The sequence below is a fragment of the Pseudomonas sp. GM30 genome (assembly GCF_000282275.2).
Classification (GTDB): domain Bacteria; phylum Pseudomonadota; class Gammaproteobacteria; order Pseudomonadales; family Pseudomonadaceae; genus Aquipseudomonas.
In genome coordinates this window covers 1-115,343 of the sequence record NZ_AKJP02000008.1, presented here as the reverse complement: position 1 = coordinate 115,343, position 115,343 = coordinate 1, and the positions used below count along the sequence as shown (strand labels likewise).

The 115,343-nt window shown below is 62.4% G+C and carries 71 protein-coding genes and 2 pseudogenes; 35 read left to right on the top strand and 38 right to left on the bottom strand.

Annotated features, from left to right (window positions below):
- The first annotated feature begins 248 nt into the window (after nt 1-248).
- Nucleotides 249-1,208 (top strand): nucleoside-specific channel-forming protein Tsx, encoded by a 960-nt coding sequence (locus PMI25_RS06520; protein ID WP_007969531.1) that lies wholly within the window; start codon nt 249-251, stop codon nt 1,206-1,208.
- 15 nt (nt 1,209-1,223) lie between these two features.
- A complete protein-coding gene (locus PMI25_RS06515) occupies nt 1,224-2,246 on the top strand; it encodes a purine-nucleoside phosphorylase (protein ID WP_007969532.1) in 1,023 nt (340 codons plus the stop codon).
- Nucleotides 2,247-2,373: 127 nt separating this feature from the next.
- Here PMI25_RS06515 and PMI25_RS06510 read toward each other — a convergent pair whose 3' ends face one another.
- From PMI25_RS06510 to PMI25_RS06505, 3 genes are all read right to left on the bottom strand, one after another.
- On the bottom strand, nt 2,374-3,330 hold the full coding sequence (locus PMI25_RS06510) for a quinone oxidoreductase family protein (protein WP_007969533.1): 957 nt from the start codon (nt 3,328-3,330) through the stop codon (nt 2,374-2,376).
- Nucleotides 3,331-3,359: 29 nt separating this feature from the next.
- The gene (locus PMI25_RS28000) at nt 3,360-3,533 is read right to left on the bottom strand and encodes a DUF1427 family protein (RefSeq protein WP_007969534.1); all 174 of its coding nucleotides are present in this window, start codon (nt 3,531-3,533) and stop codon (nt 3,360-3,362) included.
- A gap of 209 nt (nt 3,534-3,742) precedes the next feature.
- Nucleotides 3,743-4,510 (bottom strand): AraC family transcriptional regulator, encoded by a 768-nt coding sequence (locus PMI25_RS06505; RefSeq protein WP_177325697.1) that lies wholly within the window; start codon nt 4,508-4,510, stop codon nt 3,743-3,745.
- A gap of 145 nt (nt 4,511-4,655) precedes the next feature.
- On the opposite strand from PMI25_RS06505, the gene PMI25_RS06500 reads away from it, so the two are divergent.
- Complete coding sequence (locus tag PMI25_RS06500; RefSeq protein ID WP_003223528.1) at nt 4,656-4,883, top strand: DUF6555 family protein; 228 nt, start codon at nt 4,656-4,658, stop codon at nt 4,881-4,883.
- 40 nt (nt 4,884-4,923) lie between these two features.
- On the top strand, nt 4,924-5,196 hold the full coding sequence (locus PMI25_RS06495) for a hypothetical protein (protein WP_007969537.1): 273 nt from the start codon (nt 4,924-4,926) through the stop codon (nt 5,194-5,196).
- A 23-nt stretch (nt 5,197-5,219) separates the two neighbouring features.
- Here the strand turns inward: PMI25_RS06495 and PMI25_RS27995 are convergent, their stop codons facing one another.
- From PMI25_RS27995 to PMI25_RS06485, 3 genes are all read right to left on the bottom strand, one after another.
- Nucleotides 5,220-5,387: a metallothionein gene (locus PMI25_RS27995; protein WP_007969539.1), complete on the bottom strand. Its 168-nt coding sequence runs from the start codon at nt 5,385-5,387 to the stop codon at nt 5,220-5,222.
- A 962-nt stretch (nt 5,388-6,349) separates the two neighbouring features.
- Nucleotides 6,350-6,805 carry a DMT family transporter gene (locus PMI25_RS06490; RefSeq protein ID WP_007968889.1) on the bottom strand — a complete coding sequence of 152 codons (456 nt, stop codon included), beginning with the start codon at nt 6,803-6,805 and terminating at the stop codon, nt 6,350-6,352.
- Nucleotides 6,806-6,808: 3 nt separating this feature from the next.
- On the bottom strand, nt 6,809-7,294 hold the full coding sequence (locus tag PMI25_RS06485; protein WP_007968886.1) for a DMT family transporter: 486 nt from the start codon (nt 7,292-7,294) through the stop codon (nt 6,809-6,811).
- A 112-nt stretch (nt 7,295-7,406) separates the two neighbouring features.
- Between PMI25_RS06485 and PMI25_RS06480 the strand changes: the two genes are divergently transcribed.
- Nucleotides 7,407-8,342, top strand: a complete 936-nt coding sequence (locus PMI25_RS06480) for a LysR family transcriptional regulator (RefSeq protein ID WP_007968883.1) — start codon at nt 7,407-7,409, stop codon at nt 8,340-8,342.
- A 138-nt stretch (nt 8,343-8,480) separates the two neighbouring features.
- Here the strand turns inward: PMI25_RS06480 and PMI25_RS29850 are convergent, their stop codons facing one another.
- The 3 genes and pseudogenes from PMI25_RS29850 to PMI25_RS06470 all read right to left on the bottom strand — a co-directional run bounded on the left by PMI25_RS29850 (nt 8,481) and on the right by PMI25_RS06470 (nt 11,678).
- Nucleotides 8,481-9,236 (bottom strand): methyl-accepting chemotaxis protein, encoded by a 756-nt coding sequence (locus PMI25_RS29850; protein WP_371917818.1) that lies wholly within the window; start codon nt 9,234-9,236, stop codon nt 8,481-8,483.
- A 102-nt stretch (nt 9,237-9,338) separates the two neighbouring features.
- A pseudogene (locus tag PMI25_RS29845) lies at nt 9,339-10,163 on the bottom strand (cache domain-containing protein); the annotation flags it as partial.
- A 195-nt stretch (nt 10,164-10,358) separates the two neighbouring features.
- Nucleotides 10,359-11,678 carry a Na+/H+ antiporter family protein gene (locus PMI25_RS06470; RefSeq protein ID WP_007968881.1) on the bottom strand — a complete coding sequence of 440 codons (1,320 nt, stop codon included), beginning with the start codon at nt 11,676-11,678 and terminating at the stop codon, nt 10,359-10,361.
- Nucleotides 11,679-11,945: 267 nt separating this feature from the next.
- Between PMI25_RS06470 and PMI25_RS29840 the strand changes: the two are divergent.
- Nucleotides 11,946-13,418, top strand: a pseudogene (locus PMI25_RS29840) (HAMP domain-containing protein); the annotation flags it as partial.
- Between the two features lie 102 nt (nt 13,419-13,520).
- On the top strand, nt 13,521-14,276 hold the full coding sequence (locus PMI25_RS29835; RefSeq protein WP_371262551.1) for a methyl-accepting chemotaxis protein: 756 nt from the start codon (nt 13,521-13,523) through the stop codon (nt 14,274-14,276).
- Between the two features lie 79 nt (nt 14,277-14,355).
- Here PMI25_RS29835 and PMI25_RS06460 read toward each other — a convergent pair whose 3' ends face one another.
- The 4 genes from PMI25_RS06460 to PMI25_RS06445 are packed head-to-tail and all read right to left on the bottom strand — an operon-like array spanning nt 14,356 to nt 16,957.
- Nucleotides 14,356-15,669, bottom strand: coding sequence for a sensor histidine kinase (locus PMI25_RS06460; protein ID WP_007968879.1), 1,314 nt, complete (start codon nt 15,667-15,669; stop codon nt 14,356-14,358).
- Nucleotides 15,666-16,334 (bottom strand): response regulator transcription factor, encoded by a 669-nt coding sequence (locus PMI25_RS06455; RefSeq protein WP_003223514.1) that lies wholly within the window; start codon nt 16,332-16,334, stop codon nt 15,666-15,668. The genes PMI25_RS06460 and PMI25_RS06455 overlap by 4 nt, the downstream gene beginning before the upstream one ends.
- Nucleotides 16,335-16,337: 3 nt before the next feature.
- Entirely contained in the window at nt 16,338-16,649 is a 312-nt protein-coding gene (locus PMI25_RS06450) for a PepSY domain-containing protein (protein ID WP_007915591.1), read from the bottom strand.
- A complete protein-coding gene (locus PMI25_RS06445; protein WP_007968877.1) occupies nt 16,649-16,957 on the bottom strand; it encodes a PepSY domain-containing protein in 309 nt (102 codons plus the stop codon). The genes PMI25_RS06450 and PMI25_RS06445 overlap by 1 nt, the downstream gene beginning before the upstream one ends.
- A gap of 230 nt (nt 16,958-17,187) precedes the next feature.
- Between PMI25_RS06445 and PMI25_RS06440 the strand changes: the two genes are divergently transcribed.
- The 5 genes from PMI25_RS06440 (at nt 17,188) to codA (ending at nt 22,523) form a co-directional block, all read left to right on the top strand.
- Nucleotides 17,188-18,267: a patatin-like phospholipase family protein gene (locus PMI25_RS06440; protein ID WP_007968969.1), complete on the top strand. Its 1,080-nt coding sequence runs from the start codon at nt 17,188-17,190 to the stop codon at nt 18,265-18,267.
- 95 nt (nt 18,268-18,362) lie between these two features.
- Nucleotides 18,363-18,719 (top strand): 6-carboxytetrahydropterin synthase QueD, encoded by a 357-nt coding sequence (gene queD, locus PMI25_RS06435; RefSeq protein ID WP_007955941.1) that lies wholly within the window; start codon nt 18,363-18,365, stop codon nt 18,717-18,719.
- Nucleotides 18,720-18,920: 201 nt separating this feature from the next.
- Nucleotides 18,921-19,733 (top strand): alpha/beta fold hydrolase, encoded by an 813-nt coding sequence (locus PMI25_RS06430; RefSeq protein ID WP_007968967.1) that lies wholly within the window; start codon nt 18,921-18,923, stop codon nt 19,731-19,733.
- 256 nt (nt 19,734-19,989) lie between these two features.
- Complete coding sequence (gene codB, locus PMI25_RS06425) at nt 19,990-21,261, top strand: cytosine permease (RefSeq protein ID WP_007968259.1); 1,272 nt, start codon at nt 19,990-19,992, stop codon at nt 21,259-21,261.
- 14 nt (nt 21,262-21,275) lie between these two features.
- The gene (gene codA, locus PMI25_RS06420) at nt 21,276-22,523 is read left to right on the top strand and encodes a cytosine deaminase (RefSeq protein WP_007968260.1); all 1,248 of its coding nucleotides are present in this window, start codon (nt 21,276-21,278) and stop codon (nt 22,521-22,523) included.
- Nucleotides 22,524-22,651: 128 nt separating this feature from the next.
- Here codA and PMI25_RS06415 read toward each other — a convergent pair whose 3' ends face one another.
- The gene (locus tag PMI25_RS06415) at nt 22,652-23,632 is read right to left on the bottom strand and encodes a hypothetical protein (protein WP_007968262.1); all 981 of its coding nucleotides are present in this window, start codon (nt 23,630-23,632) and stop codon (nt 22,652-22,654) included.
- 372 nt (nt 23,633-24,004) lie between these two features.
- On the opposite strand from PMI25_RS06415, the gene PMI25_RS06410 reads away from it, so the two are divergent.
- Complete coding sequence (locus PMI25_RS06410; RefSeq protein ID WP_007968263.1) at nt 24,005-25,156, top strand: MFS transporter; 1,152 nt, start codon at nt 24,005-24,007, stop codon at nt 25,154-25,156.
- 116 nt (nt 25,157-25,272) lie between these two features.
- Here PMI25_RS06410 and PMI25_RS06405 read toward each other — a convergent pair whose 3' ends face one another.
- The 4 genes from PMI25_RS06405 to PMI25_RS06390 form a co-directional block, all read right to left on the bottom strand.
- Nucleotides 25,273-27,696, bottom strand: coding sequence for a TonB-dependent siderophore receptor (locus tag PMI25_RS06405; RefSeq protein ID WP_007968265.1), 2,424 nt, complete (start codon nt 27,694-27,696; stop codon nt 25,273-25,275).
- A gap of 98 nt (nt 27,697-27,794) precedes the next feature.
- A complete protein-coding gene (locus PMI25_RS06400) occupies nt 27,795-28,778 on the bottom strand; it encodes a FecR family protein (protein WP_007968267.1) in 984 nt (327 codons plus the stop codon).
- 40 nt (nt 28,779-28,818) lie between these two features.
- Entirely contained in the window at nt 28,819-29,319 is a 501-nt protein-coding gene (locus tag PMI25_RS06395) for a sigma-70 family RNA polymerase sigma factor (RefSeq protein WP_003223490.1), read from the bottom strand.
- Nucleotides 29,320-29,411: 92 nt separating this feature from the next.
- Entirely contained in the window at nt 29,412-29,789 is a 378-nt protein-coding gene (locus PMI25_RS06390) for a c-type cytochrome (protein ID WP_007968269.1), read from the bottom strand.
- 224 nt (nt 29,790-30,013) lie between these two features.
- Between PMI25_RS06390 and nhaA the strand changes: the two genes are divergently transcribed.
- Nucleotides 30,014-31,222: a Na+/H+ antiporter NhaA gene (nhaA, locus tag PMI25_RS06385; RefSeq protein ID WP_007968271.1), complete on the top strand. Its 1,209-nt coding sequence runs from the start codon at nt 30,014-30,016 to the stop codon at nt 31,220-31,222.
- Between the two features lie 139 nt (nt 31,223-31,361).
- Here nhaA and PMI25_RS06380 read toward each other — a convergent pair whose 3' ends face one another.
- The 3 genes from PMI25_RS06380 to PMI25_RS06370 all read right to left on the bottom strand — a co-directional run bounded on the left by PMI25_RS06380 (nt 31,362) and on the right by PMI25_RS06370 (nt 38,914).
- Entirely contained in the window at nt 31,362-35,831 is a 4,470-nt protein-coding gene (locus PMI25_RS06380) for a hemagglutinin repeat-containing protein (RefSeq protein WP_007968273.1), read from the bottom strand.
- A gap of 113 nt (nt 35,832-35,944) precedes the next feature.
- Nucleotides 35,945-37,672, bottom strand: a complete 1,728-nt coding sequence (locus tag PMI25_RS06375) for a ShlB/FhaC/HecB family hemolysin secretion/activation protein (protein ID WP_007968275.1) — start codon at nt 37,670-37,672, stop codon at nt 35,945-35,947.
- Between the two features lie 108 nt (nt 37,673-37,780).
- Nucleotides 37,781-38,914: an MFS transporter gene (locus PMI25_RS06370; RefSeq protein ID WP_007968276.1), complete on the bottom strand. Its 1,134-nt coding sequence runs from the start codon at nt 38,912-38,914 to the stop codon at nt 37,781-37,783.
- 98 nt (nt 38,915-39,012) lie between these two features.
- On the opposite strand from PMI25_RS06370, the gene PMI25_RS06365 reads away from it, so the two are divergent.
- From PMI25_RS06365 to PMI25_RS06355, 3 genes are all read left to right on the top strand, one after another.
- Nucleotides 39,013-39,777, top strand: coding sequence for an AraC family transcriptional regulator (locus PMI25_RS06365; protein ID WP_007968277.1), 765 nt, complete (start codon nt 39,013-39,015; stop codon nt 39,775-39,777).
- A gap of 97 nt (nt 39,778-39,874) precedes the next feature.
- Nucleotides 39,875-40,996, top strand: coding sequence for an HlyD family secretion protein (locus PMI25_RS06360; RefSeq protein ID WP_007968278.1), 1,122 nt, complete (start codon nt 39,875-39,877; stop codon nt 40,994-40,996).
- Nucleotides 40,993-42,585 (top strand): DHA2 family efflux MFS transporter permease subunit, encoded by a 1,593-nt coding sequence (locus PMI25_RS06355; protein WP_007968279.1) that lies wholly within the window; start codon nt 40,993-40,995, stop codon nt 42,583-42,585. The genes PMI25_RS06360 and PMI25_RS06355 overlap by 4 nt, the downstream gene beginning before the upstream one ends.
- Before the next feature lie 132 nt (nt 42,586-42,717).
- Here PMI25_RS06355 and PMI25_RS06350 read toward each other — a convergent pair whose 3' ends face one another.
- The 3 genes from PMI25_RS06350 to PMI25_RS06340 form a co-directional block, all read right to left on the bottom strand.
- Entirely contained in the window at nt 42,718-43,158 is a 441-nt protein-coding gene (locus tag PMI25_RS06350; protein WP_007968280.1) for a carboxymuconolactone decarboxylase family protein, read from the bottom strand.
- 96 nt (nt 43,159-43,254) lie between these two features.
- Nucleotides 43,255-44,697 carry a mechanosensitive ion channel domain-containing protein gene (locus tag PMI25_RS06345; RefSeq protein WP_007968281.1) on the bottom strand — a complete coding sequence of 481 codons (1,443 nt, stop codon included), beginning with the start codon at nt 44,695-44,697 and terminating at the stop codon, nt 43,255-43,257.
- 260 nt (nt 44,698-44,957) lie between these two features.
- The gene (locus PMI25_RS06340; protein ID WP_007968282.1) at nt 44,958-45,824 is read right to left on the bottom strand and encodes a pirin family protein; all 867 of its coding nucleotides are present in this window, start codon (nt 45,822-45,824) and stop codon (nt 44,958-44,960) included.
- Nucleotides 45,825-46,072: 248 nt separating this feature from the next.
- On the opposite strand from PMI25_RS06340, the gene dkgB reads away from it, so the two are divergent.
- Nucleotides 46,073-46,876, top strand: coding sequence for a 2,5-didehydrogluconate reductase DkgB (gene dkgB / locus PMI25_RS06335; RefSeq protein WP_007968283.1), 804 nt, complete (start codon nt 46,073-46,075; stop codon nt 46,874-46,876).
- Between the two features lie 4 nt (nt 46,877-46,880).
- On the opposite strand, the gene PMI25_RS06330 is transcribed toward dkgB, so the two are convergent.
- From PMI25_RS06330 to PMI25_RS06300, 7 genes are all read right to left on the bottom strand, one after another.
- Nucleotides 46,881-50,099, bottom strand: coding sequence for a transporter substrate-binding domain-containing protein (locus tag PMI25_RS06330; protein WP_007968284.1), 3,219 nt, complete (start codon nt 50,097-50,099; stop codon nt 46,881-46,883).
- Nucleotides 50,100-50,107: 8 nt separating this feature from the next.
- A complete protein-coding gene (locus PMI25_RS06325) occupies nt 50,108-50,740 on the bottom strand; it encodes a response regulator transcription factor (RefSeq protein ID WP_007968285.1) in 633 nt (210 codons plus the stop codon).
- 76 nt (nt 50,741-50,816) lie between these two features.
- Nucleotides 50,817-51,317: a hypothetical protein gene (locus tag PMI25_RS06320; RefSeq protein ID WP_007968287.1), complete on the bottom strand. Its 501-nt coding sequence runs from the start codon at nt 51,315-51,317 to the stop codon at nt 50,817-50,819.
- A gap of 136 nt (nt 51,318-51,453) precedes the next feature.
- Entirely contained in the window at nt 51,454-52,170 is a 717-nt protein-coding gene (locus PMI25_RS06315) for an MgtC/SapB family protein (RefSeq protein WP_007968289.1), read from the bottom strand.
- 142 nt (nt 52,171-52,312) lie between these two features.
- Nucleotides 52,313-55,012 (bottom strand): magnesium-translocating P-type ATPase, encoded by a 2,700-nt coding sequence (gene mgtA, locus PMI25_RS06310; protein WP_007968292.1) that lies wholly within the window; start codon nt 55,010-55,012, stop codon nt 52,313-52,315.
- Between the two features lie 590 nt (nt 55,013-55,602).
- Nucleotides 55,603-56,937 carry a lysine N(6)-hydroxylase/L-ornithine N(5)-oxygenase family protein gene (locus tag PMI25_RS06305; RefSeq protein ID WP_007968294.1) on the bottom strand — a complete coding sequence of 445 codons (1,335 nt, stop codon included), beginning with the start codon at nt 56,935-56,937 and terminating at the stop codon, nt 55,603-55,605.
- A gap of 134 nt (nt 56,938-57,071) precedes the next feature.
- Nucleotides 57,072-57,554 (bottom strand): sigma-70 family RNA polymerase sigma factor, encoded by a 483-nt coding sequence (locus PMI25_RS06300; protein ID WP_045122005.1) that lies wholly within the window; start codon nt 57,552-57,554, stop codon nt 57,072-57,074.
- A gap of 320 nt (nt 57,555-57,874) precedes the next feature.
- Here PMI25_RS06300 and PMI25_RS06295 point away from each other — a divergent pair, with 320 nt between their 5' ends.
- The 3 genes from PMI25_RS06295 to PMI25_RS06285 are packed head-to-tail and all read left to right on the top strand — an operon-like array spanning nt 57,875 to nt 62,420.
- The gene (locus PMI25_RS06295) at nt 57,875-59,047 is read left to right on the top strand and encodes an efflux RND transporter periplasmic adaptor subunit (protein WP_007968297.1); all 1,173 of its coding nucleotides are present in this window, start codon (nt 57,875-57,877) and stop codon (nt 59,045-59,047) included.
- Nucleotides 59,048-61,021 carry a MacB family efflux pump subunit gene (locus tag PMI25_RS06290; RefSeq protein ID WP_007968298.1) on the top strand — a complete coding sequence of 658 codons (1,974 nt, stop codon included), beginning with the start codon at nt 59,048-59,050 and terminating at the stop codon, nt 61,019-61,021.
- Nucleotides 61,022-61,028: 7 nt separating this feature from the next.
- Nucleotides 61,029-62,420, top strand: a complete 1,392-nt coding sequence (locus tag PMI25_RS06285; protein ID WP_007968300.1) for an efflux transporter outer membrane subunit — start codon at nt 61,029-61,031, stop codon at nt 62,418-62,420.
- Nucleotides 62,421-62,615: 195 nt separating this feature from the next.
- Here PMI25_RS06285 and pvdP read toward each other — a convergent pair whose 3' ends face one another.
- Nucleotides 62,616-64,235 (bottom strand): pyoverdine maturation tyrosinase PvdP, encoded by a 1,620-nt coding sequence (gene pvdP, locus PMI25_RS06280; RefSeq protein WP_007968739.1) that lies wholly within the window; start codon nt 64,233-64,235, stop codon nt 62,616-62,618.
- 320 nt (nt 64,236-64,555) lie between these two features.
- Between pvdP and pvdM the strand changes: the two genes are divergently transcribed.
- The 5 genes from pvdM (at nt 64,556) to PMI25_RS06255 (ending at nt 72,527) form a co-directional block, all read left to right on the top strand.
- The gene (gene pvdM, locus PMI25_RS06275) at nt 64,556-65,926 is read left to right on the top strand and encodes a pyoverdine-tailoring dipeptidase-like protein PvdM (protein ID WP_007968740.1); all 1,371 of its coding nucleotides are present in this window, start codon (nt 64,556-64,558) and stop codon (nt 65,924-65,926) included.
- Nucleotides 65,923-67,203, top strand: coding sequence for a pyoverdine-tailoring periplasmic protein PvdN (gene pvdN / locus PMI25_RS06270; protein ID WP_007968741.1), 1,281 nt, complete (start codon nt 65,923-65,925; stop codon nt 67,201-67,203). Before pvdM ends, pvdN begins: the two co-directional genes overlap by 4 nt.
- A gap of 38 nt (nt 67,204-67,241) precedes the next feature.
- Nucleotides 67,242-68,150 carry a dihydropyoverdine dehydrogenase gene (pvdO, locus tag PMI25_RS06265; protein ID WP_007968742.1) on the top strand — a complete coding sequence of 303 codons (909 nt, stop codon included), beginning with the start codon at nt 67,242-67,244 and terminating at the stop codon, nt 68,148-68,150.
- A 147-nt stretch (nt 68,151-68,297) separates the two neighbouring features.
- Nucleotides 68,298-69,947 (top strand): cyclic peptide export ABC transporter, encoded by a 1,650-nt coding sequence (locus tag PMI25_RS06260; RefSeq protein WP_007968743.1) that lies wholly within the window; start codon nt 68,298-68,300, stop codon nt 69,945-69,947.
- A gap of 117 nt (nt 69,948-70,064) precedes the next feature.
- On the top strand, nt 70,065-72,527 hold the full coding sequence (locus PMI25_RS06255; protein WP_007968744.1) for a TonB-dependent siderophore receptor: 2,463 nt from the start codon (nt 70,065-70,067) through the stop codon (nt 72,525-72,527).
- A 1,163-nt stretch (nt 72,528-73,690) separates the two neighbouring features.
- On the opposite strand, the gene PMI25_RS06245 is transcribed toward PMI25_RS06255, so the two are convergent.
- The 4 genes from PMI25_RS06245 to PMI25_RS06230 form a co-directional block, all read right to left on the bottom strand.
- Nucleotides 73,691-74,650: an alpha/beta hydrolase gene (locus PMI25_RS06245; protein ID WP_007967510.1), complete on the bottom strand. Its 960-nt coding sequence runs from the start codon at nt 74,648-74,650 to the stop codon at nt 73,691-73,693.
- A gap of 67 nt (nt 74,651-74,717) precedes the next feature.
- Nucleotides 74,718-89,714 (bottom strand): non-ribosomal peptide synthase/polyketide synthase, encoded by a 14,997-nt coding sequence (locus PMI25_RS06240; RefSeq protein WP_024164435.1) that lies wholly within the window; start codon nt 89,712-89,714, stop codon nt 74,718-74,720.
- Complete coding sequence (locus PMI25_RS06235) at nt 89,714-102,034, bottom strand: non-ribosomal peptide synthetase (RefSeq protein WP_024164434.1); 12,321 nt, start codon at nt 102,032-102,034, stop codon at nt 89,714-89,716. The genes PMI25_RS06240 and PMI25_RS06235 overlap by 1 nt, the downstream gene beginning before the upstream one ends.
- A gap of 242 nt (nt 102,035-102,276) precedes the next feature.
- On the bottom strand, nt 102,277-103,011 hold the full coding sequence (locus PMI25_RS06230; protein WP_007962117.1) for a thioesterase II family protein: 735 nt from the start codon (nt 103,009-103,011) through the stop codon (nt 102,277-102,279).
- A gap of 132 nt (nt 103,012-103,143) precedes the next feature.
- Between PMI25_RS06230 and PMI25_RS06225 the strand changes: the two genes are divergently transcribed.
- On the top strand, nt 103,144-104,277 hold the full coding sequence (locus PMI25_RS06225; RefSeq protein ID WP_007962115.1) for a cupin-like domain-containing protein: 1,134 nt from the start codon (nt 103,144-103,146) through the stop codon (nt 104,275-104,277).
- A 179-nt stretch (nt 104,278-104,456) separates the two neighbouring features.
- Here the strand turns inward: PMI25_RS06225 and PMI25_RS06220 are convergent, their stop codons facing one another.
- Entirely contained in the window at nt 104,457-105,629 is a 1,173-nt protein-coding gene (locus PMI25_RS06220; RefSeq protein WP_007962113.1) for an MFS transporter, read from the bottom strand.
- 168 nt (nt 105,630-105,797) lie between these two features.
- On the opposite strand from PMI25_RS06220, the gene PMI25_RS06215 reads away from it, so the two are divergent.
- The 5 genes from PMI25_RS06215 to PMI25_RS06195 all read left to right on the top strand — a co-directional run bounded on the left by PMI25_RS06215 (nt 105,798) and on the right by PMI25_RS06195 (nt 110,920).
- Nucleotides 105,798-106,598, top strand: coding sequence for a glucose 1-dehydrogenase (locus PMI25_RS06215; RefSeq protein ID WP_007962112.1), 801 nt, complete (start codon nt 105,798-105,800; stop codon nt 106,596-106,598).
- Nucleotides 106,591-108,417 carry a glycoside hydrolase family 15 protein gene (locus PMI25_RS06210; protein ID WP_024164433.1) on the top strand — a complete coding sequence of 609 codons (1,827 nt, stop codon included), beginning with the start codon at nt 106,591-106,593 and terminating at the stop codon, nt 108,415-108,417. Before PMI25_RS06215 ends, PMI25_RS06210 begins: the two co-directional genes overlap by 8 nt.
- 391 nt (nt 108,418-108,808) lie before the next feature.
- A complete protein-coding gene (locus PMI25_RS06205) occupies nt 108,809-109,198 on the top strand; it encodes a hypothetical protein (protein ID WP_007962165.1) in 390 nt (129 codons plus the stop codon).
- A 12-nt stretch (nt 109,199-109,210) separates the two neighbouring features.
- Nucleotides 109,211-109,849, top strand: a complete 639-nt coding sequence (locus PMI25_RS06200; protein WP_007962164.1) for a BRCT domain-containing protein — start codon at nt 109,211-109,213, stop codon at nt 109,847-109,849.
- Between the two features lie 177 nt (nt 109,850-110,026).
- The gene (locus PMI25_RS06195; RefSeq protein ID WP_007962163.1) at nt 110,027-110,920 is read left to right on the top strand and encodes an alpha/beta fold hydrolase; all 894 of its coding nucleotides are present in this window, start codon (nt 110,027-110,029) and stop codon (nt 110,918-110,920) included.
- On the opposite strand, the gene PMI25_RS06190 is transcribed toward PMI25_RS06195, so the two are convergent.
- Nucleotides 110,889-111,872 carry a GlxA family transcriptional regulator gene (locus tag PMI25_RS06190; RefSeq protein WP_007962162.1) on the bottom strand — a complete coding sequence of 328 codons (984 nt, stop codon included), beginning with the start codon at nt 111,870-111,872 and terminating at the stop codon, nt 110,889-110,891. The genes PMI25_RS06195 and PMI25_RS06190 overlap by 32 nt on opposite strands.
- A gap of 88 nt (nt 111,873-111,960) precedes the next feature.
- On the opposite strand from PMI25_RS06190, the gene inhA reads away from it, so the two are divergent.
- The 3 genes from inhA to PMI25_RS06175 all read left to right on the top strand — a co-directional run bounded on the left by inhA (nt 111,961) and on the right by PMI25_RS06175 (nt 115,313).
- Nucleotides 111,961-112,647: an isonitrile hydratase gene (gene inhA / locus PMI25_RS06185; protein WP_007962161.1), complete on the top strand. Its 687-nt coding sequence runs from the start codon at nt 111,961-111,963 to the stop codon at nt 112,645-112,647.
- Between the two features lie 206 nt (nt 112,648-112,853).
- The gene (locus PMI25_RS06180; protein WP_007969194.1) at nt 112,854-113,645 is read left to right on the top strand and encodes a CPBP family intramembrane glutamic endopeptidase; all 792 of its coding nucleotides are present in this window, start codon (nt 112,854-112,856) and stop codon (nt 113,643-113,645) included.
- A 102-nt stretch (nt 113,646-113,747) separates the two neighbouring features.
- Complete coding sequence (locus PMI25_RS06175) at nt 113,748-115,313, top strand: methyl-accepting chemotaxis protein (RefSeq protein WP_003223402.1); 1,566 nt, start codon at nt 113,748-113,750, stop codon at nt 115,311-115,313.
- The last annotated feature ends 30 nt before the right edge of the window (nt 115,314-115,343 follow it).

Here is a 115,343-nt window from a genome sequence, read left to right as displayed (position 1 = left end):
CCAGTAAACACTGATCTCCATGTACGCTACATCACCCTGTAGGAGCTGCGGCACGCTGCGATCTTTTGATCCTGATCTTCAAAGCAAAATCAAAAGATCGCAGCGTGCCGCAGCTCCTATACAGGGCACCGTGGGCGACTTGGTACGTGTTGTGCAAACGTTTGCGACCTGCCTATAACGGCTTTTTCGTAACAAAACCGTACAGACCCGCAGAACCCGGGCCTCGATCCGCAAAAAAAGGACTTTGAATGCACGCTGCTTCTCTTCTTCGCGCCCCATTTGCGCGCACGTTTGCTGTTTCCCTGCTACTGACCGGCGTTACCGGAGTTCTCAGCCACGGCGCACTGGCACAACCGGCCCTGCCCGACGAATCCGCCCAAGGTGAAGCCCTCAGCCCGGAAGCGGCCCCGCCGAAAAAAGGCGCTTATCTGTCGGACTGGTACAACCAGGACCTGACACTGATCGGCAGCAAGGACATCAGCTTCGGCCCGCAACCAGCCGACGATATTTATCTGGAATACGAGTACTTCGGGCGCAAGGGTCCGTTCGAGCTGTATGGCTACGTCGACATTCCGAAGATCTTCAACATCGGCAACAGCCACGACAAAGGCGTGTGGGATCACGGCTCACCGGTGTTCATGGAACACGAGCCGCGCATCTCCATCGACTACCTCGCCGGCCGCAGCCTGGCCATCGGCCCGTTCAAGGAATGGTACGTGGCGTTCGACTGGATCTACGATCACGGCAGCCGCAAGGAGAACCGCGCCAACACCCTGTACAGCGGCTTCGGCACCGATATCGATACCCACTCGCGGGTCAATCTGTCGGCCAACCTGTACGGGCGCTACCAGTGGGAAAACTATGGCGCGAGCAATGAATATTCGTGGGACGGCTACCGCGCGCAGCTTAAATACATCGTGCCCATCGACAAATTCAGCAACGGCGCGTCGCTGACCTACATCGGTTTCACCAACTTCGACTTCGGCTCAGACATCCACAAGGACAACCCGGCGCGCACCGCCAACGCCACGGTGGCGACCAACGTGTTGCTGTATTCGTTCACCCACCTGCGCTTCACCCTGGTCGGCCGTTACTTCCACAACGGCGGCAACTGGGAAGACGGCAGCGAGCTGAACTTCGGCGACGGCAATTTCCGCGCACGCTCCAATGGTTGGGGTTACTACGCCGGCATCGGCTACCAGTTCTGAAATCAGGAGATTCTCATGCAAGCAATGACGCGTCTGACCCTGGCCGCTGCGGCCCTGCTCTCTTCCACGGCGTGGGCGACTGAAGCGCCGATCCAGCCGAAAGTGGTGCTGATCACCATGTTCGCCCCCGAGGCACAGAACTGGATCGAGCGCCTCGATCTCAAGCAGGAAATCCGTGTACCGGGCCTGTCCGCCGAGTACCCGACCATCCGCTGCAACGCACAACAGGTGTGCCTGCTGACCACCGGCATGGGCCAGACCAACGCCGCCGCTTCAACCCTGGCCTTGGCCCTGTCGCCGAAATTCGACCTACGCAAAAGCTGGTTTCTGATCGCCGGGATCGCCGGCATCAGCCCCAAACACGGCACCATCGGCACCGCCGCATGGGCGCATTATCTGGTGGAATTCGGCACGCAATGGGAGCTGGATTCGCGCGATGCGCCGGCGAGCTGGCCGACCGGTTACCTCGGTATCAACACCAAGGGTCCCAACGAAAAGCCGCCGCTGGACTACAAGACCGAAGTCTTCGAACTCAACCCGACACTGCAGGCCAAAGCCTTCGCCCTGAGCCACAAGGTCGAACTGAGCGAGAGCAAGGAGTCGGCGGCGTGGCGCCGCAAATACCCGTCGGCCCCGGCCAATCAGCCGCCCGTGGTCACGCGCTGCGACACGCTGGCGGGCAACACCTGGTTCTCCGGTACACGCCTGAGCGAACGCGCCGAGGTCTGGACCCGATTGCTGACCGACAACAAGGGCGAGTACTGCACCACGCAACAGGAAGACAACTCCACCTATGAAGCGCTGCTGCGTGCCAGTCGCGAAGGTCTGGTGGATGTGCAGCGTCTGGCCGTGGTGCGTGCCGGCTCTGACTTTGATCGGCCGGCACCGGGCGGCAGTGAAGTGGATAATCTGCTGAAATACGCCGATCAGGGCGGCTTTGTGCCGGCGCTGGAAAACCTCTATCGCGCCGGCAATCCGCTGGTGCAGGACATTCTGAAAAACTGGTCGGCGTGGGAAAACGGCGTCCCGCAATCCTGAATACAACAACAAACCCTGTGGGAGCTGGCTTGCCAGCGATGGCATCAGTCCAGTCAATATCTTCATCGACTGTTCTACCGCTATCGCTGGCAAGCCAGCTCCCACAGGTTATGCGGTGTCTGGAAGATCAGGGGATGAGGATGACCTTGTCGCCACTGCCCTGATTCACCTCTGCATAGCGCTGCAACCCTTGCGCCAATGGCACCTCCACCAACCCCTGCGGCAACGGCAACAGATCCTCATCAAAGAACCGCCCGAACTGCTCAAGCATCGCCGCGCAGGCTTGCACGCCGTACAGCAGCGAATTGATCCCGACCACCGAACCACCCTTGCGGTACAACGCCAACGCCGGCAGCTGCACATGGCCGTCAACCGGTGCGGCGATGATCGCGATGCGCCCGAACGCGGCCAATGCCGCCACCGAGGCCGGCAGCCAGAAACCGGTGGTGTCGAAGATCACGTCAGCGCCACCGCTGTACACCGCGTTGACCTGCGCGCCGAGGTCTTCGGGTTTATCCAGCTGAATCGTCTGGAAGCCTTGCGCCTGCAACTCGTTGACCTGCTCCGGCCGACGCGCCGCTGCCAGTATCTGCGCGCCGCGCACCTTGGCCAGCGCCAACGCCGCCGTGGCCACCGCACCGCCGCCGATCACCAGCAAACGCGTATCAGCCGTCACCAAACTGCGCTCCAGCGCATCCCACGCCGTGGTGTAAGGCACGCCGAGGCTGGCCGCCTGGGCGAAACTCAAGTGCGACGGTTTGTGCGCCACGCCATTGGCCGGCAATTTGACGAATTGCGCATGGGAGCCATCGGCGAAAAAACCCAGCTCACGCCCGGTGCCCCAGACTTCCTGACCGAGCAACGCCTGCGGTCCCTCGACCACGACACCGGCAAAATCACGCCCGGGAATCCGTGGCAATGTGGTGTACGGAAACCGCCCGAGCACGTTCTTCACGTCACTGGGATTGAGACCGGCCGCCTTGATCTCGACCAGCACCTCATCCGCGCCGGGCAGCGGGGTCGGTACGTCGACGAAACGCAGGGAAGACAGATCGCCGGTTTTATCGAATTGCAGTGCTTTCATGAGGACATCCACCAAAGGAAAAAAAGAATTCAGGACAACCAACCGGCGACCAGTTGCCGGCCCATCGGCCACAACTGCTCACCCGCGAGCATTCCGAGCAGCCCCACCAGCGCGATGGCCGGTGGCGCCGGGGAACGGAAATCCAGTGCGCCATAAAGCAGGCCGACACCCAGACCGATGGCCAGCGAAATCAGGTAGTTCATGGAGGAAACTCCGCCGCGTTAAAAGAATGGGCAGAGTCTAGGGAAGGATCGGCAGCGGTATCGGCCAAGGACTTCTGAATTTCGGCCAACTTGGAAAGTCACCACATGACCTTGTGGGAGCTGGCTTGCCAGCGATAGCGCTTGTCTGCCATGAAGACGTTGAATGTGCCGAAGCCATCGCTGGCAAGCCAGCTCCCACAGGATTGTGTTCAGCCCGTGGAGAATTGCGAAGGCGCCACGCCCAGCTCGCGCCGGAACATGTCACTGAAACTGCTCGGCGAATACCCCAGCTCCCAAGCAATCGCACTCACTGGCACGCCCTGAATCAACTCGGCCACCGCCGTCGCCAGCTGCACCTGCCGCCGCCATTCGGCGAAGCCCATGCCGAGACTGTCCTTGAACAGCCGCGCCAACGTGCGCACGCTGGCCCCGGCATTTTCCGCGTGCTGCTCGAACGGGATCTCCAGCGACGGCGCGGCCATCACCGCCTGGCACAGGTTCATCAGGCGCCGGTCGGAATCGTCCGGCAGCGGGATCTTCAATTGTGAGCGCCGGGCGCGCTTGAGCTCCAGCAACGCCAGCCCGACCAGGGCGTCGTAATAGGCCGGCTCACCGTTATCGCCCTGCTCCACCAGGCCGACGATCAACTCACGCAACAGCCCACCAACCTCGATCACCTGCACCGTCGGATCCAGCGTCGCCGCCAGCACCGGGCGCAGGTAGATATTGCGCATCTGCAAGTCCGAGACCACCCGAATCCCGTGCGGCACCCCGGGCGGCAACCACACCGCGCGCTGCGGTGGCACCACCAGCGCCTCATGCGGGGTCTCGACCCACATCACCCCGCTCATCGCATACAGCAACTGCCCCCAGACATGCTCGTGCGGCTCGATGAACAGACCACGCGGATAGGTACGCGCCAGCGGTTGCACCGGCACATCGGTATCCGTGAGATCGGGGGGTGCGGCGAGGGCCATGGCGAGCATTCATTGGGGTTGGCGGAGCGGCCATGGTAACCACTGCGTCCATGCGTCGCCAACGATAGATACCGTCGGACAATCCGAGTGAATTTTCCCGACGCGCCGCGATCCTTCTAATACCACAGGGAGGAATACGGGCTTTATGAACAACGCAAAACTGTTTGTCATCGATTACACCCTTCACGGTACGCCTAAGTCGTTCATTATCCGCTCGGACAAGATGGACAATGCCGAGGCGTGGCACTGGGCAAGTTGCGACGCCGGCGTGGGTCGCATCCCGCGCTTTGGCCGGGAAAAAGTGCAAAAGACCAGCAAACCGATGGCGGAGAAATTCGGCGTGGAAAATGTCACATGGCGACCGGCGAGCTAGACTCTCGCCAGGCAATGGGGACTCTTTGGGGGCGTACACAATGACCAGCATCTTCAGCCCGGCGCATCTGGATTACGGACTGGACACTCTGTTCGGTCGTATTACCAAAAGCGTGGACTGTCAGGTCGGTCTTGAGGCTGTCGAAGACGACCCCTATAGCTTCGCCCTGCGCGTGCCGGCGCCGTTACCGGAAGACCTCGACCAGGCGAAAACCGTGGTGGTGCGGGTTAACGGTCGACGACTGCAAGGCACGGTCCGCCATACCGAACGGCTGGATGATGAAAGCCTGAAACTGCAAGTGGAGCCTGATTAGGCTCCACTTTTTTATGCGCGGGATTATTTGGGGTGGGCGCAATGGCAGCCTTTGCTTGAACACTCCGCACCGTCCTTGTGGTGGTGCGCGCAGGCTTCACAGCAATAGTGTTTGCCGTGTACGGCGTAAGAGTGGTCGCCTTCTTTGATGGTGCATTTGCAGTTGGGGCAATCGCATTTTCTATCGGGCATGGGGCAGACTCCTTTTTTGGTGGTTGTCTGGGGCTTTTGGGATAAGCCGTAGATACCAGTGTAGGAGCTGCCGAAGGTTGCGATCTGTTGATCTGGTTTTTTTGGGGGATTGGGTGAATATCCGTTGCTTCGGGTGCTGCCGCTGGCGGTTTCGCTCTTACAGCGAGTCACCTTTTCCAGACGCCGAAAAGGTAACCCAAAAGGCTTTGCCCCGGCGTACGGCACTTCGCTGAGGCTCAGTGTTCCCTCGCTACGGTGTCCATCCGGGGGCATCGCCTACGGTTTGCTTCGCTGCACCTCCTCTCGATGTATGCGGCTTCGCCGCATGGCGCTACGCGCCTAACCCCCGGATGGACACCTACGCTCGGCCTGCCGAAGGGGCTGAAGATCAAAAGCCACATCAAAAGCCGGAGCCAGAGCCAAAGCAGATCAAAAGATCACAGCCTTCGGCAGTTCCTACATGGGATTGGGTACATTCATTAAGAAATTGGTCGGCTGACAGGCCGCCATCGCTGGCAAGCCAGCTCCCACATTTGGACTGAGTGAATTGAGTTAGAGACTGGTCGGCTCGTAGGCCGCCATCGCCAGCAGGCTGGCTCCTACAGTACAGATTGCGCGCACCCCATGCGGCGAAGCCGCCCCACTCAACACAATGAGCGTTAGCTCGAGTACCGCTTTTGATCTCAAGGCCCGTCGGCAGGCTGAGTGGAGGGATTTATCCGGGGGTGGGAGCGCAGCGACCGTTTGGCGCAGCCAAACACAGCGAGAGGAGGTGCAGCGAAGCAAACCGTAGGCGCTGCCCCCCGGATGAATCCCGCAGCGAAGGAACCCGAGCCTAGGCGAGGGCCGAACGTCAGGGCACAGACCTTTTGGTTACTTTTGGGGCGTTTGCCAAAAGTGACCCGCCGTAAGGGCGGAACCCTAATCAGCCTTCACCCAAAAAACGGATATACACCCAAAACTCAATCAGAACGACGAACACTACTCCGATACATAAAAACCAAAGCCAACCCCAGACACACCATCGCCAACACCCGCGAAGACGAAAGCTCGATCGCCGGATTCCCCAGCCAGCCAAAATTGTCGATCAACATCCCCATCCCCAGTTGCCCGACAATCACCGCCACCGTCGCCACTGCAGTTCCCACCACCGGCACGGCCCCGACCATCACCATCATGTACACCACCCCGAACAGCGCCCCGGTGAGTTGCCACTTCGGCACGTCCAAGAGGCTGACCTCCTGCGCCGGCTCAAAAAACAGGATCAACAATCCGGTGGTCACAGCCCCGACGGCAAACGTCAGCAGACTGCTGCGCAACACCCCGACGGTTTCACCCAGGCGTCCATTGATCGCCGCCTGAACACTCAACACCGCGCCCGCCAACACCACCACTGCCAACAAAATAACCAGACTCATCACTCATCCCCGCGCAATCAAAACCAGTGTTACCACAATCAACCCCAACGCCAGCCAGCGCTCGGCATTGACCTTCTTGCGCGCCGCGCCAAACCAGCCGAAATGGTCGATCAACACGCTTTTGCCGACCTGCCCCGAGAGAATCGCAATCATCGTCATCGCAATCCCGATATGCGGCGTCGCCAGGGTCAGCACCACCACGTACATCGGCCCAAGAAACCCGCCAATCAATTGCCAGCGCGGCAGATCGGTCAGCGCCGGGCCTTTCTGCGGGCCGGCGAACAACAGCAGCAAAAGCAGAATCGCCGAACCCACGCCGAAGATGCTCAAAGTCGCCCACAGATGCCCGACCTGCTCCCCCAACGGCCCCAGCAACCCGGCCTCCACCGACAAACCCATGCCGGCCAGAATCACCAGCGGCAGCAACAACAGGCGCAACCCTGGCTTGCTGACCGGCGCCGCCCCACTCACTTCATCCAACATCTGCATATCCACAATCCACACAAGTAAACGATGGCGCGGATTATCGGCTGGCGTAGCTATGCGATAAATGGGAGCATCCAGACAACACTTTTGCGCAACTCGCACAGCAGGAAGATCCATGCACGGGCTGAATGAACTGGGATTCAAGGCACTCAGGCTGTTTGTGGCGGTGCTCGACCACGGCAGTTTTTCCGAAGTCGCCCGGCGCGAGGGCGTGGCGCCCTCTTCGATCTCGCGGCAGATCCAGTTGATGGAGCAGGCGCTGAACCAGCAATTGCTCTACCGCCACACCCGCGCCGTGACGCCGACCGAGGCCGGACGCATGCTCGGCCACCACGCGCGGCTGATGCTGGTGCAACTGGAGGAAGCCGAGCAGGCGTTGCAGGAACAGCAAAGCGAACCCACCGGGCTGGTGCGGATCAACGCGCCGGTGGTATTCGGTCAAAGGCATCTGACGCCGTGGCTCGGCAAACTGTGCGCGCGTTATCCCAAGCTGCAACTGGACATCCAGCAGACCGACCATTACGTCGACCCGTTGCAGGAAGGCGCCGACCTGCTGTTTCGCATCGGTCCGATGCACGACTCGAGCATGCAGGCGCGGATTCTGGCGCCGCATCGCTTTCAGGTCGCCGCCAGCCCGGCTTATCTCGAGCGCCACGGTACTCCGCAACACCCGCAGGATCTGGCGCAGCACCAGTGCCTGGCCTACAAGGGCGCGACTGGCCAGCAGCGCTGGTTTTTCCGCCAGGGTCAGGGTGACTGGACGCCTTACTCGGTCAAAGGCCCGATCACCGGCAACCACGCCGACACCCTCACCCAGGCTGCCGAACAAAGCCTGGGGCTGGTGATGTTTCCGTCATGGCTGATTGGTGAGGCGGTACGTGAAGGCACGCTGGTGCCGGTGCTGGGGGACTATCAGGTGTCGAACAGCCTCGAACCGCAGCAGATCGCGGTGCTGTGGCCGGGGAGTCGGCGGCTGTCGGTGAAGGTGCGGACGGTGATTGATTTTTTCATCGAATGTTTCGGTGAAGTTCCGTACTGGGACAGGCCTTGATAGATCAATTATCACAATCTCTGTGGGAGCTGGCTTGCCAGCGATGAGGCCGGCACATCCGACATTGATGTCGACTGACAGGACGCCATCGCTGGCAAGCCAGCTCCCACAGGGTTTTGAGTCGAACTCTCGATCACGTCAGATGCGGAACTGGCCTACGAGTTTGCCCAATCGCTGGCCAAGTTCGGCCAGGCTGCGCGAAGTCTGCGCGCCCAACTGGGTCTCATCCGCCACGCTGTCCACCGCCACCGCGATCTGATGCACGCTGCGGTTGATCTCTTCAGCCACCGCCGTTTGTTCCTCGGCAGCACTGGCGATCTGCGCGTTCATCGAGTTGATCGTGGCAATCAGGTCAGCCATGGCATCCAACGACGCCCCAGCCTGATTAGCCTGCGCCGAAGTGCCATCGCCCGCCTCGCTGGAACGACGCATCGCCTCGACCGCCGACTGCGTGCCGGCCTGCAAGCGATCGATCATGCCTTGAATTTCCTGGGTGCTGATCTGCGTGCGGCTGGCCAGCGCCCGTACCTCGTCCGCCACCACCGCAAAACCGCGCCCGGCCTCCCCGGCGCGCGCCGCTTCAATCGCGGCGTTCAGCGCCAGCAGGTTGGTCTGCTCGGCAATCGAACGAATCACCCCGAGCACGCCGACAATCGACGACACGTCCTGCTGCAGGCTGTCGAGCGACACGCCGCTGCTGCGAATGTCATCCACCAGCGCATGAATCTGTTTGATGCTGCCGGCCACCACACGTTTGGCGCTCTGCCCTTCTTCATCAGTCTGCTGCGCGGCGACCGCGGCGTTCTGCGCGCTCTTGGCGACTTCCTGAGCGGCGGCGGACATCTCGTTGATCGCGGTGGCGACCTGATCGGTTTCGTGACGCTGACGCTCCATGGCCTGATCGGAACGCTGGGCCTGATCCGAGACCTGATTCACCAGGCCAGTCAGTTGCGTGGTCATCTCGGTGATCTGCCGCACCAGGCCGTGGATCTTGTCGACGAAGCGGTTGAACGAGCCGGCCAGTTCGCCGAGTTCGTCCTGGCTGGTGATGTTCAGCCGACGCGTCAGGTCGCCCTCGCCCGCTGCGATGTCGTCAAGGTTGGCTTTCATCAGATTCAGCGGGCGCAGAATGGTGTTGGCCAGCAGCATCCCGGCGATGGCAATCACCAGCAACACCACCACCGCCACGCCGACAATGCTGAGGATCACGCCTTGCATGCGCTCCTGCACTTGCGCCTCGACCACCGCGACTTGCGCTTCGATGCCGTCGAGGTTGACCGAGGTACCGACCGCCATGTCCCACTTCGCCAGGTATTCGGTGTAGCCAAGTTTCGGCACCAGCACGCTGGCATTGCCCGGCAACGGCGAGCTGTATTGCAGATAGTGGGTGCCGTCCTTCGCCACTTTCACCAGGCCGAGGTTGACGTAGACGCCGTTCGGGTCGCGGTTGTCCTTGAAGCTTTTGCCCACGCCTTCGGGGTCGTTGGCCTTGAACAGGCGCACGGTCTCGGAGTCGTAGCCGAAGAAGTAGCCGTCCTTGCCGTAGCGGATGCCCGACAGCAGCTTGATCGCCTGCGCCCGCGCCGCGTTGTCACCGGGGGCGGCGGCGTCGTACAGCGGCTTGATCGTGGTCATGGCCACGGCGACGTAACTTTGCAACGTGGCCTTGGCGTCGGCGAGCAGGCGCTCACGGGTCTGTTCGACCTCGGTGTGCGCCTGTTGCTGGAGGATGAACAGCGTGGTCAGGCTGATGACCAGCGCAAAGAGCAGCACCGGCAGGACGGCAAGGGACAGGACTTTGGCCTTGAGACTCAAGCGCATGGGGGGGCTCACTCTTTTGGTTTTATTGGCGTGGTTAAAGGCGTTAACGGCACGCAATAGCAAAAGTTGAGTCTGCAGACACTGCATATCCCTGTGGGAGCGGGCTTGCCCGCGATTGCGGTGTGTCAGCCACATAAATATTGAATGTGCCGACGCCATCGCTGGCAAGCCAGCTCCCACAGTTTTCAGGGGGGATCAGAGGACCATCGCCGCCACCCAGCCGAACGCCAGCAGCGGCAGGTTGTAGTGCAGGAAGGTCGGCACCACGGTGTCCCAGATGTGGTGATGCTGGCCATCGACGTTCAGCCCGGAGGTCGGGCCCAGCGTCGAGTCGGAGGCCGGCGAGCCGGTGTCGCCCAGCGCCCCGGCAGTGCCGACGATGCACACAATGGCCATCGGGCTGAAGCCCAGCTGCACGCACAGCGGCACGAAAATCGCCGCCAGAATCGGCACCGTGGAGAACGACGAGCCGATACCGATGGTCACCATCAGGCCCACCAGCAGCATCAACAACGCGCCGATCGCCTGGCTGTGATCGATCCACGCCGCCGCGCTTTCCACCAGCGAGCGCACTTCGCCGGTGGCCTTGAGCACTTCGGCGAAACCCGAGGCGGAGATCATGATGAAGCCGATCATCGCCATCATCTTCATGCCTTCGGTGAACAGGTCGTCAGTCTCACGCCACTTGACGATGCCCGAACCCGAGAAAATCAGGAATCCAGCCAGTGCGCCGATAATCATCGAGTCCAGCAGCAACTGAATAATGAACGCGGCGGCAATCGCCAGACCGGCAATGCCGATGGTCTTCGGGTTGTACGCCACGCTGACCTGCTCGACCTGTTCGATCTTCTGCAGATCGTAAACGCGCTTCTTGCGATAGCTGAAAAACACCGCCAGCAACAGGCCGAAGACCATGCCCAGCGCCGGAATCGCCATGGCGTGCATGACGTTGATCTGGCTGATATCGACCCCGGCCTTGCTGACGTTGGCCAGCAGAATCTGATTGAGGAAGATGTTGCCGAAACCCACCGGGAACACCATGTACGGGGTGATCAGGCCGAAGGTCATGACGCAGGCGATCAGCCGCCGATCCAGCTGCAGCTTGGTCAGTACATAAAGCAGCGGCGGCACCAGCAGCGGGATGAACGCAATGTGGATCGGCAGGATGTTCTGCGAGGCAATCGCCACCACCCACAGCAGGCCGATCAGCAGCCATTTGACGCTGCCGCCGCCGCTCGAATGCTGGCGGTCGACCATCGCCAGGGCCTTGTCGGCCAGCGCATGGGCCAGGCCGGACTTGGCAATCGCCACGGCGAAAGCGCCGAGCAACGCGTAAGACAACGCCACCGTCGCCCCGCCACCCAGGCCGCTGTTGAACGCCTTGAGCGTGGCGTCGATGCCCAGACCACCGGTCAGGCCACCGACCAGCGCACCGACGATCAGGGCGATCACCACGTGCACGCGGGACAGGCTGAGGATCAGCATGACGCCGACCGCAGCAATCACTGCATTCATTTCACTACCTCAAAAACACTGCGATGAAATATCACCGCCAGACAGGATGAGTCCGCCAACGGTTAACCGGCGGATTTGCAAAGAGGGTCTTATTAGAAGGGCGCGCACTGTGCCGCAGAGTGGCGGCGGTGTCAAAGCGAGCGGCTGAACTGAAATGTAACTGGCAATGCACAACCCGGTGATGCGCAGGAGATCCCTGTGGCGAGGGAGCTTGCTCCCGCTCGGCTGCGCAGCAGTCGCAAACCCGGTAGACGCGTTATGCCCTGAATGACCGCATTAGCAGGATTTGGGGGCGCTACGCACCCCAGCGGGAGCAAGCTCCCTCGCCACAGGGATCTAAATGTCACTCGGCTGCGGCAATCGGTCATATTGCGCCTGAACAATAAAGAAAGCCGAAACGCGGCCGTTACAGTGCAAAGTCTCAGATATTTATCGAATAAGGACGTCTCCATGTCGCTCAGACAACTTTCCATTCAATGGAAAATCACCCTGCTCGCCGGCCTGTGCCTGGCGGGCATCGTGACCCTGCTGGTGGGTCTTTCGCTGTACCGCATGGAGCACAGCTCCGAGCTGGTGAAGGCGTCGAGCATGGAGATGCTGACCGAGTCGGCCCAGGCGCGCATTGAATCGCAAGGTGAGGTGCAGGCTGCCGGGATTCGCCAGCAGTTCATGGACGCCTATCAGTACGGCCACGGCTTCTCGCGGCAGGTTTTGTTTTTGCGCGAGCAGGCCGAGAAGCGCTTCCTCGATGCCTTCGACCTGCGCGAAGACATGACCCGTCAGGTCAAGTCCGCGCTGCAGGCCAACCCGGAGCTGCTCGGTCTGTCGCTGGTGTTCGAAGCCAATGCGCTGGACGGCAAGGATGAACTGTTCGCCGGTCAGGCTGAACTCGGCAGCAACGACAAGGGCCGTTTTGCCCTGTACTGGTCGCAGCCGACCCCGGGCAAAGTCACCTCGATGGCCCTGCCGGAAAGCGACATGGCCGACACCAGCACCGGCCCCAGCGGTCAGGCGGCCAACGCCTGGTTCACCTGCCCGCGCACCACGCTCAAACCGTGCGTGATCGAACCGTACTTCTATGTGATCGACGGCCAGAACGTGTTGATGACCAGCATCGTCTTCCCGCTGATGGTCAACGGCAAAGTCATCGCCTCGCTGTCGGTGGACATCAACCTCAACAGCCTGCAGGCGATCAGTCAGGGCGCGAGCAAAAGACTCTACGACGGCCAGACCGCCGTGAGCATCATCAGCCCCACCGGCCTGCTCGCCGGTTACAGCCCGGATGCGAGCAAACTGAGCAAGCGTCTGGATGCCGTGGACACCGTCGGCGGCGCCGAACTGCTGCGCCAACTCGGCACCAGCAGCAGCGTCAGCAGCCTGCACAGCAACGGCCAGTTGAAAGTGCTGTCGCCGTTCCAGCCGATCCCCGGCGGGCCGTCGTGGGGCGTGTTGCTCGACGTGCCGGAAAAGGTGCTGGTCAGCCGCGCCGAAGCGCTCAAGCAGCAACTGGATGCGAGCAACAACTCCGGTACTCTGATCGAACTGAGCCTCGGCGTGCTCGCGGCATTGGTCGGTCTGCTGCTGGTGTGGCTGATGGCGCGCAGCGTGACCAAGCCGATACTCGGCGTCGCGCATATGCTCGAAGACATCGCCAGTGGCGAAGGCGACCTGACCCGGCGCCTGGCCTATGACAAGCAGGATGAACTCGGTCAACTGGCCGGCTGGTTCAACAAGTTCCTCGACAAGTTGCAGCCGATCATCGCCGAGGTGAAACGCTCGGTGCAGGACGCGCGCAACACCGCCGACCAGTCTTCGGCCATCGCCACCCAGACCAGCGCCGGCATGGAGCAGCAATACCGTCAGGTCGATCAGGTCGCCACTGCCTCCCACGAAATGAGCGCCACCGCGCAGGACGTCGCACGCAGCGCCGCGCAAGCCGCCGAAGCGGCGAAGGACGCCGACCGCGCCACCCGTCAGGGCCTGACCGTGATCGACCGCACCACCGCGAGCATCGACACCCTGGCCGCCGACATGAGCGCTGCCATGGTGCAGGTCGAAGGTCTGGCCGCCAACAGTGAGAAGATCGGCACCGTTCTGGAGACCATCCGCGCCATCGCCGAACAGACCAACCTGCTGGCGCTCAACGCGGCGATCGAAGCAGCGCGTGCCGGTGAAGCCGGGCGTGGTTTTGCCGTGGTCGCCGACGAAGTGCGCAACCTCGCCCGCCGCACGCAGGAGTCGGTGGAAGAAACCCGTCAGGTCATCGAACAGCTGCAGACCGGCACCCAGGATGTGGTCGGTTCGATGGGCAACAGCCATCGTCAGGCGCAGGGCAGTGTCGAGCAGGTCGGGCAAGCGGTGACCGCACTGCGCCAGATCGGCGATGCAGTGACGGTGATCAGCGACATGAACCTGCAGATCGCCAGCGCGGCGGAAGAACAGAGCGCGGTGGCCGAGGAGATCAACAACAACGTGGCAACCATTCGTGATGTGACCGAATCGCTGTCCGGACAGGCCAATGAATCGGCGCGGGTGAGCCAGTCGCTGAACAGCCTGGCGAATCAGCAGCAGAGTCTGATGGATCAGTTCCGGGTCTGACTCGGACTTGAATCCAACTGGACTTCAATGTGGGAGCGAGCTTGCTCGCTCCCACAGGGGATTTATGGTGTTGGGGAGATCAGCGTTTAGGCAATTCGATCACTACCTTCAACCCGCCCCACTCGCTCTCGCCCAGCACCAGCAACCCGCCCCACGTCTCGACGATATCGCGCACGATCCCCAGTCCCAGGCCATGCCCGTCAGTCTGCTCATCGAGCCGCGTGCCACGGCTGAACACCTGAGTGCGTTGCTCTTCAGGAATTCCCGGGCCGTCATCTTCAACGCTCAGGGCGTAGCCGTCAGTCCGTTCGATCACGCTCAGACGCACCTCGGCATCCGCCCATTTGCAGGCGTTGTCGAGCAGGTTGCCGAGCAGTTCCAGCAAGTCCTCGCGATCCCACGGCAGTTGCAGCCCCGGCGGCGCGACGTAACTCAACGCCAGATGCTCGCCGTGGATCATGTTCAGCGTTGCCAGCAATCCCGGCAGTTCCGCATCGCAATCAAACAGCGCACCCGGCAGCGCATCACCGGATAACCGTGCGCGATTGAGCTCACGATTGAGCCGCTGCTGTACCTGCTCCAGTTGCTCCTTGAGGATCTTGCGCAGCTCCGGGTGGGCATCAAGTTTTTCGCTCGACGCCAGACTCAAAAGCACCGCCAACGGCGTTTTCAGCGCATGCCCCAGATTGCCCAGCGCATTACGTGAGCGCTTGAGGCTGTCTTCGGTGTGCGCCAGCAAATGGTTGATCTGCGCCACCAGCGGCTCCAGCTCCACCGGCACCTGATCGTCCAGTTGCGAGCGCTGGCCCTGTTGCAACTGGGCAATCTGCTCGCGCGCGCGTTCCAGCGGCTTCAACGCGCGGCGCACCGTCAGCCGTTGCAGCAGCAGAATCAGCAGCAAACCGGCCAGGCCCAAACCAAGGCCGATCTGACGCATGCGCTGGAAACTCTCGCGCACCGGGGTGTAATCCTGGGCGACGCTGATCGAGATCGCCTGCCCCAGCCGTCGATAGTCCGAGCGCAACACCAGCAACTGCTGACCGTCCGGCCCCAGTTGCAGGTTGCTGTGCAAACCGGGGTGTTCCAGCAGCGGCAGATCCTGATCCCACAGCGAACGTGAACGCCAGTGGCTGTCGGCAAAATCGATGCGGAAGTAATGCCCGGAAAACGGTCGCTGATAGGCCGGCGACAGGTGCCGCTCGTCCAGTTGCAAACCTTGCGGGCCACGCACCAGTGCCACCAGCAGGCTTTCACTGTCGTTGCGCAGGCCCGCTTCGAGGTAACGCTGCAAACCGACTTCGAACAACCACAGGCTGGTTTGCGCCAGCACCAGGCCGACGATCACCATCACGCTGATCAAGCCCAGGCTCAAGCGGCGCTGGATCGATCTCACGAAGCTTGCCCGCCGAACAGGTAACCCTGGCCGCGACGGGTTTCGATCACCGCTTTACCCAGCTTGCGCCGCAGGTGGTTGACGTGAACTTCGAGGACGTTGGAATCGCGCTCGGTTTCGCCATCGTAGAGGTGCTCGGCGAGGTGGGTTTTCGACAGGATCTGTTCCGGGTGCAGCATGAAATAGCGCAGCAGGCGGAATTCGGCGGCGGTCAGCTGAATCTCGCTGCCGTCGCGAATCACGCACTGACGCCCCTCATCCAGATGCAGGCCGGCGGCCTTGAGCGTTGGCTGATTGGCCTGGCCCTTGGAGCGGCGCAGCAACGACTGCACCCGCAGGTGCAGCTCTTCGGGATGGAACGGTTTGGTCAGGTAGTCGTCAGCCCCGGCCTTCAGGCCTTCGATGCGCTCGGCCCACGAATCGCGAGCGGTGAGGATCAGCACCGGGGTCGACAGGCCACCGGCGCGCCATTGCGCCAGCACCTCCAGCCCGGGAACGCCGGGCAGGCCGAGGTCGAGAATGATCAGGTCATAGGGCTCGCTGCTGCCCTGATAAACCGCATCGCGCCCGTCCGCCAGCCAGTCCACCGCGTAGCCTTGGCGCTGCAGACCGGCGATCAGTTCGTCGGCCAGCGGCACGTGGTCTTCCACCAGAAGCAAACGCATCGGTCAATCTTCCTTGTCTTTCACGAGTTCGCCGGTATCGGCCTTCAGGTGCAACTCACGGGCGACACCTTCGACGGTCAGCAACTCGACTTCATAAATGTAGACGTCGTGTTTTTCTTCCAGCTCGACTTCCAGCAGTTTTGCGCCGGGGTAACGGTCCATCGCCTGCTGCAGCACTTGCTCAAGCGGCAGAATCACGCCCTGCTTGCGCAGATCCAGCGCTTCATCCGGACCGAGATCGCGGGCCATGGCCGTCGAACAACACATCACCAGCGCCAGCGCCGTGCGGCGGGTGGCGCGAACATTAACCTTCATTACGTATCCTGATGATCCTTGAGAACCTGCCCAGTCACTGCGTCCAATTCCAGGTCCCACTCCAGCCCTTGCGGATCACGCATTTCGATCTGGTAGATGTACTTGCCGTACTGCTCTTCCAGCTCGGTATCGGTGATGGTCGACCCCGGATGTTTGGACAGCGCCGTGGCGTTGAGCTTCTCGAAGGACACGATAGTACCAGCGTCGCGCAGGCGCAGGGCTTCATCGGGGCCAAGATCGCGAGCGTGGGCGAGGCTGGCGGTCAGGCCGATGATCGAGGCAATGGACAGGGCAGTCAGGGTTTTCATGGGTGTCTCCGTATTTTTATGTGCAGCTACGGTGGGCACCTTAGCGGGAGCAACTTAACTGAAACTGAATTGCCATCATTGCCCTGTAGGAGCTGCCGCAGGCTGCGATCTTTTGATCTTGCCTTTAAAAATCAAAAGATCGTCCGAACGCGGCCCGAGCCTGCGGCAGCTCCTACAGAGTTCGGTAACATGTGCTTATAATTGTTCGCTTGCTAACGATCGAGACCGGTATGACCGCCATCCACATCAAGTTCCCCGCCCTCACCCTCAAGGCCGGCCCACGGGCCATGGCGCGCATTCGTGCCCAGGGCCTTAATGCCGCTGACGTCGGCACCCTGCCCGGTGCGGCCGGTGGGCCCAAGGCATTGGGGATTCAAGGGCTGGACCTGGCGTTGTTCGGTGAATGGCTGCCGAGCGCGCCGCGTGAGCGCTCGCTGATCGGTGCATCGGTCGGTTCCTGGCGCTTCGCCAGCGCCTGCCTGCCGGACGCCGCCGAAGGCATCCGCCGCCTCGGTCAGTTGTACGCCGAGCAGAATTTCAACAAAGGCGTGACCATGGCAGAGATCAGCGCGAGCTCGCAGCGCATGCTCAATGACCTGCTCGACGGCCGCGACGCCAGCATCCTCAACAACGCCGATTACCGCCTGAACATCATGGTGGTGAAAAGCCACGGGCATCTGGCCGATGACCATCGCGGCCGCCTCGGTCTGGCGCTGGGTTCGGTAATCGCCGATAACCTGCGCGGTCGCGCGCGCCTGTCGCGGCACTTCGAACGGCTGATCATTCACGACCCGCGCCTGGCGCCGCCGGTGAATGCGCTGAATGACTTCCCGTCGCGCTTCGTCGCCCTCAGTACGGGCAACCTGCGCCAAGCGCTGCTGGCGTCCGGTTCGATCCCGATGGTCATGGAGGGCGTGCGCGACCTGCCGGGCGCCGGTGCCGGCACCTTCCGCGACGGCGGGCTGCTCGACTATCACCTCGACCTGCCCTACAGCGGCGACGGCATCGTGCTTTATCCGCACTTCACCGACCGGGTGATCCCCGGCTGGTTCGACAAGACCCTGCCGTGGCGCCGCGCCTCGGTGGAGCGTTTGCAGGACGTGCTGTTGCTGGCGCCTTCGAAGGAATATCTGGCGCGCCTGCCCTACGGCAAACTGCCCGACCGTAACGACTTCAAGCGCTTCATGGGCGATGCGCCGAGCCGGCAGAAATACTGGCACGCGGCGATGGACGAAAGCCGCCGGTTGGGTGACGAATTTCTCGAGCTGACCACCAACGGTCGCCTCGCCGAGCGCTTGCTGACCCTTTAGTCAGTGTTTTCCCGCATCGCCAAACACAAGCTGGTAAACTCGCCGCCTGCCCGAATCGCTGCGGCGAACGCCACCTGAACAGAGCCGAAAATACTGTGGAAATCTTCAAGGAATTTACATTCGAATCCGCCCACCGCCTGCCGCACGTCCCGGACGGCCACAAGTGCGGACGCCTGCACGGTCACTCGTTCAAGGTGGCGATTCACCTGAGCGGCGACCTCGATCCGCACACCGGCTGGATCCGCGATTTCTCCGAGATCAAGGCGATCTTCAAGCCGCTCTACGAGCGTCTGGACCACAACTACCTGAACGACATTCCCGGCCTGGAAAACCCGACCAGCGAAGTGCTGGCCAAATTCATCTGGAATGAACTGAAGCCCCTGCTGCCGGAACTCAGCGCAATCCGCATTCACGAGACCTGCACCAGCGGTTGCATCTATCGCGGTGAATGATCCAAACAAATCCCCCTGTAGGAGTGAGCCTGCTCGCGATAGCGGTTTGTCAGACACATTGATTGCGGATGTGCCGACGCTATCGCGAGCAGGCTCACTCCTACAAAGGATCGGTGTTTGTCAGGAAAATAGAGAACAGCCTTCACGGCTGTTTTTTTATGCCTATGCTTTTTGGCTCAAACCCGCCAAGAGGACAGGCCGATGACGGACTGGCTGCTGGATCAGGTCTTCGAGTTCAACGGGTACCCGGTGCGCCACGCCGTGCGCGGCGACGGCCCGCCGCTGGTGTTGGTGCATGGCACACCGTTTTCATCCTATGTGTGGCACCGCATCGCGCCGCATTTTTTCGCCAGTCACCGGGTGCATTATTTCGACCTGCTGGGTTACGGGCGCTCCGCACAACCGGATGCCGATGTTTCCCTCGGCGTGCAAAATCAACTTCTCGCGCAGTTGCTCGATCACTGGAATATCCAGCGCCCGGACGTGGTCGCCCACGACTTCGGCGGCGCCACCGCGCTGCGCACGCATTTGCTCGATGGCAGAGACTACCGCAGCCTCACGCTGATCGACCCGGTGGCGCTGACGCCATGGGGTTCGCCGTTCGTGCAGCACGTGCGCCAGCATCAAGCGGCGTTCAGTGGCCTGCCGGATTACATTCAGCGCGCCATCGTCCCGACCTACATTCGCGGGGCGATTCACCGCGACATCCCCGATGATGAACTGGCGCCCTACGTGCAACCGTGGCTCGGCGCTCCGGGGCAAGCGGCGTTCTATCGGCAGATCGCGCAGATGGACGAGCGCTACACCCGCGAGGCCGAACCGCTGTACCCGAGCATCCGCTGCCCGGTGCAGATTCTCTGGGGCGAAGCCGACCAGTGGATTCCCATCGAGCGGGGTCGAGCGTTGCACAAGATGATTCCCGGCGCGCAATTTCACCCAATCGCCAACGCCGGCCACCTCGTCCAGGAAGACGCCCCGGAAGCCATCGTCGCCGCCCTGCTCAGATTTCTCTGACCCACATAAATCCCTGTAGGAGCTGCCGCAGGCTCGGGCCGCGTTCGGACGATCTTTTGATCTTGTTTTTTAAAATCAAAATCAAAATCAAAAGATCGCAGCCTGCGGCAGCTCCTACATGGGGCTCGGGTGCATTCAGTTGCACCGCTTTCGCGCCAATCCATGCGCCTCGTCTATACATAACCCGCGCCAATCAGCATTTGGCACGACCACTGCAACCCACCCCGCGTCTCCCCAATCCAGCAAGGAACGCCCCATGACGCAGAACGATCCCGGCAACGACTACCCCCTCAGCGAAGTCCCGATGCATGCACGCAAAGGCCTGGCCTCCACCGCCATGGTGCTGCTGGGTTTCACTTTTTTCACCGCAACCATGTTTGCCGGCGGCAAGCTCGGCGTCGCGTTCAGTTTTGCCGAGATGATGGCGGTGATTATCGTCGGTAACCTGCTGCTCGGGCTCTACGCGGCAGGTCTGGGTTACATCGCGTTCAAAAGTGGCCTGAATTCGGTACTGATGGGGCGCTTCTGTTTCGGCGAGGTCGGCAGCAAGCTCAGCGACCTGATCCTCGGTTTCACCCAGATCGGCTGGTACGCCTGGGGCACCGCGACGGCGGCGGTGGTGCTGGGCAAATACTTCGAACTGGAGCAAGGCACGGTGCTCGGCCTGATGGTGCTGTTCGGCCTGGTGTTCTGCGCCACGGCGTATGTCGGTTATCGCGGCCTGGAGATTCTGTCGTACATCGCGGTGCCGGCGATGATGTTGCTGCTGATGCTGTCGATGTGGGTCGCGACGGTGAAAGTTGGCGGCCTCGATGGTTTGCTCAGCGTGGTGCCGACGGGTTCGCTGGACTGGTCGACCGCGATCACGCTGGTGTTCGGCACCTTCGTCAGCGGCGCGACCCAGGCGACCAACTGGACCCGTTTCTCGCGCTCGGCACGGGTTGCCGTGCTCGCCAGCCTGATCGGATTTTTCATCGGCAACGGCCTGATGGTGCTGATCGGTGCCTACGGCGCCATCGTCTATCAGCAGCCGGACGTGGTTGAAGTGTTGCTGCTGCAAGGTTTCGCCATGGCTGCGATGGCGATGCTGTTGCTGAATATCTGGAGCACCCAGGACAACACCATCTACAACTTCGCCGTCGCCGGTTGCAACCTGCTGCGCACCGGCCGACGCAAAACCGTGACCCTGGCCGGCGCAGTGATCGGCACCCTGCTCGCCCTGCTGGGCATGTACGACATGCTGGTGCCGTACCTGATTCTGCTGGGCACGGTAATTCCGCCGATTGGCGGAGTGATCATGGCCGACTTTTTCTTCCGCTGGCGTGGGCGTTATCCGCGTCTGGCCGACGCACGGCTGCCGGCGTTCAACTGGCCGGGGCTGGGGGCTTACGCGGTCGGTACGCTCGCTGCGTTCCACTCGCCGTGGGTCGCGCCGCTGGTAGGGATTGCCGCCGCCGCGCTAACGTATGTCATCGTCACCGGCCTGCTCGGCGCCCGTCGCGCCAGTGCGCCACTACCAGACCTATAAGAAGGATTCGCCTGATGCACATCATCAACGCCCGGCTGCGTAACCAGGAGGGTTTGCACGAATTGCACCTGGAAGACGGCCTGATCCGCAGCATCGGCCGCCAGACCGAAGCCCCGACCCTCAACCCCGGCGACCTCGACGCCGGCGGCAATCTGGTGGTGCCGCCCTTCGTCGAGCCGCACATCCACCTCGACGCCACGCTGACGGCCGGCGAGCCACGCTGGAACATGAGCGGCACGCTGTTCGAGGGCATCGAGTGCTGGGGCGAGCGCAAGGTCACCATCACCGAAGAAGACACCAAGACCCGCGCCAAAAAGACCATTCAGGCCTTGGCCGCCCACGGCATCCAGCACGTGCGCACCCACGTCGACGTCACCGATCCGCAGCTCACCGCGCTGAAGGCGATGCTCGAAGTCCGCGAAGAAACCCGGCACCTGATCGACCTGCAAATCGTCGCGTTCCCGCAGGAAGGCATCGAGTCGTTTCGCAATGGCCGCGAGCTGATGGAAGAAGCGATTCGCATGGGCGCCGATGTGGTTGGCGGCATTCCGCATTTCGAGTACACCCGCGATCAGGGCGTCAGTTCAGTGAAATTTCTGATGGACCTGGCCGAGCGCACCGGGTGCCTGGTGGATGTGCATTGCGACGAGACCGACGACCCGCATTCACGCTTTCTCGAAGTGCTCGCCGAAGAAGCACGCAGCCGCGACATGGGCGCGCGGGTCACCGCCAGCCACACCACGGCAATGGGTTCTTACGACAACGCCTACTGCGCCAAACTGTTCCGCTTGCTCGGGCATTCCGGGATCAGTTTCGTCTCGTGCCCGACCGAAAGCATTCACCTGCAGGGACGTTTCGACAACTTCCCGAAACGCCGTGGTGTGACCCGCGTGAATGAATTGCTCGAAGCCGGGATGAACGTGTGTTTCGGCCAGGACTCGATCGTCGATCCGTGGTACCCGCTGGGCAACGGCAACATCCTGCGCGTGCTTGAGGCCGGGTTGCACATTTGCCATATGCTCGGCTATCGCAACCTGCAGAATGCGCTGGATCTGGTCACCGACAACAGCGCCAAAGCCATGCACCTGGGTGAGCGATATGGTTTGGAACAGGGGCGTCCGGCGAACCTGCTGATTCTGTCGGCGGACAGCGATTACGAAGTGATCCGCAGCCAGGGCCTGCCGCTGTATTCGATTCGTGGCGGCAAGGTGTTGATGCAGCGGCAGATGCCGGTGGTGGAGTTCAGCGGCGGACAGATCTGAAATGGTTGTCAGGCTGATGGCCTCATCGCTGGCAAGCCAGCTCCCACAGTATTCAGCAGTGAACGCGTGATTTGTGTTCACCATATAACCCTGTGGGAGCTGGCTTGCCAGCGAAGGCGTTAGCCGGTTCAGCCGATCAATCGCGCCGTACCAAACAGCCTGACCCGCACCAATTCGCCCTGCTCTTCTTCAAGCAACACCGGCGCCGTCCCGCCCGGCATGACGACGTGCACTTCGCCGCTCGCCACCCAACCCACCGCCCATGCTGCGCAGGCCACCGCACTGGCACTGGTGCCTGAAGACGCCGTCGGCCCTTCGCCACGCTCGAACACCCGGGCGACGATGCGCTGCGCTGACTCAAGCGCGGCCCATTGCAGATTGACGCCCGCCGGGCATGGCTGGCCGGCGCCGGTCGGCATGGCGTAGGCGATTCGGGTCAGGCCTTCAGCCCAGGGCGATTCGCGCATTTGCGGGTTGCTCGGCAACGCGGCAACGTCGGTGAGCAAGGTCACGCAATGCGGATTGCCGATGCGCACGAACTGGCTGTGCTGCCACGCGGGATCGAGCTGGGACAGTGGTTTTACATGGCTCACCTCATGACCATTGAATTCGCGGCTTTCAACATCTTGAGCGGCCACCGCTGAAGGCCCGAATCCCGGTTGACCGAGATTCAGCCAGAAGCCGATAACACCATCGACTGCAGCTGGTTTCACCGAAGTTTCCACGGCGTCGCCCTTGTCGTGATGCACTCGCAGCGACGCCCCTTCCGCCGGCATCAGCCCCTGCTCCAGCAACGACTGGGAAAAGATCGTCAGGCCGTTGCCACTGCGTTCGGCCAAGGTGCCGTCGGTGTTGACGATCAGCACGTCGAACGGCGGCACTGCCTGGAACGGGCCGATCAGCAGACCGTCGCTGCGGTGCGATTTACTCCCCGCCGGACGCTGGCCCTCGGGCCATTCGCAGCACAGCGCAATGGCTGCGCGACTCCATGCCGGTCTCGACACAGCACACTGCGCGGCATCGTTCGGCAAATCGATCCCCAGCTCGCGAAGCCTCTGCGGCGAAACCACCCCGTAAATATTGCCCCGCGCATCGTAGAACTGCGTCATCACCGGCCTCACTCACCTTGTCGAAGCCATCACTGTAAACCGCGATCCCCTGCAGGAGTGAGCCTGCTCGCGAAAGCGGTTTGTCAGCCGTCATATTCATTGCCTGAACCACCGCAATCGCGGGCAAGCCCGCTCCCACAGGCTTCTGCACAGAACGGGCATTTGTGAACACCGGTCATCCAATGTGGGAGCGAGCTTGCTCGCGAAGGCTGCGTATCAGTCGCCATATTCATTGCCTGAACCACCGCATTCGCGAGCAAGCTCGCTGCCACAGGTTAGGATGTCGGTTGCACCGCCCCGAGACCTGCGATCGAACCTCGACGCGCTATCACTGTCATTCGGGGGACGCGACGTTTTTTGCCAAGGATCGATATGACCAGCCTCAACCCCCAAGACACCTTCGTCCCCGGACGCCTGCAACAGATGTCGACGCGCATCGCTTTTTTCATCGCCGGTCTGGGCATTGCCGCGTGGGCGCCACTGGTGCCGTACGCCAAGGCCCGCGCCGGACTCGACGAAGGCACGTTGGGCCTGTTACTGCTGTGCCTGGGGGTCGGCTCGATTCTGGCGATGCCGCTGGCGGGGATTCTCGCCACGCGCTTCGGCTGCCGCAAAGTCGCCACCGGCGGCACCCTGCTGATTTGCGCGGCGCTGCCATTGCTGGCGACGGTGTCGTCGATACCGGCGCTGATCGCCACGCTGTTCATGTTCGGCGCCGGGTTGGGCACGGTGGATTCGACCGTCAACCTGCAAGCGGTGATCGTCGAGCGGGCCAGCGGCAAGAATATGATGTCGGGGTTTCATGGCCTGTTCAGCCTCGGCGGGATTGTCGGCGCGGCCGGTGTCAGCGCCCTGCTCGGTCTCGGGCTGACGCCGCTGGCGGCGATGCTGGTGGTGGTGGCGGTGTTGATCGGCGCGCTGTTCAAAGCGGTGCCGCACATGCTGCCCTACGGCAGTGAAAGCTCGGGCCCGGCGTTCGCCATTCCCCACGGCATTGTGCTGTTCATCGGCGGGATGTGTTTCATCGTGTTCCTCACCGAAGGCGCAGCGCTGGACTGGAGCGCAGTGTTCCTTGCGCAGGAACGCGGGATCGACACGGCGTATGCGGGGTTGGGTTACGCCGCATTTGCCCTGACCATGACGGCGGGACGCTTGTTGGGTGACCGGATCGTGCGCAGTGTCGGGGCCACGCGGATCATTCTGTTCGGCGGGTTGTTGGCGGCGGCAGGTCTGTTTCTGGCGACCTTCGCCCCGAGCTGGGAAGCGGCGCTGCTGGGTTATGCGCTGGTCGGCGCCGGCTGTTCGAACATTGTGCCGGTGCTGTACACGGCGGTGGGCAAGCAGACGGTGATGCCGGAAAGCATCGCGGTGCCTGCAATCACCACGCTGGGTTACGCAGGAATTCTGGCGGGGCCGGCGGTGATCGGTTTTGTCGCGCATGCCAGCAGTTTGAGTTTTGCTTTCGGGTTGATGGCGGTGCTGTTGGTGGCAGTCGCCATCGGCGGCAAAGTCCTCAAGGTCTGAACACCGTCATTGTGGCGAGGGAGCTTGCTCCCGCCGGGTTACGAAGCAACCCCAAAAATCGGGCCTGCTGCGCAGTCCAGCGGGAGCAAGCTCCCTCGCCACAGGGTCAGGCGTGATCAGAAGCCCACACTGGCCTGCACAAAGAACGTCCGTGGCGCACCGACATACATCCCCGAATTGTTGTCGCTGGAACGGGTGAAATACTGCTTGTCGAAAACGTTTTTCACCCCGGCGCCGAGCTTCAGGTTCGACACCTGCGGACCGAAGTCATACCCGCCGCGCACGTTCCAGGTCACGTAACCGGGGATGTCGCCGTACTGCCCGTCGGCCGTGCCTTCGGTAATGTAATTGCCGTTGAAGCTGCCATCAGCGTTGACTCCGGTGCCCGGCGAGCGCTGTTTCGATTGGGCGAAACCGTCAATGTTGTAGGTCCAGCGATTGACGTCGTAACGCAAGCCCACGGTCGCCACCTGCCGCGAATAGAACGGCAGATCACGGCCCTTGAAGCCCGGAATCTCGCCTTCGTAGGTGGCGCGGGTGTAGGTGAAACCGGCGTTGGCGGTCAGACCGTCGAGACGCGGATCGAGCGCCGCCATGTCGTAATGCACCGATGCTTCGATGCCCTGGTGCTTGGTCGCGCCGAGGTTGGTCCAGCCGACATCGTTGCTGATGTATTGCAGCTCGTCATCGAAGTCGATGTAGAACAGCGTCACTTCCCCGCCCCACACGTCATCGTTGTAGCGCGTGCCGATCTCGTAGGTCTTGGCTTTTTCCGGCTCCAGACCGTTGGCGGTCTGGTCACCCGAGCCGCCCTGGCCAAGCTGGAAATACTGCAGGCTGCCGAACGAGGTTTCGTAGTTGGCGAACAGTTTCCACGCGTCCGACAGGTGATACATCACGCTCAGCGCCGGCAGCGGTTCGTTGCTTTCGATGCTGCGGTTTTTCTCCGGCACGCGTTTGCCTGCAGTGTCGAGCACGGCGCGGTCATGCCAGTCGGTGCTGATGTGTTCGAAGCGAATGCCCGGAGTGATTGTCCAGTTGCCGACGTCGATCTTGTTGTCGACGTACACCGAGTTGGCCTCGGTGCCGCCGGTGCGGTCCTGGAACACATGGCCGTCGGACGTCGGGGTGACCACCGGCTGATTGTTGACCAGCGCCAGACGGCTCGACTGTTCGTGCATCGCCTCTTTCAGGTAGCGATAACCGACGCTGACTTCCTGCGTGGTCGGGCCGACGTCGAAGACCCGCGACACACGCGGCTCGACGCCGAGGGTGTAGTAGGAACGCGGGTACGAGCTGAGGGTTTTCTGGTCGCGGGCGGCGATGGTGCTGCCGCGAAAGCTGTCGGTGTAGTAGGTGAGAATTTCTGCCTGGGTGCGCTCGTCGATCTGGCGGATCCACTTGAACGACACGTCTTTGCGCCGGCCGCTGAAATTATCGTAATCGCGCACCGAATCATACGGTTTGTCGTCGTACTGCTTCTGCGTCAGGCCGCCGGGCATGTCGGCGCTGGCGTCGTAGTAATGGAAGTTGAGGCTGAAATCATCCTGATCGGTCGGCGCCCAATGGGTCTTGAGCAGCACGTCGTCGATGTCGTTGCCGTTGTTGCGTTCGCGGTAACCGTTGCCGTTGACCCCGGAGTACAGCAGCGCCACGCCCATGCCGTTATCGGCAGTACCGCCGAGAAACGCCGTGTCGATGTGCTTCCAGCCGCCGTAACGGGTGGTTTCCAGGGTGGTGCCGATTTCCCCGGTGGCTTTTTCCGGGATGCCGCGGGTGACGAAGTTGATCACCCCGCCGACGTTTTGCGGCCCGTAACGCACGGAACCGGCGCCGCGTACCACGTCGATGCTGTCGAGGTTGCCCGAAGAGATCGGCGCCATCGACAGTTGTGGCTGGCCGTATGGTGCGAACGCCGCCGGCACGCCGTCGATCAGCACCGTGGAGCGTGGCGACAGGCGCGAAGTCAGGCCCCGCACGCCGACGTTCAGCGCGATGTCGCTGCCGCCGGTGCCGTTGGAGTCCTGCACCTGCACACCCGGTACACGCTTGAGCACGTCACTGACGTTCATCGCGCCCTGCTCGACCATGGCTTCGCGGCGGATCACCGTGCGTGCGCCCGGGTGGTTCTGCACCACCGCAGCGTCGGCGTCGCCGAGCCAGTCGCCGACCACTTTGATGTCGGTCACGCCCAGTTCCAGCGGGCCGTTGCTGGCGGCGGTTGCGGCTGGCGCCAGGGTCACCGAGCCTTCGTTGATCTGATAGTCCAGGCCACTGCCCTGGAGCAATTGGCGCAGTGCCTGCTCCGGGGAAATATCACCATCGACGGCGGGAGCCTGTTTGCCGGCCACAAGATCCGGGCTGAAAAACACTTGCAACGACGTTTGCTGGCCCAGTTCACTCAGAGCCTGGCCCAGCGGCTGGGCGCGGATATGAATGGCGTCGGCGGCATACGCCAGTGGCATGGCAGCGTTGACCGCCAGCGCCAGGGCCAGCGGTAACCAAGGGGATTTTTTGTTGTGGGCTGAGGTGTTTTTCACGTCGAACGTAATCCTGTGGATCGCAAGAGTGTGCGTCTGTTAATGCAAACCAGTTGCAGTTGAACAGGAAGACGATGAACTCGAAAAAAACCTGAATTTTATTTTGAAATTATTTCCTGACTGCCATCGGCATGGGTGCGAACGGCCACCGGCAGGATGTTTGGCAAGGCCTTGAGCAAGGCGTCGGTGTTATCGGATTTGAACACGCTGGTCAGGCGCAGATTTGCGACGGTCGGGTTGCTGACCTTCAGCGGCTTGTCGCGATAACGCGAAACTTCCGCCGCCACTTCGCTGAGGCTGGCGTTGTTGAACACCAGTTTGCCGCCACGCCACGCCGTCAGTTCGGCGGGGTTGACCGCATAGGCGGCAGCGACTTTGCCTTCGGCATCGACATGTGTGCCGAGGCCCGCGGTCAGGTTGATGAATTGGTCGTCCGGCGCAGTGCGCCCCTGCACCTTGACCGTGCCCTGCTCCACCGCGACCCGGGTTTGCGTGACATCGCGGCGCACGTCGAACCGCGTACCGGTTACGGTGATCTTGCCACTGCCGGCCTCGACCACGAACGGGCGCGCGGTGTCGTGCTGAACGCTGAACATCGCCTCGCCTTCGGACAGTTCGATAAGCCGGCGATCCTTCTCATAACGCACCTGCAGACGGCTGCGGCTGTTCAGGTCGATCACCGATCCGTCCGGCAGCGCCACATGTTTGCGCTCACCCAGCGCCGTTGCGAACTCGGCGCTATAGCCATCCGGATGATTCAAACCACTGAACAAACCGAGGCCGAGCGCCACCGCCAGCACACTGGCTGCCACGGCATAGCGCAGCAGCGGACGACGCTCGCGGCGGTCTGGCGGGGTTTCGACGAGGGCCTTGAGGCGTGGCGCCGGCAGCAGATCCGCCGCCGTCCACAAGCCTTGCAGCAACTGGAATTCGTCACGGTGTTGCGGATGCTGGTTCAGCCAGACGTCGAAACGCTGCTGTTCGTCGGCGCTGATCAGCGGCTCCTGCAGACGCACAAACCAGCGTGCCGCTTCATCGCGCACCGTTGTTTGCCCGCACGCACAATCACGGGTATCCATCATGGAATGTCCTGTCGGGCTGGGGATGAAAAGCGGCGACCGCTCATGACTGCATGCCGTCAAGGCGATCGCGCAAGTGGCGCAGGGTGCGGATCATATACTTTTCGACCATGTTCCTCGACAGCCCGAGGCGTTCGGCGATTTCCGCCTGCGTCAGCCCTTCGATCTTCTGCCAGACGAAAATCTTCCGGCAGTTGAGCGGCAGTTCCTGCAGCGCCCGTTCGATGGAGTCGGCCAACTGGATCGCCTGCATGTAATGCTCCGGGTCGCCGGTGGACGACACACTGTGATCGATCGCCTGCGACTCCATGGCTTCCCGCCGATCCTCACGCCGATAACCGTCGACCGCAATATTGCGTGCGGTCTGGTGCAGATACGCCCGTGGCTGCTGCACCGCCGCCGAATCGGATTCGAGCACCCGCACAAAGGTGTCGTGCGCCAGATCCTCGGCCTGCGCACGATTGCGCAGGCGCCGGGTCCAGGTGCCGATCAACTCTTCGTAATGCTCGAAAAAGCCGGGTCTGCGGGGCAGCATGGGGTTCATGACGGCGTGCTGTGGAAAGGGGTTCGAATAGTAATGGTTCCTATTAAGCCGGGCAATTCATTCCTTGGAACGCTCCGCCGTTCATCTCCAGATCATCGTGCTTTGGCAATCACCTCACTCATGTATTGATGCAGATCGCGAAAATCCTGAACACTCCAGGCATGCGGCGCGATCTTCACGCCGTTATCCCGCAAGGTTTTTGGAATCAGATTTCCATTGGGACGAAGGATGATCGAGGACACGATGACGCCCGGATAATCCTTCAGGCGTTTCTTGAAGGTGGCTGTTGTCAGGTCAGGTGTCGGCGGATTGCTTTTATTGGCCAATGGCCCGGTTGCCTTGATGTCGGCGCCGTGGCACACGGCACAGCGCTGGACATAAAGATTTTTGCCGTTGGCATTTTCCGCAACGGACAGCGAGGTCTGAATGACTGATAACAAAGCGAATAAGGCGATGAGGGTTGTTTTCATTTTTATAGAGGGTCAGAAGCTGAAACGGACGGCGCACAGCTAAGCACACATCAGGAAGCCAATTTCCACGTATCGAGAAATTGCCAGGCAGCGACCCACGTCGTCGAGTTTTTCGCAGCCGTCCCGCCTATTGTGTAAAATGCCGCCCGGGTGCCACCGCAACAACGCGGCAGGGCAGGTTTAATTCAGCGCAGGTCGGGCCGCCGCGCGGAGTTGCTGTGCCTATGAGCCACGATCCGTCACGCCTGCAGACTGCCCCTGCCCGCCAGGAGTCGCCTTCTGCCCTGGCCTTTCTCTCGCGATTTTTCGCCGCCGAATCCGCCGGTGGCCTGATTCTGATGGCCGCTGCCCTCGCCGCACTGCTGGTCGCCAACTCGCCGTGGGCGGCCACGTACTTCTCGACTCTGCACATCAAAGTCGCCGGTCTGTCGATCGAGCATTGGGTGAATGATGGCCTGATGGCGATCTTCTTCATGCTGGTGGGCCTGGAGATCAAGCGCGAAATGCTCGCCGGACAGCTGTCGAGCTGGGGTCAGCGCGCGCTGCCGGGCTTCGCCGCGCTGGGCGGGATGCTGGTCCCGGCGCTGATCTACGTCGCGATCAACTGGGGCAATCCGCAGACCCTCAGCGGTTGGGCGATTCCTGCCGCCACCGACATTGCTTTTGCCTTGGGCGTGCTGTCGCTGCTGGGCAAACGGGTACCGGTTTCGCTGAAGATCTTCCTCTCGGCGCTGGCCATCCTCGATGATCTGGGCGCGGTGGTGATCATCGCGATTTTCTACACCAGCGGCCTGTCGGTGAGCATGCTGCTGGCCTCGCTGGCGGTGATTGCACTGCTGGTGATCCTCAACCGCTGCGGTGTCAGAAAGCTTTGGCCATACCTGATCGCCGGCGCCTTCCTGTGGTTCTTCATGCTGCAATCGGGGATCCACGCGACCCTCGCCGGGGTGATTCTTGCCCTGTGCATTCCGCTGGGAAATCCCGAAGACGAGCACAACTCGCCGCTGCTCTACCTCGAAGAAAAAATGCACCCGTGGGTGGCGTTCGCCGTGGTGCCGATTTTCGGTTTTGCCAACGCGGGTGTGTCGTTGACCGGCATTGCTCCGAGCAACCTGCTTGAGCCGGTGCCGCTAGGCGTCGCGCTGGGCCTGTTGTTCGGCAAGCAGATCGGCATCCTCGGCCTCGGTGCCCTGGCGATTCGCAGCGGCCTGGCGCAACTGCCGCAAGGCGCGAGCTGGCTGCAACTGTACGGCGTCGCCCTGCTCTGCGGGATCGGCTTTACCATGAGCCTGTTCATTGGCGCACTGGCGTTCCCGGGCGCGCCGCATCTGGTCGATTCGGTGAAGGTTGGGGTGTTGCTGGGTTCGATCCTGTCCGCGCTGCTGGCGGTGGTCGTGCTGATGAGTGCGAGTAAGGCGAAGGCTTTGAACTGACCTCAAGGTCTCACCGCTATCAAAACAATGTGGGAGCGAGCCTGCTCGCGAAGGCGCTGGTTCAGTCAACAACATCGCTGACTGAACTGACGCAAATCGCGAGCAGGCTCACTCCCACAATTTTTTATAGCGGTGCTGCTCAGCCTTTTTCATCGATCCCGGCTTGCAGGGTCTGGCTATCCAGATGGCCGCTCAGGGTCACCGGACCGACTTTCAGATTGCCGTTATCGAACGACACCTTCGGTGCGTTCTCCTCGGTTTTCTGCGGCAGGTCCAGCCCGGCTTTCACCCCGTACTCACGGTTGACCAGATCGCTGCTAGCCACCTTCGAACCGCCCAGATCCACCTTCCCTTCAGTCGATGAAATCCGCGCGCCGGTCAGCTGTGTAGCGCCGCCCACCGCAAGGTTCACACCCTGATTGCCACTGATGCCGGACGCCTGCGCCACGCTGTCCTTGTGCGCGTATTCGCCCTGCGCTTTTAACGTTGGTTTGTAGTCAGTGCCGGCGAGCTTTTCCTTGTCGCTTGGTGGGTTCTTCTTCGCGGTCAGGCCCAGATCGACATCGACCTTAGCTTGGGTCGTCGAGTCCTGGCGGCTTTCGACAGTCAGATCACCGACGACCTTGCCACTGACATTTTTCGCGTCGATCCGCGCGCCCGACAGCTGTGCATCGTCTGCGCTGTTGAGCACCACGCTGTCAGCCTTGATCTGGCTGTTCTGCTGGGTGGTGCCTTGCAGGTAATCGACGCCGACCTTGGCCCCGGCGTTGAAGCCGTGGTCACTGCTGGCCTTTTCATCGGCTGCGGTCGGGGTCTTGCTGCTCAGGTTGCCGCCGGCATTCAGTGCAACGTTCCAGTTGTTGCGACTCTCGGTGGACTGCGCCGACTCCTGAATCAAACCGCCCTTCTGCGCATCGATGCTGACGCTCGGCGCGCCGACTTGCGTGCCTTGCAGGTGCACCGCATCACCGCTCAAGGCGATTTGGCTCTGGCTATTGAGCTGGCCACCGGTCAGGGTTTGCGAGTTTTCGTTGATGCGGCCGATGTTGAAGTTACCGCTCAGATTGCCGCCCTGATCGCGACTCTTCTCGCTGCTGGATTTGCTGCCGCCGCCCTTCAAACCGCCGCCGAGATTGCTGCCAGTCGCGGTGTGGGTATCAACGGCCGCTTGCAGATCAAGCTTGCCGTCAGCGTGAAGATCGATGGCGCCGGCGCTGTCGATCTTCGTGCCTTGCTGAAACTGATTGCCGCCGCTGCTCAGTTGCACCGGGCCGTTGCCACTGATGCTCGCGACGTGAGCCTGGGTGTCAGTGGTCTGCTTGCCGCTGTGATCGAGCTGGAACCCGGCGCCGAGGTCGACGTTGGTGCCATCGGTGCCCGGCAAGGTGCCGACCGTCAGCGAGCCGTTGCCGCGCAGGCTGGAGCCGCTGCTGCTCTGGCGGTCGGTGGCCTGATTCAGCGCCAGATCGCCGCCGGTCTTGATGCTCACACCGCCCTGCCCGCCGTCGAAACGGCTGCCGGCGAACTGCGCATCACCGCCCACCTTGATGTTCACGCCTTGGCTGCCGGCATAACCGCCGACCACTGCGGTGCTGCTGTCCTTGCTGCTGTAGCTGTTGCCACCGGCACCGCTGCCAGCGACGTTCACGTCCTCGCCGGTCTTGGTGTAAACGCGTACGTCGACCTTGGCATCCACTGAGTTATCAGTGCTGCTGTGAGTGTTGCTCGCGGCATCGGCAACCAGTTTGTCAGCGCTGATGTTGACCTTGCCGTTGCTCGCGCTGTACTGAGTACCCTGGTCGTGCAGGGTGCCGGCGGTTTTCACCTCGACGCTGCCACCGTCGAAACGGCTGACCACGGCGTTGCTGTTGTGCTCGGTCTTGTCGGCGCTGGCGTGACCGATCGCCACGTCGATACCGACGTTCGGCTGGCCGAGATTGCTCAGGGCTTCCTTGTCCGGCACTTTGGCGTTGAGCACATCCTTGACCGCGCCGGCAATCGGGCGGGCGATGTCCTTGTATTCGACGTTGGCGCCGATGTCCGCCGACCAGTTGCTCTGATTGTGGCTGCTGCTTTCGGTGTTGCTGGCGGCGCGGTTGTCGACCTCGTTGGCCGCGACGTTCAGGCCGTTGCCAGCCTTGACCTGCGCGCCTTCGGTCAGCAGTTTGTCGGCGTTGATGTTCAAGCTGCCGCTGCTCTGCACGTTGCTGGTTTGCGCGGTGGTTTTGCTGCTGCTGTCTTGCGTGGTGCTGTGGGCGAAATCGACGCCACTGCCGGCGCGGTCGAGGCCGCCGGTGTAGTAGAAACCACCGCCGGTGCTGGAGGTGTCGGATGAGGTTTTGTGGCTGTCCTGTTCGGCCAGCAACGACACATTCTTGCCGCTCAACGTGGTGTCGCCGGCCGTGGATTTGACTTCACCGCCCTTGATCGACAGATCGCCGCCGGCCTTCATCTGCACGCTGCCACCGCTGAGGCTCGAACCTTGCTGGTTGACGTCGTTGCGCGTGACGGTTTGCTGCTTGTCTTCGTAGTGCACCCCGGCGCGGTATTGCTCCGGCGTTTGCTCTTTGGCGTAAGCGTCGAAGCCACGGGTCTCGGTGGTCGAGCTGCTGTTGTGGCTGTTCTGCGTGGAATGCACGTTCACATCACCCGCTGCGTCCGCCGTCAGCGCGCCGCCAGCCTTGACCGTGGAGCCGGCCACTTCGATGTCCTTGGCGCTTTTGAGCTTGAGGTTGCTGTCGGAAACCAGCTCGCTGCGCACCGTGGTGCTGTCCCTGGAGTTCTGCCGCGACTCGTCCTTGGTGATGCCGAAGAACTTGCTGTCCTTGTCATGATTGTTGCTGTGCGAGGTGTCCTGCACACCGTCGATCACCAGCGAACCCTGATCGCTGATCACGCTGGCCTCGGTGCCGCCACGCACCTGGCTGCCGCTGATGCGCACGTCGTCAGCCTTGACCAGCAGTTTGCCGGCCGCGTTGATTTTGCTGCCTTGATGCCGGGTCTGGCCCTTGTCGGCATCACCGGTCTTGCCGAAGAATCCGCCGCCAACCAGGTCGCCGGAGTAACTGTTGTTATTGCTGCGACTGGTGCGCGTGGCCGTGGTGACGTCCACTTGCTTGCCCGCCAGTTTCACATCGCCGGCGCTGTTCAGTTCGGCGCCTTCGGCGCGCAGCAACGCGGCGGTCTGCAAAGCGATATTGCCGCCCTTCAACTGACTGCCGATGCTGCGCTGCTCTTCGCTGCTGTTGTTCCAGTCGGCCTTCCACAGATGCTTGCGATGGTTGCCCTGATCGGTCTGGGTGTGGCTTTCGGTGGCTGCGCTCAGGCGCAGATCACCGCCGCTCTGCACATCGAGATTTTTCGCTGCCTCAACCTTGGCGGCTTTGAGTTCGGTGTCTTTGCCGGAGGTCAGCCTGGCGTCACGGCTGGCGACGATCTGGCTGCCGTGCTGGCGAGTTTCACTGTCGGTCTGGGTGCGTTCGTAGGTTTCCCAGGTGATGCCGATGGTGCTGTTGCTCCAGTTTTCGCGTTGTTCCTGGAGCTTGCGGCTTTCGACAGTGCTCAAGGTCAGGTTGCGCTTGGCATTGACGCTGACGTCGCGAGCACTGACATCGGTGGCCGCCAGCGTCAGGTCGTTGCCGCTGTGCAGGCCGACATCACCCTGACTGCTGCGAATGCCGGCACGCGTCACTTCGAGGCTGTTGGGGATCGCTTCACCGCTGACACTCAGGTCGCCAGCCGAACGAATCTGCACGCCATCACGCCCGGCCACTTGCACCGCACCCACACGCACGCCCGCGCCTTCGGCAGTGCTGACGATGTTGATGCGCCCGGCCTGCATCGCGCCGAACAGGCTGGCGTCGATGCGTTGATCCTGGGTGTTGCCCGCCGGATCCACGGCTTTGACCTGACCGCTGGCGTAATCGACCTGATTGCGTCCGACCGTGAGGTTCAGTTGATCGCGAGCATCGATGCGGCCCTGGCTGTCGATACGCGGGGCGATCAGGTTGACCGAACCTTCGGCGTTACGCAGGCCACCACTCTGGATCTGCAACTGACCGCTGGCGTCGCGGGTGTTCAAGGCTTGCAGTTTGCCGTCGTTCAACTCCGGACGACCGACCAGCAGACTGGCGTTCGGCGTATTGATGAAACTGCCGCCGTTCACCGAAATGCCGTTGGGGTTGGCCAGCACGTAATCGGCGGCGCGGCCGAAGATTTCTTGGGCGCCATTGATCGCCGACGGGTTGCGGCTGATCACCTCGTTGAGGATCACGCTCGCGGCCTGCCCCTGCAGTTGCGGGTTGGCCGCCAGTTGCCCGGCGAGCTGCGATTGCCCGGCCTGCAAGGCGTTGTTCAGCACCAGGCCCTGACGGTCGACGTTGTAGTCGAGGAACTGGTTGTGCGACAGGCCCGAGCCGTTGGGCGCGACGATATTGACGATGGGCACGCCGCCCTGGGTCTGCAATTGCGCGGTGCCGCCGGGGCCGGGCGCGACCACCACACCGCCGGCGATGGCGCTGGGCAGGTGCACGGCGAAGAACAGGCTGGCGATCGCCCAGCGCAGTTTGCCCCGAGGAGAAAGATGGAATGCAAAGGTGTGTGCTGGCATAAAAACGTCTCCATGTAAGTACGGCATCACGGCGCGCGATTTGGTCTTGGCCGTGGCTGTCGCGCTCAGATCCGACGGCTGTCTGTTCACTGCTTGATGAGTCTCGGTGCTGCTCATATCTGCAACCCCACGCGCATCAGCCAGGTCTCTGGCTCGTGCTGCAAACCGTTGGGGGTGTTGAGGGCGCGCTGGTAATCGACGTCCACTTGCAGATTCTTCCAGCCCAGGTTCAGCCCGACACTGGCGCCGCTCAGGCGTTGGCTCTGAGCACCGTGGTCGGCCTTGAGCCAGCCGTTGTCCAGGCCCACACGCGGGGTGATCTGCAGCGGCCAATCGCTGCGCAGCGGCAGACGCAAGGTGTTGCGCCAGATCGCGCCGCTGACACCGGATGCACTGCTGACCCGATAGCCGCGCACCGCCGAATCGTCGGTGCCGAGCAACTGTTCGATGGCCGGCAACGGGTCGGGGCTGTATTGCAGATTGAGCTGGCTCTGCCACTGCCACGCTTGCGCGCCGAACTGGCCATTGCGCCATTGGCTGAGGCCGGCGCGGTACTTGCGAAACTGCGCTTTGGGCAAATTGTTGACCGCATGATTGGCGTCGTCATCGGCGCCCAGCCAGCGCAGGCCTTGCGAATAGGTGAAGTCAAGGTTCCACACCGCACGGTCGAGCCAGAACAGATTGAGCCCGGCTTCGGCCACGGTCAGGGTCGGGCTTTGAATGCCCAGGCGGACATTCTCCAGATAGCTGTCGACGTCCTTGTGTGCCAGTTGCAGGTTGGCGCTGAGCTGGCGGCTCTGGTCGCGCCACACCACGCGGTCGGCGCGCAGGCTCAGTTGATCGGTGATGCCGGTGCTGTACAAGGTCGCGCTGGGCAGTTTGAACGGCGCGCGGTATTCGGCGTGGCTGGCGAACGCGCTGTAGGTCCAGTAGCCGTAGGGAATCGCGTAATACAGGCTGGCGTTGCGACTGTAGCGGTCGCCCTGATTCAACGTGTCGCTGGCGCTGAGGCTCAACAGATCGTTGAGTTGCAGCGGGCTGTCGAAGCTCAAGCTGACGGTATCGCGATCTCGCCCGGTGCTGGCGCTGCCGAGGTTGTCCATGCCCAGGCCCAACGCCCAGCGCGACTGGCCCGAGGTGCGCGAGCGCAGGATGATTCGCGAGGCGCCGGGCTGGCTGCCGGGGGCGATGTCGGCGGTCAGGTCGATCGAACGCAAGCGGTTCAATTGATCAAGGCCCTGCTCCAGATCGCGCAGGTTCAGCGGCTGGCCGAGCATATGCGGGAACGCGCCACCGAGCGACACCGGCAGGCTCTGGTCGGCCAGCTCGATGGACTCGATGTAGCCCTCGTCCACCATGATGTCCAGCGACTGCCCCGCCGCCGGCGCGCTCAGCAAGTACGGGCGACTGGCGATGTAGCCCTGCTCGACGTAGATCGCGGTGATGCTCGCCAGCAGATGATTGATCTGGCCGACACCCATGCACGGCGCCAGCAGCGGTTTGATCTGCGCATTGAGTTTGTCGCTGTCGATCAGGGTGACACCGCCGATGCGCGTGCCACTTAGCGGCCAGCAGCGTTCATCGGGGGTGACGGTTTGCGGGAGGGCCGGAGCGGCAGGCGTCGGACCGAACGCACCGCGCTCCAGTTGACGCTTGCGTTGTTCCATCTGCAGTTGTTGCAGATCGCGTTGTTGCTGTTGCTGCTGGCGCAGCACTTCCTGGCCCGGCGCAACAGGATCAGCCGCTTGAATCGAAGAGGCACACACACTCAACACAAAGGCCGACAACAGCGGGCAAAGCGTGGAACGACGACGAAAAACAACGCGAAGCGAATACGGCACGCAACATCCTTGCAATCATAAAGTAGCGTAATGCCACCTCATCAATGCGAGTGATAGTCAGAGCCTTCCTACACAAATGCAAGACGCTTCCTACGCTGCTTACATTTCTTAAACAATTGATTTATCAGCCTTGATTGTCAGCAGCAAAGCCACGCCGTTGCACACTATCAGGGTTTCCCCGAGGGCCTGGGTCCAACCGGCGAGCATCAGTCCCGCGCCGATCAGCAAGTAATAAATCAGCCCCAGAAGTGCTCCGGCGGTGCCCAATCGGTCGCTGTAATTAACCAATGCCGAGCCGAGAATATTCGGAATCGCCATGCCGAAGGCCAGTACCACCAGCAACATCGCCAGCACAAACGCGCCACTGTCCTGCATCAGCCACACACCCAGCCCACCGAGCAAACCGATGACTGCGGCGAGGCGAATCAGTTGCAGCGCGTGACAACCGCGGCGCAGCAAGCGCTGGTTGAGCCATGCTCCAAACCCTGAGCCCAACGCGAGGATCACCCCGCTGTAACCGAATGCAGCGCCACTCAAGCCAAGCCGTTCGAACAGGAACGGGCCGAGGCTGTAATAGCTGAACAGCGCCACGTTGAACAGGGCGATCCACAGTGCCGAACGCCAGATGCCGAGATCACCGAGCATGCGCGCGAGGGTATCCAGCAGCCCCGCCGAGGCCAGTTCGGTCGTGCGGGTTTCGGGTAAAGCGCACCAACTCCATGACCACAGCGTCACGGCGATCAACAGCAATGCCGCGAGCACTCCGCGATAACCGAAAACTTCCACCAACCCTGCGCCGCTGAACAAGCCAAGCGCCGGGCTGGCTGCCAGCGCCATGCCCACCAGCGAAAACACCTGCGCCAGTTCCGCGCCTTGAAAACGGTCGCGCAACAGTGTCTGGGTGACCACCGAACCGACCGCCGCGCCAAATGCCGCCAGCGCCTGGGCCATCAACAATGTGTTGAAACTACGCGCACTCAAGCCGATGACGCAGGCCAGCATGTAGAGCGCCAGACCGGCAAGCATCGAAGGGCGCCGGCCGATGCGGTCACACACTCGCCCCCAGGTCACCACGCCAAAGGCGAACGCCAGGAAATACACCGATAACGTCTGCGCAGCCACCTGCGGCCCGACGCCGAACGCTCGGCCGATATCGCCGAGCGCCGGGCTGTAAAGGGTCTGGGCGATCTGCGGAAACATCAGCAGGGCAATCGCCAGCAGCAATAAATATCGGTTGTTCATAATGTTGACTCCTCATGTGAAAACGCCGAGGAGTTTAAAAAGTCTGGACTGACGTATTATCCGAGCCTTGCCAATTTATCGTTGAAATCGGACAAAACATGGCCTGGCTCGACGCCCACGCATCCTTCGACCCTGATCACTTCAGCGCGCCGGTCATCGGCATCGCCTCCACCCTCGGCGATCACGACTCCGGCCTGCACAGCCATCAGCGCGGGCAATTGCTCTACACCCGGCAAGGCTGCACACGCATCACCCTCGCGCAGCAGTTGTGCCTGCTGCCACCGTCGCGGGCGGCGTGGATTCCCGGCGGTGTCAGCCATCGCGCGGTGATGCAGCACAGCGTCGATTACCGCTCGATCTGGCTCGCGCCCGATCTGTGCCGCGACCTGCCGCAGCAAGTGTGTGTGATTGAAGTCAGCCCCTTGCTGCGCGCGGTTCTGGAACCGATGGCGCAGGCTGATTTCGACAGCGACTGGCAGCACGGCAGACTGGTTCATCTGCTGGGCCTGTGCCTGAGCGAAATTCGGGAGGCCGCTCAGCAACCGATGCTGCTGCCCCTGCCCCGGGACAAACGCCTGGCCCCGTTGCTGTCGACACCCGAGCAACTGCCGCCGGAACTGCAAGCGCTGGAGCAGCAGATCGGCGCCAGCAGCCGCACCATCGGGCGGATCTTCCAGCGGGAAACCGGCATGAGCTACCAGCAATGGCGCCAGCAGTGGCGGCTGATGCGCGCCATGGAGTTGCTCGCCACCGGGCGCAGCCTCAGTTACTGCGGCTACGCACTGGGCTTCGCCAGCGACAGTGCGTTCATCGCTTTCTTCAAATCCATGAGCGGCACCACGCCCGGCCAGTGGCTCAAATAAGCAACTGACGATCGGCACAAAAATTCAATTGCCACAAAATATTACTAGCGTCATATTACAGCCGTAATAACGACTTGATTTGCGCAGGTATTACGCCATGACCAGCATGCCCACCCTTGAGCCCGACCTGTCTGCTGCGCTCCCCACCGCCAAACCGCCGCTGCGCAAACGCCTGCTGCTGACCGGTGCCGGCCTGATCGCGCTGGTGGTGGTCGGTGTGTACGCCGCGCACTGGTGGGGTACCGGGCGTTTTCTCGAAGAGACCGACGATGCCTACATCGGCGGCGACGTCACGGTGATCGGGCCAAAGGTCGCCGGCTACATCGAAGAAGTGCTGGTCAGCGACAACCAATCGGTCAAGGCCGGCGACGTGCTGATCCGCCTCGACGCGCGCGACTATCGCGCCAACCTCGCCAAAGCCGAAGGCGCGGTTGCCGCTGAAGAAGCCCTGCTGGCCAACCTCGACGCCACTGAACAACTGCAGCAAGCGGTGATCGGCCAGGCCCGTGCCGGCATCGATGCCACCGGTGCCGAAACCGCCCGCTCGCGGGATGACAATGCGCGCTACAAACGCCTGGTGAGCACCAATGCCGTGTCAGTGGAAAGTGCCCAACGCGCCGACGCCACCTTCAAGACCGCCCAGGCCCTGAGTGCCCGTGCCCAGGCCGAACTGCTCGCCGCCCAGCGCCAACTGGCAGTGATCGACACCCAGAAACAACAGGCCCGCGCCGCCCTGCAACAAGCCCGCGCCGAGCGTGATCTGGCGCAATTGAACCTCGGCTACACCGAACTGCGCGCGCCGGTCGACGGGGTGATCGGCAACCGCCGCGCGCGGGTCGGCGGCTATGCCCAGGCGGGTTCGCAGCAGTTGTCGGTGGTACCGGCCAGCGGTCTGTGGGTGGATGCCAATTTCAAGGAAGACCAACTGGCGCGGATGAAACCCGGGCAACGGGTGAGCATCCGTGCCGACGTGCTCTCCGGCCAGGAATTCCATGGCCGCCTCGACAGCCTCGCCCCCGCCACCGGTTCGCAATTCAGTGTGCTGCCACCGGAGAACGCCACCGGCAACTTCACCAAAATCGTCCAGCGGGTGCCGGTGCGGATTCTGCTCGATCCGGCTGACGGCGTGCTCGGCCATCTGCGGCCGGGGCTGTCGGTCACCGCTGAAGTCGACACCCGTGTCCAACCACAAACCAACGCCGTGGCCGTCGCGCCATGAGCACCGCCCTCACCGCTGCGGCGCAACCGTTCAACGCCGCCGACATGGCCACCGCGACCAAGGTCTTCGCCTTCGCCACGATGTGCATCGGCATGTTCATTGCGCTGCTGGACATCCAAATCGTTTCGGCGTCGCTGCGCGATATCGGCGGCGGACTCTCGGCCGGCACCGACGAAACCGCGTGGGTGCAGACCAGTTACCTGATCGCCGAAATCATCGTGATCCCGCTGTCGGGCTGGCTGTCGCGGGTGTTCTCCACGCGCTGGCTGTTCTGCGCCTCGGCGGTCGGTTTCACCTTGGCCAGTCTGCTTTGCGGCGTGGCCTGGAACATCCAGAGCATGATCGCCTTTCGTGCGCTGCAAGGCTTTCTCGGCGGCTCGATGATTCCGCTGGTGTTCACCACCGCGTTCTTTTTCTTCAGCGGCAAACAGCGGGTGATCGCCGCCGCGACCATCGGTGCGGTGGCGTCGCTGGCGCCGACGTTGGGGCCGGTGATCGGCGGCTGGATTACTGACATTTCCTCGTGGCACTGGCTGTTCTACATCAACCTGGTGCCGGGGATTTTCGTCGCCGTCGCAGTACCCATTCTGGTGAAGATCGACCAGCCGGAACTGGCGCTGCTCAAGGGCGCGGACTACCTGAGCATGGTGTTTCTCGCGCTGTTTCTCGGCTGCCTGGAATACACCCTCGAAGAAGGCCCGCGCTGGAACTGGTTCAGCGATCAAACGATTCTGACCACGGCATGGATCAGCGGTCTGGCGGGTCTGGCCTTTATCGGGCGCACCTTGCACGTGGCCAACCCGATCGTCGATCTGCGCGCGCTCAAGGATCGCAACTTTGCCCTGGGCTGCTTCTTTTCTTTCGTTACCGGGATCGGTCTGTTCGCGACAATTTACCTGACGCCGCTATTTCTCGGACGGGTGCGTGGCTACAGCGCGCTGGACATTGGTCTGGCGGTTTTTTCCACCGGGGTGTTCCAGATCATGGCGATTCCGCTGTACGCCTTTCTCGCCAATCGCATGGATTTGCGCTGGATCATGATGATCGGGTTGGGCCTGTTTGCCGTGTCGATGTGGGAATTCAGTCCGATCACCCACGACTGGGGCGCCGGTCAGTTGATGCTGCCGCAAGCGCTGCGCGGGATCGCCCAGCAACTGGCGGTGCCACCGGCGGTGACACTGACGTTGGGCGGCTTGGCACCGGCGCGACTCAAACATGCGTCGGGGCTGTTCAACCTGATGCGCAATCTGGGCGGAGCTATCGGGATTGCCGCGTGCGCGACCATTCTCAATGACCGCACCAACCTGCACTTCACTCGCCTGGCCGAGCATTTGAACAGCAGCAACGAGGCGCTGAATCAGTGGCTGGCGCAGGTCGGTGGCAACCTGGCCGCGCTGGGCCAAAGCGGTGATGTCGGCGTCACCGCCGGCCTGCGTCAGCTGTGGCTGCTGACTTACCGCGAGGCGCAGACCCAGACCTACGGCGATACCTTTTTGATGATCATGCTGTGCTTCATCATCGCCACGGCGATGGTGCCCTTGATGCGCAAGGTACAACCGCCGACGGCGCCGAGTGCGGATGCACATTGATCCAGATCTGCAATGCATGCCCCTTGTAGGAGTGAGCCTGCTCGCGATGGCGCCAGTTCATTCAGCATTGATGTCGAACGGATAATCGCTATCGCGAGCAGGCTCACTCCTACAAAGGATGATTCCAGAAACTTAGAGCTGCGGGGTTTTGCGGAAACCCACGGCCAGACGGTTCCAGCTGTTGATGGTGCTGATCGCCACGCTCAGGTCGACCATTTCCTTGGGCGTGAATTGCGCCGCGACGATGTCGTAGTCTTCGTCCGGGGCGTGAGTCAGGCTCAGTTGGGTCAGCGATTCGGTCCACAGCAGCGCAGCACGCTCGCGCTCGGTAAAGAATGGCGCTTCACGCCACGCGGTGACGGCGAACAGCCGGCGCGGGGTTTCGCCGCCCTTGATCGCGTCAGCTGTGTGCATGTCGATGCAGAACGCGCAGCCGTTGATTTGCGAAGCGCGCAGCTTGACCAGTTCGACCAGGGTCTTTTCCAGCGGCAGTTTCGAGACCGCGGTTTCCAGGGCGATCATCGCTTTCAGGGCGTCTGGAGAAGCGGTGTAGAAATCGGTACGAGCTTTCATGATTGAATTTCCGGGGCCAGTGAATGTGTGACTAAGGTAGTCCCGCCACTGCCCCGGACAAATAGCCAATCTCCCGGAAGACGAGTAGACCACCCGTCAAACGCGATTGCGCAACCAGTGCAGGAACCCGGTTTTCGCCACCACGACCGGCACGTCCTGCGTCAGGGTCTGGGCCTTGTGCAGACGATAATCGAGCAAGGCTTTCATCGCCTCGTTGATGTCGTGGCGGGCATCCAGACACGGCTTCAGGTAGGTCTTCTCGATGCGATACAGCGCGCAGAAGGTTTTCGCCGCGAAGGTCGCCGGCACTGACGAATCGGAGAGGATGCCGGCCTCGCCGATCACCTCCCCCGGCCCCATGCGCCCGGATTCGAACGGGCTGCCATGGCGGGTCAGGGTCACGGTGACCACACCCGATTCGATGATGAACAAATGATCGCTGACCTCCCCGGCCTCGAGAATCGTCTCGCCGGCACGGAAGGTTTGCAGGGTCATGTTCTGGCTGAAGGTGTCTTTCTCTTCCTGGCGCAGGGTGGAGAAAATCGGCGAACTGTCGAGCAGCGCCCGTGGCCGCGAGAGGTTGCCGGCGACGATCGGTTCGACACTCGACAACAGATTGACCCCGGACGCCTGCAGATGCCGGTAAGCCAGATCGAACAGCTGATTGCGCACCGAGCGCTTCTGATCCATCGACGAGACGAAACCGCTGATTTCATATTCCGCGCCGGCGCTGCCGGAGCTTTTCAGCGCGACACTCGGCGAGGGATTGTCCAGCAGCGGGCGGCAACCCTGCATCGCCCGCTCCAGCGCATCGATCACCGTATTTGGGCGCGCGTGCGGGCTGACCTGGACGCTGACGGCCACCCCGAACATGTTGCTCGGTCGGCTGAAGTTGATGATCTTGGCCTTGGCCGCCAGCGAGTTGGGAATCACCGCCATGCTGCCCTGGCTGGTCTGCAGACGCGTGGCGCGCCAGTCGATGTCGATGACCCGGCCTTCGGTGCCGTCGATCGAGATCCAGTCATCGATCTGATAGGGCTTGGTGGTGTTGAGCACGATCCCCGAGAACACGTCGCTGAGGGTGCTCTGCAACGCCAGACCGACGATGATCGCCAGGGCCCCGGACGTCGCCAGCACACCTTTGACCGGCAGATCCAGCACGTAGGCCAGCGCCGCGATAATGGCGATCAGGAAAATTACCGCACCAAGCAGATCCTGCAACAGCCGCCCGGTGTGCCCGACGCGCTGCATCATCACCGCGCCGATCAGCACGGTCAGGGTGCGCGCGCCGAACAGCCACCAGCCGATCTGCAAGCCGGTCGCCGCCAGGTGCAACGGCACGTTGTCAGCCCATGGCGCCGGCTCCATCGGATTGAGGCCTTCGTTGAACAACAGCACGCTGAACAGGCTGAAAATCAGCACCCGCACCAATAGCTTCCACTCGCTGCCACGGGAACTGATCAGGCGCCACAGGCCCAGATCGAGGAGGATCAGGATCAACGCGCAAAACAACGGATGTTCGGTCAAAAAAGACAACATCAAAGCACTCCGACAGGGCCCAATCGCGAGAAGATCGCACAGATTGGGCAAGTGTAGGAGTAATTGATTTCAGCGGATGAACGCCCGCGCAAAAACACCGAAAAACCCCTGTGGTAGCGAGCCTGCCCGCGAAGGCGGTGGGTCAGCCAAATAAGCATCGACTGACCGTACGCTTTCGCGGGCAAGCCCGCTCCCACAGGGGATCAGGGTCTGGGTTGGGATTTGTGGCTCGCTGCAGTGCCCGCTCCCACAAAGGCCAATCAGCCGTGCATCTGGCCAAAACGCCCGGACTGGAAGTCGGCGAACGCCTGGTGAATTTCCTGTTCAGTGTTCATCACGAACGGGCCATGGCCGACGATCGGCTCGTCAATCGGCTCGCCGCTGAGCAACAGCAGCACCGCGTCTTCGCTGGCCTCAAGGGTCACCTGACGACCGTCGCGTTCGAACAGCACCAACTGCCCGACACTCGCGGTTTCCACGCCGTTGATCTGCACCGCCCCCTTCAACAGCACCAGCGCGGTGTTGCGCCCTTCGTGCAGATCCAGCGTCAGCAGCTTGCCGGCGTTCAGCCGCAGATCCCAGACGTCGATCGGCGTGAAAGTCTGCGACGGCCCTTTATGCCCCTCGAACTCACCGGCGATCAGGCGCAGATTGCCGGCATTATCCTTCAGCGCAATATTCGGGATGTCGCGATCAACAATGGTCTGATAGCCGGGCGCGGCCATTTTGTCCTTGGCCGGCAGGTTGACCCAGAGTTGCACCATTTCCAGCTTGCCGCCGGTTCTGGCGAAATCATCCGAGTGAAACTCTTCGTGCAGGATCCCGGACGCCGCCGTCATCCACTGCACATCGCCGGGGCCGATGGTACCGCCGCTGCCGGTGGAGTCGCGGTGCTGCACCTCGCCGTCGTAAACGATGGTCACCGTTTCGAAACCACGGTGCGGATGCTGGCCGACACCACGCCGCTCGGTAGTCGGGGTGAATTCGGCCGGGCCGGCGTGATCGAGCAGCAGGAACGGGCTGATGTGTTTGCCCAGGTTGTCGTAGGAAAACAGGGTGCGCACCGGGAACCCATCGCCGACCCAATGGCCGCGAGGGCTGGTGTAGATACCGATGATGTTTTTCATGGTTGCCTCCAGAAAGGGTGGGTGACGCAATGGATTAAGCTTAAATCCATGACGGCTGGAGGACTAGACGGCAAAAAACGGCTTTAGTGTTCCACTTATAGAACAGTGCTGCAGCTCCTACAGGAGTTTTGCCGGCGGCGAAAGATTCATGACTTCTGCTCAACAGTGCTTTGCCCCACCAGCGGTTTTTCTCAAGGACACAGACGCGGATACTCCTGCCCATTCCCACTGCAACCCTGGAGTCATCAATGTCTGTTCCCGCTTTTGGTCTGGGTACGTTTCGCCTGCAAGGTCAGGTGGTCATCGATTCGGTGCGCACCGGCCTTGAACTCGGTTACCGCGCCATCGACACCGCGCAGATCTACGAGAACGAAGCCGAGGTCGGTCAAGCCATCGCCGCCAGCGGCATTGCTCGTGAAGAGCTGTTCATCACCAGCAAGATCTGGATCGCCAACTTCGCCAAGGATCGTCTGATCGAGAGTCTCAAGGAAAGCCTGCAGAAGTTGCAGACCGACTATCTCGACCTGACGCTGATCCACTGGCCGTCGCCGGAAGATCAGGTGCCGGTCGGCGAATTCATGGGCGCGCTGCTCGAAGCCAAGCGTCTGGGCCTGACCCGGCAGATCGGGGTGTCCAACTTCACCATCGAGCTGATGCAGCAAGCCATCGCAGCGGTCGGTGCAGACCACATCGCGACCAACCAGATCGAACTGCACCCGTACCTGCAAAACCGCAAAGTGGTCGAGTTCGCCCGCAGCCAGGGCATTCAGATCACCTCCTACATGACCCTCGCCTATGGCGAAGTGCTGAAGGATCCGGTGATTCAGCAGATTGCTGAACGTCTGCAAGCGACCCCGGCGCAAGTCACTCTGGCCTGGGCAATGCAGTCGGGTTACGCGGTGATTCCATCGTCGACCAAACGTGCCAACCTGCAAAGCAACCTCGGCGCCACGACGCTGACCCTGAGCGACGCCGACATGGCGCTGATCGCCGGTCTGGAGCGCGGCCATCGTCTGACCAGCCCGAAAGGCATCGCCCCGCAGTGGGATTGATCGCTCAGTCCTGAAGCCGCTGCGCAAGGCCAAGCATGGCCGTGCGCAGCGCAGCCACCGAGCGGTGGACAGCCAGGGTTTCGGCGTCGCGGCACGCCTGTTCAAGATCCGTGCACGCCGCCGCCACTCGCGCCGCACCGACCATTTGCGCACCGCCCTTGATGTGATGCGCCAGTGTCCGCAACCCGTCCAGATCCTGTGGCTGGCGCGCCGCATCCAGCCGTTGCAGATCGTCGTGCAAGCTGCGCAACACGTGTTCGCGCAGGCGTTGCATCACCGCATGATCGTCTCCGGCCATCTGCTGCAGCGCGCTCAGGTCGATCTCGGTCAACGTCACTGCCGGGGTCGGCAGGTGATCGATGTCGCCGTGACTGGCCAACTGCAACGACTGTTGCAGATCATCCAGGCGAATCGGCTTGAACAAACAATCGTCCATGCCGGCCTCCAGGCAACGAACCCGTTCCTCGACTTGCGCGTTGGCAGTAAACCCGAGGATCAGGCAACGCCCCCGGCCGCTCGCCGCCTCTTCGTCACGGATGGTCCGGGCGAGTTCGTAGCCATTGCGCCGCGGCATGTTGCAGTCGGTGATCAGCACATCGAAGGCCTGGGCCCGCCAACGCTGCAGGCCCAACTCTCCGTCCTCGATGTCGACCGTGCGGTGGCCGAGTTCACTCAGTTGCCAGCACAGCAGCAAGCGGTTGACCGGATGATCGTCCACCACCAGCACGCTCAATGAGCGCACCGGCGTGCCCGCCACTGCGGGGCTTGCCGCCTCGGGGGCGAGTGCGGCCAGAGGCAGCAATTGCAGATTTATCTCGACCCGCGTGCCATGCCCCGGCTCACTGTCGAGGTGCAGTGTTCCGCCCATCATTTCGCAGAGGTTGCGGCTGATCACCAGTCCCAATCCCGAGCCGCTGCGCGCTGACTGGCCATGATTGCCGGCCTGGACGAACGGACTGAACAGGCGTTTGCGGTCGTCTTCACTGATGCCGATGCCGCTGTCCTCAATCACTGCTTTCACGGCCAACTGGCCGAGCGCTGTCCTGCTCACCACCAGTTGCAGACTGACCTGACCGTGCTCGGTGAACTTGATCGCGTTGCTCAACAGGTTCGACAGCACTTGCCTGAAGCGTGTCGGGTCGAGCATGACCTCGACGTCGCTGTGCGCATCCAGTTCGACCTGCCACAGCAGGCGTTTCTCGCGCGCCAGCCCCTCGAATACCCGGCACACCGAGTTCACCAGCTCACGCAGATTGACCCGTTGCGGCGCGAGGGACAGATGCCCGGACTCGATGCGCGCGATGTCGAGAATATCGCCGATCAATCCCAGTAATTGCTGGCCGGCAGCGGACGCGACCTCGATCGCCAATTTGTCGGTGACGCCCTCCTCGGCACGCTTCAGGGCGAGTTCGAGCATGCCGATCAGGGCGTTCATCGGCGTGCGGATTTCATGGCTCATGGTCGCCAGAAACGTGGTCTTGGCCCGGTTGGCGTCGTCGGCGGCATCCTTGGCCTGCTGCAACTGCTGCAACCACTGCTGACGCTGGCGCAACTGCCAACGCTGAAAGGCGATCCAGGTCAAGGCCAGCAACAGCAGCCCTGCCGCACCGGCAAACGCCACAAGGATTTCGTGGCGATGACGCTGCCAATAGCTCTCTTCCACAACCACGTCATGGCTCCAGCGCTCGACCAGTTCGTCCATCTGTTGTGGCGCGATGCTCAGCAGCGCCTTGTTCAGAATCGTGTGCAGCGCCGTATCCTGCGCTGCGGTCGCCAGGGCGATCCGCGCCGGTTGATCGCCAATGGTATTGGTAATGCGCAGGCGCTCGCGGTAATGGCGGGCGATCAGAAAGCGCGCCACCAGCAGCGAGCTGACGGTCGCGTCGGCCTGCCCCTTGGCGATCAGTTCCATGCCCTCGGCCGGGCTGCGCACCTCCACCAGGCGGATCCCGGGCACTCGCTGCAAAATGTAGTCGCGCAACGGATGACCGCGATAAATCGCCAGGCGCTTGCCCGCCAGATCAATGAGGCTGCGCGGACTACCCGCGGTTGTCGCACTGACCAGCACGAACGGGTTGTTCAGGTAGTAGCGGGTGAATTGCAGCTCGACTTCGCGTTCGCTGCTCGGGGTCACCACCGGCAGCACGTCGAGCTCACCGGCCTTGAGCTGTTCGATCTGGCGGTCCAGCGAACGTCCACGAATCACTTCGAATTGCAGCCCGGTACGCTGACCGATCAGGTTGAGCAACTGCGCCGACAGCCCATTGAATCGCCCGTCGGCATCAAAGAACGTCAGCGGTGCGAAGTCCTCGATCACACCGACCCGCACCCGCGGATGTTGCGCCAGCCACTGCTGCTCGCTGGCACTGAGGCGCACCCGCGACTGCGCGGCCATGTGCGCGCGCCCCGCGCTCCAGCGTTGCTCGATCAGTTGACGACGCTCCATGGGAATCGCCGCCAGCGCCTTGTCGATGATGCGTTTGAGGCGTACGTCACTGCGCAGCAGGGCGAAACCGAAGGGATTGGCATCCAGCCCGGAAGGCCCGGCCAGTTGCAGGTCATTGCGATAATTGGTGTTGATCAGGTAATTGGCACTGATCAGATCACCGAGATAGCCGTCATCGACGCCGAAAGCCACCGCACCCAGCGCGTCCATCGCCGAGGGATAGCGCTGCACCTTCGCCTCGGGGTAGAACGCCTGCACGCTGGTCAACGGCAAATAATCCTCGACCATGGCGATGCGTCGGCCCGCCAAGTCCGCCGGCAATGTTTCGTCGAGCCGGGTGACCAGCATCGGCTGATCTTCGGCGTAGGGGCGCGACAAAGTGAAATCCGCATCGGCCAGTTCGAAATTGTTCGAGGTGCCCAGCAGATCGAGTTCGCCGCGCTTGAGTGCGCTCATCAGCGCGTCGCGATGGGTAAAGCGTTGCACCTCGATCCGCACACCGAGCAGTTGCGCCAGCAACTCGGCATAATCGGCGGTCAGCCCTTCCAGCTCCAACCGATTGCGGGTGATTTCAAACGGTGGGTAATCGGCGCCGGAAATGCCCATGCGCAACCGGGGGTGCTGGCGCAGCCATTGGCGATCCTGCTCGTCGAGCGGAACCCGAATATTTTCCAGTGCCGCCTGGCTCAACAACTCCAGAGGCTGTGGCGGCTCACTGGCCCAGCAGGTGGCCGTGATGCTCAACCACAGCACGCACCACCAGCGTCGCAGGTTCAATTTTCGACTCAGATCAAATGGTTGCGCTTGGCGAATTCGCGCAAGTACACCGCTGACTTTGAGTGCAGACCCAGCTTTTTTATCAAGCGGGTTTTGTAGGTGCTGACGGTCTTGTGGCTGAGGAACATTTCGGCCGCGATATTCTTGTTGGGCTTGCCCAAGGCCAACTGCTCGAGAATGCTCAGCTCACGGTTGGAGAGCTCGTCGATCAGCTGCTTTTCGCTGCGGTGCGACGGCGACGACACAGGGCCGCTATCAGGCAGTGCAGCAAAATAGGAGTAGCCCGACATCAGCGCCTGGACAGCCTTGTGCAATTGCAGCAACTGGTTGGTTTTGGCCACGTAACCCATGGCGCCGCTACGCAGACAGCGATCCTGATAGTGCAGCGGATCCTGAGAGGTAAAAATCAGGACCCTACACTCGGGGTCAGTGGCCTTGAGCCGCTCCAGGACCTCCAGTCCGCCGAGCCCCGGCAACTTGAGATCGAGTACCACCAGTTTAGGCTTGTGCTCACGGCTCAGCGCCATGGCTTCGCTGGCGCTGGATGCTTCGTGAATCACCTTGAACCTTTCGGTTTCAAGGACAAGTTTCACGGCAGCCCTTACCACCGGATGATCGTCGACGATCAGCGCTGACTTCATGACCGCTCCCAGTGCAAAAACAGGACGATGGATAGCGCCACCCGCTGTTCCCGCCGGGGTGGCTGCGCAAAGACTGTTACACGGGAAGCAAAGCGTATCTACCTGTCAGATCTGACAGTTGCGCCAAAGGGAAATCCATGCTCAAGCCCCGGCGCTGCGAGGCTGGCGCCGTTTCCCATATGTTCGCCGCGCAAACCGGGGCAACATCGACCCGCGCCATCAGGTCCTTGATCGCAGCCGCATTGGGCAAGGCGACGGGGCTGATCTGCAGGTTTTCCTGAGCGAAGCCAACAGGCGTCAACGCAAGCGCGGAGGGTTCGTTATAGATCAGGACGTGGCGCACCTGCGGGTTGTGGAGGAAAAACCCCGGCAGGTCCAGCGCTCCGGCCGCCAGCTCGGCGTTGATGAGCACGACGTCGAACGGTGCACAGCCGTAGTCCATCAGGGTCAGCAGCTCAAACAGACTCTGTACCGGAGCGACGCGGAAGTAGTCGAGGCCATTGAACAGGCGCTCGATTTTCATCCGGTGAAAATGCTGCGGATCGGCAATCAGGATGCGCAGGGATTTATTGATCATGCTCGATCTCGGGGCGGTGGATGGGTGCGCCAAGACTACGCAAGCCTCAGGAGCAGTTCTGTAGGACTTTTCCTAAAAAACCGGTCATTCATCCCCACCCTTGAGCCATGCCGAATGGCTGCCCGAGGTTGTCGCCTTATTCCGTCGTACTCGGACTCCAGAACGCCTGCACCACCAACGCTGAAGTCGAGATCCGCGCCACCAGGGCATCCAGCTCGTCACCGTCCACCGAGGTGGTCGCCAGCGTGGCTTCGATCTCGATTTCGTCGGCACCGAAGGCGTGCACATCGACGTCGCTGGCCGGGTAGTTGCTGCGTTCCAGCTCGGCTTCGAGCAGGGCGAACACGGCTTTCTGCTGCGAGCGCCGGGCGATCACGTAAACGATGTTGGTGACTTCCGCCGAGACCACGTCCAGTGGCTGACGGTTGATGTTGTTGACGATCGGCCGCAGCAAGGTGTTGGCGGCCAGAATGAACAGCGTGCCGAGCACCGCTTCGGCCAGCAGGTCGGCACCGGCGCAGGCACCGACGGCGGCGGAAGTCCACAGAGTCGCGGCGGTGTTGAGGCCGCGCACATTACCCTCCTCGCGCATGATCACCCCGGCACCGAGAAAGCCGATGCCGGAAACCACGTAGGCGACCACCCGCACCGCACCTTCAGCGCCGCCGAGACGGTTGGCCATGTCGACGAATATTGCCGCGCCGACCGCCACCAGCACGTTGGTGCGCAGGCCGGCGGTGCGTTGCCGGTACTGGCGCTCGAAACCGATCAGGCCACCGAGGATGAAGGCGGCGCTGAGGCTGACCAGGGTGTCGAGCAAGGAAGTCAGGTTGAGGTTGTTGATGGCTTGCATAGTCTTGTCCTTGAAAACATCCGAATCCCCTGTAGGAGTGAGCCTGCTCGCGATAGCGGTGTGTCAGTCGTTGAAATCTTGACTGACGGATTGCCATCGCGAGCAGGCTCACTCCTACAGAGGGAACAGCGTTGTCGAGTTGTTATTGCCAGCCGAACCGGCGGATGTAGAAGCCTTTCACCGCCTGGGTCAGCGCCATGTACGCCAGCAGGATCACCGGCAGGAACACGAAGTACAGCGACGGCAGCGCCTGCAGTTTGAAGTAGTTGGCCAGTGGCCCCATCGGCAGGAAGATCCCGACCGCCATGATGATCCCGGTCATCACCAGCAGCGGCATGGCTGCACGGCTTTGCAGGAACGGAATCTTCGGCGTGCGGATCATGTGCACGATCAGCGTCTGGGTCAGCAGCCCCACCACGAACCAGCCGGACTGGAACAGGGTCTGGTGGTCCGGGGTGTTGGCATCGAACACATACCACATCAAGGCGAACGTCAGGATGTCAAAGATCGAACTGATCGGGCCGAAGAACAGCATGAAGCGCCCGACATCGGCCGGCTGCCAGCGCTGCGGCTTCTTCAGCATCTCCTTGTCGACGTTGTCGAACGGAATCGCGATCTGCGAAATGTCGTAGAGCAGGTTCTGTACCAGCAGATGCATCGGCAGCATCGGCAGGAACGGAATGAACGCGCTGGCGACCAGCACCGAGAACACGTTGCCGAAGTTGGAGCTGGCCGTCATCTTGATGTACTTGAGCATGTTGGCGAAGGTCCGGCGCCCTTCGAGCACGCCCTCCTCCAGCACCATCAGACTCTTTTCCAAGAGGATGATGTCGGCGGCTTCCTTGGCGATGTCCACCGCGCTGTCCACCGAAATCCCGATGTCGGCGGTACGCAGCGCTGGCGCATCGTTGATGCCGTCCCCCATGAACCCGACCACGTGCCCGTTGCCCTTGAGGATGCGCACGATGCGCTCCTTGTGCGACGGCGTCAGCTTGGCGAACACGTTGGTGTTCTCCACCGCCACCGCCAGCTCGGCGTCGCTCATGCGCTCGACATCGTTGCCCAGCAGCAAGCCCTGTTGCGCCAGACCGACTTCGCGACAGATCTTCGCGGTCACCAGTTCGTTGTCACCGGTCAGCACCTTGACCGCCACGCCGTGCTCGGCCAGCGCTTTGAGCGCCGGTGCGGTGCTTTCCTTCGGTGGATCGAGGAACGCCACATAACCGATCAGCGTCAGTTCCTGCTCATCCGCCAGGCTGTAGGTGTCGCGACCTTGCGGCATCGAACGGGCAGCCACCGCCACCACGCGCAAGCCTTCAGCGTTGAATGCTGCGGTGACCTGACGAATCCGGGTCAGCAATTCATCGCTCAAGGCTTCCTCGACATCGCCGTGCTGCACACGGGTGCACACCGCCAGCACTTCTTCCACCGCACCTTTGCAGATCAGTTGATGTGGCTGACCACGCCCTTCGACCACCACCGACATGCGCCGGCGATTGAAGTCGAACGGGATTTCATCGACCTTGCGAAACGCCGTGCCGACCTTCAGTTCGCGGTGGATTTCCACGTGTTCCAGCACCGCCACGTCGAGCAGGTTTTTCAGCCCGGTCTGGTAGTAGCTGTTGAGGTAGGCCATTTCCAGCACGTCATCGGAATCTTCACCCCAGACATCGACATTGCGTGCAAGAAAGATCTTGTCCTGGGTCAGGGTGCCGGTCTTGTCGGTGCACAGCACGTCCATGGCGCCGAAGTTCTGGATCGCATCCAAACGCTTGACGATGACTTTCTTGCGCGACAGGAACACCGCCCCTTTGGCCAGAGTCGAGGTGACGATCATCGGCAGCATTTCCGGGGTCAGGCCCACGGCGATCGACAGCGCGAACAGCAGTGCTTCAGTCCAGTCGCCCTTGGTGAACCCGTTGATGAACAACACCAGCGGCGCCATGACAAACATGAAGCGGATCAGCAGCCAGCTGACCTTGTTCACGCCCATCTGGAACGAAGTCACCGCGCGATCAGTTGCCCCCACACGTTGGGCCAGGGCACCGAAATAAGTGCTGTTGCCCGTGGTGAGAATCACCGCCACGGCTGTTCCAGACACCACGTTGGTGCCCATGAACAGAATGTTCTCCAGCTCCAGCGGATTGCGCGTGTCGCGGTCGGCCTGACGGGCAAACTTCTCCACCGGCATCGATTCACCGGTCATCGCCGCCTGGCTGACGAACAGGTCCTTGGCGCTGAGCACCCGGCAGTCGGCGGGAATCATGTCGCCGGCGGACAGCACGATCAGGTCGCCCGGCACCAGTTGCTTGATCGGCAACTCGACGCGCGGCTCATCGCGGCGCATCACCGTGGCGGTGTTGCTGACCATCGCCTTGAGCGCATCGGCGGCTTGGTTGGATTTGCTTTCCTGCCAGAAACGCAGCAGCGTCGACAGCACCACCATCGAGAAGATCACCGTGGCGGCCTTGAGGTCTTCGGTCAGCCACGAGATCACCGCCAACAGAGTCAGCAGCAGGTTGAACGGGTTTTTGTAGCAGTGCCACAGGTGGGTCCACCATGGCAGCGGCTGCTCGTGATCGACTTCGTTGAGGCCGTACTGCGCGCGCAGTGCATCGACTTCAAAATCGGTCAGGCCGTCGGTGTGGGTGCCCAGCGAAGACAGCAGTTCGCCGCTGTCGCGATGGGCCGCATCGACCAGGGTGTTGGCCAGGGTGGGCGGCACTTCACGGCTGACCGTGGTGTCGCTGATCGATTCCAGTAGCGCCAGACGACGGAAGTGCCGGGCGATGTGGCGTGTACGCAGGAAGCCTGCGAAAAATTCCTTGAGCGTAAGTTTCATGGCTGTTGCCCCTATGGTCAGCCGGGAAACCGTCGAGCAGGTACGACCATGCCTCGTTCACCGGAAAATCCGGCACGGCAAGGCTTGGCGCGCCGGTCACAAAGGACAGGCGTGTCGATAGGTTTGCGATCGCGACCACACGGTCGAAATCACATACTTTCAGTGTCGATGAGAAGGATGTCGGGACATGGTCTCAACTGACCATGATCGGGATGCCGCTGCTCGCTTTACGGCGAGACAACGGCAGAGAAAGGCTGCGCGTTATCTTGCCGAGAATCTGCCGGTTACCGAGACCGGCCGACAACTGTCACTCGAACAAGTACCCACTGTGGGTCTCCGCTATTGATGAAAACGCGCGAAGCTTACGCCTCGATGATTGGAGAGTAAACCCGTGTAAGGAGGTGTGTCGGGGAATATCGGGGATGTTCAGGAAGGGTTCAGGAATGGGTCTTTGCGGTGTTGCTGAAGCCCCCTTCGCGAGCAAGCTCGCTCCCACAGAGGATCTTCATTGAACACAGGTTTTGTGGTCGGCAGAGATCCAATGTGGGAGCGAGCTTGCTCGCGAAAGCGGTGTGTCAGGCGCTACAAAATCAGCTGGCAGTCGCCAACAGCAGATCCGCCATCGAACGATGCCCACGATGCTTGCCATGCTCATACAACGAACCGGCAATCTCATCGGCACGCACCGGCAGCACCGACAGCAGCGTGTCACTCAGACCATGGCTGGCCTGGCAGAAGCCCTGCATGTACAGGCCGGCCTTGCAGCGCTCGTCGGTGATCAGTTTGTAATTGCGGTCGACCTCGAAATCGCCGAGGTACTCTTCCAGTGGCGCCAGCAATTTGCGGTGCATCTGCCGCTCGTAACCGGTGGCCAGGACCACGGCGTCATAGACACGCACGGTGACTTCGCCGGTGGCGTTGTTGCGTACCGCCAGTTCGATGCCGCGCTCGGTGGCGGTGGCGCTCTCGACGGTGGTCAGGGTACGGAACGCGTGACGGGCGATGCCCGAGACTTTCTGGCGATAGAAGATGCCGTAGATGCGTTCGATCAGGTCGATGTCGACCACCGAGTAGTTGGTGTTGTGGTACTCGTTGACCAAGCGCTCACGCTCGGCGCTGTTTTGCTGGAACACCAGATCGGTGAACTCCGGCGAGAACACTTCGTTGACGAACGGGCTGTCGTCCGCAGGCTTGAGGGCCGAGCCGCGCAGGATCATGTCGACCTGCACCGACGGGAACGAATCGTTCAGATCGATAAAGGCTTCCGCCGCGCTCTGCCCGCCGCCGATGATCGCGATGCTCATCGGTTGATTGTTCACGCACGGCTGTTTGGCCATCTGCGACAGGTACTGCGAGTGGTGGAACACGCGGCTGTCGCCCTTCAGCGCCTTGAACGCCTCCGGAATACGTGGTGTGCCGCCGGCGCTGACCACCACCGAACGCGCAGTGCGCACGAACTGCTGGCCTTCACTGTCACGGGAGATCACGCGCAGCGCTTCAACCTGATGGTTGTGCAGCACCGGCTCGATGGTCAGCACTTCTTCGCCGTAACGGCTCTGCTCGGTGAACTGCCCGGCAACCCAGCGCAGGTAGTCGTTGTACTCCATGCGGCACGGGTAGAAGGTGCCGAGGTTGATGAAGTCCACCAGACGCCCGTGGGCCTTCAGGTAGTTGACGAACGAGTACGGGCTGGTCGGGTTGCGCAGGGTTACCAGATCCTTGAGGAAGGAAATCTGCAATTCGCTCTGGGTCGACAGGGTGTTGCCGTGCCAGCTGTAGTCGGCCTGCTTGTCGAGGAACAGCACATCCAGCTCGCCGTGGGTCGGGCCGCGCTCTTGCAGAGCGATGGCCAGCGCCAGGTTCGAAGGGCCGAAACCGACGCCGATCAGGTCGTGAACGATGGGCGATGCAATTGCCTGAGTCATTTCCAGTGTCCTCTGGATGAACCCCTCAACAAGGGGAAAGGAGAGCCTAAGTGACCCAACTGGCCTTGAGCAGGACAGCAGGTCGTCTGTTGAGTAGGAACGAGGACAGTGAAATAAAATTTAGCGATGGCGGCTCAATGGGCATCCCATTGTTTGATGCGCAGGCGGCAATGCTTCATCGCATTGACGATGTGCTTTTCCACCAGCGCCTTGGAAATCCCCAGATGTTCGGCGATCTGCGGGTGCGACAGGCCTTCGATCTTGCGCAGCAGAAAACTGTCGCGACACAGCGGCGACAACTCCGCCAGGGCGCGCTGGAGCATCTCCAGACGCTGGCCGTGGTCGAGGGTGCCGTGGGGCGATGGGGTGAAATAACGCTCTTCGCTGTCGAGCACTTCCAGTGGTTCGACCTGGCGCAAGGCGTTGCGCCGATGATCGTCGATCACCAGATTCAACGCGGTGCGATAGAGAAAGGCCCGCGGCTGCTCGATGGGCGTGTCGCTGGAGCGTTCCAGAACCCGCACATAAGCGTCATGCACCACATCTTCGGCGACCTGACGGTTGCCGAGCTTGGCGTTCAGGAAACACACCAGCTCGCGATAGTAGTTTTCCAACATGACTCCCGGCCGCTTCGATGCGGATTCGATCCTTGAGCACACTGATCGACGGCCCGCGAACACGGGTAGCAAGATAGTGGCAACTGAAGTGCGTAATTTATAGTAATTCTCATATAGATTTAAAGTGGCGTTTGTCGTTGCCCGTCAAATAGTGCCGTTCTATACCTGTAACATCCTGTGTCTTCGCTTAAATTCCCCTCCACATCCATCGTTTACAGGACAGCTCCCCGTGTCTGTCGCGCCCCGCGACGGCGTTCAGCGGCTGCGCGCTGTGGCGTGCAGTCGAACGACGGGCCGAATTCCACTGGCCGGAACCCTGCATGAAACGTCCCCGCCCCGCTCGACGCGCCCTGCTCGCAGTCCTTTGTCTGATTCCCGTTGTTGCCTACGCCGCATGGCAAATCATGCCGCCGGGCCGCGAGCGCTTCGCCACCGTGCAAGTCAGCCGTGGCGACATCGAAAGCAGCGTCACCGCACTGGGCACCCTGCAACCGCGCCGGTATGTCGATGTCGGTGCGCAGGCCTCCGGGCAGATCCAGAAAATCCACGTCGAAGTCGGTGACGTGGTCAAGGAAGGTCAACTGCTGGTGGAAATCGATCCGTCCACGCAAAAGGCCAAACTCGACGCCGGGCGCTTCTCCATCGAAAACCTCAAGGCGCAATTGCAGGAGCAGCGCGCCCAGCATGAACTGGCGCGGCAGAAGTATCAGCGTCAGCAGAATCTCGCCGCCGGCGGCGCCACCCGTGAAGAAGACGTGCAGACCGCCCGCGCCGAACTGAAAGCCACTCAGGCGCGCGTCGACATGTTCCAGGCGCAGATCCGCCAGGCAGAAGCGAGCCTGCGCAGTGATCAGGCCGAACTCGGCTACACCCGAATCTACGCGCCGATGGCCGGCACCGTGGTTGCCCTCGACGCCCGCGAGGGCCAGACCCTCAACGCGCAACAGCAGACGCCGCTGATCCTGCGCATCGCCAAGCTGTCACCGATGACCGTGTGGGCCGAGGTCTCCGAGGCCGACATCGGCCACGTCAAACCGGGCATGACCGCCTATTTCACCACCCTCAGCGGCGGCCAGCGCCGCTGGAGCAGCACCGTACGGCAGATTCTGCCGGTGCCGCCCAAGCCGCTGGACCAGACCAGCCAGGGCGGCGGCAGCCCGGCCAGCAGCAGCAAAAGCGGCAGCGCCCGCGTTGTGCTGTACACGGTTTTGCTCGACGTCGATAACGCCGACAACGCCTTGATGGCCGAGATGACCACCCAGGTGTTTTTCGTCGCCAATCAGGCCAAAGGCGTGCTCACCGCGCCGGTTGCCGCGTTGCAGGGCAGCACCACGGCCAACCTGCAAACCGCGCAGGTGGTGGCGGCCAACGGCGACATCCAGCAGCGCGAGGTACGCACCGGTATCAGCGACCGACTCAAAGTGCAGATTGTCGACGGCCTCAACGAAGGCGATCACCTGCTGATCGGCCCGGTCGACGGCAGCGGAGGCTGAATGCAAACGCCTCTGATCGACCTGCAGGACATCCGCAAATCCTACGGCGGCGGTGACGCTCCCGAGGTTCACGTGCTGCGCGGTATCGACCTGTCGATCCACGCCGGCGAATTCGTGGCGATTGTCGGCGCTTCCGGCTCTGGCAAATCGACCCTGATGAACATCCTCGGCTGCCTCGACCGCCCGACGTCCGGCGAGTACCGCTTTGCCGGGGAAAACGTCGCCGGCCTCGACAGCGACGAGCTGGCGTGGCTGCGCCGCGAAGCCTTTGGCTTTGTGTTCCAGGGCTATCACCTGATTCCGTCCGGCTCGGCCCAGGAAAACGTCGAGATGCCGGCGATCTATGCTGGCACCCCGGCTGCCGAGCGTCACGCCCGCGCCGCCGCCCTGCTCGACCGCCTCGGTCTGGCCTCGCGCACCGGCAATCGTCCGCATCAGTTGTCCGGCGGTCAGCAGCAACGGGTGTCAATTGCCCGGGCGTTGATGAACGGCGGCCACATCATCCTCGCCGACGAACCCACCGGCGCCCTCGACAGCCACAGCGGTAAAGAGGTGATGACGCTGCTCGACGAACTGGCGAGCCAGGGCCACGTGGTGATCCTCATCACCCACGACCGCGAAGTCGCGGCCCGGGCCAAACGCATCATCGAAATCCGCGACGGCCTGATCATCAGCGACAGCGCCCGCGACAATCCCCACGCCCAGATCAGCGCCAATCCCGGCGCCCTGCAAGCAGTGGATCTGCGCCAGCGCCTGGCCGTGGGCGCGGACGCCACTGGCGCCTGGAAAGGTGAACTGGTCGATGCCCTGCACGCCGCGTGGCGCGTGATGTGGATCAACCGCTTTCGCACCGCGCTGACCCTGCTCGGGATCATCATCGGCGTGGCCTCGGTGGTGGTCATGCTGGCGGTCGGTGAAGGCAGTAAACGCCAGGTGATGGCGCAGATGGGCGCCTTCGGTTCGAACATCATTTACCTCAGCGGCTCGGCGCCCAACCCGCGCACGCCGCCGGGGATCATCACCCTCGACGATGTGCACGCGTTGGCCAGCCTGCCGCAAGTGCAGCGGATCATGCCGGTCAACGGTGCCGAGGCCGGGGTGCGTTACGGCAATGCCGACCACCTGAGTTACGTCGGCGGCAACGACACCAACTTCCCGGCGATCTTCAACTGGCCGGTGGTGCAAGGCAGTTACTTCACCGAGGCCGACGAGCAGAACGCTGCAGCCGTTGCGGTGATCGGCCACAAGGTGCGCAGCAAACTGCTCAAAGATGTGCCGAACCCGATCGGCCAATTCATCCTGATCGAGAATGTGCCGTTCCAGGTGGTCGGCGTGCTTGCGGAAAAAGGCGCCAGCTCCGGCGACTCCGACAGCGACAATCGCATCGCCATCCCTTATTCGGCGGCCAGCGTCCGGCTGTTCGGTACACGCAACCCGGAATACGTGGCCATCGCCGCCGCCGACGCGCGTAAGGTCAAGGACACCGAGCAGGCCATCGAGCAACTGATGCTGCGCCTGCACAACGGCAAGAAGGATTTCGAACTGACCAACAACGCCGCAATGATCCAGGCCGAGGCCCGCACTCAGAACACCCTGTCGTTGATGCTCGGCTCGATTGCCGCGATCTCGCTGCTGGTTGGCGGTATCGGCGTAATGAACATCATGCTCATGACCGTGCGCGAACGAACCCGCGAGATCGGTATTCGCATGGCCACCGGCGCACGTCAGCGCGACATCCTCCGGCAGTTCCTCACCGAAGCGGTGATGCTCTCGGTGGTCGGCGGCATTGCCGGGATCGCCCTGGCGCTGATCGTCGGCGGCGTGCTGATCCTCAGCGAAGTGGCCGTGGCCTTTTCCTTGATGGCGGTACTTGGCGCCTTCGGTTGCGCCCTGGTCACCGGCGTTGTCTTCGGCTTCATGCCGGCCCGCAAAGCTGCCCGGCTCGACCCGGTCACGGCCCTTACCAGTGAATGATCGATCTATGAAACCGCGCCTCAGCCTGTTGACCGTGTGCCTGATCCTCAGCGCCTGCGGCAGTCCCGTTCAGCGCCCGGACAGTGGCGTGCAGGCGCCAGCTGCCTGGCAGTCGCCCCATGGCGCCAGCGTTGCCCGCAACAACCCGCAGTGGTGGACGCAATTTGGCAGCCCGGAACTGGATCGCCTGATCGAACAGGCTCGCGTCGGCAGTTTCGACCTCGCGGCCGCCGTTGCTCGAGTGCGTCAGGCGCAGGCGGGCACCGTCATCGCTGGCGGCTCTCAGTTGCCGGAGGTCAAGGCCGGCCTGAATGCCAATCGGCAGAAACTGCTGCGTGGCAATGGCTACAGCCAGCTCGATGCCGACAGCAGCAACAAGGCGGTGGACTATTTCGATACCAACCTGAGCGCCACCTACGAAATCGATTTCTGGGGCGGCAAACGCGCCTCGCGCGACAGTGCCCAGTTCGCCTTGCAGGCCAGCGAATTCGACCGGGCGACGGTCGAGCTGACATTGCTCAGCGGCGTTGCCAGCACGTATGCGCAAACCTTGTCCCTGCGCGAACAAAGCCGCATCGCCGAATTGAACCTGGCCAACGCGCAGAGCGTGCTGAAACTGGTGCAGACCCGCTTCGATGCAGGCTCCGCTACTGCGCTGGAACTGGCCCAGCAGAAAAGCCTGGTCGCCGCCCAGCAATGGCAATTGCCACGGGTGCAGCAACAGGCCGAGGACGCGTTGATCAGCCTCGCCGCCCTGCTCGGCCGACCGGTGCAGCAACTGTCGGCGACAGAGTCCTTCGAGCACCTGCAATGGCCAGACATCGCCGCCGGCGTGCCCAGCGAGTTGCTCACGCATCGTCCGGACATCGCCCGCGCCGAAGCACAACTGGCCGCCGCCGAAGCTGACGTCAAAGTCGCTCGAGCGGCCATGTTGCCGACACTGACCCTGACCGCCCAACTCGGCTCGGGCGCCAATCAGTTCGACGATTTGATTCGCAGCCCTTTCTACAACCTGACCGCCGGGCTGGTCGCACCGATTTTCAATAACGGTCGCCTCGGCGCTGAACGCGACAAGGCCACGGCGCGCCAGCAAGAGCTGCTGGAAACTTACCGTGGGGCGATCATCAACGGGTTTGCCGATGTGGAAAAAGCCTTGAACAGCATTCGCGGTCTGGATCGCCAGCGGCAGTGGCAAAGCGAAGAACTGAATCAGGCGCAAACCGCTTTCAACATCGCCCAAAGCCGCTACCAGGCGGGCGCCGAAGACTTGCTGACTGTCCTCGAAACCCAGCGCACCTTATACGCAGCGCAGGATCAGAACGTGCAACTGCGCCTGGCGCGGATGCAGGCCAGCATTGCGCTGTACAAGGCACTTGGCGGCGGGTGGCAGACTTTGTAATCGAATCAACACAACAACCCTGTGGGAGCTGGCTTGCCAGCGATAAGGCCAGCACTCCCGACATCAACGTTGCCTGACCCAATGCTATCGCTGGCAAGCCAGCTCCCACATTGATTGAAGGTGTTGCCGCTTTCTCCGGCTGACACCTGAACCTGTGGGAGCGAGCCTGCTCGCGAATGATCGATGACGCAGCCCTCAAGCCGGGCTGGTTTTAGGCTTCAGATTGCGCGCATACCATGGCCGTTGCGGCACGCGGCGGAACAGGCCGGCGAGTTTTTCCTCGTCGGTGATGAAGGTGATGCGCAGCGCCAGTTTCATGGTTTCCGGATCCATCTCCACTGACTTGCCCATCTGCAATCCCGGCGTGGTGCTGCAGCCATGAGTGATCGGCCCGAGCCACGGGTCGTCGACTTCCACCCAGCGCCCCGGAGCAAACCATGGCACGCCATTGACCTGCAGCCGCGTGACTTCGCCCGGATGGAAACGCTCGTGGGCGCGGAACCAGTCCTCGATGCGATCGTCGATCCAGCCATGGAAATGCCAGAACGTCGGGTTGACGTGTGAAGAAAACGGATCGCCAAGGAAGTCGTTTTCGGCGTTGTACCAGCGGGCCGCGAAGTCCGCCGGATCGCGGGCAAACGGTACCGGCTGACCATTGGACGGATCGCGCGGCACGGAGGCCCAGCGCATGTGCAGCCAGTCATGCAGGCCCAGTTCGACTTCGGAGCCGAACTGGCCGAGGGTGAGCCGGGCCAGATACGCCGGATCGCGATACTGCGACTCCCAGACCTGGAAGTTGCTTTCGTAGGTCTCGGCCGTCTTGATGTCGCTGACCCACTGGCTGAACTCGTCATCGCCCGCCGCCGTCCAGGTGGGCGGCAAGGCCGCGCCGTCGTGGTTGTCGAAATAGCGGGCGAAGCCGACGCGGTCGCGGATCAGCTCCGGCTGCGGCAGCGGGAAAAACGCCCACGACGGCAGATCCTGCATCGAGCGCGCCGTCCCGAGCATGTGCCGGTGCATGAAGAAAAAGTCCACGCCCGAGCCATTGCGATCCTTGCGCGGGCCACGGGCATCGCGCTCCTTGTCGCGCGGGCCGGGCTGCCAGCCAATGCCGCGCAAGGCTTCGCGTTTGTCCTCGGGCAGTTTGTGCCACTTGTCCCGGGTCGCATGCCACAACTGGTGAAACAGGCGATGCTCGGGCGAGATAAGCCACGCCAGCAACGTCGGGTTGAGCGGCGTGCGCTCGCGCGCTTCGGGAAACAGCCGCTTGACCGCGACAAAGCGATTGTCCTGCGCCGGCAAGGCCAGCGCTCGATCCAGGCGCAAGGCCTTGCCGCTGAGGGTGCCACTGCCGGCATTGCCGAAGTCGGCCCAGACCTCATCGAGGATCATCTCCAGCTCATAGCTGATCTGGCCGTCGGAACCAATCAGGCGCCAGCTCAGCTTTGCCGCATCGGCTTTCGCGAGGTCGCCAAGAATTCGGTAACGCGGTGTTTCAGCGGAACGCAGGCGCTCGGGCGTGTCGAGGAAACCGCACACGCCGCGCCCCTTCTGGCCGATGTCGAGAAACACTTGCAGGCCCTTGAGCGGCAAGCCTTCGAGGCCGGCATCGGCACCTTCGAAACGGATATCCCACACCCCGCGCAACGCATTCGCCAGGCGCTGCCCGGCCCTGTCGGCGACATCGAAAGACGCTTCGCCCGGGGTGATCGTCGGGTCCGGCTTCGTCCATTCACGATGCCCGAAATACGCCGCAGGCACGGCAGCGCCGGTCAGCGCCAGACCCGCCATGAACCATCGTCGAGAAATCTTCATTGCCCTACCTGTGTCAGCCATGAAGCAGGCTTTATCCAAGCTAGAACGTTTGTTGCCCCGGCAAATTTAACGCGCCCGACGATGATGACCCGTGGCGAGGGGATTCATCCCCGATGAGTTGCGAAGCAACTCCCATCCGACGCTGGCGGCGACACCAGAAGGGACAGCGCTCGCAGGCTTTGCGAGCGCTTCGCACTCGATCGGGGATAAATCCCCTCGCCACAGCACCAGGCTTAAATTTTGTTGCCAACCACTCGTTCCTCCCAGATAGCGAAGGCCCCCGCGCCTGCACCTCGATGGCGAACCTGACTGAGATGGCAATGACAAAACCACGTTCGAAAAAGGCTCTATTCATCGGCCTGCCGTTGGCTCTGGCGATCAGCGCCGGCGCAGGCTTTGCCGTGTGGCACCACTGGTTCAAGGACGACCTCGGCTACCCGGCCAAAGTCATGAAGCAAGCCGATGAGCTGCACGAACGCATGCTCTCTTTCGACAGCCATGTCAGCCTGACGCAAAATTTCGGCACCGATGGCCACGAAGCCGACAAGGACGGCGACGGCCAGTTCGACCTCGCCAAGGCCAACCGTGGGCGCCTGTCCGGCGCCGCCCTGACCATCTTCGGCTGGCCGGAAATGTGGAACGGCCCGAACGCCCCGCACAAGCCAACACCCGGCTTCGTCGACGAGGCGCGCAACCAGCAGGAAATCCGTTTCAAGATCATCTCCGGGATTGTTCGCGACTACCCCAATCAGGTCGCCATCGCCTACACCCCGGACGATTTCCGGCGTTTGCACGGCGAAGGCAAATTCGCGATTTTCATCAGCATGCTCAACGCCTATCCACTGGGCCACGACCTCAACCTGCTGGACTTGTGGACGGCGCGCGGCATGCGCATGTTCGGCTTCAGCTACATCGGCAACAACGACTGGGCGGATTCGTCGCGGCCGCTGCCATTCCTCAATGATTCGCCGGACGCCCTCGACGGCCTCTCGGATCTGGGCAAGCAAGCGGTCAAGCGCCTTAACGATCTGGGTGTGATCATCGACGTCTCGCAAATGTCGACCAAGGCCCTCGAACAAGTTGCGCAACTGAGCCGCACGCCGCTGGTGGCCTCGCACTCGGCACCGCGCGCAATGGTCGACATTCCGCGCAACCTCAGCGACAAGGAAATGCAGCTGATCAAAAACAGCGGCGGCGTGGTGCAGATCGTCGCGTTCTCGCAGTACCTGCGTCCGCTCACCCAGCACACCCAGGACAAACTCAACGAGATGCGCAAGGACTTCGACCTGCCGCCGCTGCCGAACCTGGCGATGGCGTTGATGCCGGGCGACCCGATCATTGCGGCGTGGTCCGAGCAGAAGTTCGGCCAGTACGCCAGCCGCCTCTACGGCATCCTCGAAGAAGAACCGAAAGCCAGCCTCAAGGATCTGGGCGATGCCATCGATTACGCGGTGCGCAAGATCGGAATCGACCATGTCGGCATCAGCTCCGACTTCAACGAAGGTGGCGGCGTCAAAGGCTTCGAGAACGTCGGCGAGATCCGTAACGTCACCGCCGAGCTGATCTCGCGCGGTTACTCCGAAGCGGACATCGCCAAGCTCTGGGGCGGCAACTTCCTGCGGGTCTGGGATCAGGTCGAGAAAGCCGCGAAACCGGCCCTGCCCGCCGCGCCGGGAACTGCCAAGCCATGAGCAATCGTCGTGAGTTCTTGAAGCAGGCGGGGATTCTCGCGGCGGCGCTGCCACTGGGCGCGAGCCTGCCGAATGTCGCCGGTGCCGCGAACGCCGCGCCCGTGACCGGCAACAAGTGGACGCGGTTGCAGCAGTTGTTCGATCAGGATCCGGCGTATCTGCACTTCTCCAACTTCCTGATCACCTCGCACCCGAAACCGGTGCGCGAGGCGATTGAACGACACCGCGCCGCCCTCGACAACAATCCCGGACTGGCCATGGATTGGGACCTCGGCGTGATCGAACAACGCGAAGAGAACGTGCGCGTCTGGGCCGGGCGCTACCTGCAAGTCGATGCCAAGCAGATCGCCCTGACCGGCAGCACCACCGAAGGTCTGGCGACAATCTACGGCGGCGTGCACGTGCGCCCCGATCAGGAAATCCTCACCACCGAGCACGAGCACTACGCGACCCACACCATCCTCGCCCTGCGTAGCGAACGCGACAGCACCCGGGTGCGCAAGATTCGTCTGTTCAAGGATTCGTACAACGCCAGCAAAGCAGAAATCCTTGCTGCCATCGACGGCGCCATCCGCCCCGAAACCCGGGTGCTGGGCATGTGTTGGGTGCATTCGGGCAGCGGCATGAAACTGCCCATCGGTGAGATCGGCGCCATCGTCGACAAGCACAACCGCGGTCGCAGCGACGCCGACCGCATCGTTTACGTGGTCGACGGGGTACATGGCTTCGGCGTGGACAACCTGAACTTCGCGCAAATGAACTGCGACTTCTTCATCGCCGGCACCCACAAGTGGATGTTCGGCCCACGTGGCACCGGCATCGTCTGCAGCCGCTTCGCCGAAGTCAGATACGTCACCCCGATCATTCCGACGTTCTCCGAAGCCACGGCGTTTTCCACCACCATGACGCCCGGCGGCTATCACTCGTTCGAACACCGCTGGGCGCTGGACGAAGCGTTCAAATTGCATCTTGAGCTGGGCAAGGCCGAGGTCGAAGCGCGCATTCACGCGCTCAACAGTTACCTGAAACAACGTCTGCAGCAACGGCCGCAGATCGAACTGGTGACGCCACTGAGCCCTGAGCTGTCCGCCGGTTTCACCTTCTTCCGGGTCAAGGGCAAGGACAGCGACAAGATTGCCGCGCACCTGATGACCAACCGCGTGGTCGCCGATGCCGTGCACCGTGACGTCGGCCCGGTGATCCGCACCGCACCGGGGCTGCTCAACGACGAAGAGCAAATCGACCGCTTGCTGGCCGTGCTCGACCAGGCCCTGTGAATCCGGGCGATCCCTTTTTCCTTTTAGCGAGACTCGCAATGAACAGTGAACTGCGTCGATTTTCCTTGAAGGCGCTGCCGGCGCTGATGCTCACCGCCCTCGCCGCCGGCCTGCTGCCGGGCGCCGCGCAGGCCGCCACCCCGCCTGCGCCGGGCAAAGTGTTCAAGGACTGCAAGGACTGCCCGGAAATGGTCGTGCTGCCCACCGGCACGTTCACCATGGGCACCCCGGAGGATGAGGTCGGCCGCGAGCCGGACGAAGGACCGCTGCACCCGGTGACGTTTGCCAAACCGCTGGCGATCAGCCGTTTCCAGATTCTGCGCGGCGAGTGGGACGCCTACCTCAAGGACAGCGGCTACAAAATGCCCGACGGCGACACGCGCCCCGGTCGCGCCTGCAAGGCCGGGATCCCGGATTATCAGGGCAGCGACCCGCGCAAGCAGTACACCGACAAGCACCCGGCGGTGTGCATGGATTTCCCGGAGGTCGAGGCTTACGTGGCCTGGCTGTCGAAGAAGACCGGCCAGCAATACCGGCTGGTCAGCGAGTCGCTGCGTGAATACGCCGCCCGCGCCGGCAGTACGGGGCCGTTCCCCTTCCCGTTCGACGAGGGCAAGGAATACAGCATCGCCAAACACGCCAATACTTACGGCGCCGCCGATGGCTACAACTTCACCGCGCCGGCCGGCAGCTTTCCGGCCAACGCGTTCGGCGTCTACGACATGCACGGCAATATTTATGAGTGGACCGCCGATTGCTACAACGACAACTACGTTGGCGCGCCAAGCGATGGCAGTGCCTGGCTGAGCGGCAAGTGCGAAGTGCGGCGCATCCGTGGCAACGACTGGGGCGAGGCCCCAGTGTTCTCGCGTTCGGGCAACCGCAACGCCACCTACACCGACACCCGTGGCGACTGGATCGGCTTCCGGGTCGCCCGTGATCTGTAACGCCATCGCCCGGCTAAATTAGCCGTCCTGCCAGTCGTTCTAAAAGTGGGCGCGATCCTCCATGGCGCGCCCACTGCCCTCTACGTCATCCAGGCGAACCCCACGCACAGTGCCGGTGTTCGCCGCTCCTTCAAGCAGGGAACCTCCATGAGCAAACCAACACGCGGGGTGATCAATGAATTGTTCGCCCTGCTCAAACCCTTTCGACTGATCGTCAGCGTGTCGATCCTGCTCGGCATGGTCGGTGGCCTGAGCGTCACCGCGCTGCTGGCGACCATCAACAACGTGCTGCACGCCGAGGGCGCACTGACCAGCACCATGGTCGCGGTGTTTGCCGGCCTGTGCCTGCTGGCGCTGACCAGCTCGATCTTTTCCGACATCGGCACCAATTTCGTCGGCCAGCACATCATCGCCAAGTTGCGCAAAGAGCTGGGCGAGAAAGTCCTTTCGGCGCCGATCGAGCAGATCGAGCGCTATCGCAGCCATCGGCTGATTCCGGTGCTGACCCACGACGTCGACACCATCAGCGACTTCGCTTTCGCCTTTGCGCCGCTGGCGATTTCCCTGACCGTGACCCTCGGTTGCATGGGCTACCTGGCGATGTTGTCGTGGCCGATGTTCCTGATGATGGCGGTGGCGATCCTGATCGGCACGGTCATTCAATACATCGCGCGCGGGCGCGGCATGCAGGGTTTCCTCAAGGCCCGTGACTACGAAGACGAGTTGCAGAAGCACTACCACGCGGTCGCCGAGGGCGCCAAGGAACTGCGCATCCACCGCCCGCGCCGGCATCGCATGTTCGTCTCGGGCATCGAAGGCACGGCCGACAAGATCTGCGACACGCAGGTGCGTTCGGTGAACATTTTCGTGGTCGCCAAGACTTTGGGGTCGATGCTGTTCTTCGTGGTCATCGGCCTGGCGCTGGGCCTGCAATCGCTGTGGCCGAGCGCCGACAAAGCGGTGATGAGCGGCTTCGTGCTAGTGCTGCTGTACATGAAAGGGCCGCTGGAACACATCATCGGCACCCTGCCGATCGTCAGTCGTGCACAAATCGCGTTCCGCCGGATCGCCGATCTGTCCGAGCAATTCTCCTCGCCCGAGCCGCACTTGCTGCTCAGCGATCAGGGCCACCAAAAGACCCCGGTGCACAGCCTGGAACTGACCGATGTCTCGTACAGTTTCCCGACGGTAGAAGGCGCCAAGCCGTTCCGGCTGGGTCCGGTGAACCTGAAAATCGAACAGGGCGACATCATTTTCATCGTCGGCGAAAACGGCTGCGGCAAGACCACGCTGATCAAGTTGCTGCTGGGCCTGTACGCGCCACAGCAAGGCGAAATCCGCCTCAACCAGCAGCTCGTCGATGCCGCTAACCGCGACGATTACCGCCAGTTGTTCACCACGATTTTCGCCGACTATTACCTGTTCGACGACGTGGTCCAGGGCGACACCCATATCCCGGAAGACGCCAACCAATACCTGGAGCGCCTGGAAATTGCGCACAAGGTCAGCGTGCGTGACGGCTCGTTCACCACCACCGACCTGTCCACCGGCCAGCGCAAGCGTCTGGCCCTGATCAACGCCTGGCTGGAAGAGCGTCCGGTGCTGGTGTTCGACGAATGGGCCGCCGATCAGGACCCGACCTTCCGGCGGATTTTCTACACCGAGCTGCTGCCGGACCTGAAGCGTCTGGGCAAGACCATCATCGTCATTTCCCACGACGATCGTTACTTCGATGTCGCCGACCAACTGGTGCGCATGAGCGCCGGCAAAGTGGTCACTGAGCTGCAACCCGCCTGACTGTGAAAAATTTGTAAAAAAAATGGCGTTGAGCTTTCCGGTTTTCGGAAGGCTCAACGTCTTACTAACAGTTAATAGAAATAGTTCTCAGTCAACACTTTGAAGAGTAGAAGAACAATGCCCGCACCGCACGGACTCCACCCGCTCGCCAAGGCTCTGCTGATCCGCCGCTCCTTCCGTTGCACCTTGCCCGCGTTCTGCGCCATGGCCCTGACTTTGCCGATGATCGGCCAGGCCCAGGCCGCCGCCGTGGCGATCAATATTCCTGCACAGTCGCTGGGGAGCGCCTTGCAGGAATTCGGTCGCCAGACCAACCTCCAAGTGCTGTACAGCCCGGATGAGGTCAGTGGCCTGCGCAGCAGCGCGGTCAGTGGCAACCTGGAACCGACCGCCGCCATCGCGCAACTGCTGCAAGGCACCAACATCGCCTACAGCGTCGAAGGCAACAACGTCGCCTTGCGTTCGCGCAGCACCGGCGGTGCCAGCCTCGATCTGGCCCCGACCAGCATTTCCGCCACCGCCGAATCGGCCTGGGGCCCGGTAGACGGGATCGTCGCCAAGCGCAGCGCCACCGGTTCGAAGACCGATTCGTCGCTCAAGGAAATCCCGCAGACCATCAACGTCGTCACTCAAGACGAAATCAAGATGCGCGGCTCGAAGACCGTCACCGAAGCCCTGCAATACACCCCCGGCATGACCGGCGGCGGTTTCTCGGACCGGGTGAAGATCTTCGACGAACCGACCTCCCGTGGCTTCTCCCCTACTCCGCTGTACCTCGACGGCCTGCACATGCCTTACGGCGGCGGCAGCACCGGCGGTTCGCTGCAGATCGACCCGTACACCCTGGAGCGCGTCGAAGTGCTCAAAGGCCCAGCCTCGGTGCTGTACGGCCAGAACCAGCCTGGCGGTATCGTCAACATGGTCAGCAAGCGTCCGACCGCGACCCCGCTGCACGAAGTGAAGCTCGGTGGCGGCAGCTATGACCGCAAGTACGGTGCCTTCGACCTCGGCGGCCCGATCGATGATCAGGGCGAATTCCTCTACCGGCTGACCGGTGTGGTCAACGACAGCGGCTCGGCCATCGACTACGCCAGCCAGAACCGCATGCTGCTGGCGCCAAGCCTGACCTGGCTGCCCAACGACCAGACCACCATCACCGTGTTCGGTCAGTACCAGAAAGACCACGACGTACCGGAAGCCCAGGGCCTGCCGGCCAACGGCACGGTGCATCGCAGCCAGGCCGGGCGCATCAGCCGCAGCCTGTTCCTCGGCGAGCCGGACGTGAACAAGTACCACCGCGAGCAGTTCGTGGTCGGTTACGAGATCGCCCACGAACTCAACGACGTCTGGACCCTGAAACAGAACGCGCGTTACGCCGACGTCAACGACCAGTACGTGGCGCCGCTGCACGGTTATTCGTTCCCGACCAACCCGGTTACCGGCCTCAACGACGGCAGCTACCAGAGCCGTTATGCGGTGGACTGGTCGCAGCACAACAAGGTCTACGGCATCGATAACATCGCCCAGGCCAAGTTCCACACCGCCGACGTCGAGCACACCGTGCTGCTGGGTGTGGACTACTACCACTACAATTCAAAATTCCTCGGCCTGTACGACCGCACCGCTCCGGGTCTGGATCTGTACAACCCGGTGTATGGCAGCCAGATCAATTTCCGTCAGCCGTACAAATGGGACAACACCATCACCCAGACCGGCCTGTACGCTCAGGATCAACTGCGCTGGAACCAGTGGTTCCTGACCCTCGGCGGTCGGTATGACTTCGCCGAAACCGATAACAAGCAACCGCTGAGCGGCGGCCACAGCAACCAGAAAGACGAGAAGTTCACCGGTCGTGCCGGCCTCGGCTACGAGTTCGACAACGGCATCACGCCGTACGTCAGCTACGCCGAATCGTTCCTGCCGCAAACCGGTACCGACATGAGCGGCGGCGCCTTCGAACCGACCACCGGCAAGCAGTACGAAGTCGGCGTCAAGTACGAGCCGAAGGCCATCGATGGCTTCATCCAGCTGTCGGCGTACCAGATCGATCAGGACAACATGCTGACCAGCGACCTCGCCAACCCGGGCTTCAGCACCCAGAGCGGCTCCGTGCGTTCGCGCGGTATCGAGCTGGAAGGCAAGGTCAACGTCACCCGCAACCTGCGCGTGCTGGCGGCGGTATCGCGTAACCAGACCAAGTGGGAAAAAGACAACGACGGTCGTGAAGGTCGCACCCTGGCCATGCGTCCACCGCTGACCGCTTCCGCGTGGGTCAACTACGACTTCGACATCTCCACCGCCCTCGCCGGCTTCGGCATGGGCCTGGGCGCCCGTTACGTGCGCAGCAGCTACGGTTCGGATTACGAGTCGGACTCGTTCCAGATTCCGTCCTACACCGTGTATGACGCCATGGTCTCCTACGACCTGGAGAAATCGCCGCTGCATGTCAAAGGTGTGAAACTGCAAGCCAACCTGCAAAACCTCACTGACGAGAAGTACGTTGCTGCGTGCAACGGCACCCTCGACTGCTATTACGGCGAAGGCCGGACCATGACTGCTGACGTGACCTACAACTGGTAATACGTTTAGCGCTCACTGAAACGCCGGCATTTGCTGGCGTTTTTTTTTGCTGATTGGGGCTTGGCGGCCTTGGGGCCGACCAGGCTCTTGGGGTTTTGGGGGGATATCCGTTGCTGCGGTAACGGCCTCCTATGGTTCCGCCCTTACGGCGGGTCACTTTTTCCAAACGCCGAAAAAGTAACCAAAAAGGCTTCCCCCGGCGTACGGCACTTCGCTTAGGCTCAGTGTTCCCTCGCTACGGTGTCCATCCGGGGGCATCGCCTACGGTTTGCTTCGCTGCACCTCCTCTCGATGTATGCGGCTCCGCCGCATGGCGCTGCGCGCCTCCCCCCCGGATGGACACCTACGCTCGGCCTGCCGAAGGGGCTGAAGATCAAAAGCTAGAGCCAAAGCCAGAGCCAAAGCCAAAGCCAAAGCCAAAGCCAAAGCCAAAGCCAAAGCCAAAGCCAAAGCCAAAGCCAAAGCAGATCAAAAGATCGCAGCCTTCGGCAGCTCCTACAGGGGATTGGGTGATTTCAGTTGGAGTTTGGTCGGCTGTCAGGCCGCCTTCGCGAGCAAGCTAGCTCCCACAGTGAGATCGGGTGTCATCAGTTAGAGATCGGTCGGCTGTCAGGCCGCCTTCGCGAGCAAGCTCGCTCCCACAGTGAGATCGGGTGTCATCAGTTAGAGATCGGTCGGCTGTCAGGCCGCCATCGCTGGCAAGCCAGCTCCCACAGTGGGATCGGGTGTATTCAGTTGGAGTTTGGTCGGCTGTCAGGCCGCCATCGCCAGCAGGCTGGCTCCTACAATTTAGAGAGCGTGCACCCCATGCGGCGAAGCCGCCCCACTCAACACAATGAGCGTTAGCTCGAGTAAAGCTTTTGATCTCAGGGCCCGTCGGCAGGCTGAGTGGAGGGATTTATCCGGGGGTGGGAGCGCAGCGACCGTTTGGCGCAGCCAAACACAGCGAGAGGAGGTGCAGCGAAGCAAACCGTAGGCGCTGCCCCCCGGATGAATCCCGCAGCGAAGGAACCCGAGCCCAGGCGAGGGCCGAACGTCAGGGTAAAGCCTTTTTGGTTACTTTTTCGGCGTCTGGAAAAAGTGACCCGCCGTAAGGGCGGAACCCTAAGCCGCCGTTACCGCAGCAACGGATATTCACCCCACCCAACCACCCAACCACCCCGTCAAGCCAAAGCAAACACCTCTACCAACCGCGCAGCAATCAACCCCAGCGCCTCTTCAGCCTCATCAACAATCGCCCCCATCCGCATAAAGTCATGGGTCATGCCAGCGTAAACCTGCAAATCCACAGCAACCCCCGCCGCCTGCAAATGCCGGGCATACGCCACCCCCTCATCGTGCAACGGATCACACTCGGCCAACACCATCAACACCGGCGCGACATCGGCCGGAACTTCGCCGAGCAACGGCGAGAAACACGGATCAAGACGATCGCTGGCATCACGCTGATAGTGCGCGTAGAACCACTGCAGCGAAGCCTTCTCCAGCAGATAGCCTTCGGCAAACCGCTCGATCGAAGGCGTACTGCGACTGGCATCGGTGACCGGATAAATCAGCACCTGCAAACGCGGCTGCACAGCGGCATCCGTCAGTTGCGCAGCCAGCACCGTGGCCAGGCTGCCACCGACGCTGTCACCGGCAATCGCCAGCCGCGCCGCATCGATGCCCAGATCGCCCGCACTCGCCACCAGCCACTCCCAGGCATCACGGGCATCATCGGCCGCTGTCGGGAAGCGATGTTCCGGCGCCAGTCGATACGCCACCGACAGCACCACACAATCCGCCAGCGCGGCCAACGCGCGGCACAGCGAATCATGCGAGTCGAGGCTGCCGACCACATAGCCGCCGCCATGGAAATACAACAGTGCCGGACGACCGGCACCCACCTGCAACGGATGATTGCTGTAGATCCGTGCGTTCAACAGTGCACCGTCACGCACCGGCAATTGCAGCTCATCCACTACGGCCAGTTCTTCACCGCCGGCGTCCATCAGCAACGATGACTGATCGAATTGTTCACGGGCCTCGCTCGGGGTCAGCTCATGCATGCCGACGCGTTTGCCACTGGCCCGGCCGTTGCCGACCAGTTGCAGAAATGCGGCGATATCAGGATTCAATGACATTCAAATCTCCAAAGCGATCGGGCGCCAGCAGCGCCCGATCGGTTTTGCTTGGGTTTCACAGCAGGTTTCAGGACATGACTACTGATTCAACGATCTGGCCGAGCATTTCTTCAGCCTCGGACAGGAAAGTTTCATCGCGCGGGATCTGGAAGTGCCCGCAATCCAGCCATTCACCGCCCATGCCCGGCTGGCCGAGTTGCGCCGCCAGCTCCAGTGCCTCGGCTTCGCGACCCAAGGTCCACCAGCACGTCGGGTTGACGGTCAGCGGCGCACAGCGCTCAAGCTTGAGCGACAACTGCTTGAGCCGGCGCGCCACGCTGAACACCTGCGCCAGTTCTTCGGCACCCAGCGCCACATAGGTCGACGCCCCGCGCTCGGCGCTCATGGCACGCTGGAACAGCGCGCGCAGGTTGTGTGGCGTTTCCTCACCGTCGATAGACAAGTCCGAAGCGGCGTCCGGCAGCGTCACCTGCAAGAAATCGCGCAGGTCGGCTTGCCAGTTATCGACAGCCCCGGCGTCGACCGCCGCCGACGGCACGAAGCTGTCGACCAGCCCGACAAACTTGACCTGTTGCCCGGCCTGCTCCAGTTGCGCGGCAATCAACATCGCCAGCGTACCGCCCAGTGACCAGCCGAGCAGGTGATACGGCCCCTGCGGCTGTTTCTGGCGAATCTGCGCCAGGTAATCACTGGCCATTTCCTGCAGCGAGGTGTCGTTGAACGTCGGATCCAGCAGCATCCGCGACTGAATCGCCAACAGCTGGCGTTGACCACTCAAGCGCCGCGCCAGCGGCTCGTAGTCGAACACCGTGCCGAAGCCGGCGTGGAGGCAGAACAACGGCGCCACGCCTTTGACCTCGGCGTTCATCGCCAGCAATCCGGAGACTTTTTCTGCCGTGCCCTGAACGCTCGCCACCAGTTCGCCGATGCTCGGTTTCTGCATCAGGTCGCGCAGTTTCAGGCTCAGGCCCTGAGCCTTGAGCACACGACTGCGGGCCACCACTTGCAGGCTGAGGATCGAATCGCCACCCAGTTCGAAGAAGTTGTCGGTGAGCCCGACCCGTTCGACTTTCAGTACCTCCTGCCAGATCTTCGCCAGGGCCTTCTCCAGCTCGGTGCGCGGCTCGACGTAGGCCAGACGCTGTTCGGCATCCGGATTCGGCAGGGCCTTGCGGTCGAGCTTGCCGTTCGGCGTCAGCGGCATGCGCTCAAGCACCATCAGGTGTGCCGGCACCATGTAATCCGGCAGGCTCGCCTTGAGTTGCTCGCGCAAACGTTCGCCCAAGCCGTCGGCTGGAGTCTCGGCAGTGGCCAGTACATAGCCAAGCAGCTGTTTGCCGCTAACGCCCTCGCGGGCCACTACGGCAGCGTCACGCACGCCCGGCTGCTGCTTGAGGCGCGCTTCGATTTCGCCCAGCTCGATGCGGAAGCCACGGATTTTCACCTGATGGTCGATCCGCCCGAGGTAGTCGACGGTGCCATCGGCACGCTGGCGCACCAGGTCGCCGGTGCGGTACAGGCGACTGCCGTCGGCACTGAACGGGTTGGCAACGAAACGTTCGGCGGTGCCACCGGCACGCCCCAGATAACCGCGCGCCAACGCGCCACCCAGGTACAACTCACCGGCAATGCCGGCCGGCAGCGGATTGAGATCGCTGTCGAGCACATAACCGCTGCGCTCGCCGACCACAGTGCCGATCGGCGCATAGGCCGCGCCGCATTGATCGTCGATCGCGGCCTTCCAGATCAGCGGCGTGACCACCGTTTCAGTCGGGCCATAGCCGTTGATGATGTACTGCGGTTGCAGTGCGCGTTTGGCCAGTTCGAAACTCGCCACCGGCACCGCATCCCCGCCGAAGCAGTAGATTCGTACCGGCGGCGGATTGCCGTGCTGCTCAGCGTGTTCAGCCAGTTGTTGCAGATACACCGGCGGGAACGCGGCCACGGTCACGCCATGCTGATGCAGGGCGTCGTAGGTTTGTTCGGCCGTCCACAGGCTGTCGTCGCGAATCAGCAAACGCGCGCCGTGCGTCAGGGTGGTCAGCCAGCGCTCATGCGCGCCGTCGAAGGCGAACGACATGAAGTGCAACTCGCAATCGGCCGCGCTCATTTCGTAACGCTGACCGATCGCCTGGCAGTGCATCGCCAGTGGCCCGTGCGCCACGCCGACACCTTTCGGCTGACCGGTGGAACCGGAGGTGTAGATCACGTAAGCCAGATTGCCCGGCTGTACCGCCACTTGCGGTGCCGACTGCGGCTGAGTGCGCAGGTCCAGCTGATCGAGTTCCAGCACCTGCAGGTTGGCCTGGGTCGGCAGTACCTGACGCAGACTCGAGTCGCTGAGCAGCAAGGCGATGCCCGAATCGTGCATCAGATAACTCAAGCGTTCGCGCGGATAGGTCGCGTCCAGCGGCACATAGGCACCACCGGCCTTGAGCACCGCCAACAGCGCGACGATCATGTTTTCGCTGCGTGGCAGGGCCACACCGACCCGCACGTCCGGACCGACACCTTCGGCGATCAGCGCATGCGCCAGACGATTGGCCCGCGCGTCGATCTGGCCGTAGCTGAAGGCTTGCTCATTGAAGATCACTGCGGTTTGTTCGGCACGCTGTGCGGCCCAACCGGCAATGCGCTGGTGCACCAGCGTGGTCTGCGCTTGCGCGACAACGTCCGGCACGGGCGCGACTTGCCCGGTCGGCAGACCGATGCGTCCCAGCGCCTGCCCGGCGTCCTGAACCAATGCCGTGAGCAGGCCTTCCATGTTGCTGCGGATGCCTTCCACGGTCGCCAGATCGAAGTGCTCGCGCAAGAACATGTACTCGATCACCAACCCGTCTTCGAGCGTGACCATCAGGTCCATCGGGAAGTTGGTCAGGCCCGAGTTATTGATCTCGCCAAACTTCAGCGAATCATCGCGCCACTCGCGCAGCGCCTGATCGATCGGGTGGTTTTCGAACACGATGATGCTGTCGAACAGCGACTGCCCGGCACGCCCGCCCCAACGCTGGACGTCGGTCAGCGGCGTGTATTCGCGCTCGCGCATCTCCAGGTTGAAGTCCTGCAACTCGCGCAACCAGGCGCCCACGGCCTGCTCGGCCGGCACGTCCTTAATCACCGGCAAGGTGTTGATGAACAGACCGAGGATCGATTCCGAGGCCGGCAGGCTCGCCGGACGCCCCGCCACGGTGGCGCCGAACGCCACGCAGCGCTGGCCGCTGTACCGGCTGAGCAGCACCAGCCACGCGCCCTGCACCAAGGTGTTGAGGGTGACCTGCTGCGCCTGGGCAAAGGCTTTCAACTGTTCGGTGCGGGTTGCGCCCAGACGGCTGTACAGCGCCTGGTGACCGCGACCGCTGCCGGTGCGCGTCACCGCGTCCGCCAGATAGGTCGGTTCGTCGAGCAAGCTCAGGTGCTGACGCCAGAAACCTTCGCTGGCATTCGCGTCCTGCTGCTGCAGCCAGTTGATGTAACCGCGATACGGCACCGCGTCGGCCAGTGGTCGTCCGGAATACTGGCTCAGCACCTCACCGATCAACTGCGAACTGCTCCAGCCGTCGATCAGAATGTGATGGTAAGTCCAGATCAGTTGATAGCTGTGCTCGCTGACTTGCACCAGCGTCAGCCGTTGCAGCGGTGGCTGGTCAAGGTCGAAGCCCTTGGCCCGCTCGGCATCCGCCAGGCCTTGCAAGGCTTCGGCCGAATGATCCTGCTCACGCCAGTCGAGCAGACTGAACGGCAACTGCGGATCGGCGAGCACGAATTGCAGCGGCTCGGCCATGTCCTGCCAAAGGAAACCGGTGCGCAGAATGTCGTGGCGACGGCTGACGGTTTCCCACGCGGCTTGCAGGCGCAGCGGCTCAAGGCCCTGCACCGGAACGCTCAACTGGTTGACGTACAGGTCCGACTCCGGCGAATTCAGGCCGAGGAACAGCATGCCCTGCTGCATCGGCGACAAGCGATAGAGCCCGTCCAGTTGCCCGGCCGGCAATGGCAGTTGCGCCACTTGCGCCTCGCTCAAGCCGTGCAGCGGCAGGTCGATCAGCGCCGGCTCCGGCGCCACACGCCCTTCGGCAGCCTGCACGCACAGGGCCAATTGTTGAATGGTCGGTTGCTGGAACAGGTCTTTCGGGCTCAACTCCAACCCTTGCTGACGGGCGCGACTGACCACCTGAATCGAGATGATCGAATCGCCGCCCAAGGCAAAGAAACTGTCATTAGTGCTGACCTGCTCAAGGCCCAGAACCTCTTTCCAGATCTCCACCAACGCCTGCTCGGTGGCATTCACCGGTTCGACATGCAACTGCGCGGCACTCAGCTCCAGTGCTGGCAGGCGCTTGCGATCGATCTTGCCGTTGGGAGTCAGCGGCAGCTGCGCCAGCCACAGGCGATGGCTCGGCACCATGTAATCCGGCAGGGTTGCGCTCAGCCAGTTGCCGAGGGTTTGCTGCAGTTCGGCCTGTTGTTCGGCGCTGGCGTCGATGATCGCCGGATCACTCGGCACCAGATAGGCAATCAGCTGCTGACTGCCCGACACTTCGCTGGCCACGACCACCGCTTCACGCACGGCGGCATGCGCCAGCAGACGCGTCTCGATTTCGCCCAGCTCGATACGCAAGCCGCGAATTTTCACCTGATGGTCGATCCGGCCCATGTACTCCAGCTCGCCCTCCTCGCGCTGACGAATCAGGTCGCCGGTGCGGTACATGCGCTCGCCGTTACCGACGAAAGGATTCGGCACGAAGCGCTCGGCGGTCATCGCCGCACGCCCCAGATAACCGCGCGTGATGCCGGCGCCGGACAGGTACAGCTCGGCCGAAACACCCTGCGGCACTGCGTGCAGATCGGCATCCAGCAAATGGCTGGCGCTGTGCTCAAGCGCGCGCCCGATCCGCGCCTGACCACCGGCACTGCGGCGGGTCCAGGTCGAGTAAGTGGTGTCTTCCGACGGGCCATACAGGTCGTAGACGTGCTCGACGGTTGACTGCTGATACAGCGCATCCACCAAGGCTTGCTTCAGCGGTTCACCCGCCAGATTGATGATGCGCACGCTCGGCGGAATCTGCCCCGCGCGGTGCAGCGCGGCAATGGCCGACGGCACAGTGTTGATCAGGCGCACCTGATCGCGCGCCGGCAGTTGCGGCAGTTCCAGCGCATTACGGGCGATGATCAGCGAACCACCGTTGGCCAAGGTGACGAACAGCTCCCACACCGACAGGTCGAAGCACACCGACGTCGAGGCGAGCACGCCTTGGATGTCGTCGCGGCGGTAGACCTTGGCCGACCAGTCGATCAGCGCCATGACGTTGCGATGGGCAATTGCTACGCCTTTCGGTTTGCCGGTGGAGCCGGAGGTGTAGATCACGTAGGCGAGGTTGTCCGGCTGCACCGCAGTCTGTGGCGCAACAGCCGAATAGCCGCCCAGCGACAGCTGATCCAGAAGCAGCACTTGGGTATCGCCCGGCACGCTCAGGGTCGCGGCAACGGCCTGCTCAGTCAGCAACACCCGCGCGCGGCTGTCTTCCAGCATGTAGGCCACGCGATCGGCCGGGTAATCCGGGTCCAGCGGCACATAGGCGCCACCAGCCTTGAGCACCGCAAGCAAGGCAATCAGCAACTGCTCGGAACGTGGCACGGCCACGCCCACGCGCACTTCGGGGCCAACACCCAGCTCGATCAGTTTGTGCGCCAGACGATTGGCCTGCGCATCCAGTTCAGCGTAGGTCAGTTGCGTATGGGCGAAGGTCACCGCCAAGGCATCCGGGGTCGCCGCCACCTGACGGGCGATGGCTTGATGGATGCACTGCTCGGTGGCGAAATCGCTGCTCACTTGCGGGCTGTGCTCGATCAGGTTCAGTTCACTGAGCGAACGCTCCCCCGACTCGCTCATCTGCCCGAGCAAACGCTGCAGATACCCGGCCAGTTGCACCACGCTGTGCGCGGCAAAGCTTTCGCACTGGTAGCTGAAGTGCATCGACAACTCGTCGCTCAAGTGCACCAACAGCGTCAGCGGGTAGTTGGTCTGTTCATGATTGTGGATTTCACCGAAGCGCAGTTCTTGTGGTGCGCCCTGCGCCAGGGCCTCGGACACCGGGTAGTTCTCGAACACCAGAATGTTGTCGAACAGCGCCTCACCATTGCGTGCCGCCCAGCGCTGAATATCGAACAGCGGGGTGTGCTCATGCTCGCGCAAGGCCAGGTTCTGCGCCTGCACGCTCTGCAACCATTCGCCAACGCTCGATGGCGACTGCGGGCTGGCGATGACCGGCAAGGTGTTGATGAACAGGCCGATCTGCTGCTCGACCCCTTTGAGCTCGGCCGGACGCCCCGCTACCGTCGCGCCGAACGCCACGCACGGCTGGCCGGTCAGGCGCTGCAACAGCAGCAGCCAAGCCGCCTGAATCAGCGTGTTGAGGGTGACTTTCTGCTGGCGCGCGAACTCACCCAGACGCCGCGTCTGCTCAGCGTCGAGCACGCAGAAATGTTCACCATGGCCATCGCGCGGTGCATCGCCGCGCTGCGCCTGCAACGCTTGCGCGAGCAAGGTCGGCGCTTGCAGGTCAGCCAGTTGCGCGGTCCAGTAACGCTCGCTGGCCTGCACGTCCTGGCGCTGCAGCCATTCGATGTAATCGCGATAACGTCCGGCCAGTGGCGGCTGGGCAACCCCGCTGTAGCGCTGCAGGACTTCGCCGAGCAACTGCGAGTTGCTCCAGCCGTCCATCAGGATGTGGTGGTTGGTGTAGATCAAGTGGCAACGCTGCTCGTCCAGACGCACCACGAGCATGCGCAACAGCGGCCCCTGGCTCAGGTCGAAACCTTGCGCCTGTTCGGCGGCGGCCAGTGCATTCAGGTCGTTCTGGCAATCGTCGCGATCACGCCAGTCGAGCACGCGGAACGGCATGTCCAGTTGCTTGTGCACCACCTGCACCGGTCGCACCAGTTCACCCTGCCAGACAAAGCTGCTGCGCAGGATGTCGTGGTTGTCCACCGCCGCTTGCCAGGCCTGCTGGAAGCGTTGCGGATCGAGGCCTTCGACATCGAGCCGGACCTGGTTGATGTAATCGCCGGTGGCCTGCTCGTAGAGGCTGTGGAACAACATGCCCTGCTGCATCGCCGACAGCGGATACACATCGGCGACCTGCCGTGGCGCCAGCGGGAACTGGTCGAGCTGCGCCTGCGTCAGGCCGGCCAGCGGGAAGTCCGACGGGGTCAGGCCTTCGACGCCCGGGGTCAGGCAATGGCCGATCAACGCTGCGAGTTCTGCGGCGTAATCTGCGGCCAGGGCTTCAATCACCGCGCTGTCGAAGCGCTCACTACTGAACGTCCAGCCCACCCGCAGCTCGCCGCCATACACCTGACCGTTGAGGGTCAACCAGTTGCCCAGCGGCGCCTCCGGACTCTGATCGAGGCCGGCGTTGTCCGGCGACGGCACGAACAGCGCCGCCTCGTCGCCGGCGAAACTGCCGTCGAACTGCCCGAGGTAGTTGAAGGTGATGCGCGGGCTCGGCAAGGCCTGCAGGCTCTGCTGCGCGCGGGCATCACCGAGGTAACGCAAGGCGCCGAAACCGATGCCCTTGTCGGGGATCGAGCGCAGTTGTTCCTTGATCTGCTTGATCGACTCGCCAAGCGTCTCTACCGGCGTCAGGCGCACCGGGAACAGGCTGGTGAACCAGCCCACCGTGCGGGTCAGATCGACACCGTCGAACAGTTCTTCGCGACCATGGCCTTCGAGCTGGATCAGCGTCGACGCCTGCCCGTTCCAACGACCAATGACCCGCGCCAATGCCGTCAGCAACAGATCGTTGACCTGGGTGCGGTACGCCGCCGGAGCCTCTTGCAGCAATTGCCGCGTCAGCTCGGTGCCGAGCCGGGTTTGTACGGTCTGGGCCAGACGATTGTCCTGGCTGGCGTCAACGCGTTTGCACGGCAGATCGGTACTCACATCGCTCAGGCAGGCCTGCCAATAATCCAGTTCTGCCTGCAACGCCGGGCTGTTGGCGTAACGTTGCAAGTGCTCACCCCAGTCCTTGAAGGCACTGGTTCGGGACGGCAGACTCAACGGCTGATCGTTAAGCAATTGCTGATAAGCGTTTTGCAGATCCTCCAGCAGAATCCGCCACGACACGCCGTCCACCGCCAAGTGATGAATCACCAACTGCAGACGCTGCGTGCCATCGGCGAGATTCGCCAGTACCGCACGCAGCAACGGCCCGTGTTGCAGATCGAGGCTGCGCTGGGCGCGGTTACCCAAGGCTTCAAGGGCGGCGGCATCGGCCACGTCCTCCTGCCAGAGCAGATTCTGCGGCAGCGCTTCGACCGCGCGATGCTCGGCCTGCCACACGCCATCGTGCTGGGTGAAGCTCAGGCGCAAGGCATCGTGATGAGCCACCAGTGCGCGCAACACTTGCTCGAGTTTTTCAGCGTCCAGCGTCTGCCGCGGTTGCAGCAGCACCGACTGGTTCCAGTGGTGACGCTGTGGGATCTCGTCGGCGAAGAACTGCTGCTGGATCGGCAGCAGCAACGCTGCACCGCTCGCGGCTTGCTGATCAATCGTCGATTCGTCACCACCCCACTGCGCGACCAGTGCCAGACGCTGTACGGTCTGGTGCTGGAACAGGTCTTTGGGATTGAGGCGGATGCCGGCCTGACGGGCGCGGCTGACCACTTGGATCGAGATGATCGAGTCGCCGCCCAATTCGAAGAAGTTGTCGTGGATGCCGACTTGCGGCAGTTTCAGCACGTCCTGCCAGATCGCGGCCAGCCCCTGCTCCATCGCGCTTTGCGGCGCCTGATAGGTCTGCTGCGCCTGACTGGCGTCCGGTGACGGCAAGGCGTTGCGGTTGAGTTTGCCGTTGGCGGTCAACGGCAATTGCGCCAGCAGCAACAGGTGCGCCGGGACCATGTGATCCGGCAGATTGGCCTTGAGTTCGGCACGCACGCTGTCGCGCCACAGCGCCTGTTCGGCCGGGCTTGCGTCGAGCAACGCGGCGTCGCCTGGCACCAGATACGCCACCAGTTGCTGACCGCTGAGGCCCGGCTGCGCCAGCACCACGGCCTGGCGCACGGCAGCCTGTTCCAGCAGCTGCGCTTCGATCTCGCCAAGTTCGATACGGAAACCGCGAATCTTCACCTGATGGTCGATCCGGCCGATGTATTCGATCACGCCGTCAGCGCGATAGCGCGCCAGGTCACCGGTACGGTACAAACGCCCGCCATCGGCGGCGAACGGGTCGGGAATGAAGCGCAGGCTGGTCAGATCCGCGCGGTTCAAATAACCGCGAGCCAGGCCGGCACGACCGATGTACAGCTCACCGATGCAGCCTTTGGCGACCGGATTCAGATCACCGTCGAGCAAGTACCAGGACAGGTCCGGGATCGGCTCGCCGATCGGGCTGCTGGCGTCACGCTGCAAGTCGGCCAGCGAAATCGGCCGGTAGGTCACGTGCACGGTGGTTTCGGTGATGCCGTACATGTTGATCAGTTGCGGTGCCTGATCGCCGAAACGCTCGAACCATGGACGCAGGCTCTTGACCTCCAGCGCCTCGCCGCCGAACACCACATAACGCAGCGCCAGTGCTTGCGCCGCATGCTGCGGGGCGCAGGCCACTTGCATCAATTGCTTGAACGCCGACGGCGTCTGGTTGAGCACGGTGACGCCTTCGCGGCAGAGCAAGGCGAAGAAATCTTCCGGCGAGCGGCTGACCTCGTAAGGCACCACCAGCAGTTTGCCGCCGTACAGCAGCGCGCCGAAAATCTCCCACACCGAGAAGTCGAACGCGTAGGAATGGAACAGGCTCCAGACATCCGTGGCGCCGAAATCGAACCACGCATCAGTGGCCTCGAACAGACGCAGCACGTTGCGATGGGCCAGCAACGTGCCCTTCGGCTGCCCGGTAGAACCGGAGGTGTAGATCACGTAAGCCAGGTTGTCCGGGCTCATGCGCACCTGCGGATTGCTGTCGCTGTAGCCTTCCAGACCGTCACGCTCCTGATCGAGCATCAGGCTGCGCAGCGAATCGGGTACTGGCAGACGCCCAATCAGATGGCTCTGGGTCAGCAGCAAGGCAATGCCGCTGTCGCCGATCATGTAGCTCAGGCGTTCTTCCGGGTACGTCGGGTCCAGCGGCACATAGGCGCCGCCGGCCTTGAGAATCGCCAACAGGCCGACCAGCATGTCGAGGCTACGCTCCACCGCAAGACCGACGCGCACGTCCGGGCCGACACCGCTGGCAATCAGCTTGTGGGCCAACTGGTTGGCGCGGCTGTTGAGTTCGCCGTAGCTCAGGGACTGCCCGGCACAGCTCACGGCAATCGCTTGCGGGGCGCGGGCGGCTTGTTGTTCGATCCGTTGATGCAGGCACTGCTCGCTCGGGAAATCGCGGATGGCCGGGTTCCACTGCTGCAAGGTCGCCGCGCGTTCGGCGGCGTCATGCAGCGGCAGTTCGGCGATGCGCTGAGCGCTGTCGGCGACGATGCCTTGCAGCAGATGGGTCCAGTGTTGCGCCAGGCGTTCGATGGTTTCGACGTCGAACAGGTCGGTGGCATAGGTCAGCTCGGCCCAGACGTTGTCGCTCGATTCAAAGGTGTTCAGGGTCAGGTCGAACTGCGCTGTATTGGACGCCCACGGCAAGCCTTCGATCGCCAGTTTTGACAGACGCGTGGCGCCCTGCGCCTGACGCACCTGGCTCTGATGGTTGTGCATCACCTGGAACAGCGGGCTGTGGCTGAGGCTGCGCTCCGGTTGCAGCGCGTCGACCAGTTGCTCGAACGGCAGATCCTGATGCGCCTGCGCACCCAGCACGGTGTTTTTCACTTGCTGCAGCAGGCTGCGGAACGTCTGCTGACTGTCGAACTCGGCCTTCAATACTTGGGTGTTGACGAAGAAGCCGATCAGGCCTTCGGTCTCGACCCGGTTGCGGTTGGCCACCGGCACTCCGACGCGGATATCGGCCTGACCGCTGTAGCGATGCAGCAAGGTCTGGAACGACGCCAGCAACAGCGCAAACAGCGTGACGTTCTCGCGCTGCGCCAGGTGCTTGAGCGCGGTGGCCAGTTCGCGGCTCAGCGGGATATCGCGACGGGCGCCACGATAGCTCTGCTCGGCTGGACGCGGACGGTCGATCGGCAACTCCAGCAGCGGTTGATCGCCATCGCCGAGTTGTGCGGTCCAGTAGCTCAATTGACGCTCGCGTTCACCGGCGTCCATCCACTGTTTCTGCCACACGGCGTAGTCGGCGTACTGCACCGGCAGCGCCGGCAATTGCACGTTCTGGCCCTGGCTGTAGGCGGCATACAACGCCACCAGTTCATCAACCATGACATTCATCGACCAGCCATCGGAGACGATGTGATGCAGGGTGATGACCAGCGCGTGGTCATCGGCGGCCAGACGCAGCAGTTTGACCCGCAGCAACGGGCCTTGCTGCAGATTGAACAGGTGCAGGGTTTCGGCGGCGACCAGCGCTTGCAGCGCCGCCTCGTCGAGATCCGCCGCCACGTCCTGCACCTGCAGATCGAGCGTGCCGTGAGCCTGGATCACTTGCAGGGTCTGGCCCTGCTGTTCGACGAAGCAGGTGCGCAGCGATTCATGGCGCTCGATCAGCGCGTCGAAGCTGCGCTGCAATGCCGACAGATCCAGCTCACCGCGCAGACGCAGCGCCGCCGGCACGTGATAAGCGGTGCTGGTCGGTTCCAGCTGCCAGAGGAACCATTGACGCTCTTGGGCATAGGACAGCGCCAGCGGTTGCTGGCGTGGCAAGGCAACAATCGGCGGCTCCCGATGCGCCTGATCGACCCCCAGCGCGGCGACAAAGTCTTCCAGCGTGCTGTGTTCGAACAAGGTGCGCAGCGGCACTTGAACGTTCAGTGCCTGACGCACCCGCGAGACCACCTGCGTGACCAGTAACGAGTGGCCGCCCAGTTCAAAGAAATTGTCACTCAGGCCCACGCGATCGAGCTTGAGCACCGCTTGCCAGATCTCGGCGACGCTGTGCTGGGTCGCGGTCTGCGGCGCGAGGTAAGTTGATTGCAAGTGGCTGGCGTCGGGGGCCGGCAAGGCTTTGCGATCGACTTTGCCGTTCGGCGTCAGCGGCAGTTGCCCTAGGAACAACAGGTGCGCCGGCACCATGTATTCCGGCAGCTCGGCCTTGAGGCTGGCTTTCAATGCGGCGCGCAGTTCAACTTCATCAAAAGCGCTGGCGGCTGGCACCACGTAGCCGACCAGTTGCGGCCCGGTCGGGCCGTCCTGAGCGACTACCACGGTTTCGCGCACGCTGTCGAGGGCGAGCAAACGCGCTTCGATCTCGCCGAGTTCAATCCGGAAACCACGGATTTTCACCTGATGGTCGATTCGCCCGATGTACTCGATCACGCCTTCGGCGCGGTAACGGGTCAGGTCGCCGGTGCGGTACAGGCGCGCACCGGTTGTCGAAAAGGGATCCGGGACAAAACGTTCGGCGGTCAGGCTCGGGCGCTGGAAGTAACCACGCGCGAGGCCGTCGCCGCCGATCAGCAGTTCCCCCGGGGCGCCGAGCGGATTGAGCTCAAGGTCGCTGCCGAGGATATACAACGCGGTGTTGTCGATCGGTGTGCCGAGGAATGGACGGCTGTTGTCCGCACTCAAGGCGTGCTGCGCCGACCAGATGGTGGTTTCGGTCGGGCCATAGAGGTTCCACACGCTCGGCGTCAGTGCGAGCATGCGTTGCGCCAGTTCCTGCGACAGCGCTTCACCACCACAGAGGAACGTGCGGCCCGCCAGGATTGGCGCCTGTTCATTGTCCAGCAGCATGCGCCAGGTCGAAGGCGTGGCTTGCAGCGCCGTCACGGCGTGACGCTCGATCAGTTCGAGCACCGCTTGCGGGTCTTGATGCACGTCCTTGCCGGTCAGCACCACACAGGCGCCGGCCAGCAGCGGGCCGTAGATTTCCAGGCCGAAGATATCGAACGAAAAGGTGGTCAACGACAGCATGCGATCGGCGGCACAGATGCCCGGCTGCTGGATCATGCTCGCGACGAAGTTGCTCAGCGCCGCGTGGCGCACCATCACGCCTTTAGGTTTGCCGGTGGAACCGGAGGTGTAGATCGTATAGGCCAGATGCTCGCCATTGACTGCCACGTCCGGCGCGGTCTGTGGATAAGCCGCCAGCCACTCGTGTGGTTGATCGAGCAACAGGCTTTGCACGCCCGGCGGGATCGGCAACTGTGCCTGCAAATGGCTTTGGGTCAGCAGCAATTGCAGGCCGCTGTCCTCGATCATGTAGGCCAGGCGATCTTGCGGATACGCCGGATCCAGCGGCACATAAGCGCCGCCAGCCTTGAGGATCGCCAGCAGGCCGACGATCATTTCCGCGCTGCGCTCGACGGCGATGCCAACCAGTTGATCCGGGCCGACGCCGGCCTCGATCAGCTTGTGCGCCAGTTGATTGGAGCGAGCATCCAGCTCGCCGTAGCTCAGCACGTCTTCGCCGATGATCAGGGCAGTGGCCTGCGGTGTTTGCTGGGCACGCCGAGAGAAATCCTGCTGTACGCATTCGGCTTGCGCAGTGCGGTCGGCGCTGCGCAACCAGTCCTGCAACAGCACGCCGTGCTCGGCGCTTTCCAGCAACGGCAATTCGCCGACGCGCTGGCTCGGTGCGGCGACGATGCCGCGCAGCAGGTTCTGCCAGTGACGCGCCAGACGTTCGACGGTTTCAGCTTTGAACAGGTCAGTGGCGTAGGTCAGCTCGGCGGCGAAGCCGTCGCTGGATTCGTAGGTATTCAGCGTCAGGTCGAACTGCGCGGTGCGCCCTTCCCACTGCACATCCTCGACACTCAGCTGCGGCAACTGCGCCGCGCTGCGCCCCTGATCACGGCTGGTCTGGTGGTTGAACATCACCTGGAACACCGGGCTGTGGCTCAGGCTGCGCTCCGGTTGCAGGGCTTCGATCAGTTGCTCGAACGGCAGATCCTGATGCGCCTGCGCGGCCATCGCCGCCTGCTTGACCTGAGCCAGCAACTGAGTGAACGGCAACTGCCCGCTGACCTCGGCATTCAGCACCTGCGTGTTGACGAAGAAGCCGATCAGGCCTTCAGTCTCGACCCGATTACGGTTGGCGGTCGGCACCCCGACGCGAATCTGCGCCTGACCGCTGTAGCGATGCAGCAACGCCTGGAACGACGCCAGCAGCAACATGAACAGGCTCGCACCTTCGCGCTGCGCCAGCTGTTTGAGGGCGTCACCGAGGTCTGCCGGCAGGTTCAGCTCCAGCCGCGCACCGCGCAGGCTTTGCACGGCCGGACGCGGGAAATCGATCGGCAGTTCCAGCACCGGCTGCTCGCCGCCCAGGGTCTTGACCCAGTAGGCCAGCTGGCGCTCACGCTCGCCCGCTTCCAGCCAGTGGCGCTGCCAGATCGCGTAGTCGGCGTATTGCACTTCCAGTTCCGGCAGGCTCAGCGGCTGCCCGGCGGTGTCGGCGGCGTAATGCTCGATCAGCTCGTTGACCAGGACTTTGATCGACCAGCCATCGGCGATGATGTGGTGCTGGATCAGCACCAGCACATGGTCGTCCGGTGCCACTTCGAGCAGCGCCACCCGCAGCAGCGGGCCCTGCTGCAAATTGAACGGGCGTGCGGTTTCGCTCTCGACGAAGGCCTTGATCGCGGCGTCTTCACCGCCAGCATCGAGGCCCTCCGGCAATGGCGTCAGGCTGATGCTCAGCGGCAGTTGCGGGTGAATCACCTGGCAAAAGCTTTCACCCTGTTCGGCGAAAGTGGTACGCAAGCTTTCGTGACGCGCCGCCACCGCGTTGAAGCTGCGCTCCAGCGCCGCCACATCCAGCCGGCCCTTGAGGCGCAGGGCGCTGGGGATGTGATACGCGGTGCTGTGCGGGTCCATTTGCCAGAGGAACAGTTGCCGTTCCTGAGCGTACGACAGAGGAATCGCCGCAAACCCGGAACGTGTTTCCGGGATCGGCAGGTTGGCCGGAGAGACGCCCTCTTCGAGCATCTTTTCCAAGTACAGCTTACGTTTGTCCAGCGGCAGAGTGATAAAGCGCTTGGCTACCCTCAAAGCAACACTCTTGTCCATCAGACTTCCTCCATATCGTCAAGCAGGGCTTCCAGCTTGCTCAGTTTCTGTTCGTTGATTGCCCCGCCTCCTGTATCGAGTCGAGCGACAAAATCGCTCAGGACGGGGTGCTGGAATAACAGTTGCGGGGTCAGCGTCAGGCCCAGTTCAAGGGCCATGCGCGACACCACGTTGACCGCCAGCAGCGAGTGCCCGCCGAGTTCGAAGAAGTGATCGTTCAGACCGATGCGTTGCACTTCGAGCACTTGCTGCCAGATCGCCGCGACCTGCTGCTCAAGCTCACTGTGCGGCGCGACATAGGCGGCCTGCATCTGGCTGGCATCGACCGCCGGCAGGGCCTTGCGGTCGAGTTTGCCGTTGGGGGTCAGTGGCAACTGCTCAAGGAACAGCAGGTGCGCGGGAATCATGTAGTCAGGTAACGAAGACTTGAGGCCAGTCTTTAGTCCCTCGCGCAGTTGCCGCTGCGCGTCCCCGTCGTGCATCTCCAGTGACGGAGCGACCACATACGCCACCAGTTGCGCGCCGGTGTCGCTTTCGACGGCCAGCACCGCCGCCTCGCTGACTGCCGGTTGCGTGAGCAATCGCGCCTCGATCTCCCCCAGTTCGATGCGGAATCCACGAATTTTCACCTGATGGTCGATCCGGCCCATGTACTCCAGTTCGCCCTCATCGCGCTGACGAATCAGGTCGCCGGTGCGGTACATGCGCTCGCCGCTGCCGACGAAAGGATTCGGCACAAAGCGCTCGGCGGTCATCGCCGCACGCCCCAGATAACCGCGCGTGATGCCGGCGCCGGACAGGTACAGCTCGGCCGAAACACCCTGCGGCACTGCGTGCAGATCGGCGTCGAGCAGATGGCTGGCGCTGTGCTCGAGCGCGCGCCCGATCCGTGCCTGACCGCCAGCACTGCGGCGGGTCCAGGTCGAATAAGTGGTGTCTTCCGATGGGCCATACAGGTCGTAAACGTGTTCGACCGTCGATTGCTGATACAGCGTATCCACCAGCGCTTGCTTCAGCGGTTCACCCGCCAGATTGATGATGCGCACGCTTGGCGGAATCTGCCCGGCACGCTGCAGCGCGGCAATGGCCGACGGCACGGTGTTGATCAGACGCACCTGATCGCGGGCCGGCAATTGCGCCAGCTCCAAAGCATTGCGCGCAATGATCAGCGAGCCACCGTTGGCCAGGGTGACAAACAGCTCCCACACCGACAGGTCGAAGCACACCGACGTTGAGGCCAGCACGCCTTGAATGTCATCACGGCTGTAGACCTTGGCCGACCAGTCGATCAGCGCCATGACGTTGCGATGGGCAATTGCTACGCCTTTCGGTTTGCCGGTGGAGCCGGAGGTGTAGATCACGTAGGCGAGGTTGTCCGGCTGCACCGCAGTCTGTGGCGCAACAGCCGAATAGCCGCCCAGCGACAGCTGATCCAACAGCAGCACTTGCGTATCGCCCGGCACGCTGAGGGTTTTCGCAACCGCCTGCTCAGTCAGCAACACCCGCGCCCGGCTGTCTTCCAGCATGTAGGCCACGCGATCGGCCGGGTAATCCGGGTCCAGCGGCACATACGCACCACCGGCCTTGAGCACCGCAAGCAAGGCAATCAGCAACTGCTCGGAACGCGGCATGGCCACGCCCACGCGCACTTCCGGACCAACACCCAGCTCGATCAGTTTGTGCGACAGACGATTGGCCTGTGCGTCCAGTTCACCGTAAGTCAGCTGCGTATGGGCGAAGGTCACCGCCAAGGCATCCGGGGTCGCCTCCACCTGACGGGCGATGGCTTGATGGATGCACAACTCGGTGGCGAAATCGCTGTTCACTTGCGGGCTGTGTTCGATCAGGTTCAGTTCGCTGAGCGAACGCTCACCGCCATCCGCCATCTGGCTCAGCAGACGCTGCAGATGCGCGCCCAGTTGCGCCACGCTGGCCGCCGCGAAGCTGTCGCGCTGGTAACTGAAATGCACCGACAGTTGCGCACCCATGTTCACCAGCAAGGTCAGCGGATAGTTGGTCTGCTCCTGATTGGCCACCGCACCGAAGCGCAGACCTTGCGGCGCGCCACGCTCCAGTGCTTCGCCGATCGGGTAGTTCTCGAACACCATCAGGCTGTCGAACAAGGCGTCACCGCCCTGCCCGGCCCAGCGCTGAATGTCCGCCAGCGGCGTGTGTTCGAATTCGCGCGAGGCGAGGTTCTGCGCCTGCACCGCTTGCAGCCAGGCGATCACGCTCTGCTGCGCGGACGGCGCAGCGATCACCGGCAGCGTGTTGATGAACAGACCGATCTGCGCTTCGGCCCCCGGCAGATCCGCCGGGCGCCCGGCGACGGTGGCGCCAAACGCCACGCAATCCTTGCCGGTGTAGCGCTGCAACAGCAGCAGCCACGCCGCTTGCACCACGGTGTTGACGGTGACTTTCGCGGCCCGGGCAAACTCGCCCAGGCGCTGGCTCAGCTCAGCGTCCAGCACTTGGTAATGATCGCCGTAACCCACGCTCGGCAAACCGGCCTGCGGCCGCGCGATGGCATTGGCCAAACGCGTCGGTTCCTGCAGATTGCCCAGCGTCGCCAACCAGTAGGCTTGCGCCGCCGCGCCATCCTGACGTTGCAGCCAGGCGATGTAATCGCGGTAGCGACCTGCGCCTCGGACGACCGCTTCGCCGCTGTAGTGCTGCAACACTTCGCCGAGCAACTGCGCGCTGCTCCAGCCGTCCATCAGGATGTGATGGTTGGTGTAGATCAGCTGATAACGCTCGGCCGCAGTGCGCACCAGCACCAGACGCATCAGCGGTGCACAGCCCAGGTCCAGGCCCAGTGCGCGCTCCTCATCAGCGAGGGTTTGCAGCGCTGCCTCCAGATCAGTCCTGCCGTGCCAGTCGAGCACGCTGAACGGCACTTCGACCTGACGCTGCACCACTTGCACCGGTTGCGGCAGATCGCCTTGCCAGAAGAAGCCGCTGTGCAGGATGTCATGCGCATCCACCGCTGCCTGCCACGCTGCGCGGAAGCGTTGCGGATCGACGCCGTCGACGTCCAGGCGCATCTGGTTGATGTAGTCGCCATTGCCGTGTTCGAGCAAGGTGTGGAACAGCATGCCCTGCTGCATCGGCGACAGCGGATAGATGTCGTCGATGCCTTGCGGCTCCAGCACCAGTGCGTCGAGTTGCGCTTGCGACAGTTGCGCCAGCGGGAAGTCCGACGGCGTCACGCCACGGTTGGTACTGTCGCAGCAGTGGCCGATCAGCGCGGTCAGTTCCTGCACATAGTCGTCGGCCAGACGCTGGATAGTGGCGGTGTCGAACATCGCGCCGCTGTAGGTCCAGCTCAGGTCCAGCTCACCGCCGAACACCTTGCTGTTGAGCGCCAGCGGATTGCCCAGCGGCCCTCGCAGATTGACCTCTGCGCCGCCGGACTCGCTGGTCGGCACGAACAGGGCATCGCTGGCGGCATCGAAGCTGCCATCGAACTGGCCAAGGTAGTTGAAGGTCAGGCGCGGCGCCGGCAAGGCTTGCAGGGTGGCACGCGCCGGCTCATCACCGAGGTGCGCGAGTGCGCCGAAGCCGATGCCCTTGTGGGGGATCGCCCGCAGCTGTTCCTTGATCTGCTTGAGCGAGGCGCCGAGTTCGGCGGCCGGTGCCAGGCGTGCCGGGAATACGCTGGTGAACCAGCCCACGGTGCGGGTCAGATCGATGTGTTCGAACAGGTCTTCGCGACCATGGCCCTCAAGCAATACCAACGCATTGTCGTCCCCGGTCCAGCGCACCAACACCCGCGCCAACGCGGTCAGCAACAGGTCGTTGACCTGGGTGCGATAGGCCGCCGGAGCTTCCTGCAACAGCTGACGGGTCAGAGTCTGATCGAGTTTGCTGCGCAGGGTCAGCGCCTGATCGTGTTGCTGCCCGCCGTTCGGATGGTCGTAAGGCAAGGCCGCCGAAGCGCCTTGCAACTGCTGCTGCCAGAAGCCCAGTTCGGCCTGCAACGCCGGGGTTTTGGCGTAGTCCTGCAACGCCGCCGCCCAGGCTTTGAGCGCACTGGTTTTCGCCGGCAATTGCACAGGTTTACCTGCGAGGAGCTGGCGATAGGCGTTTTGCAGGTCTTCGAACAGAATCCGCCACGACACGCCATCGACCACCAGGTGATGGACGATCAGCAGCAGGCGCTGACTGCCATCAGCCAGGTTCGCCAGCACCGCGCGGATCAGCGAACCGCCGCTCAGTTGCAGGCTGCGCTGGGCCTTGTTGCCCAGTGCCTCAAGGGCCGCGAGATCAGCGACCTCGACCTGCCAGAGAATGGTTTCCCCCGCTTGCGTGGCGACGTCGCGGTAATGCGCCGACCAACCCACAGCCTGCTCGACAAAGTCCAGACGCAAACTGTCGTGCTGAGCCACCAACGCATCCAGCGCCTGCTCCAGTACCTGAGCGTCCAGCGCCTGCGTCGGTTTGAGCATCACCGACTGGTTCCAGTGGTGACGGTCGGGAATCGCCTCGGCAAAAAATACCTGATGAATCGGCAGCAGCGCGGCTTCGCCGGTTTGCGCGCGCTGATCGATGGGCTGCACGACTTCGCCAGTCTGCGCGACGGCGGCCAGGGCCTGAATGGTCTGGTGCTGGAACAAGTCTTTGGGGCTGAAGCGAATCCCGGCCTGCCGCGCCCGGCTGACCACTTGAATCGAGATGATCGAGTCGCCGCCCAGTTCGAAGAAGTTGTCGCTGACGCCGACTTGCTCAAGCTTGAGCACGTCTTGCCAGATCGCCGCCAGTTGCTGCTCCAGCGCCGTCTGTGGCGCGACATAGGTTTGTTGCAGCTGGCTGACATCCGGTTTCGGCAGGTTCTTGCGATCAAGCTTGCCGTTCGGCGTCAGCGGCATGCGCTCAAGATGCAGGACATACGCCGGCACCATGTGCGCCGGCAGGCTGGCCTTGAGCTGCGCGCGCAGGTGGTCGGTGAACTCGGCACTCGCTGAATCACCGACCACGTAGGCCACCAGACGCTTGCCACTGCCAGCGCTGCCTTCCTGCGCCACGACCACCGCTTCACGCACGCCGTCGAGGGCTTGCAACGCCGCTTCGACTTCGCCCAGTTCGATACGGAACCCGCGAATCTTCACCTGATTGTCGATGCGATCCAGATAGTCGAACGTGCCGTCGACGCGCTGGCGCACCAGGTCGCCGGTGCGATAGAGCAAGCCGCCATTTGCGCTGAACGGGTCGGCGACAAAACGCTCGGCGGTCAGCCCCGGACGGTTCAGATAACCCCGCGCCAACCCGGTACCACCGAGGTACAGCTCACCGGCCATGCCTTGTGGCAGCAGGTTCAGATCGGCGTCGAGCACGTAGGCGCTGCGATCGCCGATCCGGCTGCCGATTGGCGCATAAGCAGCGCCGCACGGCTCTTCACGGCCAGCCTTCCAGATCAACGGCGTGACCACGGTTTCGGTCGGGCCGTAGCCGTTGATGATGTAGTCCGGATCGAGCGCGCGTTTGACCCGTTCAAAACTGGCGTTTGGCACCGCATCGCCGCCGAAGCAATAGATCCGTACTTTCGGCGGGTTGCCGACACGCTCGGCGTGTTCGGCCAGTTGTTGCAGGTACACCGGCGGGAACGCGACCACGCTCACGCCGTGTTCGATCATCGCGTTGTAGGTCTGCTCCGGCGTCCACAGCGTGTCGTCGCGAATCAGCAGCGAAGCACCGTGGGTCAGGCTGGTCAGCCAGCGTTCGTGGGCACCGTCGAAAGCGAACGACATGAAGTGGAATTCGCAGTCGCTGTCGCGCATTTCATAGCGCTGACCGATGGCCTGGCAATGCATCGCCAATGGGCCGTGGGCAACACTGACGCCTTTCGGATTGCCGGTGGAACCGGAGGTGTAGATCACGTACGCGAGGTTGTGCGGATCGACTGGCACCTGTGGCGCCGTGCTCGGCAATTCGCGCAGGTCGAGACGATCCAGTTCCAGCATTGACACCGACTTACCGACCGGCAATTGCGCCGACACCGACGAATCGCTGAGCAGCAGCGCCAGCCCCGAATCCTCGATCAGATAGGCCAGGCGTTCACGCGGATAACTGGTGTCCAGCGGCACATAGGCACCGCCGGCCTTGAGCACCGCCAGCAGCGCGACGATCACCGCCTCGCTGCGTGGCAGGGCCACACCGACCCGGGTCTCGGCGCCGACACCACGGGCGATCAGCGCGTGGGCCAGTTGATTGGCACGCTGCTCGATCTCGCCATAACTGAAGTGCTGACCGTTGAAGATCACCGCGGTGCGCTGCGGACGCTCGACCGCCAGCGCGGCAATGCGCTGATGCACAGCGATGTCCAGCGGGTACGGCTGCGGCTGGTTCTGGGCTTGCTGGCGGGCATGCTCGTCAGCACTGGCCAGAGCGATTTCACCGAGGTTGCGCTCGGCCGACAGCGCAAACTGCTCAAGCAATTGCAGCAGGTGAGCACTGATGCCTTCGATCACCTCACCGGCAAACTGGCTGCGGTCGAAGCTATAGTGCAGCGCCAGTTGCTGACCGAGGGTGACTGCCACGCTCAGGGCGTAGTGGGTCTGTTCGAGGTTGCCGACATCACCGAACTGCAGGCCCTGCCCGGCCTGGCTCAGCGCCTGGGCGACCGGGTAGTTTTCGAACACCAGAATGTTGTCGAACAGCGCTTCCCCGCCCTGCCCGGCCCAACGCTGGATGTCCGCCAGCGGCGTGTGTTCGAAGTCGCGCAGGCTGAGGTTCTGCGCCTGCACCGCTTGCAGCCATTGACCAACGCTTTGATCCGGACGCGGCGCGCCGATCACCGGCAGGGTGTTGATGAACAGGCCGACCTGTTGCTCGATGCCCGGCAAATCCGCCGGACGCCCGGCCACGGTCGCACCGAACGCCACCGCTTCGTGACCGGTGTAGCGCTGCAGCAACAGCAGCCACGCAGCTTGCACGAGGGTGTTGACGGTGACTTTCTGCTGGCGGGCAAACGCTTCCAGCGCCTGGGTGCGCGGCACGTCCAGCGTCAGATAATGGTCGCCGTGGCCACTGTCGCGCTCGCCGCCGGTAGCGGTGCGGGCCAGTCGGGTCGGCTCTTGCAGCGCGGCCAACTGAGCGCTCCAGAAGTCCTGACTGAGTTGCGCGTCCTGACGCTGCAGCCAGGCGATGTAATCGCGATACCGTCCGCCGCCATGGGCCGGGGTGCGACCGCTGTAGCGCTGCAACACTTCGCCGAGCAACTGCGAGTTGCTCCAGCCGTCCATCAGGATGTGGTGATGGGTGTAGATCAGGTGCCATTGCTCGGCAGCGGTCTGCACCAGCACCAGACGCAGCAACGGTGCATGGCTCAGATCAAATCCTTGCTGACGCTCGGCATCGGCTAGCGCCGCGAGCGCTGCCGGCTGATCGTCGCGCTCGCGCCAGTCGAGAATGCTGAATGGCAACTGCACCTGTTTTTGCACGATCTGCAGCGGTTGCGCCAGTTCGCCCTGCCAGACGAAACCGCTGCGCAAAATGTCCTGCGCATCGACGGTAGCCTGCCATGCGGCACGGAAGCGCTCAGGGTCAAGACCTTGCACATCCACGCGCAACTGGTTGATGTACTCCCCCGCCGCTTGCTCGTAAAGGGTGTGGAACAGCAAACCCTGCTGCATCGGCGACAGCGGGTAGAGATCATCGAGCTGACCGGCCGGCACCGGCAGCGCATCCAGTTGCGCCTGAGTCACGCGGGCCAGCGGGAAGTCCGACGGCGTCGCTTGCGCGGTTTGCAGGCTGCAGCAGTGTTCGATCAGCGCCTGCAATTCGCTGGCGTATTGATCGACCAGGTGCTGCACCGTGGCGCTGTCGAACATCTCGCGGCTGAAGCCCCAGCTCATCGACAATTCGCCGCCATACACCTGACCTTCCACGGTCAGCCAGTTGCCCAGCGGCGCCGACGGATCCTGCGCCACGCCGCTGGTTTCAACAGCCGGCACGAACAGCGCCGCCTCGTCGAACTGGCGGTCGAACTGGCCGAGGTAGTTGAAGGTGATGCGCGGTTGCGGCAGCGCGGCCAGTTCGGCGCGCACCGACGGCGCGGCCAGATGGCGCAGCACGCCGTAACCCAGACCTTTGTCCGGCACCGCGCGCAGTTGCTCCTTGATCGCCTTGAGCGAACCGTCGAGATCCTCACTGGCGGTCAGATTGACCGCGAACAGGCTGGTGAACCAGCCCACGGTGCGGGTCAGGTCGACGTCATCGAACAGGTCTTCGCGGCCGTGGCCTTCCAGTTCGATCAACGTCCCCGGCTGCTGGCTCCAGCGACTGATGGTGCGCGCCAGGGCGGTGAGCAACAGATCGTTGACCTGGGTGCGATAGGCGGCGGGCGCCTGTTGCAACAACTGACGGGTGCGCTCGGCGTCGAGGCGCCATTCGATTTTCTCGCCATGCAGGTTGTGCAGGCTGCCATCCGGGCGGTCGCACGGCAGATCTTCGGCGCCCTGATGCTGGGCTTTCCAGTAACTCAATTGCTCATCGAAACGCGACGCTTCCTGCGCCAGACGCGCCGTCCAGCTCTGGAACGCGCTGGTCTTGGCCGGCAACTGAATGCCGCCACACGCCGCCAGTTGCTCGTAAGCCTGCTGCAGATCTTCCAGCAGCACCCGCCAGGAAACGCCATCGACTGCGAGGTGATGAATGATCAATGCCAGTCGTTGCGAGCCGTCGGCCATCGTCACCAGCAACGCGCGCAGCAGCGGGCCGTTTTGCAGGTCGAGGCTGCGCTGAGCTTCGTTGCACAGTGCCTGCAACTGTTCGGCAGATTCGGCATCGCGTTGCCACAGCTCAGCGCTGTTCACTAGCGGGCCGTGGCTTTGTTGCCAGCCTTCAGTGCCTTCGACAAAACGCAGGCGCAAGGCGTCGTGGTGATTGATCAGGTGGGTCAGCGCCGCATCGAGCCATTGTGCGTTCAACGCCTCACGCGGGGTCAGCAGCAACGACTGGTTCCAGTGCTCGCGCACCGGCATCGCCCGACTGAAGAAATCCTGCTGGATCGGCCCGAGCACGGCGTCGCCGGTCACCGGCCCCTGATCCACCGAGGACAGACTATCGTGGCTCGCGACCAGTGCCAGACTGCGCACCGTCTGGTACTGGAACAGGTCACGCGGGCTGATACGGATCCCGGCCTGCCGCGCACGGCTGACCACTTGAATCGAGATGATCGAATCGCCGCCCAGCTCGAAGAAGTTGTCTTCGAGGCCAACGCGGTCGAGGCCGAGCACCGCTTCCCAGATCGCCGCGAGGGCTTTCTGCATGGCGTCCTGTGGCGCCACGAATGCCTGTTGTGGCGCGGCATCCGGTTGTGGCAAGGCCTTGCGGTCGAGCTTACCGTTGGCGGTGACCGGCAATTTGTCGAGGGTGATCAGGTAGGTCGGCACCATGAATTCCGGCAGGCTGCCGAGCAGCCACGCCTTGACCTCTTGCTGCCACTGCTCGTCGGCCTGCGGGTTCTCCAGGACCAGATAAGCCACCAGATGCTTGCCGCCCTGCACCAGCACCACCGCCTCACGCACCAGCGAGTGCTGCATCAGGCGGGTTTCGATTTCGCCCAGCTCAATGCGCAAACCGCGCAACTTTACCTGGTGGTCGAGACGCCCGAGGTATTCGATCACCCCGTCGGCACGCTGCCGCACACGGTCGCCGGTGCGGTACAGGCGCGCGCCGTCATGGAACGGGCACGGCACAAAACGTTCGGCCGTCAGCGCCGGACGCTGGTGATAACTGCGCGCCAGCCCGGCGCCGCCCAGATACAGTTCACCGGCGACACCGCTCGGCACCGGCAGCAACTCGGCATCGAGGACGTGGGTGCGCAGGTTGGCGATCGGCCGACCGATCGGCACGCTGTCCGCGCCTTCATCGACACAGGTCCAGTGGGTAACATCGATGGCCGCTTCGGTCGGGCCGTACAAGTTGTAGAGGCTGGCGTTCGGCAGTTTGGCGAAGACTTGCAGCTGTGCATCCAGCGGCAACGCTTCACCGCTGCAGACAATCCGCTTGAGTCCGCTGCAGCTTTCCACGCCGGCCTCGTGAATGAACGCCTGCAACATCGACGGCACAAAGTGCAGCGTGCTGATGCCGTGGCGGTTGATGCTATCGATCAGTTGCAGCGGATCACGGTGCGCGCCCGGCGCGGCCACCACCAGCCGCGCGCCGGTCAGCAGCGGCCAGAAGAACTCCCACACCGACACGTCGAAACTGAACGGGGTTTTCTGCAGCACCGAATCACTGGCGTCCAGCGCATAGGCCTCCTGCATCCAGCACAAACGGTTGACCAGCGCCGCGTGGCTGTTGCCGGCGCCCTTCGGTTTACCGGTGGAACCCGAGGTGTAAATCACGTAGGCCAGGTTCAGCGGATCGACGCTGACGTCGGGACGGCTGTCGCTGTAGCGGTCGAGCAGTCCTGGTTGATCCAGGGTGATGAGTTTCACGCCATCAGTCGGCAGCGTTGCCAGCAACGCTTGTTGCGTCAGCAGCAAGGTGATGCCACTGTCCTCGATCATGTAGGCCAGACGCTCCTGCGGGTACTCCGGATCCAGCGGCACGTAAGCGCCGCCAGCCTTGAGAATCGCCAGCAGCGCGACGACCATTTCCACCGAACGCAAGGCGCAGACGCCGACCAGATTGTCCGCCTGTACCCCCTGTTCGCGCAGCAGATGCGCCAGACGATTGGCCCGGGCATCCAGTTCGGCGTAACTCAGCGTCTGTTCGCCGAATACCAGCGCCGGTGCCTGCGGCGTACGCGCGACCTGCGCTTCGATCAACTGGTGAATCGGCGTGTCGCTCGGGTACTGCGCGTGGACGTTGTTCCAGTCGTGCACCAGCGTGCGCTGCTCGTCAGCCTCCAGCAGCGGCAGTTCACCAATGCGCTGCGACGGATCGGCGACCATCGCCGTCAACAGGCGCAGCCAGTGTCGCGCCATGCGCTCGATGGTCGGTGCATCGAACAGGTCGCTGGCGTAGGTCAGTGCGGCGTGGAGCTTGCCGCCCTTCTCCCAGGTGTCCAGCGTTAGGTCGAACTGGGTGGTGCGGCTCTGCCAGTCGAGGCTGTCGAGTTGCAGGCCGGATGCGGTGCGCAGGGTGGCGATATCGGCCACGTGCGGCTGATGGTTGTACATCACCTGGAACAGTGGCGTGTGGCTGAGGCTGCGTTCCAGCTTCAGCGCTTCGACCAGTTGCTCGAACGGCAGATCCTGATGCGCCTGCGCACCCAGCGCGGTTTCCTTGACCGCCCGCAACAGTTCGTCGACCCGGGTCTGGCCGTGCAGTTGCGTGCGCAGCACCTGGGTGTTGACGAAGAAGCCGATCAGGCCTTCGATCTCGCCGCGATTGCGGTTGGCGATCGGCACACCGACGCGCAGGTCGGTCTGCCCGGTGTATCGGTGCAGCAGCGCATTGAAGGCGCCGAGCAGGAACATGAACACAGTGACCTGATGCTGTTGCGCCGCGCTGCGCAGTTGTTCGGCGAGTTGGCCGTCGACCGCGAACTCGTAACGGGTGCCGCGATAGCTCGGCATCGCCGGGCGCGAATGATCCAGCGGCAATTCCAGCACCGGGTGTTCGTCGCCCAGTTGCGCCTGCCAATAATCGAGTTGGCGCGTCTGCTCACCGGCCTCCAGCCAGCGGCGTTGCCACAGCGCATAGTCGCTGTACTGGATCGGCAGTGGCGGCAATTGCGGCGTCTGACCGGCGTCGAACGCGTCGTAGCAACGGATGAATTCGTCGATCAACACGTTCATCGACCAGCCATCGGACACGATGTGGTGCAGGGTCAGCAGCAGCACGTGTTCCTGCTCGGCGAGCTTGAGCAAGGTCACCCGCAGCAACGGGCCAACCGCCAGATCGAATGGCAACACCGACTGCTGTTCGGCGGCACGGATCACCGCCTGCTCGCGCTCGCTGGCCGGCAGTGCGCTGAAGTCTTCCCGGTCAATCAGCAGCGGCGCGGTGGCCGGCACTTGCAGCAGGCTGTCATCGGCCTGGCGCTGGAACACCGTACGCAGGGTTTCGTGGCGCTCCACCAGACTGGCGAAGGCTTGCTCCAGCGCCGCCTGGTTCAGTCGACCATTGAGCCGTACCGCGCCCGGCAGGTTGTAGGCGCCGCTCTGCGGGTCGAGTTGCCACAGGAACCACATGCGGCGCTGCGCGTAAGACAGCGCCTGACGATCCTCGGCTGCGATGCCGGCCGGTATCGGAAACCGCGCGAAATCCACGCCCTCCTTGTGCAGGGCCGCGAGGAACATCTGGCGCTTTTCCAGGGGCAACCCGATAAACCGGCGAGCAAGTTTCAAGGAGTCTTCAGCATTCATTTCTCAGCATCCGGATCAGTAGGCAGGAAGCACAAAGGCACGTCGTCCCTATAAAACGAATGCAGACCGGAAAAATTAGCGAATGAGAACAACTGTCGGCGGGAGGTAGAGCAGGGAATTTCAGATCTGCAAAACACCCTGTGGGAGCGAGCTTGCTCGCGAAAGCGGTATGTCTGCCAATACAGATGTTGACTGACATTGCGTCTTCGCGAGCAAGCTCGCTCCCACAGGTTCTGCGGCGTTCAGGCGGTGGCGGCCATGACATGCCGACGATGATGCCCTTCCAGCTGATCCTTGATCACCTTGAGCACTTTGGCCTCATGCTCGTGAATAAAGAAATGCCCGCCGGCGAGCATGTCCACCGAAAAACTGCCGCGGGTTTCCTTGCTCCAGCCGATCAGCTGTTCGGTGGTCGCACGATCCGCCTTGCCGCCCAGCACGTGCACCGGGCAGTTGAGCAGCGGCCGCGACAACGGCTCGAATTTACCGCAAAGCAGAAAGTCCGCGCGCAGGATCGGCAAGGTCAGGCTCATCAGCTCGGCATTGGCCAGCACTTCTTCGCTGGTGCCGTTGAGCGTGCGCAATTGATCGATCAATTCGGCGTCGGTTTTCGGCTCGGCAAAACCGCGATCGTAGTCGGCGCGCATCGTCGGCGCCGCCGTGCCCGAGGCAAACAGCGCCACCGGTTCCGGACAGCCCAAGATGCGCAGGGCGTGAGCGATTTCGCAGGCCAGCAGCGCGCCCAGGCTATGGCCGAACAACGCATACGGCGCTTTGAGATTCGGCCGTAATTCCTTGGCCAGTTGCATCGCCAGCACACGCATATCCGTGTGCAGCGGCTCGTCGAAACGCGCGCCGCGCCCCGGCAACTCCACCGGTTGCAGTTGCAGCCATTGCGGCAGTTTTGGCCGCCAGCGGCTGTAGACCATGGCGCTGGCGCCGGAGTACGGCAGGCACAGCAGGGTCAGCTTGTTCACCCGGCTTTCCTCGAAAAATTTGTCTGTAGAGAGAAACGGATTACGCCCCCGGCAAATTAGTCGCGCGCCGGTAAATTGCGCCAACAGGCGCTCGTTAACTGTTCAGGCCAAAACCAATAATGAGGATTCACCGTGGACCTGCAGAGCATCCTGGGCAAGTTGTTCGCCAATGCCGGTGCCGTCGGCATCGAAGGCGTTTTCCAATTCGTGTTTGGTCCGCAGCAGGCCTACTGGTCGGAGGTCAAGGCCAGCAGTCGCACCGCGCCCGGTCGCCACCCCAGCCCCGACGTGACCATTGAAGTCGCCGAGAGTGATTTTCTCGGGATCATGGCCGGCAGGGTCAATGTCGAAGAACTGTTCGCCAGCGGGCGCCTGAAGATCGGCGGCAACATGGGCCTGGCGACGCTGCTGCCGCAGATCATCGAGCACGCGATGCACGGTGGCGCCGTGGCGCAAAAGGTCGATATGAACAAGCGCTACCCGACGCCGCCGCGCTTCAGTGAACAACTCACCGCCGGGCTGCCGGTGCAGACCCGCGTCGAGCGTCATGCGCGCAATGATTTGTCGGTCAGCGAATTCAAAAACAAGTATTTGCCCAACGGCATCCCGGTGGTGATCAGCAATGCCTTGCAGGACTGGCCGCTGTTCAAGCTCAGTCGCGAAGAATCGCTGGTGCATTTCGCCGAACTGCAGGGCATCACCCGCCACGGCGATTACGTGAAGAAAACCTTTTCCACCGAACGTGATTTCCGCTCGACGTCGATGGCCGAGTTCATTGCCTCGCTGGACCAACCGGCAGTCAAACGGGCGGACGGCGAACCGCCGGCCTACATGGGCAACAACATCCTGCCGGCGCAATTGCTGCAGCAGATCAAGTACCCGCCCTACTTCGATGCTTCGCTGTTCATCCCGCCACGTATCTGGATCGGCCCCAAAGGCACGCTGACGCCGCTGCACCGCGACGACACCGACAACTTGTTTGCGCAGGTCTGGGGCCAGAAGCAGTTCACCCTCGCCGCCCCGCACCACCGCGAGGCGCTGGGCACCTGGTCGACGGCGCCAAAGGGTGGCCTGGATGGCTGCGACTTCAACCCCGACGCACCGGACTATGAGCGCTTTCCTGCAGCACGCGATGTGACGTTCCTGCGCGTGACGCTGGAGGCCGGGGATCTGCTGTTTCTGCCGGAGGGCTGGTTCCATCAGGTGGAATCGGTGTCGACGTCACTGTCGGTAAATTTCTGGGTGAATTCGGGCCGGGGGTGGTAACCCATTCGCTGCCTGTATGGATAACTCTGTGGCGAGGGGATTTATCCCCGATCGACTGCGCAGCAGTCGCAAACTGACCCGGCACGCTACTTCTGAAGGAAAGGGCTGGCTGGATTTGGGGCTGCTTCGCGGCCCATCGGGGATAAATCCCCTCACCACAACCGCTCGCCAAAGCTGGTTTATTTCAGATGCCGATGACTCTGAAACGCCGACGCCAACACCACCGCCCCCGCCACAATCGCCAGCCAGAATCCGCTACGCGCGCCAAACGCATCCACCAGGGCGCCCGAGCCGGCCGCGCCGATCGCCACGCCGATGCTCAACCCCGTCACCAGCCAGGTCAGGCCTTCGGTGAGTTTGGCCGGTGGCACGATGCGCTCGATCAACGCCATCGCCACGATCAGCGTGGGCGAAAAGAACAACCCCGCGACAAACACTGCCAGCGACAAACCGAAAATATTGCTCGCCAGCAACAATGGCAGCGTGGTCACCGCCGTCGCCACGCCGCCGTACAGAAACAGGCGCGGCAACGGCAGTTTCGAACGCATCGCGCCAAACGCAATCCCGGCCAGACACGAGCCGATCGCATACACCGACAAGACGATGCTCGCCGCCGCCGGCTGGCCCTGCTGCTGGGCGAAGGCGACGCTGACCACATCGACCACACCGACGATGACGCCCATGGCAAGCATCAACGCCAGCAGCCATTGCACGTCGGTCGAGCGAATGATCGAACCCTGATGCTGTGATTCTTGCGGGTGCACCGCCGGCTCGGTGCTGCGCTGAGCAACAAACGCCGTCACCCCGATCGCCAGCGCCAGCAGCGCGGCCAACGGCCCGGCCTCGGGAAACGCCACCACGCACAATCCCACCGACAGCGGCGGGCCAACGATGAAACAGACTTCATCGAGCACCGATTCCAGCGCGTAGGCCGTCTGCAATTGCGGCTGGCCGCGATAGATCTCGGTCCAGCGCGCGCGCACCATCGCCGACATGCTCGGCATGCAGCCGGCCAGCGCGGCAAAGATAAACAGTGTCCAGGTCGGCGCCTGCAAACGCGTACACAGCAACAACATCAACAGCGCCCCGCCACCGATCAATGCCGACAGCGGCAGCACTTTGCCCTGGCCGAAACGATCCACCAGCCGCGAGACCTGCGGCGCGCAAAACGCCGTGGCCAGGGCAAACGTCGCCGCCACCGCACCGGCCAGCGCGTACCCGCCCTTGAGCTGCGAGAGCATGGTGATCACACCGATCCCGGTCATGGATATCGGCATGCGCGCGATCATCCCGGCCAGAACAAAAGCACGGGCGCCGGGGGCAGTGAATAATTCGCGGTAAGGGTTTGCCATGGGTACAGCCTCATCAGGGGCGGCCAAGTTGCCATAAAGGCTGATGAGCGTGGAAGCGCGGAATTGTTGGTGGAATGTGAAGGCTGCGATCTTTTGATCTTTGCTCTTGAACTCTCCCGGCCTGCGACCAGTCAGCTAAATAGGCCCTCAGTCAAGGCACGACTTCGCATGCAAATATCCCTCGCCCGCCAAGTGGCACTGGTCACCGGCGCCAGCTCCGGCATCGGCCACGCTGCCGCCAAAGCGCTGGCCGCTGCCGGCGCAGCCGTCGTCATCAATTACAACCGTCAGGCGGAACCTGCCGAAGCGCTGGCCCGGCAGATCATTGCCGACGGCGGCCAGGCGCTGGCCATCGGCGCCGATGTGTCGAAGGAAGACGAGGTCGAACGGTTGTTCGCCGAGACTCTGGACGCCTTTGGTTCACTGGACATTCTGGTGGCCAATTCCGGTCTGCAAAAAGATGCGGCTGCGGTGGACATGACCCTGGAAGACTGGAACACGGTGATCGGCGTCAACCTCACCGGCCAGTTCCTCTGCGCTCGCGCCGCGCTGCGGATTTTCAACCGCCAAGGGGTGCGCGAAGGCGTGTCCCGCGCGGCCGGGAAGATCATTCACATGAGTTCGGTGCATCAACGCATTCCGTGGGCCGGGCACGTCAACTATGCGGCGTCCAAGGGCGGCGTCGATCAGTTGATGCAGACCCTCGCCCAGGAAGTCAGCCAGCAGCGCATCCGCATCAACGGCATCGCGCCGGGAGCAATTCGCACGGCAATCAATCAGCAAGCCACCGAAGGCGTCGCCGGTGAAAAGCTGCTGGAGCTGATCCCCTACGGTCGCATCGGCGACGTTGAGGATATCGCCAACGCGGTGGTGTTTCTCGCTTCCGACGCCGCCGACTACATCGTCGGCACCACCCTGTTCATCGACGGCGGCATGAGTCTTTATCCGGAGTTTCGTGGCAATGGCTGAGCATCATCCTGAACGACAAAGCCCGATTGACGCCCACGGCATCATCGGTGACCTGCGCAGTGCCGCGCTGGTCAACGACAAGGGCAGCGTGGATTTTTTCTGCTGGCCGGAATTCGACAGCCCGTCGATCTTCTGTTCGCTGCTCGACACGCCCGAGGCGGGGATTTTCCAGCTCGCCCCGGACTTGCCCGATGCGCGACGCGAGCAGATCTACCTGCCGGACACCAACGTTCTGCAAACGCGCTGGCTCAGCGAACAGGCCGTGGTGGAAATCACCGATCTGCTGCCGATCGGCGACAGTGTCGATGACCTGCCGCTGCTGATGCGCCGGGTGCGGGTGGTCAGCGGTGAAGCGACGTTTTACATGCGCTGCGCGGTGCGGCATGACTACGCGCGTGCCAACACCCGGGCGCAGATGGATCAACAATCGGTGATTTTCAGTGCGGAGGGTCAGCCATCGCTGCGGCTGGTGGCGGATCAAGCGTTGCAGATCGATGGCGAATCGGCCGTTGCCGCGTTCAGTTTGAAACAGGATCAGCACGCCGAATTCGTCCTCGGTGGCGCCGACGATCCGCGCTTCAAGGATGACGGCGCGAAAATGTGCCTGGAGCGCACGCTGAAGTTCTGGCGCGACTGGATCGGCCAGTCCAACTACCGCGGGCGCTGGCGGGAGATGGTCAATCGCTCGGCACTGGCGCTGAAGCTGCTGACCTCGCGCAAGCACGGCGCGATCCTCGCCGCCGCCACCTTCGGCCTGCCGGAAACCCCCGGCGGCGAGCGCAACTGGGACTATCGCTACACCTGGATCCGCGACGCTTCGTTCACGGTCTACGCGTTCATGCGCCTGGGCTTTGTCGACGAGGCCAACGCCTACATGGGCTGGCTGCGTGGGCGGGTCAGCGATTGTCAGGGAAATTCGACCAAACTCAACATCCTCTATGCGATCGACGGTCGTCAGGAACTGCCGGAGACCGAACTCACGCACCTTTCCGGTCATGGTGGCGCGCAACCGGTGCGCATCGGCAATGGCGCGTACGACCAGATTCAGCTCGATATCTTTGGCGAACTGATGGACGCGGTGTACCTGGTCAACAAGTACGGCGACGCGATTTCCCACCAGGGCTGGAAACACGTGCGCGAAGTGGTCGATCAGGTGTGTGAGACCTGGCAGACCACCGATGTAGGCATTTGGGAAATGCGCGGTGAGCAGCATCACTTTCTGCATTCGCGATTGATGTGCTGGATGGCGCTGGACCGGGCGATTCGCCTGGCCTCGAAACGCTCGCTGCCAGCACCGTTCGTCCAGTGGGATCAGACCCGGCAGGCGATCTACGCCGACATCTGGGACAACTTCTGGAACGAGGAGCGCGGGCATTTCGTCCAGTACAAGGGCGGCACCGCGCTCGACGGCTCGATGCTGCTGATGCCGCTGGTGCGTTTCGTCAGCGCCAAGGACCCGCGCTGGCTATCGACCCTGCAAGCCATTGAAAAAAGTCTGGTGCGCGACGGCATGGTTTACCGCTACCGCAACGACGACAGCAACATTGACGGCCTGGCGGGCACCGAAGGCGCGTTTGCCGCGTGCTCGTTCTGGTACGTCGAATGCCTGGCCCGGGCCGGTCAGGTGGAGAAGGCGCATCTGGAGTTCGAACAACTGCTGCGCTACGCAAACCCGCTGGGGCTGTACGCCGAAGAGTTTGATAGCCATGGCCGGCATCTGGGCAACACCCCGCAGGCGCTGACGCATCTGGCGCTGATCAGTGCGGCGAGTTTTCTTGATCGGCGTTTGAGTGGGGAGAAGGGTGAGTGGCAGCCGTAATTTCGCCAGTGTCTGTAGGAAATATGCCGCATCAGCGCGCTTCGCCGGGCTAACCCCTACACAGAAATAAACGGAATCAGATCTCCTGTGGTGAGGGGATTTATCCCCGACGGGTTGCGCAGCAGCCCCTGATTTTGCCTGTGCATTTCGTCAACAACGCCGCGCTGCCTGGGTTTGCGACTGCTGCGCAGCCGATCGGGGATGAATCCCCTCGCCACAGTTTGCGTGGTTTGTTCCTGCTTCTTCTAAACAACACCCAGGCAAATCCCTCCCCCGCAACCTGCACTTACACCCTGAAATACCCTGTTGCCACCTGTTACATCCCCCCCTACCATCCACCGCAACGGGCACAGCGGAGCTGTCCAATAAAACCCGAATTCAAGGAACCAGAATGACCCAGCACGTCCACCGCCCCATCGCCACGCCATTGCGCAGCGGCCTGACCCGCACCCAACTGTGGGAAGCCGCCGACAAAGGCCTGATCAAGTGCTGGGAAATCGGCCGCCAGCGCGCCACCCGCTTCCCCGACCTTGCGCAACAATGCCTCGCCGGCGAACTGCCGGTGCTCGGCTGGAAAGGAGGCGTGAGCCGCAGCCTGAAGAAAACCGAGAAATACGGCTCGCTGAAATACCTCGCCCAGTGGCAGGGCTTGCGGGGCGAGGATCTGGATATTGATCTGGGTGAGGAACGTTCGCTGACCTGCTCGCGGACGAAAATGCGGGTGACGTTTACCCCGGATCGGACGAAGTATTTCAATCAGGTGGCGGAAGCCGAGGCTTAAGGAGAAGCAACGATGGTCGATTTGCATCAGGAATTTCAGAGCAGCGTGTTCTTTCACCAGGCAAGGATCGAGCGGCGCTCGGTCGATGCTCTCATTGGCATCGCAGCCGGGCTTGCCGCAGACGGCACGATCAACCAGCAAGAAGCCGAGTTTCTCAGAACCTGGATTGAAACTCATTTGGTGCACCTGGATGATCCGGTTGTGAACATCCTTTACAGACGCCTTGCCGACATGCTCAGCGACGGAGTTCTGGACGCCGACGAGTCTGCGGAGCTGCTGGAAATGCTGCATCAGTTCACCGGGCTGCCAGTCGCACCAACACAAACACCCACGTTTGCCGCGCCGACCAGTCTTCCTCTCGACAACCCTGCCCCGCAGTTATGCCTGATTGATCGGGTGTTCCTGTTTACAGGCGTCATGGCCTATGGGCCACGTAAAGAATGTGAGTCGCAGATCCTCGAACGCGGCGGCCTTATTGGCGGTTCCGTCAGCAAAAAGATTCACTATTTGGTAGTGGGGAGCATTGGCAATGATCAGTGGCTTCACAGCTCTTACGGCACCAAGATCAAGAAAGCCGTTGAGCTGAGAGACAGCGGCGTGCCGATTGCGATCATCAGCGAAGATCATTGGCAAAAGGTGCTGTTCGGCTGACCAGGAACGGACGCCGGCAAGTGACGCTTCCTCTGTGGCGAGGGAGCTTGCTCCCGCCGGGTTGCGAAGCGACCCCATGCTCCAGTGGACCTGCTGCGCAGGCCGGCGGGAGCAAGCTCCCTCGCCACATAGGAATGGTCTAATGTTGCCTGACGCCCAATAGCTGTGGAGTCTGCCGTGTCTGACATTCAACGCGTATTGACACCGAACTTGAACGTAGCCTTTGAACAGCACGGCCCGTCCACCGGCGACGCGGTCATATTGCTGCATGGCTTCCCTTACTCGCCTCGGGCGTACGACGAAATCGCCCCGGTGCTTGCCGCCGAGGGTTATCGGGTGATCGTGCCGTATCTGCGCGGTTACGGCCCGACCCGTTTCAATAGCCCGGACACGCTGCGTTCTGGCCAGCAAGCGGCGCTGGCTCAGGACTTGCTGGAGTTGATGGATGCACTGGGTGTCGAACAGGCCACGCTTTGCGGTTACGACTGGGGTGGTCGGGCCGCGTGCATCGTTGCGGCGTTGTTTCCCGAGCGGGTGCGCGGGTTGGTGACGGGGGATGGTTATAACGTGCAGGACATCGCCAATTCGACCCGGCCACTGGATCCCGAGACCGAGCATCGTTATTGGTACCAGTACTATTTCCACACGCCACGCGGCGTCGCAGGCCTGACGCAAAATCGGCGGGAGTTCTGTGAACTGCTGTGGAAGTTATGGTCACCGACCTGGGCACGCAACGCCGAACGTTATCCGCTGACCGCTCCGGCCTTCGACAACCCTGACTTCGTTGACGTGGTGATCCATTCCTACCGTCACCGCTTCATGTACGCCGCAGGCGATCCGGCGCTGCAATGGATGGAAGACGCGTTGATCAAACAACCGCCGATCAGCGTGCCCATTATCTCCCTGTGCGGTGCCGACGATGGGGTCGGTCCGGCGCCGGAAGTCGATGAAGACATTGCGCACTTCACCGGCCTATACGAAAGGCGCGTGCTGCCCGGCGTCGGCCACAACATTCCCGAAGAAGCACCGCAGCAAACCCTCAAGGCATTACTGGATCTGCTCCGGCACTGACCGAAAACCGCTCCCGATACGCCTGCGGCGTCACCCCGATCGCGCGCAAAAAACTGCGGCGCAACGTCTCCTCACTGCCAAACCCGCAGTTGGCCGCAATGCGTTTCACCGGCAGCCCGGTGTCACTCAGCAGGCGGCGTGCAGTTTCGACGCGGATCAGTTCGATCGCGCGGGCCGGGGTCTGGCCGGTGTCGGCGCGGTAGTGGCGGACGAAGCTGCGTTCGCTCATGCCGGCCTGTTCGGCCAGGGTCGGGACGCCGAGGTCGCAGGTGAGGTTTTCGGCGATCCAGGCGTGCAGTTCATCAAAGCGATTGCCCTGATTTTGCAGGGCTAGCGTCACGCTGAACTGTGACTGCCCGCCCGGTCGTTTCAGGAACACCACCAGATGCCGGGCGACGTCCAGCGCGATGTCGCGGCCCAGGTCTTCCTCGACCATCGCCAATGCCAGATCGATGCCGGCGGTCACGCCCGCCGAGGTCCAGACCGGGCCGTCGTTGATGAAGATCGGATTGGCTTCGACCTGCAGTTTCGGATGCTGCTGCGCCAGCTGTTCGCAGCGGGTCCAGTGGGTGACCACGCGGCGACCGTCGAGCCAGCCACTGGCGGCCAACAGGAAGGCGCCGGTGCAGACCGAGGCCACGCGTCGGCATTTCGCCGCATGCTCGCGCACCCAATCCACCAGCGGCACATCTTCCGCCGCCAGGTAAATGCCCCAGCCACCGGCGATGATCAAGGTATCGCTGGCCTGCCGTGGCAACGGCTCGGCCAGCACCGCCAACCCGGCGGACGACATCACCGCCCCGCCCTCGCGGGCAATCACCGAAGGCGCATAAGGCACGGGCAAACCGCGCTGACGGGCGATGTCGTTGGCCGATGCAAACACTTGCAGCGGGCCGGTGACATCGAGGATTTGTACGTTGGCAAACGCGAGTACGTGAATGGTTTTCGGCATTTGGCGTAATTCGTGGGCTGATTGGCGTATGCGCCAAAACCTACGCGCCTACAGTGAAGCCGTCCACCCCTCAAATGGAGAAAGAATCATGACGTTGCAGATCGGTTTTCTGTTGTTTCCGCAGGTGCAGCAACTCGACCTGACCGGTCCCTATGACGTGCTGGCCTCGCTGCCCGACGTGCAGGTGCATCTGATCTGGAAAGATCTGGTACCGGTCACCGCCAGCACCGGCCTGCTGCTGAAACCGACCACCACCTTCGATGACTGCCCGAATCTGGATGTGATCTGCGTGCCCGGCGGCGCCGGGGTCGGGCCGCTGATGGAAGATGAGCAGACGCTGGGGTTCATCAAGCGTCAGGCGGCGCAGGCCAGGTATGTGACGTCGGTGTGCACCGGCTCGCTGGTGCTGGGTGCTGCGGGCCTGCTGCAAGGCAAACGCGCCACCACGCACTGGGCTTATCACGAACTGCTGCCGAAACTCGGCGCGATTGCGGTGCAGGATCGGGTGGTGCGCGACGGCAATCTGTTTACCGGTGGCGGGATTACCGCAGGCATCGACTTTGCGCTGGTGCTGGCCGCCGAACTGGTGGGGGCCGAGGCGGCGCAGTTGATTCAGTTGCAACTGGAATATGCGCCGGCACCGCCGTTCAATTCGGGCAGCCCTGATACGGCACCGAGCGCGATTGTCGACGAGGCCCGCCTGCGTGCAGCAGCGTCGTTGAAACTGCGTACGGAAATCACCGAACGCGCCGCCGCGAAACTCAACCTGCACTGATCCTCAGCCACACATAAAACCCTGTAGGAGCTGCCGCAGGCTGCGATCTTTTGACTTTGGCGTTTCAAAATCAAAAGATCGCAGCCTGCGGCAGTTCCTACACGGAGGATTGCGGCGTGTCACCGTTTCCCGCCACAGCTTTACTTGTCCCAACGCCCTCACCCGTGTAGAAAGCCCTTCCACAAAATTCTGCACAAGGACTTTCGATGAAGGCGTTGCCATGGCTCTATCTGGCACTTCTCAGCCTCGGTTATGGATTGGCGTTGAGTTTCGGCCAACTCGGCTGGCTCGCGCTGATCTCCTTCGGATTGTTGCTGGTGACCGGTTTCGCCGTGCGCCAACAGCAGGTGCCGGTGGCGCGCCTGCTGGGGCATGCCGTGTTCATCTTCCTCGCGCTGTCGCTGGCGCTGCACTGGTTGCCGGGATTCGCCAACGGCCGGGCCATCGCCCCGCTGCGTTTCACCGACGACGCGGTGCCGTTCGCGATGTACCTGAATCTGGACAAACCCCTGATCGGTTTCTGGCTGTTGCTCGCCTGCCCGTGGATTGTCGCGACCCGCTCGCTGCGTCTGACAGTGTTCGCCAGCGTCCTCGGCCTGACCTTGAGCGCCGTAATGGCGCTGGGCGGAGCGCTTCTGTTCGGCATGATCGCCTGGGCGCCAAAGTGGCCCGATCAGGCGTGGCTGTGGCTGCTGAACAATCTGCTGCTGGTGACGCTGGTCGAGGAGGCGCTGTTTCGCGGCTATATACAGGGCGGTTTGAGCCGCCTGTTCAAGCACCTGCGCCACGGCGACAACCTCGCTCTGCTGCTGGCATCGCTGATCTTTGCCCTGGCGCATCTGGGTGCCGGCTGGCACTGGGTGTTGCTGGCGGGTCTGGCGGGTGTCGGCTATGGTCTGGCCTACCGTTTTGGTGGGCTTGCTGCGGCGATCGCCACGCACTTCGGGCTGAACCTGCTGCATTTTGCGCTGTTCACCTATCCGATGCTGGCCGGTTGAAGCAAGCGCGGTTTTGCGACGCCGTACTTATATCTGAAAAAAAACTTCAATAATTTCCTGACAGCGCCGACAACCTTTCAAAGCCTTGCGGATTGAAAAACCATGCGTAATAACCAGCCCATTACACAACGCGAACGGACTTTCCCGGCTCAGCAGCGGTTGATTTCCACAACCGACGCCAAAGGCGTGATCACCTACTGCAACGACGCTTTCGTCGAAATCAGCGGGTTTTCGCGTGAAGAGCTGATCCGTGCGCCGCACAATCTGGTTCGTCACCCAGACGTGCCGGCGGCGGTGTTTTCGCACATGTGGGGCACACTGAAACAAGGCTTGCCATGGATGGGCATTGTCAAGAATCGCTGCAAATCCGGTGACCACTACTGGGTGAACGCCTACGTGACACCGGTGTTCGACGGCAATCAGGTGGTCGGTTACGAGTCGGTGCGGATCAAACCCACCGCCGAACAGATCCGCCGTGCCGAAGCGCTCTACCAACGCATCAACCAAGGCAAGTCGGCGATCCCTTCCAGCGACAAATGGCTGCCGGTGCTGCAAGACTGGCTGCCGTTCATTCTGGTCAGCCAGTTGAGCTTCGTGATCGGCGCGACCCTGAACTCGCACTGGGGCTTCGCCCTTGCTGCCGGTCTGTCGGTGCCACTGGGCCTGATGGGCCTGCAATGGCAGCAGCGCGGGCTTAAGCGCCTGCTGCGTCTGGCCGAGCAGACCACCTCCGACCCGCTGATCGCGCAGATGTACACCGACAGCCGTGGTGCGCAGGCGCGTCTGGAAATGTCGATCCTCAGCCAGGAAGCCCGCCTGAAAACCTGCCTGACCCGTCTGCAGGACACCGCCGAGCACCTGACCGATCAGGCCAAGCAGTCCGACGCCCTGGCGCACAACAGCTCCAGCGGTCTGGAACGTCAGCGTGTGGAAACCGAACAGGTCGCCACCGCCGTCAACCAGATGGCCGCTACCACGCAAGAAGTCGCCAGCCACGTCCAGCGCACTGCTGACGCCACCCAGGAAGCCAATCGCCTGACCGGTCGTGGCCGCGACATCGCCGGGGAAACCCGCGAAGCCATTCAGCGCCTGTCCGTTGTGGTCGGTGAAACCGGCCTGACCGTCACCCAACTGGCCAAGGACAGCGACGAAATCGGCGGCGTGGTCGACGTGATCAAAGGCATCGCTGACCAGACCAACCTGCTCGCCCTCAACGCCGCCATCGAAGCGGCCCGTGCCGGCGAAATGGGCCGTGGGTTTGCCGTGGTCGCCGATGAAGTGCGTCAACTGGCGCAACGCACCAGCGAGTCTACCGGCCAGATCCACGCCCTGATCGCCAAGCTGCAACAGACCGCATCCAGCGCCGTACAAACCATGGAAGCCGGGCATCGCCAGGCGGAAGAAGGTGTGGCGCGGGTGCTGGAAGCGGATCAGGCCTTGGTCGGCATCAGTGAAGCGGTGGCCAACATCACCGACATGACCACCCAGATCGCTGCGGCGACCGAAGAGCAAAGTGCAGTGGCTGAGGAAATCAGCCGCAACATCAGCAACATTTCGGAACTGGCGGACCAGACGTCCGAGCAGGCGCATAACTCGGCATTGCTGAGTGAAGAGCTGACCAAGACGGCGAATACGCAGTATTCGTTGGTGGAGCGGTTTAACCGCTAAAAGCAAAAGATCGCAGCCTGCGGCAGCTCC

Coding starts and splice junctions, on each gene's coding strand:
- PMI25_RS06470 (WP_007968881.1), bottom strand. CDS start 11,678: ATGAATGCAGTGATTGCTGCGGTCGGCGTCATGCTGATCCTCAGCCTG.
- pvdO (WP_007968742.1), top strand. CDS start 67,242: ATGAACAGTGAACTGCGTCGATTTTCCTTGAAGGCGCTGCCGGCGCTG.
- pvdN (WP_007968741.1), top strand. CDS start 65,923: ATGAGCAATCGTCGTGAGTTCTTGAAGCAGGCGGGGATTCTCGCGGCG.
- PMI25_RS06520 (WP_007969531.1), top strand. CDS start 249: ATGCACGCTGCTTCTCTTCTTCGCGCCCCATTTGCGCGCACGTTTGCT.
- PMI25_RS27995 (WP_007969539.1), bottom strand. CDS start 5,387: ATGCCCGATAGAAAATGCGATTGCCCCAACTGCAAATGCACCATCAAA.
- PMI25_RS06490 (WP_007968889.1), bottom strand. CDS start 6,805: ATGAGTCTGGTTATTTTGTTGGCAGTGGTGGTGTTGGCGGGCGCGGTG.
- PMI25_RS06515 (WP_007969532.1), top strand. CDS start 1,224: ATGCAAGCAATGACGCGTCTGACCCTGGCCGCTGCGGCCCTGCTCTCT.
- codB (WP_007968259.1), top strand. CDS start 19,990: ATGACGCAGAACGATCCCGGCAACGACTACCCCCTCAGCGAAGTCCCG.
- PMI25_RS06215 (WP_007962112.1), top strand. CDS start 105,798: ATGCAAATATCCCTCGCCCGCCAAGTGGCACTGGTCACCGGCGCCAGC.
- PMI25_RS06355 (WP_007968279.1), top strand. CDS start 40,993: ATGAGCACCGCCCTCACCGCTGCGGCGCAACCGTTCAACGCCGCCGAC.
- PMI25_RS06285 (WP_007968300.1), top strand. CDS start 61,029: ATGAAACCGCGCCTCAGCCTGTTGACCGTGTGCCTGATCCTCAGCGCC.
- PMI25_RS06245 (WP_007967510.1), bottom strand. CDS start 74,650: ATGTCATTGAATCCTGATATCGCCGCATTTCTGCAACTGGTCGGCAAC.
- pvdP (WP_007968739.1), bottom strand. CDS start 64,235: ATGAAGATTTCTCGACGATGGTTCATGGCGGGTCTGGCGCTGACCGGC.
- PMI25_RS06180 (WP_007969194.1), top strand. CDS start 112,854: ATGAAGGCGTTGCCATGGCTCTATCTGGCACTTCTCAGCCTCGGTTAT.
- PMI25_RS06260 (WP_007968743.1), top strand. CDS start 68,298: ATGAGCAAACCAACACGCGGGGTGATCAATGAATTGTTCGCCCTGCTC.
- PMI25_RS06255 (WP_007968744.1), top strand. CDS start 70,065: ATGCCCGCACCGCACGGACTCCACCCGCTCGCCAAGGCTCTGCTGATC.
- PMI25_RS06290 (WP_007968298.1), top strand. CDS start 59,048: ATGCAAACGCCTCTGATCGACCTGCAGGACATCCGCAAATCCTACGGC.
- PMI25_RS06200 (WP_007962164.1), top strand. CDS start 109,211: ATGGTCGATTTGCATCAGGAATTTCAGAGCAGCGTGTTCTTTCACCAG.
- PMI25_RS06240 (WP_024164435.1), bottom strand. CDS start 89,714: ATGGACAAGAGTGTTGCTTTGAGGGTAGCCAAGCGCTTTATCACTCTG.
- PMI25_RS06300 (WP_045122005.1), bottom strand. CDS start 57,554: ATGTTGGAAAACTACTATCGCGAGCTGGTGTGTTTCCTGAACGCCAAG.
- PMI25_RS06305 (WP_007968294.1), bottom strand. CDS start 56,937: ATGACTCAGGCAATTGCATCGCCCATCGTTCACGACCTGATCGGCGTC.
- PMI25_RS06380 (WP_007968273.1), bottom strand. CDS start 35,831: ATGCCAGCACACACCTTTGCATTCCATCTTTCTCCTCGGGGCAAACTG.
- PMI25_RS06345 (WP_007968281.1), bottom strand. CDS start 44,697: ATGTTGTCTTTTTTGACCGAACATCCGTTGTTTTGCGCGTTGATCCTG.
- inhA (WP_007962161.1), top strand. CDS start 111,961: ATGACGTTGCAGATCGGTTTTCTGTTGTTTCCGCAGGTGCAGCAACTC.
- nhaA (WP_007968271.1), top strand. CDS start 30,014: ATGAGCCACGATCCGTCACGCCTGCAGACTGCCCCTGCCCGCCAGGAG.
- PMI25_RS06190 (WP_007962162.1), bottom strand. CDS start 111,872: ATGCCGAAAACCATTCACGTACTCGCGTTTGCCAACGTACAAATCCTC.
- codA (WP_007968260.1), top strand. CDS start 21,276: ATGCACATCATCAACGCCCGGCTGCGTAACCAGGAGGGTTTGCACGAA.
- PMI25_RS06495 (WP_007969537.1), top strand. CDS start 4,924: ATGACCAGCATCTTCAGCCCGGCGCATCTGGATTACGGACTGGACACT.
- PMI25_RS06400 (WP_007968267.1), bottom strand. CDS start 28,778: ATGATGGATACCCGTGATTGTGCGTGCGGGCAAACAACGGTGCGCGAT.
- PMI25_RS06395 (WP_003223490.1), bottom strand. CDS start 29,319: ATGAACCCCATGCTGCCCCGCAGACCCGGCTTTTTCGAGCATTACGAA.
- PMI25_RS06315 (WP_007968289.1), bottom strand. CDS start 52,170: ATGCAAGCCATCAACAACCTCAACCTGACTTCCTTGCTCGACACCCTG.
- mgtA (WP_007968292.1), bottom strand. CDS start 55,012: ATGAAACTTACGCTCAAGGAATTTTTCGCAGGCTTCCTGCGTACACGC.
- PMI25_RS06505 (WP_177325697.1), bottom strand. CDS start 4,510: ATGGCCCTCGCCGCACCCCCCGATCTCACGGATACCGATGTGCCGGTG.
- PMI25_RS06485 (WP_007968886.1), bottom strand. CDS start 7,294: ATGCAGATGTTGGATGAAGTGAGTGGGGCGGCGCCGGTCAGCAAGCCA.
- PMI25_RS06325 (WP_007968285.1), bottom strand. CDS start 50,740: ATGAAGTCAGCGCTGATCGTCGACGATCATCCGGTGGTAAGGGCTGCC.
- PMI25_RS06175 (WP_003223402.1), top strand. CDS start 113,748: ATGCGTAATAACCAGCCCATTACACAACGCGAACGGACTTTCCCGGCT.
- PMI25_RS06390 (WP_007968269.1), bottom strand. CDS start 29,789: ATGAAAACAACCCTCATCGCCTTATTCGCTTTGTTATCAGTCATTCAG.
- PMI25_RS06415 (WP_007968262.1), bottom strand. CDS start 23,632: ATGACGCAGTTCTACGATGCGCGGGGCAATATTTACGGGGTGGTTTCG.
- PMI25_RS06205 (WP_007962165.1), top strand. CDS start 108,809: ATGACCCAGCACGTCCACCGCCCCATCGCCACGCCATTGCGCAGCGGC.
- PMI25_RS06450 (WP_007915591.1), bottom strand. CDS start 16,649: ATGAAGGTTAATGTTCGCGCCACCCGCCGCACGGCGCTGGCGCTGGTG.
- PMI25_RS06445 (WP_007968877.1), bottom strand. CDS start 16,957: ATGAAAACCCTGACTGCCCTGTCCATTGCCTCGATCATCGGCCTGACC.
- PMI25_RS29835 (WP_371262551.1), top strand. CDS start 13,521: ATGGAGCAGCAATACCGTCAGGTCGATCAGGTCGCCACTGCCTCCCAC.
- PMI25_RS06510 (WP_007969533.1), bottom strand. CDS start 3,330: ATGAAAGCACTGCAATTCGATAAAACCGGCGATCTGTCTTCCCTGCGT.
- PMI25_RS06360 (WP_007968278.1), top strand. CDS start 39,875: ATGACCAGCATGCCCACCCTTGAGCCCGACCTGTCTGCTGCGCTCCCC.
- pvdM (WP_007968740.1), top strand. CDS start 64,556: ATGACAAAACCACGTTCGAAAAAGGCTCTATTCATCGGCCTGCCGTTG.
- PMI25_RS06210 (WP_024164433.1), top strand. CDS start 106,591: ATGGCTGAGCATCATCCTGAACGACAAAGCCCGATTGACGCCCACGGC.
- PMI25_RS06455 (WP_003223514.1), bottom strand. CDS start 16,334: ATGCGTTTGCTTCTGGTGGAAGACCACGTGCCGCTGGCCGACGAACTG.
- PMI25_RS06410 (WP_007968263.1), top strand. CDS start 24,005: ATGACCAGCCTCAACCCCCAAGACACCTTCGTCCCCGGACGCCTGCAA.
- PMI25_RS06350 (WP_007968280.1), bottom strand. CDS start 43,158: ATGAAAGCTCGTACCGATTTCTACACCGCTTCTCCAGACGCCCTGAAA.
- PMI25_RS28000 (WP_007969534.1), bottom strand. CDS start 3,533: ATGAACTACCTGATTTCGCTGGCCATCGGTCTGGGTGTCGGCCTGCTT.
- PMI25_RS06340 (WP_007968282.1), bottom strand. CDS start 45,824: ATGAAAAACATCATCGGTATCTACACCAGCCCTCGCGGCCATTGGGTC.
- PMI25_RS06430 (WP_007968967.1), top strand. CDS start 18,921: ATGACGGACTGGCTGCTGGATCAGGTCTTCGAGTTCAACGGGTACCCG.
- PMI25_RS06320 (WP_007968287.1), bottom strand. CDS start 51,317: ATGATCAATAAATCCCTGCGCATCCTGATTGCCGATCCGCAGCATTTT.
- PMI25_RS06480 (WP_007968883.1), top strand. CDS start 7,407: ATGCACGGGCTGAATGAACTGGGATTCAAGGCACTCAGGCTGTTTGTG.
- dkgB (WP_007968283.1), top strand. CDS start 46,073: ATGTCTGTTCCCGCTTTTGGTCTGGGTACGTTTCGCCTGCAAGGTCAG.
- PMI25_RS06220 (WP_007962113.1), bottom strand. CDS start 105,629: ATGGCAAACCCTTACCGCGAATTATTCACTGCCCCCGGCGCCCGTGCT.
- PMI25_RS06295 (WP_007968297.1), top strand. CDS start 57,875: ATGAAACGTCCCCGCCCCGCTCGACGCGCCCTGCTCGCAGTCCTTTGT.
- PMI25_RS06370 (WP_007968276.1), bottom strand. CDS start 38,914: ATGAACAACCGATATTTATTGCTGCTGGCGATTGCCCTGCTGATGTTT.
- PMI25_RS06500 (WP_003223528.1), top strand. CDS start 4,656: ATGAACAACGCAAAACTGTTTGTCATCGATTACACCCTTCACGGTACG.
- PMI25_RS06440 (WP_007968969.1), top strand. CDS start 17,188: ATGACCGCCATCCACATCAAGTTCCCCGCCCTCACCCTCAAGGCCGGC.
- PMI25_RS06235 (WP_024164434.1), bottom strand. CDS start 102,034: ATGAATGCTGAAGACTCCTTGAAACTTGCTCGCCGGTTTATCGGGTTG.
- PMI25_RS06365 (WP_007968277.1), top strand. CDS start 39,013: ATGGCCTGGCTCGACGCCCACGCATCCTTCGACCCTGATCACTTCAGC.
- PMI25_RS29850 (WP_371917818.1), bottom strand. CDS start 9,236: ATGGAGCGTCAGCGTCACGAAACCGATCAGGTCGCCACCGCGATCAAC.